Origin of the sequence: Pseudoalteromonas luteoviolacea DSM 6061, from assembly GCF_001625655.1 — a bacterium.
GTDB classification, from domain to species: domain Bacteria; phylum Pseudomonadota; class Gammaproteobacteria; order Enterobacterales; family Alteromonadaceae; genus Pseudoalteromonas; species Pseudoalteromonas luteoviolacea.
Genome location: NZ_AUYB01000099.1, coordinates 1 through 102,780 on the forward strand (window position 1 = coordinate 1; position 102,780 = coordinate 102,780).

General features: G+C 43.2%; 78 protein-coding genes, 1 tRNA gene, 1 other RNA gene and 1 pseudogene. 27 read left to right on the forward strand and 54 right to left on the reverse strand.

The annotated features are described in order from the left end of the window. Positions 1-672: 672 nt before the first annotated feature. The gene (locus N475_RS09690; protein WP_063355679.1) at positions 673-1,527 is read left to right on the forward strand and encodes a hypothetical protein; all 855 of its coding nucleotides are present in this window, start codon (positions 673-675) and stop codon (positions 1,525-1,527) included. Positions 1,528-1,858: 331 nt separating this feature from the next. Beyond that, positions 1,859-2,173 (forward strand): hypothetical protein, encoded by a 315-nt coding sequence (locus N475_RS09695; RefSeq protein WP_063355680.1) that lies wholly within the window; start codon positions 1,859-1,861, stop codon positions 2,171-2,173. 278 nt (positions 2,174-2,451) lie between these two features. Here N475_RS09695 and N475_RS09700 read toward each other — a convergent pair. The 12 genes and pseudogenes from N475_RS09700 to N475_RS09760 form a co-directional block, all read right to left on the reverse strand. Continuing rightward, positions 2,452-3,479, reverse strand: a pseudogene (locus N475_RS09700) (fatty acid desaturase). Positions 3,480-3,629: 150 nt separating this feature from the next. Then, positions 3,630-4,577, reverse strand: coding sequence for a hypothetical protein (locus tag N475_RS09705; RefSeq protein ID WP_063355682.1), 948 nt, complete (start codon positions 4,575-4,577; stop codon positions 3,630-3,632). Then, the gene (locus N475_RS09710; protein ID WP_063355683.1) at positions 4,574-5,242 is read right to left on the reverse strand and encodes a hypothetical protein; all 669 of its coding nucleotides are present in this window, start codon (positions 5,240-5,242) and stop codon (positions 4,574-4,576) included. Before N475_RS09710 ends, N475_RS09705 begins: the two co-directional genes overlap by 4 nt. Before the next feature lie 16 nt (positions 5,243-5,258). Beyond that, positions 5,259-6,212 (reverse strand): DNA/RNA non-specific endonuclease, encoded by a 954-nt coding sequence (locus N475_RS09715; protein ID WP_063365174.1) that lies wholly within the window; start codon positions 6,210-6,212, stop codon positions 5,259-5,261. Positions 6,213-6,829: 617 nt separating this feature from the next. Next, positions 6,830-7,255 (reverse strand): acyl-CoA thioesterase, encoded by a 426-nt coding sequence (locus tag N475_RS09720; RefSeq protein ID WP_063355685.1) that lies wholly within the window; start codon positions 7,253-7,255, stop codon positions 6,830-6,832. 230 nt (positions 7,256-7,485) lie between these two features. Further along, positions 7,486-8,064, reverse strand: a complete 579-nt coding sequence (locus N475_RS09725; RefSeq protein ID WP_063355686.1) for a hypothetical protein — start codon at positions 8,062-8,064, stop codon at positions 7,486-7,488. A 94-nt stretch (positions 8,065-8,158) separates the two neighbouring features. After that, complete coding sequence (locus N475_RS09730; RefSeq protein ID WP_063355687.1) at positions 8,159-8,845, reverse strand: penicillin-insensitive murein endopeptidase; 687 nt, start codon at positions 8,843-8,845, stop codon at positions 8,159-8,161. After that, positions 8,835-10,229 (reverse strand): FAD-binding oxidoreductase, encoded by a 1,395-nt coding sequence (locus tag N475_RS09735; RefSeq protein ID WP_227008476.1) that lies wholly within the window; start codon positions 10,227-10,229, stop codon positions 8,835-8,837. Before N475_RS09735 ends, N475_RS09730 begins: the two co-directional genes overlap by 11 nt. 573 nt (positions 10,230-10,802) lie before the next feature. Beyond that, positions 10,803-13,700: an aminomethyl-transferring glycine dehydrogenase gene (gcvP, locus tag N475_RS09745; protein ID WP_063355689.1), complete on the reverse strand. Its 2,898-nt coding sequence runs from the start codon at positions 13,698-13,700 to the stop codon at positions 10,803-10,805. A gap of 182 nt (positions 13,701-13,882) precedes the next feature. Beyond that, complete coding sequence (gcvH, locus tag N475_RS09750; RefSeq protein ID WP_063355690.1) at positions 13,883-14,272, reverse strand: glycine cleavage system protein GcvH; 390 nt, start codon at positions 14,270-14,272, stop codon at positions 13,883-13,885. Between the two features lie 63 nt (positions 14,273-14,335). Next, on the reverse strand, positions 14,336-15,418 hold the full coding sequence (gene gcvT, locus N475_RS09755; protein WP_063355691.1) for a glycine cleavage system aminomethyltransferase GcvT: 1,083 nt from the start codon (positions 15,416-15,418) through the stop codon (positions 14,336-14,338). A 117-nt stretch (positions 15,419-15,535) separates the two neighbouring features. Beyond that, on the reverse strand, positions 15,536-16,108 hold the full coding sequence (locus N475_RS09760; RefSeq protein WP_063355692.1) for a hypothetical protein: 573 nt from the start codon (positions 16,106-16,108) through the stop codon (positions 15,536-15,538). A 129-nt stretch (positions 16,109-16,237) separates the two neighbouring features. On the opposite strand from N475_RS09760, the gene N475_RS09765 reads away from it, so the two are divergent. Next, the gene (locus N475_RS09765; RefSeq protein WP_063355693.1) at positions 16,238-17,083 is read left to right on the forward strand and encodes a LysR family transcriptional regulator; all 846 of its coding nucleotides are present in this window, start codon (positions 16,238-16,240) and stop codon (positions 17,081-17,083) included. Between the two features lie 15 nt (positions 17,084-17,098). On the opposite strand, the gene N475_RS09770 is transcribed toward N475_RS09765, so the two are convergent. Genes N475_RS09770 through N475_RS09785 form a run of 4 tightly spaced genes read right to left on the reverse strand, consistent with a single transcriptional unit; the run spans position 17,099 to position 21,367 of the window. Then, positions 17,099-18,265, reverse strand: a complete 1,167-nt coding sequence (locus tag N475_RS09770) for an FAD-dependent monooxygenase (RefSeq protein WP_063365175.1) — start codon at positions 18,263-18,265, stop codon at positions 17,099-17,101. A 10-nt stretch (positions 18,266-18,275) separates the two neighbouring features. After that, a complete protein-coding gene (ubiH, locus tag N475_RS09775; protein ID WP_063355695.1) occupies positions 18,276-19,463 on the reverse strand; it encodes a 2-octaprenyl-6-methoxyphenyl hydroxylase in 1,188 nt (395 codons plus the stop codon). Between the two features lie 24 nt (positions 19,464-19,487). After that, positions 19,488-20,801, reverse strand: a complete 1,314-nt coding sequence (gene pepP, locus N475_RS09780) for a Xaa-Pro aminopeptidase (protein ID WP_063355696.1) — start codon at positions 20,799-20,801, stop codon at positions 19,488-19,490. A 2-nt stretch (positions 20,802-20,803) separates the two neighbouring features. Further along, positions 20,804-21,367, reverse strand: a complete 564-nt coding sequence (locus N475_RS09785; protein WP_063355697.1) for a UPF0149 family protein — start codon at positions 21,365-21,367, stop codon at positions 20,804-20,806. A gap of 319 nt (positions 21,368-21,686) precedes the next feature. Here N475_RS09785 and ssrS point away from each other — a divergent pair. Next, a non-coding RNA gene (ssrS, locus tag N475_RS09790) (6S RNA) lies at positions 21,687-21,869 on the forward strand. A 101-nt stretch (positions 21,870-21,970) separates the two neighbouring features. Here the strand turns inward: ssrS and N475_RS09795 are convergent. From N475_RS09795 to zntR, 3 genes are all read right to left on the reverse strand, one after another. Then, on the reverse strand, positions 21,971-23,068 hold the full coding sequence (locus tag N475_RS09795; protein ID WP_063355698.1) for a 1-acyl-sn-glycerol-3-phosphate acyltransferase: 1,098 nt from the start codon (positions 23,066-23,068) through the stop codon (positions 21,971-21,973). 94 nt (positions 23,069-23,162) lie between these two features. Beyond that, a complete protein-coding gene (locus N475_RS09800; protein ID WP_063355699.1) occupies positions 23,163-24,422 on the reverse strand; it encodes an SO_0444 family Cu/Zn efflux transporter in 1,260 nt (419 codons plus the stop codon). Then, positions 24,409-24,822, reverse strand: coding sequence for a Zn(2+)-responsive transcriptional regulator (gene zntR, locus N475_RS09805; protein ID WP_063355700.1), 414 nt, complete (start codon positions 24,820-24,822; stop codon positions 24,409-24,411). The genes N475_RS09800 and zntR overlap by 14 nt, the downstream gene beginning before the upstream one ends. Positions 24,823-25,125: 303 nt before the next feature. Here zntR and N475_RS09810 point away from each other — a divergent pair, with 303 nt between their 5' ends. Both N475_RS09810 and N475_RS09815 read left to right on the forward strand, forming a co-directional pair. Next, entirely contained in the window at positions 25,126-26,073 is a 948-nt protein-coding gene (locus tag N475_RS09810; RefSeq protein ID WP_063355701.1) for a D-2-hydroxyacid dehydrogenase, read from the forward strand. A 223-nt stretch (positions 26,074-26,296) separates the two neighbouring features. After that, on the forward strand, positions 26,297-26,662 hold the full coding sequence (locus N475_RS09815; protein WP_063355702.1) for a DUF3192 domain-containing protein: 366 nt from the start codon (positions 26,297-26,299) through the stop codon (positions 26,660-26,662). A gap of 69 nt (positions 26,663-26,731) precedes the next feature. On the opposite strand, the gene N475_RS09820 is transcribed toward N475_RS09815, so the two are convergent. From N475_RS09820 to N475_RS09830, 3 genes are all read right to left on the reverse strand, one after another. Continuing rightward, on the reverse strand, positions 26,732-27,634 hold the full coding sequence (locus N475_RS09820) for a diguanylate cyclase domain-containing protein (RefSeq protein ID WP_063355703.1): 903 nt from the start codon (positions 27,632-27,634) through the stop codon (positions 26,732-26,734). Beyond that, the gene (locus tag N475_RS09825) at positions 27,635-31,378 is read right to left on the reverse strand and encodes a hybrid sensor histidine kinase/response regulator (protein WP_063365176.1); all 3,744 of its coding nucleotides are present in this window, start codon (positions 31,376-31,378) and stop codon (positions 27,635-27,637) included. A 184-nt stretch (positions 31,379-31,562) separates the two neighbouring features. Continuing rightward, positions 31,563-32,963, reverse strand: a complete 1,401-nt coding sequence (locus N475_RS09830) for a PhoH family protein (RefSeq protein WP_063355705.1) — start codon at positions 32,961-32,963, stop codon at positions 31,563-31,565. A gap of 422 nt (positions 32,964-33,385) precedes the next feature. On the opposite strand from N475_RS09830, the gene rapA reads away from it, so the two are divergent. After that, positions 33,386-36,283: an RNA polymerase-associated protein RapA gene (gene rapA, locus N475_RS09835; protein ID WP_063355706.1), complete on the forward strand. Its 2,898-nt coding sequence runs from the start codon at positions 33,386-33,388 to the stop codon at positions 36,281-36,283. Between the two features lie 175 nt (positions 36,284-36,458). Then, a complete protein-coding gene (locus N475_RS09840) occupies positions 36,459-37,943 on the forward strand; it encodes a hypothetical protein (RefSeq protein WP_063365177.1) in 1,485 nt (494 codons plus the stop codon). 35 nt (positions 37,944-37,978) lie between these two features. Here the strand turns inward: N475_RS09840 and N475_RS09845 are convergent, their stop codons facing one another. Then, the gene (locus tag N475_RS09845) at positions 37,979-38,266 is read right to left on the reverse strand and encodes a hypothetical protein (protein ID WP_063365178.1); all 288 of its coding nucleotides are present in this window, start codon (positions 38,264-38,266) and stop codon (positions 37,979-37,981) included. Further along, a complete protein-coding gene (locus N475_RS09850) occupies positions 38,254-38,913 on the reverse strand; it encodes an HAD family hydrolase (protein ID WP_063355709.1) in 660 nt (219 codons plus the stop codon). Before N475_RS09850 ends, N475_RS09845 begins: the two co-directional genes overlap by 13 nt. 142 nt (positions 38,914-39,055) lie before the next feature. Between N475_RS09850 and N475_RS09855 the strand changes: the two genes are divergently transcribed. Together N475_RS09855 and rluA are read left to right on the forward strand one after the other, a co-directional pair. Beyond that, positions 39,056-39,820 carry a DeoR/GlpR family DNA-binding transcription regulator gene (locus N475_RS09855; protein WP_063355710.1) on the forward strand — a complete coding sequence of 255 codons (765 nt, stop codon included), beginning with the start codon at positions 39,056-39,058 and terminating at the stop codon, positions 39,818-39,820. 74 nt (positions 39,821-39,894) lie between these two features. Beyond that, positions 39,895-40,548 (forward strand): bifunctional tRNA pseudouridine(32) synthase/23S rRNA pseudouridine(746) synthase RluA, encoded by a 654-nt coding sequence (rluA, locus tag N475_RS09860; RefSeq protein ID WP_063355711.1) that lies wholly within the window; start codon positions 39,895-39,897, stop codon positions 40,546-40,548. Positions 40,549-40,568: 20 nt separating this feature from the next. On the opposite strand, the gene N475_RS09865 is transcribed toward rluA, so the two are convergent. Next, the gene (locus N475_RS09865) at positions 40,569-41,879 is read right to left on the reverse strand and encodes an amidohydrolase (RefSeq protein ID WP_063355712.1); all 1,311 of its coding nucleotides are present in this window, start codon (positions 41,877-41,879) and stop codon (positions 40,569-40,571) included. A 180-nt stretch (positions 41,880-42,059) separates the two neighbouring features. Between N475_RS09865 and N475_RS09870 the strand changes: the two genes are divergently transcribed. Next, positions 42,060-43,253: a cyclic di-GMP phosphodiesterase gene (locus N475_RS09870; protein WP_081215832.1), complete on the forward strand. Its 1,194-nt coding sequence runs from the start codon at positions 42,060-42,062 to the stop codon at positions 43,251-43,253. 36 nt (positions 43,254-43,289) lie between these two features. Here N475_RS09870 and N475_RS09875 read toward each other — a convergent pair whose 3' ends face one another. After that, complete coding sequence (locus tag N475_RS09875) at positions 43,290-44,381, reverse strand: general secretion pathway protein GspB (protein WP_063355714.1); 1,092 nt, start codon at positions 44,379-44,381, stop codon at positions 43,290-43,292. Between the two features lie 9 nt (positions 44,382-44,390). Further along, entirely contained in the window at positions 44,391-45,305 is a 915-nt protein-coding gene (locus tag N475_RS09880; RefSeq protein WP_063355715.1) for an ExeA family protein, read from the reverse strand. 172 nt (positions 45,306-45,477) lie between these two features. Between N475_RS09880 and N475_RS09885 the strand changes: the two genes are divergently transcribed. Together N475_RS09885 and N475_RS09890 are read left to right on the forward strand one after the other, a co-directional pair. Next, the gene (locus tag N475_RS09885; protein WP_063365179.1) at positions 45,478-46,587 is read left to right on the forward strand and encodes a tRNA nucleotidyltransferase/poly(A) polymerase-related protein; all 1,110 of its coding nucleotides are present in this window, start codon (positions 45,478-45,480) and stop codon (positions 46,585-46,587) included. Between the two features lie 237 nt (positions 46,588-46,824). Next, on the forward strand, positions 46,825-49,194 hold the full coding sequence (locus N475_RS09890; protein ID WP_063355717.1) for a S8 family serine peptidase: 2,370 nt from the start codon (positions 46,825-46,827) through the stop codon (positions 49,192-49,194). 89 nt (positions 49,195-49,283) lie between these two features. Here N475_RS09890 and lpdA read toward each other — a convergent pair whose 3' ends face one another. The 6 genes from lpdA to serB form a co-directional block, all read right to left on the reverse strand. Continuing rightward, positions 49,284-50,708, reverse strand: a complete 1,425-nt coding sequence (gene lpdA, locus N475_RS09895) for a dihydrolipoyl dehydrogenase (RefSeq protein WP_063355718.1) — start codon at positions 50,706-50,708, stop codon at positions 49,284-49,286. A 218-nt stretch (positions 50,709-50,926) separates the two neighbouring features. Then, positions 50,927-52,831, reverse strand: a complete 1,905-nt coding sequence (gene aceF / locus N475_RS09900; RefSeq protein WP_063365180.1) for a pyruvate dehydrogenase complex dihydrolipoyllysine-residue acetyltransferase — start codon at positions 52,829-52,831, stop codon at positions 50,927-50,929. An 11-nt stretch (positions 52,832-52,842) separates the two neighbouring features. Then, a complete protein-coding gene (aceE, locus tag N475_RS09905; RefSeq protein WP_063355720.1) occupies positions 52,843-55,509 on the reverse strand; it encodes a pyruvate dehydrogenase (acetyl-transferring), homodimeric type in 2,667 nt (888 codons plus the stop codon). Between the two features lie 102 nt (positions 55,510-55,611). Beyond that, on the reverse strand, positions 55,612-56,361 hold the full coding sequence (gene pdhR, locus N475_RS09910) for a pyruvate dehydrogenase complex transcriptional repressor PdhR (protein ID WP_063355754.1): 750 nt from the start codon (positions 56,359-56,361) through the stop codon (positions 55,612-55,614). 456 nt (positions 56,362-56,817) lie between these two features. Beyond that, positions 56,818-57,609 (reverse strand): hypothetical protein, encoded by a 792-nt coding sequence (locus tag N475_RS09915; RefSeq protein ID WP_081215833.1) that lies wholly within the window; start codon positions 57,607-57,609, stop codon positions 56,818-56,820. Positions 57,610-57,736: 127 nt separating this feature from the next. After that, on the reverse strand, positions 57,737-58,762 hold the full coding sequence (gene serB, locus N475_RS09920; protein ID WP_155732564.1) for a phosphoserine phosphatase SerB: 1,026 nt from the start codon (positions 58,760-58,762) through the stop codon (positions 57,737-57,739). Positions 58,763-58,835: 73 nt separating this feature from the next. Between serB and N475_RS09925 the strand changes: the two genes are divergently transcribed. Next, a complete protein-coding gene (locus N475_RS09925) occupies positions 58,836-59,453 on the forward strand; it encodes an AhpA/YtjB family protein (protein ID WP_063365181.1) in 618 nt (205 codons plus the stop codon). Here N475_RS09925 and N475_RS09930 read toward each other — a convergent pair. From N475_RS09930 to prfC, 4 genes are all read right to left on the reverse strand, one after another. Next, positions 59,420-60,184, reverse strand: a complete 765-nt coding sequence (locus tag N475_RS09930; RefSeq protein ID WP_063355757.1) for a TatD family hydrolase — start codon at positions 60,182-60,184, stop codon at positions 59,420-59,422. The two genes, N475_RS09925 and N475_RS09930, sit on opposite strands and share 34 nt — an antisense overlap. 2 nt (positions 60,185-60,186) lie before the next feature. Beyond that, on the reverse strand, positions 60,187-60,828 hold the full coding sequence (gene pdxH / locus N475_RS09935; RefSeq protein WP_063355722.1) for a pyridoxamine 5'-phosphate oxidase: 642 nt from the start codon (positions 60,826-60,828) through the stop codon (positions 60,187-60,189). Positions 60,829-60,950: 122 nt separating this feature from the next. Continuing rightward, positions 60,951-62,693: an arginine--tRNA ligase gene (gene argS / locus N475_RS09940; protein WP_063355723.1), complete on the reverse strand. Its 1,743-nt coding sequence runs from the start codon at positions 62,691-62,693 to the stop codon at positions 60,951-60,953. A gap of 68 nt (positions 62,694-62,761) precedes the next feature. Then, a complete protein-coding gene (prfC, locus tag N475_RS09945) occupies positions 62,762-64,351 on the reverse strand; it encodes a peptide chain release factor 3 (protein WP_063355724.1) in 1,590 nt (529 codons plus the stop codon). A gap of 346 nt (positions 64,352-64,697) precedes the next feature. Between prfC and N475_RS09950 the strand changes: the two genes are divergently transcribed. Both N475_RS09950 and N475_RS09955 read left to right on the forward strand, forming a co-directional pair. Then, on the forward strand, positions 64,698-65,435 hold the full coding sequence (locus tag N475_RS09950; protein WP_063365182.1) for a thioesterase II family protein: 738 nt from the start codon (positions 64,698-64,700) through the stop codon (positions 65,433-65,435). A gap of 264 nt (positions 65,436-65,699) precedes the next feature. After that, on the forward strand, positions 65,700-67,028 hold the full coding sequence (locus N475_RS09955) for a tetratricopeptide repeat protein (protein ID WP_063365183.1): 1,329 nt from the start codon (positions 65,700-65,702) through the stop codon (positions 67,026-67,028). On the opposite strand, the gene N475_RS09960 is transcribed toward N475_RS09955, so the two are convergent. After that, on the reverse strand, positions 67,025-67,603 hold the full coding sequence (locus tag N475_RS09960) for a DUF6151 family protein (RefSeq protein ID WP_063365184.1): 579 nt from the start codon (positions 67,601-67,603) through the stop codon (positions 67,025-67,027). The two genes, N475_RS09955 and N475_RS09960, sit on opposite strands and share 4 nt — an antisense overlap. Before the next feature lie 165 nt (positions 67,604-67,768). Between N475_RS09960 and efpL the strand changes: the two genes are divergently transcribed. The 3 genes from efpL (at position 67,769) to N475_RS09975 (ending at position 74,152) form a co-directional block, all read left to right on the forward strand. Beyond that, positions 67,769-68,341 (forward strand): elongation factor P-like protein EfpL, encoded by a 573-nt coding sequence (gene efpL, locus N475_RS09965; RefSeq protein ID WP_063355728.1) that lies wholly within the window; start codon positions 67,769-67,771, stop codon positions 68,339-68,341. A gap of 177 nt (positions 68,342-68,518) precedes the next feature. Then, the gene (locus tag N475_RS09970; protein ID WP_063355729.1) at positions 68,519-71,233 is read left to right on the forward strand and encodes a basic secretory protein-like protein; all 2,715 of its coding nucleotides are present in this window, start codon (positions 68,519-68,521) and stop codon (positions 71,231-71,233) included. Positions 71,234-71,473: 240 nt separating this feature from the next. Continuing rightward, positions 71,474-74,152, forward strand: a complete 2,679-nt coding sequence (locus N475_RS09975; RefSeq protein ID WP_063355730.1) for an ATP-binding protein — start codon at positions 71,474-71,476, stop codon at positions 74,150-74,152. 10 nt (positions 74,153-74,162) lie between these two features. On the opposite strand, the gene rimI is transcribed toward N475_RS09975, so the two are convergent. From rimI to guaB, 5 genes are all read right to left on the reverse strand, one after another. Further along, entirely contained in the window at positions 74,163-74,615 is a 453-nt protein-coding gene (gene rimI, locus N475_RS09980) for a ribosomal protein S18-alanine N-acetyltransferase (protein ID WP_063355731.1), read from the reverse strand. Continuing rightward, positions 74,602-74,895: a hypothetical protein gene (locus N475_RS09985; RefSeq protein WP_063355732.1), complete on the reverse strand. Its 294-nt coding sequence runs from the start codon at positions 74,893-74,895 to the stop codon at positions 74,602-74,604. Before N475_RS09985 ends, rimI begins: the two co-directional genes overlap by 14 nt. A gap of 71 nt (positions 74,896-74,966) precedes the next feature. Beyond that, a tRNA-Trp gene (locus N475_RS09990) sits at positions 74,967-75,043 on the reverse strand. Between the two features lie 146 nt (positions 75,044-75,189). Next, entirely contained in the window at positions 75,190-76,764 is a 1,575-nt protein-coding gene (gene guaA / locus N475_RS09995) for a glutamine-hydrolyzing GMP synthase (protein ID WP_063355733.1), read from the reverse strand. A 124-nt stretch (positions 76,765-76,888) separates the two neighbouring features. After that, complete coding sequence (gene guaB, locus N475_RS10000; protein ID WP_063355758.1) at positions 76,889-78,358, reverse strand: IMP dehydrogenase; 1,470 nt, start codon at positions 78,356-78,358, stop codon at positions 76,889-76,891. Between the two features lie 133 nt (positions 78,359-78,491). Here guaB and xseA point away from each other — a divergent pair, with 133 nt between their 5' ends. After that, positions 78,492-79,835: an exodeoxyribonuclease VII large subunit gene (gene xseA / locus N475_RS10005; RefSeq protein WP_063365185.1), complete on the forward strand. Its 1,344-nt coding sequence runs from the start codon at positions 78,492-78,494 to the stop codon at positions 79,833-79,835. 8 nt (positions 79,836-79,843) lie between these two features. On the opposite strand, the gene N475_RS10010 is transcribed toward xseA, so the two are convergent. The 3 genes from N475_RS10010 to N475_RS10020 all read right to left on the reverse strand — a co-directional run bounded on the left by N475_RS10010 (position 79,844) and on the right by N475_RS10020 (position 84,477). Then, a complete protein-coding gene (locus N475_RS10010) occupies positions 79,844-80,497 on the reverse strand; it encodes a hypothetical protein (protein WP_063365186.1) in 654 nt (217 codons plus the stop codon). Positions 80,498-80,516: 19 nt separating this feature from the next. Continuing rightward, the gene (gene cysE, locus N475_RS10015; RefSeq protein WP_063355736.1) at positions 80,517-81,338 is read right to left on the reverse strand and encodes a serine O-acetyltransferase; all 822 of its coding nucleotides are present in this window, start codon (positions 81,336-81,338) and stop codon (positions 80,517-80,519) included. Positions 81,339-81,597: 259 nt separating this feature from the next. Beyond that, the gene (locus tag N475_RS10020; RefSeq protein WP_063355737.1) at positions 81,598-84,477 is read right to left on the reverse strand and encodes a M16 family metallopeptidase; all 2,880 of its coding nucleotides are present in this window, start codon (positions 84,475-84,477) and stop codon (positions 81,598-81,600) included. Positions 84,478-84,770: 293 nt separating this feature from the next. Here N475_RS10020 and N475_RS10025 point away from each other — a divergent pair, with 293 nt between their 5' ends. Beyond that, on the forward strand, positions 84,771-85,727 hold the full coding sequence (locus N475_RS10025) for a methylenetetrahydrofolate reductase (RefSeq protein WP_063355738.1): 957 nt from the start codon (positions 84,771-84,773) through the stop codon (positions 85,725-85,727). Between the two features lie 57 nt (positions 85,728-85,784). On the opposite strand, the gene N475_RS10030 is transcribed toward N475_RS10025, so the two are convergent. Continuing rightward, positions 85,785-88,211 (reverse strand): zinc-dependent metalloprotease, encoded by a 2,427-nt coding sequence (locus N475_RS10030; protein ID WP_063355739.1) that lies wholly within the window; start codon positions 88,209-88,211, stop codon positions 85,785-85,787. Positions 88,212-88,370: 159 nt separating this feature from the next. Here N475_RS10030 and N475_RS10035 point away from each other — a divergent pair, with 159 nt between their 5' ends. After that, positions 88,371-89,339 (forward strand): class 1 fructose-bisphosphatase, encoded by a 969-nt coding sequence (locus N475_RS10035; RefSeq protein ID WP_063355740.1) that lies wholly within the window; start codon positions 88,371-88,373, stop codon positions 89,337-89,339. 12 nt (positions 89,340-89,351) lie between these two features. Here the strand turns inward: N475_RS10035 and N475_RS10040 are convergent, their stop codons facing one another. Genes N475_RS10040 through N475_RS10055 form a run of 4 tightly spaced genes read right to left on the reverse strand, consistent with a single transcriptional unit; the run spans position 89,352 to position 92,509 of the window. Further along, a complete protein-coding gene (locus N475_RS10040) occupies positions 89,352-89,687 on the reverse strand; it encodes a hypothetical protein (RefSeq protein WP_063355741.1) in 336 nt (111 codons plus the stop codon). Then, positions 89,677-90,483: an ATP-binding cassette domain-containing protein gene (locus N475_RS10045; protein WP_063365187.1), complete on the reverse strand. Its 807-nt coding sequence runs from the start codon at positions 90,481-90,483 to the stop codon at positions 89,677-89,679. The genes N475_RS10040 and N475_RS10045 overlap by 11 nt, the downstream gene beginning before the upstream one ends. Further along, complete coding sequence (locus N475_RS10050; protein ID WP_063355743.1) at positions 90,480-91,418, reverse strand: ABC transporter permease; 939 nt, start codon at positions 91,416-91,418, stop codon at positions 90,480-90,482. The genes N475_RS10045 and N475_RS10050 overlap by 4 nt, the downstream gene beginning before the upstream one ends. After that, positions 91,415-92,509, reverse strand: coding sequence for a substrate-binding domain-containing protein (locus tag N475_RS10055; RefSeq protein ID WP_227008475.1), 1,095 nt, complete (start codon positions 92,507-92,509; stop codon positions 91,415-91,417). Before N475_RS10055 ends, N475_RS10050 begins: the two co-directional genes overlap by 4 nt. Before the next feature lie 234 nt (positions 92,510-92,743). Here N475_RS10055 and N475_RS10065 point away from each other — a divergent pair, with 234 nt between their 5' ends. Further along, a complete protein-coding gene (locus N475_RS10065) occupies positions 92,744-93,901 on the forward strand; it encodes an ROK family transcriptional regulator (RefSeq protein WP_227008474.1) in 1,158 nt (385 codons plus the stop codon). Between the two features lie 21 nt (positions 93,902-93,922). Here the strand turns inward: N475_RS10065 and N475_RS10070 are convergent, their stop codons facing one another. Then, entirely contained in the window at positions 93,923-94,753 is an 831-nt protein-coding gene (locus N475_RS10070; protein WP_063365190.1) for a sulfurtransferase, read from the reverse strand. A 90-nt stretch (positions 94,754-94,843) separates the two neighbouring features. Here N475_RS10070 and N475_RS10075 point away from each other — a divergent pair, with 90 nt between their 5' ends. Further along, positions 94,844-95,872 (forward strand): glycosyltransferase family 9 protein, encoded by a 1,029-nt coding sequence (locus N475_RS10075; protein WP_063365191.1) that lies wholly within the window; start codon positions 94,844-94,846, stop codon positions 95,870-95,872. Position 95,873: 1 nt separating this feature from the next. On the opposite strand, the gene N475_RS10080 is transcribed toward N475_RS10075, so the two are convergent. Both N475_RS10080 and N475_RS10085 read right to left on the reverse strand, forming a co-directional pair. Beyond that, on the reverse strand, positions 95,874-98,186 hold the full coding sequence (locus N475_RS10080) for a bifunctional diguanylate cyclase/phosphodiesterase (protein WP_063365192.1): 2,313 nt from the start codon (positions 98,184-98,186) through the stop codon (positions 95,874-95,876). A gap of 456 nt (positions 98,187-98,642) precedes the next feature. Further along, on the reverse strand, positions 98,643-99,743 hold the full coding sequence (locus N475_RS10085) for a phosphoribosylaminoimidazolesuccinocarboxamide synthase (RefSeq protein ID WP_063355749.1): 1,101 nt from the start codon (positions 99,741-99,743) through the stop codon (positions 98,643-98,645). Positions 99,744-99,938: 195 nt separating this feature from the next. On the opposite strand from N475_RS10085, the gene N475_RS10090 reads away from it, so the two are divergent. From N475_RS10090 to N475_RS10100, 3 genes are read left to right on the forward strand one after another with little or no spacing between them, the layout of a single operon-like run. Then, positions 99,939-100,625 (forward strand): ABC transporter ATP-binding protein, encoded by a 687-nt coding sequence (locus N475_RS10090; RefSeq protein ID WP_063355750.1) that lies wholly within the window; start codon positions 99,939-99,941, stop codon positions 100,623-100,625. Next, a complete protein-coding gene (locus N475_RS10095; RefSeq protein WP_063355751.1) occupies positions 100,622-101,962 on the forward strand; it encodes an ABC transporter permease in 1,341 nt (446 codons plus the stop codon). Before N475_RS10090 ends, N475_RS10095 begins: the two co-directional genes overlap by 4 nt. Before the next feature lie 52 nt (positions 101,963-102,014). After that, positions 102,015-102,473: a DUF3299 domain-containing protein gene (locus tag N475_RS10100; RefSeq protein ID WP_227008481.1), complete on the forward strand. Its 459-nt coding sequence runs from the start codon at positions 102,015-102,017 to the stop codon at positions 102,471-102,473. The last annotated feature ends 307 nt before the right edge of the window (positions 102,474-102,780 follow it).

Here is a 102,780-nt window from a genome sequence, read left to right on the forward strand (position 1 = left end):
TTTTCATGCTCTTGCCCTGGAGTATTAATTAGTTTTAAATATTATTGCATGTATTAAAAGGGTTCCACTGATCGAACTACAATTAACTTCGTATAGATAGGCACAGTTCAATCGCACCGTTTCTAACATTTATCTATTCATACATTTAAAGTTTCACTTTGATGATGCTTAGATACCTGCTTAGAAAACAACTAATTACATGTAAGTTAAGTGTGTATTTTCAAACAAATCAATAAGTAAAGACAATATGCGAATACGTCATAAACTCTGTGCACAATGCCAACAAAGTAAACCTGTTATGTACCGCTGTCGTTACAATGTTATCAGCCAATGGCAGTTTGTTTGTGGCCCCTGTTTACTTGTTATTAAGAAGAATTACGCTCAAACATATCAGTACGGAGGAACTTGGAAAGCTCAAAAAAAGTAGTTCCAAGCGGTGCAGGTCGACATATCTCTACGTATAGCAGAGTTGTTTTGGCAGAACGAATTACACAACTAAAACTCAATTCAACAGGTATAAATCTCATATAAAATAGTAAGTTAAAAATATCTAATCACGTATTCCTATGTCATAGAATCAACGACTCTGACCCCATTGATTGGCAACAAACACCACGAGAGTTAGAAATATGCACTACGCTAATATAAGTAAAAAGTAATTATGAGAAGCCAATGAACAAAATCATTCTTATTTGGCTATTACTATTGAGCTACACGTCAATTGCAAGTGAGACAATTCGCGTGCGTGGCAGTCAATCTGAGCACGACAGTACTCACAACTATTACATTGGTCTTATCGAACTCGCATTTGAAAAATTGAACAAACCAATCAGAATTCAGTTTTCTCCTTACATGGTGCAAGACCGCGCACTCTCTGAGTTGCAATCGGGACGCTTAATTGACTTATATTGGGCTGGCACTAATCATCAAAGAGAATCTGAATTAGGAGTAGTGCGTATTCCACTTAACAAGGGGCTGCTAGGGTATCGCGTTTTTACGATTCACAAAGACAATGAGCAATTCTTCTCTGAAATTAAGTCTATAAAATCACTTAAAAATATTTCAATGTGCCAAGGACAGCACTGGCCAGATACAGATATTATGTTAGCGGCTGGCCTTAGTATCACCACAAATGTGATATACGAGAACATGTTCAAACAAGTCTATGCAGGAAGGTGTAAAGCATTTCCAAGAGGAATAAATGAAGCATTTTCTGAAGTAGCAAGTCGCAATAAAATCATGCCTGATTTAATGGTTTTCGATGATTTAATACTGCACTATCGGTTCCCGATGTATTTTTTTACACACAAAGACAACAAACAGCTCATTAACGATCTTAAATCAGGGCTGACACTTGCTCTAAAAGACGGGAGCTTTGACCACTATATGAAAACCCACCCAGCGACTAAACATCTGTTTCCACTCAGCCAATGGGACAATAAAACAATATTAACTATCAACAACCCATTTTTATCGCAGTCAACACCCACAGATAACAAAGAACTATGGATCACCCTAGGTAACTAAACTCACCCATGTATTCTACGAATTCAGGCACATGAACTACTTATACAAACTGGACTTGCAAAGCTAAGTAAAGTTATAACGGTATCAACACTTTAATTTTGTGAGTATTAACTTGAGCGCGATATTTCTTGAATGGAATCGAATGACTCTGACCCCTTTGCTCTTTAATTTGCAAAAATTTGACACCTCTACATAACATTGCTCGCTAGCGTAAGTAGAAAACAATTTTTATCAACCTTTTCAAGGCTTAAACAAGCAGTATCGCCGCAATTATAAGCTTGGTTTGAAAAATGCATGAGAACACCAAATTAAACTTCGTAATGTCACCATCATGAATAAAAGCACAAATACAGTGTACGTGTTAAGCGGATACGCCAAATGTTCAGCTACTCAAAAAGGCAAATACAAGCTCGGCAATAAACACTCTATCGGGCTACTAACAACCGACGAAAACTATCAAGATAATATCAATCAACTTAAGACTTTTATTAGAGATTTAGGCTGGGATTCCATTATGTTTTGTATGGTTGAAGAGGTCGACGATATCAACACCTTGTCCAATGATGTTTTAATATCTAGTTTTGTTCGTGCTCAGAAAAATGGTCAATCTTTAGTCGTGAATGATCACCCCATTACTGTGCATTAGCGCAAAGGGATTGTGACTGTTAGCATAGCGAGGACATTGCCTTTGCGTAAGGTGAAGAGAACCATGTTGACAACACCAAACCCACACTAAAAATCAATGGGGTCAGAGTCGTTGATCGCCTATATGGTTTAGCTGTGCTGATCTTATTCAGGCTGTAGCGTCATTTTTTGGGGGGTTATTGAAGCATTAACAATAATTTAGTTTGTTTATTTGGGATCAAATGACTCTGATCCCATTGATTAGACCCCATTGATTAGTTCTGACCCGTGACACCAAAATCACTCTTTCTTTGCGAGATACTGATTTGCATGCTTTAAGCTATGTAAGTCATCAAAACGCACTCCATGCTGGGCCATAATGGGTCGTATTTTTTTACTTATCAATTGTCGGATATAAAAAGGCTGATTGGGCACAAAATGATGAATTGTGTGCGTTCGGCCAAAATCAAAACAAAATAATTGGAAGGGTAAAAACCAACGGCTGGTGAGCACATGCGTTTGCTCCAATACATTACTCACCCCACCGTAATAATGCATTGAAGAAGTGATTAAATTAAGAGACATCGAGCGAATAATATTTGGCACAATCAATACCACCATTACAAACTCAGCAACCGCCAGTAACTCCGTCCCCCACTGCGGCAATGCAAATGGCTGAACAAACTGCAGTGCGTAATAAGCAATCACACCATATAAAATTCCAAAATAAGCCGTTGCAAGCGGAACTCCAGCATTAAAGACCTGCGAAAACTTAAAACCACGGATCTCTTTACTAAAGCGCTTTGAGTTGATTAATAAACCAAGCAACCCGTCTGCAATTACCACAGCTCTTAAAAAAGGAGACTGAATACCGTTGCCGACTAAGCGTTCTTCTATGTCTTGTGAGGTACCAGACACTTTATGATGATGTAAATGAATCTTTCTTCGGTACCAAGGGTTCACTGTGTTTGGCCGCATTAACCACACAGCTAACATCATACAACTGTGTATAAACGGACGTTTACTAAAATACTGTTTGTGGAGCAAATCATGCTCGAGTTCATGAGCAATAGAAGTAATAAAGGCAGCCAAAATAATACACAGCCATGCTGGAATAACAGCAAAATAATACACAGCCATGCTGGAATAACAGCAAAATAATAAAACGTCGCTACGCCAATTAATGAGCACAACGACAGCAGCATAATCACCATTGCAATGCTATTTTGCTGCTCAAGAATAGGGTAACGCGCTCTAAGCGATTTCTCTTCGGCATTGATTGCGGCCACTATCGCTTTTATGTTCTGCTTCGCGGTTGATTTTGACATTCATAGCTTCGCTAACTGATTGATACCAATATCATACCGAAATCAATGGGGTCAGAGTAAATGGTTTTTCATATGTACCACCCACTCAGACACCTGCAACTCCCCAAAAGCGGCGGGTCAATTAAAACTGAGTTAAATTCCTCTGTCTCCTTACTCAGTTATTTTTTCCTTCGCGTTCGCAAGCTCTTTCAAAGCACTCACGCTAACTGAGTTCAGAGCTGTAGATTCTGAAATGAGCTCAATCCCTTTTTCCAATTTATCTGTAGAACAGTTAAGACAATCTAAAATTAATTGATCTTTGGATTTCTTTAGTTTGGTTATATTGTCGATGTAGTCGCTCAAATTCGGCGTTACTTTTATTGACTCTTGATTCTTAAATGGATTTTCTCCAAATGTTTTGGCCAGTTCAAGGTTTGCTGTTAATACCGAGTATTTCTCATAGGATTTAGCTAAACTTTGGTACTTTTTATACTCTTCGCTTTCTGATTCATAAGAGTTTGCAACGCCAGCATAAAGCACCGCTAAGTTATTAGAATCAATTAAGTTCCTTCTAGCTGTGGTAGAGTCATATGATGACGCAACTGCCTTTATAGAATCAATAGAAGATTGGCTGCTCCAGAAAGATGATATTGACTCTGTACCACCTCCCGCCAGCCTAGCAACTTGAGCTAGACTGTCTCTAGATTTTATATATATGTCTTTATTTTTGGGTTTGTAGACAAACGTAAACTCATCAGGTGGCACCACCGAACAGCCTTTGACCATAATTGAAAATACATTTGGATTTAGCATAAAGCCACTAAAGCTGCTTTGAAGCTGAATTTCATACGTATTTTCATCACTGCTATTTCTGTTGCAATTGGCAGATCTAAATCTACACTTTGCCACACCGGTACCTTGTGCGGACTTGGTACATTTAATATCTGAAAGTTCACCAAAGCCCGGATCTATAACTGTAAAAGATACCCCAGAAGCAACATGAATTAATCCGTCAACAAAGGGGTCTTCTTTTTTCACATATACAATTATGTCTTTCCCCAAAACTTCATCTGAAAAAATCGCCAACAGCAAAAGAAAAGAACTGAGTTTTAAAGTCACGGCCCCGCTCCTTGATCGTTATTTTTTTTACTTTCTAAATATTTTGACAGTGACATAAACAAAACCATCACAACAAAAAGAATAATTGGAATTAACCAGGTTTCTCCCCAGGTCCAAAAGTTGTATATTTTGGCTGGTTCAACTTTACAAGCTTTGCCTTTTTCAAAATTTTTGATAAATGTTTGTATAGGAAACTTGGCATTGCTATCAAGCGGCGTATGAAAATTAACTTTAAATATTGGAGTAACAAATTTATTAAAGTTAGAAATTTCCCATTCAATCTCTTCATAATAGTAAGGGACTTGAGTTTTCGTTTGGCAGTAAGTCAATTCCCCTTCAACAGGGCAAGTAAGGCTAACATCATTATGCATGATCAAGTTATCACTTGAAGAATGTATCATTTTAACCGAAGCCAGCTTTTCACTGCCAATAAACTTAACAGTAATGGTATCTGGAACATCTCCATAAGCTAATATAGAAACTAATGCATTAGGGTACTTTCCGTTTTGATCCACTTTACCAAAGTCTGCATCTATCACTATTCTGCATGCGCCAAACCAATCAACGAAGAGTTTTTCGTACAATTCCTTACTGCTGGTGAAAAGCAAAGACAGGACAGTTATTGATACAATCAAAAATGAATTTTTAATGCTTTGAATTAACATAATTGCTGAGCCCCCTTTAATACCAACTTAGCTCGTCTACCAACTCGTAAAGCGAATCAAGTTTCATTTTATGGCGAGCGGCTTTGATTGTTTGCGCAGTTGCCACACCAGCGGCCAAAAGTGCCTTAGTCTTTGTTGACAGGTCTTTTAACTCACTAACACGGATTGTTTCTGGTCCGTCATAAAATTTTAAAGGGTTGCTGTCGAACATTTGTTCATCAAATACCAAACCAGTCCATAGCTGAAGCTCTGTAGTCGTCACCCTAAAGTGACGCAACTGGATTCGTTGCTTAGCTTTTGTCGTCTTTAACGTATCTGTATCCTGAAAAAATATATAAGCGGATGTCACCAAGTCTCCATTTATGGCAACGTAAGTAATTGCTTTCCAAAATGCTGAGGGGATTCTCACTGGAGTAAACCCAATACCTTTGGTGAAATACCTATCACATGTTGTAAAGATGGGGCCTGTCATAACGACGAGCTTGTTTCCCTTAGCGAGCTTAAATTTGGCTACTGCTAACTCGGGAACTCGCCATTCATCTTCATTAAAGTGTTTATGCTGCATTGAAGCATTTGTATAGGCACAGCTATCATTACTCGCTTCGAGAGCTGTGTTGTAGCTACCCCAAGTAACTGCTGTGCGACGCGTGAGGTGGCCTCGATCCCAAGGCGTTCCTGTATAGGCATCATTTGTAATTTGATTCTCACGACCAACACGCTCATCAATAAACCACTTCCGACCTTTACCTCCAGAAATCGTCTGCTGTGCCGAGTTATCAACATTAGCGGCAGAATATATTGCTTGCTTTGTTGATATGCTCATCAAAAGTGAAAAATGAATGTATGGTACGACTTTTTGCCCATGAGAAAGGCCCGGAGGTTGGAGAATATCCCCCTCCAACGCCAAACTTGGTTGTGGTAGCGCTAAAGAAAAATTAGTTAGAAAATTTTCCTGATACCCCTTACGCATTTTTTGCTCCAAAATCCTTTCTTAGCTTTAGAAACCATAATACCAACTGCTCATTTTTCAATCGCCGCTCTGATATTTCTTGATTGGTGCATGCCTCAGCACTTTCGACAACGAAGAAAAGATACTCATGTCAGTCTTGCGATTACTAAAAACACAGCCTTGCCTCCATGACTTCAGTACATTTTGAATATTAACTGCGCTAATGCTGTGCCTAAGTGAAGCGTTAGGGAAGCACTTTATTTTGAGATGGCGTTTTTTGTGAGCGCTACGTATATCTGCAGGAGTGTAGAGTATTGCAATGGCTTTAGAGCCATAGATAACTTTTTAATTCCCGTCCGTGATCAATGGAGTCTGATCAATGGGGTCAGAGTCATTGATATTCCAACGCCAAGAATAATTTTCAAAGACAGCTTAATCTCCCTAATATGCGCCTAACAACTCATTGATGTGTAGTGCCTCGTATAGATGTGAAAACCAAGGCACAAAGGGGCCAGAGTCAATGGTTTTCCATATACATTGTTCAACTCCCATAATGGCTTTCCTGGCTATTACGAAAACTACAGACTTGGTAAATCAGGATCGAATTACTCTGACCCCATTGATTGGAGCCAAAGTGATTACATCTCGTATTGCTTAAGTATGGCTAGCATATTATCTGGTATGGACGCTTTTTGCCCTGTCTTCATATTAAACATCACCACCGTTGCGTACCCCGTTGTGCAAACTGCTTGTTGTGATTCACTAAACGCCTCGTAGCGCATTGTGAAGCGATCTTCTTTTATGTCAGTGATATATGAGCCAATATACAGAGTATCTGGAAAAGTCACTGGTCGTTTGTATTGCGCATAGGTATCACGCAGGACAGGGCTATGGCTGGGTTCAGATAAAATAGAGAGCAACCCGGTTTGCTTTAAAAAATCAATTCGCGCGGTTTCAAAATAACGAAAATACGACACGTTATTTACGTGCCCCAACGCATCCATTTCGCCCCATACCACATTAATTTTTGTGTTAATTACAAACTTTTCGAAAAACTCCTGCATGACCTTGCCTCAAATTATGATTATTTAATTCGAGAGTAGCAACTCATCGTACCAGCTGCAAGATTGGTTAAAGGGCAAAATTGACGCTACGACGCAATATTACTTTTGCGCTAGCAGAAATGAGTAAACTTTCACGAATCAATGGGGTCAGAGTAATTGATTTTAAATATACATAGTGCTCATTTCCTAACCAGACTCCAATAAGGCTACAGGCTTATTAAAAGCCAGGATCAAATGACTCTGACCCCTTTGATTTGATATAATTCTTTGTAACATTTTACCTGGTCAACAAAATTGAGTAGTTTTTCATAAAAACAGGTTGAAGTCAGCTCTCCCACTACAACCATATCTCTGTAACCGTTTGGCCCTTTAACTTTCTCAATTATACCTTTATATCTATCAGTAAAATCAGCTGCTTTACGGCCACTAAAACGCCCACTATGGACCAAATATAGCTTATTAGGATTCAATAAGTCGTAGGCAAAAGCTCCTGATATACGCCCATCATAACCAGCTACAGGACTATTAATCTCAGCAACAATTGGGTTAGTCGTGTTCTCAAAAATATCTACTCCAAATGCATTCCAATGTCTGAGTCTTGTGACATCAGACTCACTAGGAATAACCTCGTGATACCAATATAATTCTTGGTTGCACCTAACTTCAACAGAGTTGACCTTAGTCCCCTCTGGCTGCCGATAAGATAGCTTCATAACTACGTTATGTTTCAGTCTTTCATTAAGAGTTGAAGCGAGCTTTTTCTGCGCTTCGGAAATATCATTTTCTTCCTGTAGAAACCTAAGCTTCATTTTTCACCTTTGATTTAAAATCAACGACTCTGACCCCATTGATTAGACCCCATTGATTGCTCTTTAACCAATTCAATTCCCCTACTAAAACCAGCTATTTATTACAAGGGATTTGGAAATCGACATGATAGTGTTCATCATGCCTTACCCATGAACGTTTCTTAGAAAACTGAATGTTCTCTTTTAGATAATCCGCATATTTCGTTTCAAATAATTTAGGTTGTAACTTAGGGTCAAAAATCACGCGCCACAAGTCATAGCCATGTTTAACAGATTGTTTGTGTAACGCTACAATATGCGCTGCCAGAGCTTCATAATCAATCGATAAGTTTTCAAACTTGCCTGATTCATCAAACTCGATGTCATACCCAAACTTATTCAATGGGTGCGTTGGAAGGTGAGTCGATCTTCCTTTTGAGTCCATTACTGGTGTCATAAAATCAACAGACAAACCGTTTTGATGGGTCTTGTGTGGTTTGAACTTCCCTCCCTCTTCAAAGCCAGTTTCTGCATATTTGTATAACTTTTGGGGCTGCATTATCTCAAGATCCGCATATGCACCAACAACGATATCCCTTACTTTCGAATGAACATAAGTTCTGCCAGCTAGTCGTGCAATACTGCTATAGCCAACATAATTATTGCCTTCATCAGGAAGCTGAACACCGTGTTCAAGCCTTCCTGCCGATGTAGCTCCAAAACAAGTACTTTCCTTAGAGGCAACATTGAAACTAAATATAGTTAGAACAAACAGAAAGGTGATTGTTGCTTTACTCACCATAGTGCCGCTCCCACAATTTATTACTGAATCGATTGCTGGGGTCCAACTTTTTCTTTAATTCAAAAAACTCTTTAGCTGTTGGATAAGCATTGTGAAACTGCTCTGTCGTAGCGTGCAGTTGGTATGGTAAATAATATGCTCCCCCTTCAGAAATTACCGCATCAATCATTTCCCGGCTCCATGCTCTAACCTCTGCCTTATCTTGTTCAGATGTTCCTTGGCGGTAATAAACAACAAAAGCAAAGACCTCTTCTCTAGCCCAAGCCAATAGAGACCCTGTGTCTGGCAAAGCGTGGCGTATTGATACATTAAGCACATTTACTTCATGCGCTTTAAAAATGCCTGACATTTTTGCAGAGAAACTATCAAACCTATCAATAGGTACAAAATACTCTCTCAAAACATAAGTTTCATCTTTTCGGCTTTTGGGCTCCAGCTCCCTAACATCATAACTGGCCTCGTAGTTTCTCCATTGAACTGCCTCAGAAGAGTACTGAATAGGATCAAAAATGTGTTGTCTCATCCATTTACCAAGCTCAGTATCAGCAACAAATTTAGCGGCTTTGGGTTGCCACCAATAATCCTTGTCACGTGAAATCAATTTCTCTTGCACAGTAAGTGGCTTTTCAGTTTTAACCCAGCTAACACTATTCACATGTGTATAATCTGGTGGGTAAATATCAGCGTTATGAAAAACGACATTTGGATTATTTCTTACATTCTGGTCAAAGAAAGAAGTGTATTGTTCGATCGTCATGTAGTCAGTTTCTCGACCAACTTTTAAATTTGGTACTAGCTCAAGAGTTGCCTCAGCGATAACACCCAGACCGCCATATCCTCCTATAACCCCAAAAAAAACTTCAGAGTTTTCGTGTGGCGATGCACTAACAATAGAGCCATCGGCTAAAACAACTTTAATAGATTTAACTGACCTTATAATTGGGCCTTCACCCATATAGCGCCCATGCACATTAACACTTAAGGAGCCGCCAACTGTGAAATTAGAATATGACTGCATAATTTTTATAGAGAGGTTCTCAGGATCAATAACATCCTGAATATCGCGCCAGCGAATACCACTTTGGACAGTAATTTCTTTTGCTTTGGGATCAAAAGAGATGACCTGATTAAACTCTCTCATATCTAGATGTAAATGATCTTCAAGCGCGATTTGACCACCTTGGCTGTAGCGACCACCACCTATGGATATTTTTCCTTTTGTGGCGCTTATGGCGTGCTGAATATCCTCAGTCGATTTGGGTGAAATTACCTTCGAAACCTCTATTGGGTTAAGTTGAGTTACATCATTAACTAATTTAATTCCATTTGGAATAGGTTCAGGCTCTGGCAAAAAGTCCACTAACACGTATGCTGCAAGCAACAATGGGAGTGCCAATATGAAAACAAAAATTATAGAGAGGTATCTAAGTAATCTCTTCCCTTCAGTGAACATTAAATCCCTTTATTTTTATAATTTTATAGAGAGGTTAGATTACCATCTTTATCTAAATTTTGTCCAAAGCACATGGCTTCTTAAATTTCATTTGATAAAGACTTTTACCGAGTCCCATAAATTCAGTAGTAAGAATAAAACGGCAGCGATAGATATAGCTTTAAAAACATTGAGTCGCTGAATCTATGGCGTATTATTTGAATCAGTATAAGATGAACTTATAGCTCGTTCTAATTGCTAATTTTGAACAGCCTCTTAAAAAGAGAAAACTAGGCCCATTGCCAGTTACAAAATTTCAATGCTGAAAAATGATGATACTCCAGTGGAATCAATGGGGTCAGAGTCATTGATATTCTCACCTTTACATACCAAACCCACAGACAGCTTCAATTTCGCCTGAAAACAAGTTCAGACTGACAGAGACCCACCCACAAAAAAACCGCCTCAATCTTTTAAGGCGGTTTTCTAAAGTCCAAGTCGGGAATTAGCCCGACCTAAAATTACTTACTCTGCATACGTCTCAACAGCTGGACATGAACAGATAAGGTTACGGTCACCGTATACGTCATCGATACGCGTTACCGTTGGCCAGAATTTGTCTTTTGCTACAGCAGGTACTGGGAATGCAGCATAGAAGCGGTCGTATGCACGCTCCCACTCGTTACCTAGTACGTCAGCTTGTGTGTGCGGTGCAAATACAAGTGGGTTGTTCTCCACTGACCATTCGCCAGACTCAACCTTAGCAATCTCTTCACGGATTGAGATCATCGCTTCGATAAAGCGATCAATTTCAACCTTAGACTCAGACTCAGTAGGCTCAATCATTAATGTGCCAGCTACTGGGAATGACATCGTCGGTGCGTGGAAGCCATAGTCCATAAGACGCTTCGCCACATCCATTTCAGTGATGCCAGACGCTTCTTTAAGTGGACGCAAGTCAACAATACACTCGTGCGCAACACGGTCGTTACGGCCGCGGTATAGCACTGGGTAGTGGTCTGCTAGTTTCGCTGTTAGGTAGTTAGCGTTGACGATTGCAATCTCAGTCGCTTGCTTAAGGCCTTCGCTACCCATCATCGCAATGTATGCCCATGAGATAGGTAGAATCGCCGCTGAACCGTAAGGTGCTGCAGATACTGCGCCGTTACCTTCTGTGGTGCCCGCAACATTGATGATGCTGTGGTTAGGCATAAATGGCGCTAGGTGCGATTTAACACCGATAGGACCAACACCTGGACCACCACCACCGTGTGGGATACAGAACGTTTTGTGTAGGTTTAAGTGCGATACGTCAGAGCCAATGAAGCCAGGGCTTGTTACCCCTACTTGCGCGTTCATGTTCGCGCCGTCCATGTATACTTGACCGCCGTGCTGGTGAACAACGTCACATACTTCACGGATAGTCTCTTCGTATACACCATGTGTAGACGGGTAAGTAACCATGATACAAGATAGGTTCTCAGACACTTCTTCTGCTTTTGCGCGTAAGTCGTCAAGGTCGATGTTACCTTGGTCGTCACAGCCAACAACCACAACCTTCATGCTTGCCATTTGTGCAGATGCAGGGTTAGTACCGTGCGCAGAGCTTGGGATCAAGCATACATTACGGTGACCTTCGCCACGTGATTCATGGTATTTACGAATAGCGATAAGGCCTGCGTATTCGCCTTGTGCACCTGAGTTTGGCTGTAGTGATACTGCATCGTAGCCTGTGATATTAACAAGCCAGTCGTGCAGTTCAGTCATCATAGTTTGATAACCTTGTGCTTGCTCAAGTGGACAGAATGGGTGAAGCTCAGCGAATTCAGGCCAAGTTACTGGGATCATCTCCGCTGTCGCGTTTAGCTTCATAGTACATGAGCCCAAAGAAATCATTGAGTGGTTCAATGCCAAATCTTTGTTCTCTAAACGCTTGATGTAACGCAGCATTTCAGTTTCGCTGTGATACTCATTGAAGTTTGGATGAGTGAGGATCTCGTCATCACGTACCAAGCTTACTGGAATACCTGTGATGTCGTTTGCCGCCACTTCAGCGTCAATCGCAGCCACATCTAATCCGTGGCCTTCGCCTAGGATGATGTCGAATAGCTCTGCGATGTCTGCGCGCGTTGTTGTTTCGTTCAGTGCGATTGAGTACTCGCCGACGTGGTTAATTGCAAAGTTCACTTCGTTTGCAGCTGCACGGCCAACAACCGTATTTTTGTCTGCTTCTTCAGCCACAACCGTGATGGTATCAAACCAAGTGTCGTGCTTCAGTGCAACGCCTTTAGATTTAAGGCCCGTTGCCAAGATGCTTGCAAAGCGGTTAATGCGCTGTGCAATGGTTTTAAGACCTTGAGGACCGTGGTACACCGCGTAGAATGCAGCCATGTTAGCCAGCAATACCTGCGCTGTACAAATGTTTGAGTTCGCTTTTTCACGGCGGATGTGCTGCTCACGCGTTTGCATCGCCATACGTAGTGCGTCGTTACCTAAACGGTCTTTAGAAACACCGATAATACGACCCGGTAGTGAACGCTTGTACTTATCGCGTGTTGCGAAGAATGCTGCGTGTGGACCACCGTAGCCCATAGGCACACCAAAACGCTGTGCAGAACCAAGCACTACATCTGCGCCTAGTTTACCCGGCGCTTTTAATAGCATTAAGCTCATGATGTCTGCTGCAACACAAGCAATCGCTTTTTTGTCTTGTACTTGTGCGATTAGATCAGTGACATCAACCACTTCACCAGACGTTGACGGGTACTGGAATAGTGCGCCGAAAATCTCGTGATTTACCACGTCGCTTGCAGGCGCAACCACAACTTCAAAACCAAACTGTTCAGCACGTGTGCTTACTACGTCGATCGTTTGCGTGTGTACGTCATCTGCGATGAAGAAGATGTTTGCTTTTTTCGCTTTCGCTACACGCTTAGCTAGGGCCATCGCCTCTGCTGCAGCGGTAGATTCATCAAGCAAAGATGCACTTGCCAAGTCTAGGCCTGTTACATCCATAGTTAGAGTTTGGAAGTTAAGAAGTGACTCCAAACGCCCTTGTGCGATCTCTGGTTGGTAAGGTGTATACGCTGTATACCAACCTGGGTTTTCTAACACGTTACGTAAAATTACGTTAGGTACGTGTGTTGGGTGATAACCTTGGCCGATGTATGATTTGAATACTTTATTTTGGCCCGCTACTGATTTCAGGTAGCTTAGCGTTTCAACTTCAGTACGGCTTTCACCAATCTTAAGACCTGTTTCTAAACGAATAGAGTCAGGTACCGTTTGACCGATCAGCTCTTCAACACTTGATACTCCAAGCTCAGCAAGCATCTCGCTTACTTGTGCGGCATTCGGGCCGATATGGCGACGAATAAAGTCTTGCTTTTGCTCTAATTGTTCAAGAGATTTGGCGTTTGACATTAGTCCAGATTCCTATGATCCAAATTAAGTGGGTGTGTCCTGCATTGATGCCTAGCAAACATAGCTAAGCAAAGGCCTTGGTAACGCAGTCACAAAATAATGCTTTGAGATAAACCAAACCAAAACGGTTTAATTTAACAATAAAAGCCCCAAAAAATGGGGCTTTTAAGTTCTACAACGAATTAATCTTCGTCGATTGAATTTTTGTAACCTTCAGCGTCAAGTAGGTTTGCAAGCTCTGATTCGTCAGATGCTTTAACTTTGAATAACCAACCGTCGCCGTATGGGTCGTTGTTAACAGACTCTGGTGAATCTTCTAACTCTTCGTTGATTTCAACGATAGTGCCTGTAATTGGCGCGTAGATGTCAGAAGCTGCTTTCACAGACTCAGCAACTGCACAGTCTTCGCCAGCATCTACTTCGTCATCAACATCTGGTAGGTCAACGAATACCATGTCACCTAGCAGCTCTTGTGCGTGCTCAGTGATACCTACAGTGAATACACCGTCGCCTTCAGCGCGAACCCATTCATGTGAAGATGCGTATTTTAACTCGCTAGGAATGTTGCTCATTTTTTGTTCCTTTGGTCATTTGTTTGGGCAACTGCCCATTATTCTACTCGTTACAATGATAGCTTAGATCACTGACTTGCCGTTACGTACGAAGCAAGGCTTCACAACTTTAACGTCTACTAGCTTTTTGCGCATTTCAACTTGTGCCGTTTCCCCAGTTGAACGAGGAACGCGTGCCAAGGCAACGCTAAAACCTAAAGTCGGAGAGAATGTACCAGAAGTAATAACACCTTCGCCACCTTCTACGATAACTTTAGAGCCGCCACGTAGTACGCCTTTGCTCTCAAGCACTAGGCCAACCAGCTTATCCGTGCTCTTGTCTGCACGTTGCTGCTCAACCACTTTACGGCCGATGAAGTCACGATCTTCCGGCTCCCAAGCAATGGTCCAAGCCATGTTTGCAGCCAATGGAGATACCGTTTCATCCATATCAGAACCGTATAAGTTCATGCCTGCTTCTAAACGTAGCGTATCACGCGCACCTAAGCCAGCAGGACGCACACCTGCGTCAAGTAATTGTTGCCAAAGTGCTTCAGCATCGTCGTTATGCACAACAATCTCATAACCCGCTTCACCAGTGTAACCTGTTGTTGCGATGAATAAATTACCAGCTTGCGCACCAAAGAATGGCTTCATGCCTTCAACAGCAGCTTGTTGTTCTGCACTTAGAATTGTCGCTGTTTTTTCTTTTGCGTTAGGACCTTGAACAGCAATCATTGCGTACTCTGGACGCTCTGTCACAGTTACTTCAAAGTCAGTTGCAACAGTACCAATGTGCGCAAGGTCTTTCTCACGTGTTGCAGAGTTAACAACTAGGCGGTACTCAGTCTCAGTGAAGAAATAGATAATAAGGTCATCAATAACACCACCTTGCTCATTTAGCATGCCAGTGTATAGCGCTTTGCCAGGCACAGTCAGCTTAGCAACGTCGTTTGCTACTAGCTTGCGTAAAAATGCCTGTGCATCTGCACCTTTAACGTCCACAATTGTCATGTGAGAAACGTCGAACATACCTGCGTCTTGACGCACAGCATGGTGTTCTTCGATTTGCGAACCATAGTTGATTGGCATTTCCCAGCCGTGGAAATCAACCATTTTTGCGCCAGCTTCTAGGTGCTTAGCATGTAGTACTGTTTTAGAAGTCATACTTGTCCTTCACTTTTTGTCTTATGCAACCAACGAATACGCCAGTCACACTTATCGAGATCACACGACCTCGAACGGGGTTAATCTTGAGTTGCTATGCAACTCAAATGCACGGAATTAATTTACACTAAAACCTTCTGCGCTGAGTTTTTCTTGCCAAGCCAGTAATGGCTTTGCCTGCGCAATCAGTTGGTGCTGCTGTACGCCATCTTGCAGCAAAGTCGTCACAAACACCTCACCGCTTTGTTTACCATAGCAAGTTTGTAAATCAGAGATGCCAAGACCTGGCGTAAGCGAAAAATGAGTCAACAACGAGTCAAAAGCAGATTGCCCACAAATTTGGCCAATTGCTAGGTCATCACGACGCATCAACTCAATGTCATATTCATGCTCGTGCTGTGCAACAAGCGCGACTAATGTATTCGCAGCTTCTTGTCCTAGCACAAAGCGATATGCAGTTTCACTGAAGTAGTAGACAGCATAGCTATCACCATTGGCAAACACGCCTTGTATACCTAAACCTGGCGCTATTAGCTTGTTAAGGTTGATACCCAGTTCTTTATTAAGAAAAGGAGTCGTTTCGAAGCCACTAAAATCAATAACTACCTGACATTCCAATTTTCTGTAGGCATTTTGCGCAGGAACAGAGCCCTGACGGTGCTTGGCAAAAATAATGGGTGAAAATGTCATACAACCACCTTAGTGAAATTAAGATGAGCAAAAGTATAGGGTGGAGGATAACCAACAACAAATTGTAATTATTTATCAATTGATAAATAATATTAATGTATTCAAGAATTATAAATAGCTTTTTTAAATATGAAGAACTTATCAATTGATGGTCTACGTACCTTAGTCACGGTTGTAGAGGTCGGAGGTTTTGCAAAAGCGGGTGAATTACTTGGTTTGTCTCAACCTGCCGTAAGTTTGCAGATCCGCAGATTAGAAGATTTGCTTGGTTGTAAATTGTTTAAAAAACAAGGTCAGCGCCAAGTGCTCAACCAATACGGTGAGTTATTGCTGCCACAAGCCAAACAAATGCTGCAATATAATGATGCGATTTTGCAGCAGTTTACTTCCGAGAGCGTGACTGGACGCGTGCGTTTGGGTATTCCCAGCGAATTTGCCGCACGTATTCTACCTGCCATTATCGGTGATTTTGTATCTTTGTACCCTGATGTGGCGCTAGAGGTAAAATCTAGATTAAGTAAGCATTTACTATCAGTTTCTAGACAAGATCAATTCGATTTAGTGCTCGCTTTAAATGAAGAGTTAGAATCAGTGTCTCACCCTGTATTTATGCGTGACCAGCTAGTATGGGTTGGAGATTTAAATCTCGCAAAGCAAGAAGTGGTCACCTTGGTCACTGCACCAGAGGGGTGTATTTATCGTCGCAGAGCAATTGAGGCACTACAAGAAAGCGGTCGCCCATTTCGCATTGTGTATAGTAATGCGGATTTAACCGGTTTAACTGCCGCATTAAAAGAAGGTCTGGGGATCACGGTGTTGGCAAAAAGCACTGTACCGAGCGAGCTGACTTACCAACAGTTCACGCCCCACTTACCAACTCTTGGTCAAATCGGCATCAGTTTAATTAAGAATACTCAGGAGTCAGCCCATGCGGTGAATAAACTCGCCGAGTTTATTGCATTGCGACTGGGCTAAAGAAGCGAAGGCGGCTTATTGACCAACCGCCTGCTTTACAAATAGGTTTTTAATTGGGCCGAGGTTGTCCACCATGCTAAGCCCCAAACCTCGAATCAATTTTTTAGCTGGGTTATTGCCTTCAAACAGTTCTTTTAGACCTTGCATCATGGCAATGTGCTTTTGCGCATCAAGTTTACGTGTACGCTCATACTCACGCAGTAAAGCATGCGCCGCAAACTCACCTTGCTCGCTGGATAGTGCCTGTATCAAATGAGCCGCATCTTTAAGCCCTAAATTCATACCAAGACCAGCCAGTGGATGGATAGTATGCGCAGCATCCCCCATCAATACCACACGACCTTTCAACCATTGCTGGGCATAACGCATGGTCAGCGGAAATACCGCTCTATCGCTTTGCACTTCACACAGTCCACACTGCATATCAATTGCCGCTGATAGCGACTTGTTGAATGCCTTAGTATCCATTGCCATTAGTTGTTCGGCATGTTCAGGAGAAGTTGACCATACGATTGAATGCATGTTGTCTTCATTCAACGGTAAAAATGCCAGTGGACCGGTAGGTAAAAAAACTTGTCTGGCAACATGCTCATGCGGTAAATCAGTTTTAACAGTTGCCACCAGTGCATGGTGGTCATAATCCCAAAAGCTCAATGGCATATCGAAAAGTTTGCGTACCCCTGAGTTTGCGCCATCTGCGGCCACCAGCAACTTACTCATTACTGGCATACCAGATTCCAAGGTAATTAATACATCGGTTTCTGTTTGATGAATAGTGCTATAACGGCTGTCAAAAGCTAACGTAACATGGCTATAAGCCTGCAGCTTTTCATACAAAGCAAAGCGGATCGCATCATTCTCAATGATGTGCCCTAGCTCAGGCAAATCTAATGAGTTTGCATCAAATGCAATTTTGCCAAAGCTGTCTGCGTCTCTCACATCCATTGCAGAGTATGGTGTTGCACGGTTCGTGACAATCTCAGACCATACACTTAGGGATTCAAATAGCTGCTGACTGGCTAGGCTGATGGCACTGACACGCATGTTATATTGCTCACTTAAAGGCATTGGTGCTTTACCTGCATCCAGCACCAATACTGAGATATTTTTTTGGGCCAAACCCAGTGCCAGCGTCAATCCAACACACCCACCGCCGACAATACAAACTTGCGCTTGTTGCATAAAGTGTCCTTTATTTCACTCGGCCCATTAGCTGCTTCGCTAATGGCGCTTTTAAATTGGTAAACAGGCTCATAAATAACAGTCCACAGCTACGCCCAAAGGCCACGGTGCGAGAATGATTCGAAAATAATCTGACTAAGCCGTCGGTCAGTGTCATCACTCTGCCGATATCACGCTCTCTTGCTACCTTATAAGCCTGTGTAAACGTATGACTTCCCCACTCTTTGATATCGTGGTTCTTCAAGCACACATTTAAGCTTTGAATATCACGCACACCTAGATTAAAGCCTTGCCCCGCGATTGGGTGAATAGCGTGTGCGGCATTACCAATGATCACGACTCGATGATGCACAACATCAGATATTCGTCCGTGCACCAAAGGGTAGCTACTGCGCATACCCACAGCCTCAAAAATGCCGCCTCGATAGCCAAACTCTTGCTGCAAACGCGCTAAGAATTTTGTGTCGTCGTAGGCCAGTACTTCATCTAGCTCGTCTCGCTTCATACACCAAGCAACGGAATATCTGTCGTCACTCATCGGCAACAGCGCCATTGGACCTTGCGGTGTAAAACGCTCAAAAGCGTGGCCTTTATGACCTTGAGCCACTTTCACATTGGCAATCAGGGCCGACTGCTCATAAGGAAAGCTCTCAAAGCCCATATTTAGCAGGGCACGTGTAGGTGACTTAGCACCATCAGCAACAACGAGCAGGCTGGCTTGCAAAGTTACGTCTTCGGCGTCAGAGTCAAATGCAACAGTCACCTCAACATATGCTTGGTGTTGAGTTAACTTTGCCACGGTTGCCGGACAAAATACGGTGATATCGTGGCTTTGTAACTGTTGATGCAGAAACTGACCGTATGGATTTACCTCAACTACATACCCCAAAGCATCCACATTGTAGTCTTTAGGCGCTATGGTTGTTTTACCAAAGTGACCACGATCCGAGACATTAACTTGTAATATAGGCTCAGCAAAACGCCACTCTTTACTAAACAAATCCAGTCGACTTAAATAATCGATAGACTGCTCAGCCAGTGCAATGCTGCGATCATCAAAGCTTGGGTGTGCGTTGGTTTTTGGCGCAAATGCCTCAACCACCGCTACGCGGCATTGAGGGTGTTGTTTTTTTATACTGACGGCAGCGGTTGCACCAGCCATGCCACCGCCCACAATTAGCACATCAAAGTGTTGCAAGCCCGATACTCCCAAACTATTCAGCTAGGCTTTTCGCATCAGTGCTTCGATCTCATCAATAGATTTTGGCACATCAACTGTTAAGTTTTCATATCCCTCTTGAGTAACGAGTAAATCGTCCTCAATACGTACACCTATTCCCTTAAATTGTGCAGGCACTTCTGCATCTTCATCAAAATATAAGCCGGGCTCAATCGTGAGCACCATGCCTGCTTCGAATGGGCGATCTGCTTCATCTAACTTGTATTCACCAACATCGTGAACATCGAGCCCAAGCCAATGGCCAAGGCCGTGCATATAAAATGCTTTACACGCTTGTGCTTCAATCAGTTCATCTACTGTGCCAGCCAATATACCAAGTTCTACTAGACCCTCAGTTAAGACTCGCATCACAACGTTGTTGGCTTGTACCAGCGTCCCGCCGGGCTTTACCTCATCAAAAGCTGCTAATTGAGCTTTCAATACCAAGTTGTAAATGTCTTTTTGCGCGTCGTTGTATTGACCACTCACAGGGAAAGTACGCGTAATATCCGCAGCATACCCTTCAAGCTCACAGCCGGAGTCGATCAAGATCAAGTCGCCGTCTTTTAGTACATCGCTATTCTCGGTGTAATGCAAAATATTGGCATTGTTACCCGAGCCTACAATGGTGCCATACGCTGGGTAGCGAGCGCCATTCATAGCATAATGGTGATGGATCTCTGCCTCTAACTGATACTCAGTAGCGCCAGCTTTGGCAAACTGCATGGCTCTCACATGAGCCTGTGCGCTGATTTTTGCAGCTTGTCTCATTACGGCTATTTCGGCATCAGACTTGAATAGGCGCATTTCATGAACGAGCGGTCGAATGTCTTGAATAACCTCTGGGGCGCGATAACCTTTTTTCGGTGCACCACGCAAAGTCGACAGTACAGTCCAAATTTTCTCATCAAATGCGTTGTAAGTACCTTGCGCAAAATACAAAGTCTGACGTCCATTGATAAACGTCAGTAACTCATTATCTAGTTCACTCAGTGCATAGGTTTCATCCATCGAAAATTGGCTCTTTGCTTTTTCAAAGCCAATACGACGACCGTGCCAAATCTCAGCCAGCTTGTCTTTATTGCGGCAAAATAAAATGCTGCTTGCTGCGCCTTCTTTATCTTTGCTCAGTACCAATACAGCGTCAGGCTCTTTAAACCCTGTTAAATAAAAAAAGTCACTGTCTTGGCGAAATGGAAATTCAGTATCGCGGCTACGGGTCAGTTCAGTTGCAGCGGGGATCACAGCAACTGAGTTGTTTTTTAGGCTGTGTAGTAGCCTTTGTCGACGTGCTACAAACTCTTCATTTTTTATCATAATTAATGCACTGTTTTTGAGGTGGACGCGTCGCCTTGCTCTCTACCCATTTCAGCGAAGCATAGCAGCGCAGACACACGAATATATTCAACAACTTCATGGAATGCTTGCTTGTCTTCTTCAGTGTCATCAAAGTGTGTATCCAGTTTTGTGATTTCGCTAAAATCGCTGATCACTTCTTTCACATCTGCCGACAGCTTTCCATAGTCTTTTTGTTTTAAACCAAACCCAAGTAGGAACCCTGATACCCATGCAACAAGTGCATTGGCTTGATCAATGAGTGCCTCATCTTCTTGAGGTAAATACACTTCAAAAGCGTATTCAGGATCGTTAAAATGCTCTACCACTAGCTTGTAGAGTTCAGCTAAAAATACTTTTAACTCAACACCAAAGCCCTGACCATCATTAAACACATCACTGAGTAAACCTAAGTACTCTTTTTCATCGATGTTTAGGCCGCATGCTAAAATGCCACTAATGGTGCCATGTACTTCTGAAGGTGCTACAAAAATACCGTGTTTCTCCAGCAATAACTGAGCTTGCTGATAGTCTTTAAGTTCGATCATAAGGCTTAATTCTCATTCACTTGATAGCGTTAATGCTACCATTCGAAGTATAGCAACTCCAACGAATTGTCAGTCTTACAAAGAAAAAACCCTTGTTTTACATCTAACAATTGTGGTTTGTGTTATTCACGCACAACTTTTACGCAAATCGCAAATCACAGCCGTATACAGCCCACTTTTGCAATGAAAGCAGCATGTGTATGTACGTAAATCCAACAAAATCAGACCACTGTTTTAGAAGTGTTGTTTTTCGCAGCAAACAAACAAGATTTTTTCAAATTTAGGTTTAAGCGGGCCAAGATGTCTTATATACTTAAAGCGTTCCCTAGCTCGCCGGACAGTGGATTATGTCCCTGAGCCGATAAACTTTTTTAAGGGATGCAGTTTATCCACTTTTGCGCAAGCTTGGCAGGTACCGAGAAGCCTACGGTGGGTTGTTGCCTTCCGCCTTGAACCTTAGGGTTCAAGGACTTATATCCGCATCCGCGCAGCCGGGGACACTTCAATACACTCTTCTTAAACTGATTTTTTATTCGATTATATAAACGCAAAACGCCCAAAGGTTTCCCCTTGAGCGCTCATTTATCAATGCTGAATTCGCAGTTAAATCGAAGATTTTCGCTTTACGGGCTGTGCATACATTGATAGCACAAATTCCTTCAATTCATTTGGCACTGACTCAAGTGAATCATTGAAGCATACAGTTTCTTCACGGCTACTTTGGCCCTCTTCGCCTGCGGCCAAGTAGTTACTGGAATGTAAGTGATAATTTTCAATAATTTGCTTGTCGATGATCTCAGCTAATTGCTCAGGTGTTTCAAACTCATCTTGAATTGGCGTACCAAATGCAACATGCACGTTACCTTTGTCTGCGCTAAAGCCATCAATGATACTTTTAATATCTTCGCCTTCGGCTTTTTGATACTCACCAAACTGTTGCTTGTGATACAACTCTTTGGCTTTGGCCAATGCACATGGCTCATACTGATACGAAATAGATACAGGCACAACTTTTAACTTACGTACGTACTCTGCAAATGGCAGCTTCAGTCTTCTGCCGTGTAATTGCAGCATTTTAAGTAACGCTGGATCAGTAAAGTCGATGCCATCTTTCGCACGTCCTTCTTTTTGCGCAATCCAAATAGAGTGCCCCTCATCTAGTGAGTCATGAATATACCCAGACAATTGGGATAACGCTTTGAGCATCTCTTTTGGTGCCTTTGCTGAGCGCTTTACAATAAAGCTTTTGTTGAGCCTCATTAACTCAGTGATATATGGCACTTGCAGTAGGTTGTCTCCGATTGCAATACGCACAGTAGGCAGTTTATTCTGGTGTAAGCCCCAGTTGACAAGAGCTGGGTCGAGGACAATATCTCGGTGATTTGAGATAAACAAATAGGCACTGTCTTTATCAAATTGCTCTAATCCAGAATAGGTGACCTTTTCCGTAGTACGCTCAATTAGCATTGATAAATAGGTCGCAACCTCATCTTGAACAGCTTCTACATTATTTACCGTACGCCACTTTAATTTTAAACGCGCACGCACTAGTGGGCGGCTTACCTTAGGGCAAGATGCTATCCACTTGGGTAAATTATGCTCTGCAATGACATCCAAAAACTGCTCATCGGCTAACAACCTAGCCAATGCAGCTGGTACTTCTTCATCGTTATAAGGTCTTATATCTGCGTATTTATCCACTAAATTACTCTTACTGATCCGGATCGTGTGACAAAAAACGGCCTATTCTATCCCGCTCTCTGATGAGATGCTAAGAATATCAAGTCTGACCACACTAGTTAGCCAGACGTTGTTTAATATCAATTACAAACAAACGTAGCATCAAAGCTAGCAGTACTAACGCGCTCAATTGGCCCAGCCAACCTGGAAGCACCTCATGCTCATGTCCCATCAATGGCGCAACCTCAAAACCAAACTGTAGCACCAAATAATCGGTTAAAAATCCAAACACGATAGCTACACCAATAACCGCGATGATATACGCAGCGACCGCTCTGCGTCCGAGCTCTTTTGCTACCACGCCGATTGTTGCCACATTGGTGGCTGGTCCCGCCAACATAAATACCAACACCGCCCCAGGCGATACACCTGCTAGTAACAACCCAGCCGCAATCGGTGTAGATGCTGTGGCGCATATGTACATGGGAATACTGATTAAGATGACTACCAGCATAGCGAGAATACCGTCGCCCCACTGTGCTAAAAATTCAGTGGGTACAAACGTTTGTACTAATGCCGCAAAGAATATACCAATTAAAAGCCAAACCATAGTATCAGATAACAGCTTGTTACAACTAAATTTGGTTGCTTGCCAAAGTTTGCTTCCAAGGCTAGGTGTTTTAGGCACTTCACTTGAGCAGCATGATTGAACTGTTTTTTCCAAAGCACTACTGTCACAGCAACTTTGTTCCGAACTGTGCGCGTGCTCAGCGTGGAGATCTGCGCTCGGTGCTATATCACAACAACTTGCTTTCGATGAAGCTGTTTCGCAGCGGCTCACTTGCACCACCTCAGATGCAGAGTTAGTCGCATCACAGCACGTCATTTGAGGCTCCATGGAGACTGGTTGATGCTTGCTGCTACAACAGCTGGACTCTGAGCTCGGCGCTTTATCGGTTTTAACCGGCGTATCGTGTTCTTTTTCTCCACCTACCAATAACCCAGCAGTAATGGCACTGGAAACCGCAGCTATCGGGCGAATGATGGCCATAAATGGTCCCAATAATGCGTATGACACTGAAATAGAATCTACTCCGGTTTCAGGAGTCGACACTAAAAATGCAGTAGTAGCACTTTTCGAGCCACCCGCACGCCTAAGCCCAATGGCAGCAGGAATAACACCACATGAACACAAGGGCATTGGCGCACCAATCAAGGCCGCTTTTATGGTCGTCCACAACCCTTCTTTACCCAAATGACGTTGCAAAAAATCCTTTGGAATAAAAACGTTAAGTATGCCAGCTAAAAGTAAACCGAGCATTAGCCAAGGTGCTGATACTACAAATAGCTGCCAGAAATTATCAATGAGCGCCATCTACATCCTCCAATGCGGTTAAAATTGAACAGGTATCAGCGGGTTCACTGCCGCCACAGCATTGATTAGCAAGTAAAGTCAAAGAACGTTCAAAAATACTCAGCTGCGCAATACGCGCTCTTATCCAATCTCGTTTTTGCAAAGTCAATGCTTTCACTTCTTCGCAACTGTAATGCTGCTTGTCTATTTTGATACTCAACAATTCTTGAATATCTTTCAAGTTAAACCCAACTTCTTTTGCACGAATAATAAACTGCAACCTATCTACAGCGTGCTTATCATATAGACGATACCCAGACGTACTTCTTTCGCATGCGGTCAATAATCCTTGCTGCTCATAGTACCTTAGGGTGTCTGTCGACACATTTAACTGCTTTGCTAGTTGTCCAATTCGAAACATACTCGCTGCTTCCTCTCTTCTTTAACAATGCTCGCCAAAATCGCGGTTACATGACGAACTAAATAACCTATTTGTGCAATACACCAAACTTCCCTGTGAAAAATGGTACACTGCCTGCTGGGTTTTCGAACTTAACCTTGTGAACTTTGCAAGTCTTGCAACAGGTAATACTGACATGGGAATACCTTTGCCAATTGAGTATTAAAATCGATAATCAACAACACTCAACTGCTTTGCATCTTTCACTCTATTAGGAAGTATAAACCTTGGAGTTAACTCCAAGGTCAATAACGAGATAAAAATATGAACATTGTTGTTTTAGATGCGGCCACCTTAGCTGGCGTCGACCTGTCACCACTCGCGCAATTTGGCACGGTTTCTACCTATGAACATACCACTGCTGAGCAAGTAATTAGCCGCATCAAAAACGCCAATGTGGTAATTTCTAACAAGGTTCAGCTAAATGCAGCACACTTCTCGCAATTATCAGCTTTAAAGTTAATCTGTGCGGCAGCCACTGGAACAAACAATATTGATTTAGTCGCGGCCAAAGCTGCGGGCATAGCGGTTACTAATGTCGCAGGCTACTCGACACCTTCAGTTGTACAACACACTTTTACCATGTTGGGCAATTTAATGACCAATATTCACCGTTATGCTGACGATTGTCGACATGGTGCATGGCAACAAAGCCCGATGTTTTGCCGCTTGGATCACTCTATCAATGAAATCGCGGGCAAACGCTTTGTTGTAGTCGGCTACGGTAACTTGGGGCAAGCTGTTGCAAACGTTGCTAAAGCTTTTGGTGCGCAAGTAATTATTGCCGAAAGACCAAATAGCAAAGAAGTTCGCCGCGGTAGAATGGCATTTGAAGAAGCTCTTAAGGTAGCAGACATTGTGAGTATACATTGCCCGCTGACACCACAGACCGAAAATGTATTCAATGCCGAAACACTGGCTTTACTGCCCAAGCATGCTATTTTAATCAACACCGCTCGAGGCGGCATCGTCGAGGAACATGCACTCGCAAAAGCCCTCGAAAGCAAACAGCTCGCCGCAGCGGGCGTTGATGTATTGTCCACTGAACCAGCTCAAGCAGATAATCCTCTAATCCAATATTCAGGCGATAATCTACTACTCACACCACATACAGCTTGGGCAAGTAAGGAATCTATTGATAGACTGATTGCAGGCATTGCAGAGAACATTGCCAGCTATCTGAATGGTGGCCAAACCAATCGCGTCGTTTAAAGCGCTGCGCCATTTAGCGGTGAGGTGGCGTAAATAACTACATTTTGATGATTATTGTTACTTTTTTGCTTTTATTACACATTGTGATTTCGCCAAAAATCATAAACCATTGTTTTATAACCATAAAAAATTGGCAAAGCATTTGCTATCAATTAATCAAAGTAAAATACACATGGATAACTTGGCATCGCAGCCAAATGTTGAGTTACAGAGGATATAAAAAATGAAAAAACTACTTGTTGCAACTGCGCTTTTAAGCACCACATTATTATCGGGTTGTATTGTTGCTGTATCTGACGGTGAAATGCGCCACTACAACAGCAATTGGGAAGAAACACACAAAAGCAACCGAGAAAAAATCAGCAACTTAACTTTGGGCACAGAATATAAGGACGTAATCAAACAATTTAATACGCCTGATTTCACCGAAGCAGTTTCTAAAGATGGCCATACTTATCAGGTATTGTACTTTGCAACTAACAGCAAACACTCAGATGGTAAAACCACCAAAGACGAGTGCACACCACTTGTATTTAAAGATAAAAAACTCATTGGTTTTGGCCAATCTGCGGTAGACAACTATCTGTAACCAATGCTGAGTTTAAAAATTTAATTCCCTGACAAAAGCCGCATAATGCGGCTTTTTTATATTGTTTGCTTAACGATTGACTAACACCACCCTTTCTTGAAGTTGATGAGCTTTAACCAATGCTTCATCTGCTAGTACTAAGCTTTCGGTTTGATCTCCCGAGAAGTCATCACTGACATGCACTACGCCGACACTGATGGTAACGTGCGCACAGATTGGCGAGCTGGGATGCTGAATTTCCAACGCATCAACCGCTTGATGCATGGCTGAAGCCAAGGCCAACGCTTGATCAGCCCCTCGCTTATTGACCAGTGCCACAAATCGCACACCATCGTAGCGTGCTACAAATCCGTCTACTCTTTGCGATATGCTTTGTAGCGCTTTGGCAACTTTAACAAGACACTCATCACCTGCACTAAAACCACAGGTATCGTTAAATTCTTTGAAGTAATCGATATCCACCAGCAAAATAGATAACGGCACATGCTGGTCGCGGCTTTGGTACCACAATTGCGCGAGCGTTTCGTCCAGTGCACGTCGATTCGGCACTTCGGTTAGACCATCAATGTTTGCTAGGCGCTCAAGCAAATCATTTTTTTGTTTAATCGCGAGGTGAATTTTAACCCTCGCTTTTACAATATTGGGGCTAAAAGGCTTCACAATGTAATCAACCGCGCCAAGCGTTAACCCACGGGCTTCATCTTGATAGCTGTTGCTTGCTGAAATCACAATCACTGGGATTTGATAACACATTGGGTCCGCTTTTAACTGCAAAAGAAAATCAAGCCCTTCGTCATCAGGCATTAATATATCGACGATGATTAAATCAAACTTGGTTTGCGTTAAACGCTCGAATGCTTTGTCGCTGTTGTCACAACTAATGACTAAATGCTCTTCACTGAGTGTATTTTCCAGTACAACTCGGTTTAAAGGATCTCCATCTAACACTAAAACATTGGCTGATTTTTGCATTTAACTTCCTTTTATCTCGAATAAAATAAACTGCTTCGCCTGTATCAGTAACGTACACAATTGCGCGCGCTCGATGTTAAAAATATTGGCAGTTTCATTTGATTCTGCATTATCAAAACGACTACTTTTGGCATGTCGCCTAGCCTGTGTTTCAACGTCTTTAGCGAACTCAGCTAAACGCAATAACCCAATACCTCCCGCCGCACCTTTTATACTGTGCGCGACATCTGCAAGCTCAATATCCGTACTTACATTGTTTATGCGGTCTGTATATTCATCACACAGTTTAGCAAACTTATCGAGCATTGCCGTAACCAAGGATTGGTTTTCCATCAGTTGCTTAAATGCAAACTGTTTATCAAAAATAATATGCTGGCTGCGCACAAACGGTTTTAACGCAGCACCTAATTCAGTTGGAGAAATTGGCTTTACTAAAAACTCATTAACGCCTTTAGCAAATGCTTTTTCTCGCTCATGTTCGTGTGCATTGGCCGTTAAAGCGATAACTGGTAAAGTTTGCTTATCAAACTCTTTGCGCAGTGACTCTGTCGCCTGATAACCGTCTATATGTGGCATATATATGTCCATGAGCACCATATCTGGCTGCAACTGAGCGCATATTTCAACAATATTATGGGCACTGGTGAGTGCGACCACCGCAGCGCCATGCTGCTCTAAAACTGTTTTAGAAATATCTAGGTTTAACTCATTATCATCCACCACTAGACACAGCGCCTTTGACAAACTCTGCACATCATCAGATTCAACTTGACTAGATTCGAAGGGTGACAAACACAGTGATTGATAAAAAGCATGTGCTGGCAATTTAAATATTGGTAACGAGATAATATGGTTTTCAACCTCCAAGTTGTCTGGGATAACTAACCCTTTGCAAGCAATGGTATCGGCCTCACTGAAGTGGTGACTTAAATACATCAGCTCATCAACGTTATCGCAGGCAACATAGGTAAATAAATCTAGGTGTTGTAACGCTTCACCAAAGTTTGCAAAGTGCTGTATCTCATACTCAGCCAGATAAGCGGGTTGATCTTGACTCGATATTAAACAGATGGGCGTTTCTCGATTGAATACCTCTATTCGCTTGGTTTGTAACATCAACTCCAACTCAAAAGTACTACCACATCCTTCTTCACTGCGTACTTCGATTTTACCACCAAGCAAAGCGACCTGCTGCTTTACAATAGCCAGCCCAAGTCCTATTCCATCGTGTTCCCTCGAGTTAGATTCATTACCTTGGGTAAATGCATCAAACAACCGTTTTTGGTCGGCTTGCTTAATACCAGGGCCTGTATCAAATACAGAAAAAGACAACCACTGCTCATTCGCTTTTCCCCATTTTGACTCGATTTTTAAGCCTACCTCACCGCTTGTGGTAAATTTCACTGCATTGCCAAGTAAATTAACGAGCACTTGTTTTAAGCGTGCTTCATCTCCCATAAACTCCGGCCACACTGTGGCACCCACATGTAACCACAGAGCAAGGTTTTTAGCATCACTTAATGGCTGAATTAACGCACTAAGACTATTTACTAAATTAATCGCCGAGAAAGCTTTGTGATTTAGCTTCCCACGCCCCCCCTCTAAGCGTGCAAAGCTCAGAATATCGCTTAACATCGTTAAGAGCTGCTGCGCTGCTCCTTCAATATGCGATAACTTTTCAAGATCTTGAGACTTTGAAAGTGCAGGTTTTAAAATACCCACTAATCCCAAAATCGCATTCAGTGGTGTACGGATCTCGTGGCTAATATTGGCAATAAACCGGCTTTTAGCCTTGTTTGCACGTTCAGCATCAATTTTGGCTTGCGTGAGCGCCGTGACATTTTGTACATGTATAACAAAGTATTTAGGATTTTTCTGTTTATCCCATACCAAAGATATACTCAATTGCAACCAAATTGCAGGCTCTGCTTGAGCAAGACTCAAAACCTTCACGCCTTTTCGCTCTTCCAGCAGTTGCTGTAAAACACTATTTAAAGTTTCTAGCTCTTCGGACTCGAACAATTTGCCCATATGGGCACCAACTTCAACGCCATTTAATAGTTTGCGTACAGCACGATTAAACTCTAGGACGATGCACTCGACAGATACCAACAAAATGCCATTTGGTGCATGCTCTATGGCCGCTTTAAAGTTTTGCTCTGATGCTCGTAATGCCGTCATCGCTTGCTGTTGCTCACTGATATCTCGCGCAATCCCCAAGCTGCCGATGCGCTTGCCCTGTTCATCAAACAGGGGCGAAACACTCACTAAGTAGGCTTTATCGTCAAAATTGAGTGTCTCTGTCAGCGGAATACTATGAATTTCCATGGCATGTTCGAGGTCCAGCAAATCAAAGTACTTTTGACTGATCTCGTGGTGCTCTTTCGCAACCAGATTCCCCTGAGTTACGCCAATAAAACGCTCAAACGCTTGGTTACAGCCTATAAATGAACCATCTATATTTTTAAAATAAATTAAATCCGGCACCGAATTAAGTACTGTATTTAACAGTGCGGCTTGTCGCTCTTTCGCTTCAAAACTTCTCGAAAGTGCCTGACGCTGCCGTTGCACTTGTTCGTCAAGACGCGCATTGTGAGTTTCCATTTGAGCAATCAAGTTTTGTCGCTGCGACACAACCCGTTTAATTTCGCTAAACCAAGGTTGCCAGTCCTTTGGTACTGGGTACGCTAAGGTTTGCTCTTCAACTAAGTCTTGCTTGGTGAGGTAATTGACGAAGTGCCGCAATGGACGAATGAAAATCTGTCCATTGAGCCAAGTAAACGTAAAAAAAGTGAACAAAATAAACAGGACTAAAAAGCCCACTTCTACCATCACTTCGGTATAAACGGCGGCAGTAAAATCAGACTCAGACTGGGAAAATCGCAGCGTATACGGCGCACTTTGCGTATCCCCTTGAAACTCTACACCACCTCGCCAAGGAAGCCCGTTTTGCTGGTTTTTAGGATGTATTGGCACACCTTGCACACTACTTTGGACCAGCACCCTTGACTGCTGATCAACTAATGCCAACGTCCCCTCGCTGAATATTAGTTTATCCAACAGTTTAGTTACCTTATCAGCATTATAGATCAAGATGATATGAGACTTGCCTCCACTACTTACAGGTTGAGTAATGCTGAAATATTCGTTCCCAAAAATACGGCTATGTTTGCTATCGGGTGTTGAAATGACCCCTCTTTTGGGACTAAATCGCCCTTCTACAATGGCAGTTAAAAGATGGCTTTTCGCATTATCACGACGCTTTACAAAAGCAAATCCATATTCATTAAAGTATGCAACAGCTTCCAACTCTGAGATCAAAGCCAGAGCAGTATCAAAGCTTGGCCCAAGCGCCATAACATGCAGCCAGTGTTCAATCACGCGGGGAGACGCTTGGTATGTCCCCAACCCGATAAGCTCTCCTCCCTGATCTGGTAGCTGATGATAGTAATAGCCCAACTGCTGACGAACTTGCTTTTGAACACTGTCATCCAATTGATATTTGATTGGCGTATCCAAACCTCTTTTAATGCTACCGATTACGGTGCTCGCAGCACTGGCAGCCTGATCAACTTGCGCAAGTGCGGACGCAAATTGAACTTCATAGATCTCATATTGGCGTTCAAGCTTAATGTTAAATAGGTGAAAGCACAGCACGATTGCCAAAATAAGGGGAATAAACAGTGCGACACAGATTGAACGGCGGTAGGTTTTTAGCGGCAGGAATTCTGACAAAATGTCCATTAAAAGACCCGTAAATTATTATTCCTTGTTTTTTGAAAGGTTAGCGAGCCGCCGTTGGATAAGCAAGTTAAACTCAGTACCTTAGAAAAATAATGTGATTGCAAGTGGCGCAAAAAAAGCCGCAGCTCACGCTACGGCTTTTGGGAATGGAAATTGGAGCTATGTACGATAAACTCCAATATTGTTATAAGTTTTCCTCAGCAAACGAGGCCAATCGGCTTCTAACCACGCCATTTAAGTTAATGGTCGCACTGCCTTCGAAATCCTTAAATCGCTCCACAATATAAGTAAGGCCTGAAGTCACAGGGGTCAGATAATTACTGTCAATCTGTGCAAGGTTCCCCGTACAGATCAATTTAGTGCCTTCGCCACATCGTGTGATAATGGTTTTCAGTTGAGAAGCCGTTAAATTTTGGCTTTCGTCTAATATTACCACCGCATTTTGAATGCTACGACCGCGCATAAAGTTGACTGATTTAAACTGAATATTTGCCTTTTCCATAATGTAATTACGACTAGAAATTGGGCTTTCGTCATGTTTATGCAAGACTTCCAAGGTGTCTGTAATAGCAGCCAGCCACGGTGCCATTTTCTCTTCTTCAGTACCAGGTAAAAAACCAATACTCTCTGCTATTTCAGGGGTATTTCTGGTTACAATCACTTTGTCATAAATACCTTTTTCAATGATCATTTCCAGTGCACTGGCAAGCGCCAATAAAGTTTTTCCGCAGCCTGCGGGCCCTGTGAGTACCACAAGTTCAATATTTGGGTCTAGCAACGCATCAAGCGCCATGCCTTGATACACATTTTTGGGCTTTACCCCCCACGCTTGCTGATGTAACAGTCGCTCGACACTAATGTCTTTTAATGTCACATACGCATCATCATAACCAACAACGCGCGCAGCAAAATGCTCACTGTCGTCTAATAGATACTCATTATAAAACACTTCTGGCATTCTAGATGTGGGCACTTTATGCAAGCTATAACGACCTTGCTGCTCAGTTTGGCATTCGCCTACAGTTGTCCAAAAATCCCCTTCAAATTTGTTATAGCCAGAAGTAAGTAGATTGATGTCATCAATCAATTGGTCTGTGCGGTAGTCTTCCACAAATTTCAAACCAACCCCTTTGGCTTTTAAACGCATGTTGATGTCTTTGGTTACCAGAACCACTTTTTTGTCTGCGTATTGCTTTTGTAACTGTAGCGCACAGTTAATAATGCTGTGATCGTTCTCATTGCCAGGTAAGCCTGAAATACTGTCAGGATATAAGTGATCATTGACGATAATAAGCTTGCCACTGCTGGCTGGTTTATTTGGATCTCTTTGTACTTTTGGTAAATCAACCCCCTCAAGCATTTGCTCTGGCGTTGCATTGGTTAACACATCATCTAGACTCCGGATCGCCACACGTGCATCTCGACTCACATCGCGCTTACGGTCCTTGATATGATCAAGTTCTTCTAACACTGTCATAGGGATAACTACATCGTGTTCTTGAAAGGAGAGGTAAGCGAGGGGCTCGTGAAGTAAAACGTTGGTATCTAAAACATAAATTTTCCGGTCGAGGTCATCTTTTCCCATAGTGCATTCCTATTCGTCTGCAATTTCTATGAATGAACCATGCACTGCTCGCCACACAGTACAAAGCTCTAACTTAATTTTAGTCTATTTGTCACAAAAGTCGTTTTTATGACAAAAGAATCTCAACCTGGCTTCCGGATAAAGTTCCTTTAATAAATACAAAGATGATGTGAAGTACTTTTTTTACCTTACCAGTTCGTATATTTTATCTTCAATACATATAAACTTTGACTATGCTTAACTACCAATATTGCGTAATCAAAAATAATCACATATGAGTAAAATCACAATATGTACAAGACACTGTGCAAAACCACAATAAATACCTGTGCCAAGGCATATTTAATGTGCTTTTACAATCTTGAACAAGGCTTTGCTTCTCGGTAACATAGCCGCCTTTTTTCTGCGAAGATGAGAAAACCATGAATTTTTCCTTAGGTCAGCGCTGGATAAGCGATACCGAATCAGATTTGGGTTTAGGGGCCATTGTCGCCTTAGAAGGTAGACAAGTAACCATTCTGTTTCCCGCCAGTGGAGAAAACCGCGTTTATTCTGTACAAGAAGCACCGGTTACTCGCGTTGCGTTTAATCCTGGGGATGTTATCCGCAGTGTTGAAGAGTGGGAAATGCGTGTCGACAGCATTGAGGAGCAAGGAGATTTACTTTGCTATCATGGTGTTCGTTTAGATACAGAAGAAACCGTAAGTTTAAAAGAAACGTTTTTAGATCATTTTATTAAGTTCAACAAACCGCAAGACAGACTATTTGCAGGCCAAGTTGACCGCTTTGATCGCTATACGCTGCGCTACCAAACATGGCAGCACCAATTTAACCGTCAACAATCTCATCTTAAAGGCCTTATTGGCCAACGTGCGAGTCTGATCCCGCACCAGCTTTACATCGCGGACGAAGTGGGTCAACGTTTCGCACCACGTGTTTTACTCTCTGACGAAGTGGGATTAGGTAAAACCATTGAAGCCGGTATGATCTTGCACCAGCAAATCTTAACCGGACGAGCGAATCGCGTACTAATCGTGGTGCCTGAAAGCTTGCAGCATCAGTGGTTAGTTGAGATGCTACGACGCTTCAATTTACACTTTTCTATTTTTGATGAAGAACGTTGTGATGAAGCATTTGCTGACTCTCCAAATGTTTTTGAAACAGAACAGCTGGTTCTTGTGAGCCTTGAGTTTATTACCAAAAAACGCCGTTGGTTTGAGCAAGCAACCCTTGCCGATTGGGACTTATTGATCGTTGATGAAGCCCATCACTTAACCGTGGAAAAAGACAAACCAAGTACTGAGTATCAGCGTATTGCTGAACTAAGCCAAGATATTCCAGGACTCATTCTGTTAACTGCAACGCCTGATCAATTGGGCCATCGCAGCCATTTCGCACGCCTGCAACTGTTAGATCCAGACCGTTTCTACGATTACGACGCGTTTGTTGAAGAAGAAAGCAATTACAAAGAAATTGCAGATGCCGCCAACAAGTTACTGCTAGATGATGCACTGGACGACAAAGCGGTTCAAACGATTACGGCGCTATTAAAAGAAACAGATATCACGGATTTGCTGAACCAGATTAAAAGTGGTGAACAAAGTGCCAAACAAGAGCTTTTGAGCATGTTGTTAGACCGCCACGGCACAGGAAGAATCTTGTTCCGTAACAGCCGCAGTGGTATCGATGGCTACCCTAGCCGAAAAGTACATGCCTACCCTGTAGACATGCCGAAACAATACAAGACCGCGATGTCTGTATTGGGCAATATTGGCGGTATTCAAAGTGCTGAAAAAAGTGCTTTACGTGCGCTCTTCCCTGAGAAAATCTTCCAAGAGTTTGAAGGTGAAAGTGCGAGCTGGACACAGTTCGATCCACGCGTTAGCTGGTTGATTGAAAAGCTCAAAGAGCTGAAGAACGAAAAAGTATTGCTCATTTGTGCCGAAGCACAAACTGCCATCAGCCTAGAGCAAACATTGCGTGAACGCGAAGGTATACGCTCTGCAGTATTCCACGAGGGTATGTCTATTATTGAACGTGACCGTGCAGCTGCATACTTCGCTGATGAATATGACAGTGCTCAAGTACTGCTGTGTTCTGAAATTGGTTCAGAGGGCCGTAACTTCCAGTTTTCGCATCATCTTGTTCTATTTGATCTACCGCTAAACCCTGATTTACTAGAGCAACGTATTGGTCGTTTAGATAGGATTGGTCAGCAGCATGATGTGAATATCCATGTACCTTACTTTAGCAATACAGCACAAGAAGTACTGCTGAGATGGTATGATGAAGCTCTTGATGCCTTCGAAACCACCAGCACTACTGGCCAGCTGTTGTATAAAGAATTTAGCGAGGATTTACTGGAATTCATCGGTGCACACAATTGCGACGAAGAAGAATTGGATCCATTGTTAGAACAAGTTGCAAAGCAAAACACGGTACTGCGAGCGAAAATGGAGCAAGGTCGTGACCGCTTATTGGAACTTCACTCTAGTGGACAGGGCCACGCTGAGCGTATAGTCAGTGACATTGAGCAGCTTGATGACGATGTAGTCTTGCCAGCCTATATGATCAACGTATTTGATATCTTTGGCGTCAATCAAGAGGATAAAGGAGAAAATACCATTATCCTGAAGCCAACAGAACATATGCTCAATCCTTCTTTCCCATGCTTAAAAGATGATGGGATCACGGTTACCTTTGATCGCGCAACGTCACTATCGCAAGAAGACGCCCAGTTTATTAGTTGGGATCACCCAATTGTTGAAGGGGTGATGGATATGATCTGCGATGATGATTTTGGTTGTGCGTCTGTCGCGTTATTGAAAAATAACAAACTACCAGTGGGCACATTTTTTGTTGAGCTAATCTTTGTTGCCGAAACCTCTGCACCTAAGTCATTGCAAATTGGTCGCTTCTTACCACCGACGCCAATTCGCGTGTTGATGGACAAAGCAGGAAACAATCTAGCTGACAACGTTGCATTTGACGCCTTTAACCAACAATTATCTGCCGTTGGTCGTCAAACAGCCAGCAAACTTGCGAATGCATTGCAATCTGGTATACACCCTCTTATCGCACAAGCAAACGAGCTTGCTAACCAGCAACTTGAGACGATACAGTCACAAGCACAAAGCAACATGCAAACGCGTTTAGAAGAAGAGCAAGACCGCTTAACGGCCCTTAAAGCTATCAATCCGAATATTCGTGATGAGGAGATTCAGGTATTTGATAAGCAAAAAGCACAGCTAAGTGAGCATATTGCAAAGGCACAGGTCAAACTTGACGCTATCCGCTTAATCGTGGTGTCTAATCAATAAGTGAAAAAGTAACAAGGTAATGGATGCTTAAATCCGTTACCTTGTTTTCGTTAGCACTACCAGCCATCCTTAAAACCATACTTTTTTATTATTTAATTCATACCCAAAGCGTTGTTTATCCTACTCACTCTTGCTAACTTGGTTAAGATTTAAACAATCAAGGAGAAGATAAATAATGAAAATTAAACTAACAAATATACTACTTCTATTCGGTCTGCTGCTTTTGAGCACGGCTTCAATTAAAGCACTGGCTGTTAATAGCCTTCATCTGAAAGGCAACTATTTTCTGATTGATAATGATGTCGTCAATCATGCTTATAAACTATCATTTAAGTCCAATAATCAAGTTATTATATCCACAGACGAAGATACTTCTGGCCTTTGGCAATGGCATTATCAGGAACAAATATACATTCGATTAAACCAACCACTCATTCAATATGAGCTCCCCATTGCAGAGCATGAAACACATGTCTATCAAGTAACCGCATTAACGATAAATACCGCAACTCGCGGACAAAATAATCAGTACATTCAACACATGCAAATATGGCATAAAGAGGAACAAAAAGAGCTCAGTGCCTATACCCAAACAAACAGTGCGGTATTTGTAAAACAACGCCAACTACAAAAATGGCCAACGCAATTGGTAAATAAAACCTGGGAAATTGAATATATTGATGAAGTAACGCATGTAGACACTCCTTGGTTCAAAGCCCCTAGCACAGCGTCAGTTACATTTAATGCCGATGGTACGGGATCGATACAGCACTGGGATAACACACAGAGTGAACTGGTGTGGAAAATAAAAGGAAAGAGGCTCATCTTACACTACCAAAGTGGTACAAATTCAATTAAATACGTGCTTAGAGTCTTGGATTACTTTGATGATATCGGACTGCGCTTTGTCGCTAAACAAAAAAATAAAACCACTCAAAAATCACAATGGTTACATGGCTTAATGGTAGAAAAGCAAGATGTGACACTCACTCACGAGCAAGTCGTTGGCCAGTGGCATATTTCAGGTCGCTTTCACGACTATTACTCAGATCACGTCGCCATTGCCAACATTGCACACACTGCATCAAAATGGTCTATCGACAGCCGAGGCCAACTTTACAGGGAAAAGCTAGATCACCCAGAGCTGGGCACCGTATTAAACTGTCCAGACGATAGCTGCTATATTAGCTGCCAGTTCTACTACGAGTTACTTGCGAGAAAAGGTAATACGTTATACGTCAATTTTTATTTCTACTCTGAATTTTATCCCCAGGGCCCGCTTAAAATGCAGGGAAAACGCATCGTTAAAGTGGAACGCCAAGATCAATTAGGCATTGATGCGTTTTCAGAAAGCTTCCTAGGGTATACAAATATGACCTTAGAATCCGAAGGCACCAGCACACCGTACTTCTTTAGTATGATGCCAACGCCTGATGGACATGCCGTATCAGAAGTCACTACTCCAAAGGGAACTGGGACGTTCTCAGTCATTGACGGAAAGCTACACACATACATTGATCAACAAGAGATGATTTTTGAAATGACGCACTTTGATCGAGATGAGTTTGCAGTTTGTCAGTATTCAGCAAAAGAGAGCTGTAATACTGGGCGCACAGGCGTATTTAAATTTGGCCATAATGCGGGCCCATCGCCACAGTAAATAAACACGTATTTAGTAGGGGCGATTGCGCCCCTCTATCCGAGTACCACAATGGCTATCCATGATTGTAAGAATAAACACACCGCATTTGTCACAATAATGGCTGGGCGTTTAAAACGCATTCCATAAAGTAGCCAAAAACCAAATACCACCACATAGCCAAATAAAAACGTCATGGAAAGCGTGCTTTCTCCGTGTCGATTAATTTCCGTGATTAGCTGCCCAAGTAAGGCAATACCTGCTATGGCTCCAAACAAAATACCCGCGACATCCCAATGCCGCTCACTACTGGTTAGAAAGTTCGACCAAGTTAACCTTTGCATGTTTTCACCGCCTCCTCAATTGTTGTGTTCCATGACGTATAATCCGCAATTCTTGCGACAATTCTTGGATGCGTTAATTGGCAGAACCCGCCAACGACTACTACGTCACAGCCGGCTTCCAATGCACCAGTTACACCTGCTTCTGAGTCTTCAAATACAAGGCATTGATGAGTCTGCAATCCCAATTTTTCTGCCGCCAACATAAATGGCTCTGGATCGGGCTTACCTTTGCACACGTCTTGAGCCGTGACCATCTCAGCCGGGATTGGCAATTGGCAGGTTTGCATTCGTGTAATAGCGTTTTGTTTATCCGCTGAGGTAGCAAGCACCCAGGGTAATTTAATTTCACTTAAGTAATGGATAAATCGGCTAGCCCCTGCCACCTCATTCACGCAATTAACAAAAGTTTCTTCTGCCCTTTCTAAATTTTTAGCTTCGTTGTGAATATCTAAATGCGGTACAAAATGTGTTATAAAATCCTTAAAACGAATGCCTCGCCCTGTTTTTAGGACCATGTCTAGATCAAGGTTATGCATTTGACACCAAGGTTCCACAGCCTTAGCAATCGCTTTGTCAGAGTCTACCAAGGTGCCATCCATATCGAAAATCACCCCACAGTATGCAGTTAGGTCACAGAATTGTTTCATACTTCCCCCCCCTTTATAAATATGCAAAAACATGCATTCAAGCAAATATTAATGCAAAAACAGGCTATCTCATGCAGATAATAGCCTTGCCATTCCTGTAAGATCAAGTAAAATTCGGCAAAAAGATGCAGGAACGTGCAAAATGCTCTTAGCAGAACGACATCAATTAATTTTAGAACAGCTCAATGCCCAAGGCAGGATCACCTCAGTTGATCTGGCTAAATTGCTGGCTGTAAGTGAAGATACAATTAGACGCGATCTTAATAAATTAGGGGAGCTAAAGTTACTGCGCCGCGTGCATGGTGGCGCACTTGTTTTACAAGAAGAGACGCCCGATTACTTCGATCGCTTAGGCACCCCGGATCCTTCTAAAAAACGCTTTATTCAACCGGCACTGGCCATGCTCGAAGCAGGGCAAACCATCGTGATTGATTCAGGGGAAACCTGTCGCTACCTCGCGCAAAATTTGCCAGCTAATTTGCCACTTACCGTCGTAACAGGCTGCCCGTTGATTGTTCAAGACTTAATGCAACATCCACAAGTGCAAGTCATACAGCTCGGGGGACGTATGTTTAAGCCTGCTATGCGCACGGTTGGTAATGGTGCAATTGAGATGCTCAAGCAGATCCGTTTTGACTTAGTTTTTATGGGCATATGTGCATTCCACATAAAGCATGGGTTTTGCGTCAATTATTTTGAAGAAGCTGAAGTACTGAGAGCAACCATAGAGCAAGCGGACCGCACCGTTTTAATGGGCCCCCATGATAAGCTTGATAAAACGATGACCTATCAAATTGTGCCAGCCCATAAGATCCATCACATCATTACTGACGAAGGACTCCGCTCTGACGTGCAAGCGAGTATTCAAGAGCGAGGTATTGAGTTGACGGTGGTATCTGATGATTAGCGCCTTCACATGCTTGGCCTTTTACATCTTGCCAGTTAAAATAAGCGGGTTTTGATCTATCTTGGAAATTTGCAGTGCTTCTAAACTATAACCCACCACTCGACCCGTATATCGAGATCTTATATCAGGATGATCACATGTTAGTGATCAACAAACCAAGTGGCTTGTTAACGGTACCTGGCAAAGATCCTAAACATGCGGACAGTGCAATTAACCGCATCAATCGAGTTTATCCTTCAGCCAAAATAGTGCACCGATTAGACATGGCAACATCAGGGGTTTTATGTTTGGCAATGCACAAAGAAGCCCACCGCTTTTTGAGTATTCAATTCCAAGATAGACTCACCAAAAAGCGGTATGTGGCACGAGTGCATGGCAAATTGACGCAATCACACGGCTCTGTTGATTTGCCCTTAATCTGCGATTGGCCAAACCGACCTAAACAAAAAGTCTGCCATGAATCTGGTAAACCTTCTCTCACCCATTATGAAGTGATAGAGCATGAAGCACAGGCCACACGAGTATCTTTGACACCCATCACAGGCCGCTCGCATCAACTACGCGTGCATATGCAATCACTGGGGCATGTTATCCTAGGTGACAGACTCTATGCTCAAGGTGAAGCATTGGCCGCAGCGAGCAGATTACAACTACACGCGCAAATGCTGCAGATCTGCCACCCAATCAGTGGTGAGATGATGCACTTTGAAGCACCAGATCCGTTTTAAACCTGGTGCTTAAACGCGCTTTATTGATTAAAGAGATCGAGTGCACTTGCAGTCATTGCACGTACACCTGTTCTGATCGCTAGTGGATAATCAGGTGCAAACTTACTTGAATGTAACGATGGCAATGGCTCACCTGTTTGTTGTGCGCGCTGATATTCTTCAGGGTTAACACCACCTAGCCAAAAAATCGTGATGGGAATATTATCTTCGGTGCGCCCATATAAGCCAAAATCTTCTCCTGCCATAACAGGGTCTGATTTAAGCACTTGTGCTTCACCGAGCTCATTGCGAATGCTGTCAGTCACACGATTGGCAAGTGCCGGCTCATTATAGGTGGATGGAATACTCTCTTCTTCATGCACATAAACCACTGGCGCAAGTGCTTCTGGCAGCCCCGCGCTCAGAGCTATGCCCTTGGTAAGCCGTTCCAGCGCCGCAATTTGTTGATCTCGCACTTCTCGGTCGTATGATCGCAGTGTAAGTTGTAGCTTAACTTCATTCGAAATAATATTGTGTTTAGATCCACCATGAATAGATCCAACAGTGATCACTGAGGGCTTTAATGGAGAGATCTCTCGACTTGTAATGGTCTGGATCCCAAGCACAATACGCGATGCCAGCACGACAGGATCTATGGTGGTATGAGGATAAGCGCCATGGCCACCCTGCCCTTTGACAATAATGTCTACAGAATCGACATTAGCCAGTGCATAGCCTGGGGAGATAGCAACTTTACCAGCAGGTAGTGCAGCGCTCACATGTAACCCAAGCACATGGTCCGGCTTGGCAAACTGGCTAAATAAGCCCTCTTTCAACATTGCTTTTGCACCAGCTCCAACCTCTTCCGCAGGCTGTGCCACCATCATTAATGTCCCTTGCCATTTGTCTCTGTTAGCTACCAGTTGCTCTGCCGCGCCAATAAAACTCGTCATATGAATGTCATGACCACAGCCGTGCATAACACCAACGGTATTATTGTTAGCATCTTTAACTCTTACCTTAGAAGCATATGGTTTGCCTGTTTGTTCAATGATCGGTAAACCATCAGTGTCTGCACGGATCATCACCGTAGGTCCTTCACCATTCTTGAGCAAACCAACAACACCATATCCCCCCACTCTTTCAGTTACCTTAAAACCCAATTGTTTGAGCTCAGCAGCAAGGCGAGCACCTGTTTTTTTCTCTTGAAGTGAGAGTTCAGGATTTTGATGCAAGTGTAAATAGAGTGCTTCTAGCTCTGGCAATGCACGTGTAACCTGTTGATCTAAATTGCTAGCTGTTGCGGCGCTAGCACTGGACAGTAACGCAATAGACGCGATCAGTGTTTTCATAAATTTATTATTATTGAATTTGGAATGTCACACCAGATTGCAAACAAAAGCGCACAATTGCAACTACTTTATGAACAACCTATCAGTTTGAGTAAAACTCACTGCGTATAGACGGTTTTGATCTACCATTTTGCTAAGCCTTTGCTAAGCTTAAATTCTCTACAGGGGGATTTTGTTACTGTGAAAACAATAAATATCAAAGATTTAGAACCGGGTATGTTTGTTGTGGGCGTGATTAAACAAGCAGGCCACGTAAGAGTAAAAAATCAAGGTTGGGTAAGAGATCAAAAAGGGATCAAGAACCTGATCCAATCAGGTGTTCTTGAAGTCGAGATTGACCCTGACAAAACACTAAATCAAACCGAAGAAGAACATAATGTCTCTGAAGAATGCTTAGAGCCGCCGCAAATTGATCCTTGGCACAAATCGGTCCCAGTAGAAGCCGAACTTGGGCAAGCAGTAAAAATGTATGAGCAAGCCAAGCAACTGCAAGAGAAGGCCTTTACTGATATTCGAGATGGGCGCAAAATTGATGTCACCGAGTTTAAAGAAACCGCTTCAGGCTTTATAGACTCTGTATTTCGCAATCAAGATGCACTGGCCTGTATCGCTCGGATCCGAGACAAAGATGGCTACCTTTTGGAGCACTCTTTAAACGTTTCGATTTTAATGAGTATTTTTGCCAAACACCTTGGCTTTGACAGGGCACTTATTGAAGAGTTGGCCACTGGGGCACTGCTTCATGACATAGGTAAAATTAAAATTCCCGATGAAATCTTACAAAAACCAGAAAAGCTCAGTGAAAACGAATTTGCCATCATGCGCGAACATGCAAAATATAGTCATGACATCGTAAAAGAAGCCGGACTGGGTACAATCGCATCTGAAATTGCGGGCTTTCATCACGAACGACTGAACGGCACAGGTTACCCGTTTGCCAAACAAGGCGATGAATTATCACAATTTGTACGCATGATATCGATCGTTGACGTCTATGACGCATTAACCGCTGAAAGGGTCTATAAAGTCGGTATGACACCTATTCAAGCTTTTAAAAAACTCAAAGCTGGTTGCCCCAATGAATTTGATGAAGAGTTGCTTAATCAATTTATACACTGCATTGGTATGTACCCTGTTGGGACCTTAGTAAAGCTTAAGAGCCATCGTGTGGGGATTGTTGCAGCTAGCAATCCAGACTCACCTTTGCAGCCAGTAGTGAAGGTTTTTTACAATGCTAAAAATATGTTTCATGTCGAAGTCAGAGATATCGATCTCAGTGACAAACGAATTGATGATGAATTAGAAGCGGCGGTAAAACCAGAGGAGTTTGGACTAGATCTGATCAAATTCTTCCGTCATTCGATGCTGCCATAACTGATTAATTGGCTACGGCAGCACCTCAGGCAAGGATTAAGGTATCCAGTCTTGCATTGCACTCAAGGTAAATTCGATACCATCAAAATCAAACAGTGCTTGTTCAGGTGTGATTTCAACGATGGTCAATGCGCCTAGATTATCCCCTTCGTATAATTCGCGATTATTAATTTTGATCCACCGCTTTTCTGGTTCAGTGGCGTAAATATGTGCCTGATATCGCAAAGACGGGATGCTATTTTGCAAACGCGGTGGTAACAACTCTACGGGCGTTGCATTTGCAGTTATACGGCTGCTAGAGACGACATCACCATCAGCACCAATACGCTCCTCTTGGTAATTAGTTTCAGCAACGGCCTGCGCAAACGCTTGCTTCAGCTCATCAGAAACACCATCAAGCTCATCTTCCTGCTGTTTTTCAACCGAAGTATTATTCTGTCCAGCACTGTTATAAGGCGCACCGACCACACGGTATTGCCCCATATTTTGATTGCTCGGTATTGCCATAGGTTGCTGCGCATAACCCATATTTGGCTGAGCAAACTGCTGATTAGGAACGAGCTGCTGCATTTGTGGAGTTTGTCCCTGGATTGGCACATTAATTATTTGTCCCTGACTATTCACAGGCACTAATTGCTGCGAGTATACAGCATTGCCACTTGCATCAAAGCCCACTTGCACGGACATCCATTGATAATTAATTTGGTTGTTAATCGCTGCATTATATTGTGGCTGCACCTGGACTGGTACTTGCGCCACAACTTGACCTGGTTGCAGTATGGTTTGCGCAGGTGCGGGGGCAACAGCAGCGACTTGTGTTGTCGCTGGCGCAACAGTAGGTGCCGTTGCTGGTTTATCTTCCTCGGGCGATTTCTGTGCAGCTTCTTCGGTTTTGACGCTTGGAGTTGAGGCTACTTTGAGAGATGCGTCTACTTGAGGCTCTGATTGAACTGATTGCCCTACAAAGTAACCAGCCCCCAAAGCACAAACCGTCAGTAGGCCGCCCCCCAAACCCATACTTAAACGTTTATAAAACGCAACTTGTGCACTTTGTCGTGCCTGTACATAATCTTGTTCAGACTTTGACTGTTGTTGTGATTGTTTTAATGCATTGACAAGGTAAGACATAGCACACCATTAAAATAAAAATGAAAGACCAAAGCCACAGGCAAACATAGCCGCGACCCAGCCGGAAACCAAAGCAGGCACATTGAGAGATTTCTTCTGTTGCTCTGGTATTAGGTTTAGCGGCAGAGCTTCTTTCGCAGCTTCTTGCGCAATTTGTTTGCTTACTTCTTGCTGCTGAGACGAATAAGCCCCTAATAGGCAACGATCAGCCAGTAAGTTTATCAGCCTTGGGATCCCAGCCGTGACCTGATGAATATATTGGATAGACTGATCGCTAAATAAGTTCGCATCACAACCAGCTTTATTAAGCCTGTGCTTAATGTACGAGAATACCTGTGATTCGGTTAAGGGTAACAAATGATATCGTGCAGTGATCCTTTGTGCTAACTGACGTAACTCATTACGTTGTAGTAACTGCTGTAACTCGGGTTGCCCGACTAAAACAATTTGCAGTAATTTTTTATGATCTGTTTCTAAGTTGGTTAGCAGACGCAACTGTTCGAGTACTTCAGCAGCTAAATGCTGCGCTTCATCAATGATCAACATGGTGTGTCCACCATGTTCATGATTTTCCAGTAATCTCGCCTTAATGACGTCAGTTAGGGATTTTAATGACGCTTCTTTAGCATCATACTCGATATCTAGCTCATCGCAGATACTCGCTAACAACTCCATTTCAGACAACGCAGGGTTTAACACAAACGCGACCTGAGTAGACTCAGGCAATTGCGCTAACATACTGCGGGTGACTGTGGTTTTCCCCGTCCCCACTTCCCCTGTTAACAATACAAAACCGCCAGCGTCACCGAGTCCATAAGTTAAATGTGCCAACGCTTCTTTGTGGCGATCACTTAAAAACAGAAACTCAGGATTTGGCGCGATTGAAAACGGTTTCTCCGTTAAACCAAAGTAGCGTAAATACACGATATGTCTCTTTATTGTTAGAATGCTGCCTATAATGGCAAAAAATCACTTTAAGTTAAAACACTGTTTGCTTAATCGCCCCTGAATTTTTCATGAATTTAGGAACAAACATTTTAAACTCAAGACGATAGTGTCATAGTTAATGATTAACCAAGAAGTATGTAGGATGGCTATGAAGGTGTATTTGGTAGGTGGTGCGGTCAGAGATAAGTTGCTTGGCCGGCCTATTTTAGAGCGGGATTATGTGGTGGTCGGCGCCACAATTAGAGATATGTTGAAACTTGGCTATCAACAAGTCGGTAAAGACTTCCCTGTTTTCTTACATCCAAAAAGTAAAGATGAGCATGCACTTGCCAGAACTGAAAGAAAACAGGGGCAAGGCTATACTGGGTTTATCTGCGACTTTGCACCAACCATTACTCTAGAAGATGATCTGATCCGGCGCGATCTGACAGTCAATGCGATCGCAGAAGATGATCAGGGTAACTTGATCGACCCCTATCAAGGTAAAGTAGATCTCGACAATAAGATCTTACGTCATGTCAGTGATGCCTTCAGCGAAGATCCACTTAGGATCTTGCGTGTCGCGAGATTCGCCGCTCGTTATAACTACTTGGGCTTTACTATTGCCGATGAAACTGTCTTGTTGATGAAAGATATGGTTGCTCAAGGAGAGCTAAAAACTCTCACCAAAGAACGCGTATGGATGGAAATCGAGAAGTCTCTCAAAGATGGCGCTATTCATATCTTTACCTATGTCTTGTCTGATCTTAACGCGCTGCCTTATGTAACACCTTGGCAGACAAAGTGGGATCAAGGTACGTCAAATACCATAGCTGATCAGATTTCTCGGTTAGATCAAAGCAATGAGACTTATCTCAGATCTGCTTTTAGCTTGTGGCAATATCGCGCCGATATAAGTACATACAATCTAGAACAAGATCATAAGATCCCAAAAGCATTTGCTGAAGCCTTGCGAGATTTACAAACAAATTTACCACTTCTTCAATCTCATACTTGGCAAGCTGATACACTGATGCAGATATTTAACCAGTTGGATGCTTGGCGTCGCCCAGAGCGCCTCAGTCTATTTATCAACAGCATCCGTGTAATCGATGCTGCCTGTGCCAGAAGAGGCTCTGAATTGAGCAAAGCGTATAAAGCCGCTTGCAACGTGAAAGCTCAGGAAGTGATTGCACTCGGCGCGAAAGGAGCAGAGATAAAAACAGAAATGGATAAGCTGAAATTAAAACGCATTCAGAGTCTATTAGACCTCAAGTAAACTTACTACTGGGGAGTGCAATCATACAGTCTGCACTCTCACTTCCACCATAGCGCGACCAGACCTCCATCCAATTGTACAAAAAACAACTAAATTTTTAATCTTGTAGAATGTCATAAAATTTAACTTGATCACAAAAAAAACAAGCATATATAGTACCTATAACATATATAACAATTTATACACAAAAGGTCTATTGACCAAAATCTACTATTAAAAACATGAAAAGGAATTGCAATGCATAAAAAGCATCAGCTTGCCGCTGCCATTACTGGTATTCTATTTTCCACATTGTCTAGCACATCTGTATTGGCACAGGTGACTCACCCTAAAATGGTGACTGCACCAGCTTCTAGCACAGTCGTTAAAGACAGCTATATTGTCGTGTTTGAAACACCAAATACCATTGCAGCTGACACCCTAACAGCAAGAGCTGATTTCAATAGGGTTCAAAGTCAAAACTTGGTGAATCAACACAACATCAAACTAGAAAAAACTTACTCTGCAACCCTTAATGGCGCGTTAGTAACGGCATCAAAATCTCAGCTTTCTGCATTACTTTCAGATCCGAATGTAGCCTTCATTGAGCCAAACCGTGTCATCACCTTAGATGCAACAGTCAGTGCAAAACAAACAAATGCAACATGGGGTCTAGACAGAATCGACCAACGTGCCCTGCCACTTGATTCTAACTATGTTTATAACTTCACAGGTTCAAATGTGACTGCTTATGTTTTAGACACTGGTATTCAAGTTGACCATACCGAATTCAATGGCCGTGCAGCCAGCGGTTTCGACTTTGTCGATAATGATAATAACGCTGATGATTGTCATGGCCACGGAACACACGTTGCGGGTACTATTGGTGGCGAAACCTACGGTGTTGCTAAGAATGTTGACTTGGTCGGCGTACGAGTATTTAACTGCCAAGGAAGTAGTTCATTAGCCACTATCATTGATGGTGTTGAATGGGTTACAGCAAATGCGACGTTGCCAGCTGTTGCTAATATGAGTTTCCGTACACCTGTCAGTGCTGCGCTAAATAATGCGGTTCAAGCAAGCATTAACCGCGGGATCTCAATGGTCGCAGCTGCGGGTAACGACAATGGCAATGCATGTAACATCTCTCCAGCAAGTGCGCCAAACGCAATCACAGTAGCAGCATCAACGAATACAGATCAGCGCGCTAGCTTCTCAAATTTTGGTAATTGTGTCGATATTTTTGCACCAGGGCAAAGCATCACTTCTGCTTGGATAAACAACGGTGTAAGTACTATCAGTGGTACGTCTATGGCTGCGCCACACGTTGCCGGTGTTGCAGCACTTCATCTACAGCAGTCGCCTAACCTGACACCAGCACAAGTCACTGCGAGAATATTAGGTGATTCGACTACCAACGAGATTGGCGATCCACAAGGCTCACCTAACCGCTTGCTATATTCTATCCATGAAACTCAACAGCCACCGTATAGCCAATGGGTAGGCGCATATGGATATACAGCTGGAGGCTGGCGAGTAGAAAACCACCCGCGCATGATGGCTGACGTAAATGGCGATGGTAAAAAAGATGTCGTTGGCTTTGCCAATGCAGGTGTTTACGTGTCACTTTCAAATGGCGCATCGTTCTCTTCTCCACGTAAGTGGGTAGGTTCATTTGGATACACAGCTGGTGGTTGGAGAGTTGAGAACCACCCACGTATGATGGCAGATGTGAACGGCGATGGCCGTGATGACGTTGTAGGCTTTGCAAATGCTGGTGTGTATGTATCACTGTCAACTGGTTCAAGCTTTACTGCACAACAAAAATGGATTGGCAGCTTTGGCTATAGTGCCGGCGGATGGCGCACCAATCAGCATCCTCGTATGATGGCTGATGTAAATGGCGATGGCAAACAGGACGTTGTTGGCTTTGCTAACGCAGGGGTTTATGTTGCACTTTCGACAGGAACAAGTTTTGCTCCAATGCGCCAGTGGGTTGGTAGCTATGGCTATACAGCTGGTGGTTGGCGTGTAGAGAACCACCCTCGCATGATGGCTGACGTGAATGGCGATGGCAAACAAGACGTTGTCGGCTTTGCAAACGCAGGCGTCTATGTATCTCTTTCTAATGGTTCATCGTTTAGCTCACCTCAAAAATGGATAAGTAACTTTGGCTATAGTGCAGGCGGCTGGCGCGTTCAAAACCACCCTCGCTTTATGGCTGACGTAAATGGTGATGGCCGTGATGACGTGGTAGGGTTTGCTAATGCCGGTGTGTATGTTGCACTTTCTACAGGCACAGGGTTTAGCGCGATGCGCCAATGGGTAAATAACTATGGTTATACAGCTGGTGGCTGGCGCGTTGAAAACCACCCTCGATACCTAGCTGACGTAAATGGCGATGGCAAGAAGGATGTGGTTGGTTTTGCAAATGCAGGTGTATACATTTCAACATCGAATGGCAGTAGCTTCTCAGCGCCTAAACGCGTCGTAGATAACTTTGGTTATAGTGCTGGCGGATGGCGAGTGCAACAGCATCCACGTATGATGGCAGACGTAAATGGTGATGGCACAGAAGATGTCGTTGGCTTTGCGAACGCTGGTGTTTACGTTGCACCAATGAAGTAATAAAAATATTTTGGGCTTACTGATATCAATAAACCCGGCTATAGCCGGGTTTTTTAATCGCGATTCGCGAAAATCAAAAAGAAGTTAGATTACTTCTTCTTAACTGCTTTTTTGTTTGGAAGGTCAGTGATTGAACCTTCGAAAATTTCAGCAGCTAGACCGATTGACTCGTTCAGTGTTGGGTGAGCGTGGATAGTAAGTGCCACGTCTTCTGCGTCTGCACCCATTTCTACCGCTAGGCCGATTTCACCAAGCATTTCGCCTGCGTTGATACCAACCATTGCACCACCGATAACACGGCCTGACTCTTTATCAAAGATAAGCTTAGTTTGACCTTCAGTACGTGCAGAAGCGATTGCACGGCCAGATGCTGCCCACGGGAATACCGCAGTTTCAATCTTAAGACCTTGCTCTTTCGCTTCCTTCTCAGTTACACCAACCCATGCAATTTCTGGATCTGTGTAAGCGATTGAAGGGATACACTTAGGATCGAAGTAGTGCTTCTTACCAGAGATAACTTCCGCAGCAACGTGTGCTTCGTGTACCGCTTTGTGTGCAAGCATAGGCTGACCAACAATGTCACCAATCGCGAAGATGTGGTCAACGTTCGTTTTCATTTGCTTGTCGGTGTTGATGAAGCCACGCTCGTCAACAGCAACGCCTGCTTTGTCAGCGTCAAGTAGTTTACCGTTTGGTGTACGACCAACCGCAACCAATACTTTGTCATAACGTACTTGGCCTTCAGGTGCTTGCTTACCTTCGAATGAAACGTAGATACCGTCTTCTTTCGCTTCAACAGCAACAACTTTCGTAGAAAGCATCACGTTGAACTTGTTCTTAACATACTTCTGGTAAACCTTGATGATGTCTTTGTCAGCAGCAGGTACTAATTGATCAGCAAATTCAACAACGTCGATTTCTGAACCTAGCGCACGGTAAACAGTACCCATCTCAAGACCGATGATACCACCACCTAGTACAAGTAGTTTGCCAGGTACGTCTTTAAGCTCAAGTGCACCAGTTGAATCAATGATACGCTCATCTTGTGGGATGAATGGAAGGCTTACTGGCTGTGAACCTGCTGCGATGATTGCGTTATCAAACGTCACTGTCTTAGTGCCGTCAGCCCCTTCAACAGCGATGGTGTTAGAACCTGTGAATTTACCGTAACCGTTAACTACGTTAACTTTACGCATTTTAGACATACCAGCTAGGCCGCCAGTAAGTTGACCGATTACAGACTCTTTCCAAGTACGGATTTTGTCTAAATCGATTTGTGGAGCACCGAAAGTTACACCGTGAGAAGCCATTTCAGCTGCATCATCGATTACCTTAGCCACGTGAAGTAGTGCTTTAGAAGGAATACAACCTACGTTCAAGCAAACACCACCTAGGGTATCGCGAGATTCAATCAATGTAACATCTAAACCTAGGTCTGCTGCACGGAATGCTGCAGAGTAACCACCAGGACCACCGCCTAGTACAACAACTTGAGTTTTGATTTCGTTGCTCATGTTATTACCTTAACTATTATTCGAACGGGACTCTACTCAACTGAGTATCCGCACCCAATTTGCCTGCCAGTCGCCAAATTAGGACAAAACCAACAGAGAGAGTTTTTTGTGCGCGAAAGTGTATCATTCGCACTCACTAATGTCCCGTCCAAATATCAGACAGGACACTAAAAATACAACAAAACCGCACAACCTATGTTGGGCGGTTTTGGTTCACCTTACATTACTAGCTGACGAATATCGCTCAGGTAGTTTGCAAGAGTCACAGTAAAGCGTGCTGCAAGCGCCCCGTCAATTACACGGTGGTCGTATGAACAGCTTAGCGGCACCATTAAGCGCGGCTCAAACTCTTTACCATTCCATTTCGGCTTCATCTCAGACTTAGATACACCTAAGATAGCCACTTCTGGTGCATTCACGATTGGTGTGAATGATGTACCACCGATGCCACCAAGGCTTGAGATTGTGAAACAACCGCCTTGCATGTCAGCTGCTGTCAGCTTGCCGTCACGTGCTTTCTTAGAGACTTCCATCAGCTCACGAGAAAGCTCAATGATGCCTTTTTTGTTTACATCTTTGAATACAGGAACAACCAAGCCGTTTGGCGTATCAACCGCCACACCGATGTTCACGTATTTCTTCAGAGTTAGGCTCTCGCCGTCTTCAGAAAGAGAAGAGTTAAATGTTGGGAACTCTTCAAGTGCTTTTGCAGCCGCTTTCATCACGAAGACTAATGGTGTGATCTTCACGCCCATCTTCTTCTTCTCAGCTAGAACATTTTGCTCCTTACGGAATGCTTCTAGCGTTGTGATATCTGCTTCATCAAACTGTGTAACGTGTGGGATTTGTACCCAGTTACGGTGTAGGTTTGCACCAGAGATCTTTTGAATACGAGATAGTTTCTTCTCTTCAACTTCACCAAACTTGCTAAAGTCTACTTTCGGCCAAGGAATTAGACCAAGCTCGCCACCACCGGTGTTACCACCTTTAGATAGCTGACCTGATTCAACTTGCTTCACTAGCTCTTTCACATAGTTCTGAACGTCTTCTTTAACAACACGGTTCTTACGACCGGTTGCTTTAACACGCGCTAGGTTTACACCAAACTCACGAGCTAGACGACGCACAACTGGTGATGCGTGTGCATACTGATCGTTCGCAACAAAGTCATCTTTTTGTGCTGATGCAGGAGCTGGAGCTGCTGCCGGAGCAGGTTTTGCAGCCGGAGCTGGTGCTGCTGTTGGTGCCGGTGCAGCAGCAGGTGCTGCAACTGGCGCACTGCCTGCCGTTTCAAATACGAAGATTAAAGAACCAGTCGATACTTTATCGCCAGCGTTTACTTTGATCTCTTTTACAGTACCTGCAAATGGTGCCGGTACTTCCATAGAAGCCTTATCGCCTTCTACAGTAATAAGAGACTGCTCTTCTTCGATTGAATCACCAACAGATACCATGATTTCAGTCACTTCAACTTCATCACCACCGATATCTGGTACGTGTACTTCTTTCGCTTCTGCTACCGCTGCAGGTGCCGCCGTAGGCGCAGGTGCCGCTTCAACAGATGCAGCTGCTGGCGCACTGCCCGCAACTTCAAATACGAATACCAAAGAGCCAGTTGACACTTTACCGCCAACTTCAACTTTGATTTCTTTCACAGTACCTGCAAATGGTGCTGGTACTTCCATAGAAGCCTTATCGCCTTCTACGTTTAAGATAGACTGGTCAGCTTCAACAGCTTCGCCTACTGCAACCATGATTTCAGTGACTTCTACTTCGTCGCCACCGATATCTGGTACGTGTACTTCTTTAAGCTCAGCAGCAGCTGGCGCCGCAGGTGCTGGCGCTGCAACAGGAGCCGCAGGCGCTTGTGCCGCAGCCGGTGCTTCTGCACCCGCTGCGTCAAAAATCATAATCAAAGAGCCCGTTGAAACTTTGTCACCTTCAACCACTTTGATTTCTTTTACAGTACCCGCAGCCGCTGCTGGTACTTCCATAGAAGCCTTATCGCCTTCAACTGTGATCAATGACTGATCCACTTCAACCGTGTCACCTACGCTTACTAGGAGCTCGGTTACTTCAACCTCATCGGCACCAATATCTGGAACATGAATTTCAATTGACATGTTTTTGCCTCTTATGCGTAAAGTGGGTTAGCTTTTGTTGTGTCGATATCAAATTTCTTGATAGCGTCAGCAACAACTGATTTTTCAACCTTGCCCTGTTGAGCAAGTTCGTTAAGTGCAGCAACAACCACATAACCTGCGTTCACTTCGAAGTGACGACGTAGGTTTTCACGGCTGTCTGAACGACCGTAACCGTCAGTACCTAATACTTTGTATGAGCTGCTTGGCATGAATGCACGTACTTGGTCTGCATAGTTCTTCATGTAGTCAGTTGCAGCAATCGCTGGAGACTCACCTAATACAGTTGAAATATAAGGTACTTTCGCATCTGCTTCAGGGTTAAGCATGTTGAAACGCTCAACGTCTTGACCGTCACGAGCTAGTTCATTGAATGACGTTACAGAGAATACGTCTGAACCAATGCCGTACTCTTCGCTTAGGATTGCACCTGCTTTACGTACTTCGTTCAAGATAGTGCCTGAACCCATAAGCTGTACGTGTGCTTTCTCACCCGCGTTCGACTCCAACTTATAGATACCTTTACGGATACCTTCTTCAGCACCTTCCGGCATTGCTGGCTGGTGATAGTTTTCATTCATCAACGTTAGGTAGTAGAACACATTTTCTTGCTCTGGACCGTACATACGACGAATACCATCTTGCAAGATAACCGCAACTTCAAATACGAACGTTGGGTCGTAAGAAATACAGTTAGGAATAGTACCCGCTTGAATGTGTGAATGACCGTCTTCGTGCTGTAGACCTTCACCGTTAAGCGTTGTACGACCAGCTGTAGCACCCAATAAGAAACCACGTGCTTGTTGGTCACCCGCCATCCACGCCATGTCGCCAACACGTTGGAAACCGAACATAGAGTAGTAGATGTAGAATGGGATCATCGGTAGGTCGTTAGTGCTGTATGATGTTGCAGCAGCAACCCATGAAGACATTGCACCTAGTTCATTGATACCCTCTTGCAGTACCTGACCTGATGTTGCTTCTTTGTAGTAAGAAACGATGTCGCGGTCTTGCGGTGTGTAATTCTGACCGTGTGGATTGTAAATACCGATTTGACGGAATAGACCTTCCATACCGAAAGTACGCGCTTCATCCGCAATGATAGGTACGATGTTTTTGCCAACACCCTTGTCTTTCAACAAGATGTTTAGCGCACGTACATAACCCATTGTGGTTGAAATATCACGCTTTTGCTCTTCAAGTAGCGGCTTGAACTGCTCCAGTTTTGGTAACTCAAGTGCTTGTGTGAAGTTAGGTAAGCGCTGCGGCGTATAACCGTGTAGTGCTTTACGGCGCGAGTGTAAGTATTCGTACTCAGCAGAACCTTCTTTAAGCGTAAGGTATGGTAAGTTTGCAATTTCTTCGTCAGAAACCAGATCTTCAAGACCTAGGCGTGAGCGCAAGTGCTCAACGCTAGACATGTCCATTTTCTTAACTTGGTGTGCAATGTTCTTACCTTCAGCTGCTTCACCCATGCCATAACCTTTTACAGTCTTAGCTAGGATTACAGTTGGACGACCTTTCTCATCTTGAGCCGCTTTAAATGCTGCAAATAGTTTCGAAGGTTCATGACCACCACGCTTAAGTGCGAAGATTTCTTCATCCGTCATATCAGCAACTAATGCTGCTGTCTCTGGGTAACGACCGAAGAAGTGCTCTCGTACGTATGCACCGTCTTTTGATTTGTATGTCTGGTAGTCACCGTCGATTGTTTCGTTCATCAGCTGTAAAAGCTTACCAGTTGTGTCTTTAGCAAGTAGCTTGTCCCAACCAGAACCCCAAACAACTTTGATCACGTTCCAACCTGCACCTTTGAATAGACCTTCAAGCTCTTGAATGATCTTACCGTTACCCATTACTGGGCCGTCAAGACGCTGCAGGTTACAGTTAATTAGGTAGCATAGGTTATCTAGCTTTTCACGCGCAGCGAAAGAAATAGCACCACGTGATTCTGGCTCATCCATCTCGCCATCACCTAGAAACGCATATACGCGCTGCTCGTTAGTCTCTTTTAGGCCACGGCCTTCTAGGTACTTAAGGAAACGTGCTTGATAAATTGATGCAATCGGACCAAGACCCATAGATACAGTCGGGAATTGCCAGAACTCAGGCATCAATTTAGGGTGAGGATATGAAGAAATACCTTTACCATCTACTTCTTGACGGAAGTTATCTAGCTGCTCTTCAGTTAAACGACCTTCAAGGAACGCACGTGCGTAAATACCAGGTGAAATATGACCTTGGTAATAAACTAAATCACCACCGTCTTTCTCATTTGGAGCTCGGAAGAAGTGGTTGAAACACATTTCATAAAATGCTGCTGAAGACTGGTAAGACGCCATGTGGCCGCCTAACTCTAGGTCTTTTTTAGACGCACGAAGTACGATCATGATCGCATTCCAACGTACGATAGAGCGGATACGACGTTCAATTGTAGTATCACCAGGGTAAGCTGGTTCTTGGTCAGCCGGAATGGTATTTACATAATTTGTAGTAATACCAGTAGGCATATCCACACCATCTAGGCGGGCTTGCTCTAGCACTTGCTCAAGTAAGAATTGCGCACGTTCTACGCCTTCTTCTTTTACAACTGACTCAAGCGCTTGTAACCACTCTTGGGTTTCTAACGCGTCAACGTCAAACTTATTGACTTCAGACATATGGAGTGTTCCTTATGTTTTAAATGCAAATTTATTCAATGCGTCAATGACGCAATCAAGCTTAATTGCTCGATTTTGCTTAAAAGACCGAATTTACCTAACTTATTGCTGTTTAGTACGACGTAGACTGCGCTCAATTCGAGAGCGCTCTCTGCCCGCTTCTAATAATGCTTCTTCAATAAAGGCAAGGTGAGCGTTACTCGCAAGCCTTGCCTTTTCTGGATTACCTTGAATAACAGCATCCATCAATACCGCTCGATGCTGCGCAAGTTGTTCACTCACGTCTGACTTTTGCACCAAAACGGTTAAGTTCTGTAATACATTTTGCTCAAGTAACGTTTGCATCCCTCTCACTAAATGCAGTAACACCACATTATGTGACGCTTCTGCTACAGTGAAATGAAATGCATTGATTGCTTTGGCTTTTAGGGCTAAGTCGTCTCCCACCTCGGCAATGTTGTCGTAGCTTTGTTTTACTTTATCCATATCATTATCGGTACCTCGCAAAGCTGCGTAATAAGCAGCGATACCTTCAAGCGCATGACGGAATTCAAGTAAGTCAAACTGAGACTCAGGGTGTTTACTGATCAAATCAAACAGTGGATCAGTTAAACCTTCTTCTAGCTGATTTTTAACGTACGTGCCGCCACCTTGGCGACGCGTCACTAACCCTTTGGCTTCGAGTTTTTGAATCGCCTCTCTTAACGAAGGGCGGGATACTTCAAACTGCTTAGCAAGCTCTCTTTCTGGGGGAAGCTTTTCCCCTGGAAGCAATGATCCTTCTAAAATCATGTTTTCCAATTGCTCTAAAATCACATCCGAGAGTTTCGCAGCTTTAATCTTCAAAGACATTGATAACACGCCAGTTTGGGTTATATCCACCAACTAAGAATGAAGTTCCTACGTTAAACCGTAAGCCTTTAAAACTTAGCAATATTTACTTAATCATTTAGTATATTGTGACCAGGTAGGTAAATTGGTCATACCAAATTTGGACAATAAGTTATCAAAATCAAGCTCGGCTGTCAAAATTACACCTTTTCATCGCTTTTAATATCCTTTTTTTGACATCCATTCAGATTAAACTTTATACAATTAAAAATGATTGCAAAGAAAAATAAAAATGGTCAGACCAGATGAGTTGGGAAACTAGGTAGTACAAAAAATAGCATGGGACACATGGGCAATGAATTGCTCTTAATACTGCAATATACAGTCATTTTGAAACTCAGATAAAAGCGGCGAGGTAATCAATGACAAACTTGCGGTCAAACAGGGTTGGGTGAGCGATAAGTCTCACCCTAATTTTTATTCACAGGCAGGTTGCTCAACCAGCACTTGCGACGCGATTTGACTCAGTACACCTTGTTGCTGTGCACTTAACGCAGTATCGGGGATAATCGAAATTGGACCTGTATCCACCTTCTCGCCTGTAATAATCTCGCTAAATACTAGACTACTCAGTAATAAACCTGAAGGAGCTGCATGATTGCCATCAGATGTATGAAAAGATACATTTTGCATTTGTTCCATCGCGGCATTCCAAGCCCCCCCTACAGGCGCCACACAAGCAGCCTGCAGTGATGCAATTTGGCGATGGATACCCATCACATACGCCGCTTCTTCAGACCGCCCTTTTTGCGGGTGCTCTGGAAACAAAATAGGCGTAATATCTAACTCTTTTGCTAAAGCAATCCATTGCTGGGTTTCCTTTGTGGAATATAGCACAGCACCCGATTGCGAGTATTTTTGCCCTTGTATAATCAAATGACTCCATTGTCCGTCATTTAATTTTGCGCGCACAGTGGCGTTCTTATATAAGTCATCCGTAAATCCAAAGCCCAACGTTTCAACATTCACTGATTTTTCTGCAGCGTAATGCTGCAACGTTTTCTTCAAATACGGCGCCAAGCCAGCAGCATGGCTATTACCTATTAGGGCCACTGAATATATTGGAGCGCTCTGGTTATCGGGAATGGTTTTGTTTGTGGTTAAATTAACTTGCTTCTGTGGGGTGTCGTTGATGTTCACATCATCATTGGAACCACCACAGCCAACTAGAAGCACTGCCAAGGTAACTGAAATACTTTGCTTAATCATGATAGTTCATCCGTTTACAAATCAGTCTATGTCTATAAATTGCACAATAAATGAGTAACGTCAATTGCCACTTAGCTCATTTTGTCGGGTGAAAGCACACATCGCACACGGTCACCCCAATAATTTTCTATTTATTGCAGGGCTCAGTTTTGGGCACTGTCAAAAAGTACATAACCTGCAACAATGAGCCATGACATATTGCTACATCTGCTTGCTCAACGACTTTGGGTTTACCATGTACTGCTATCCCCAAATCAGCCGCTGACATCATCACCAGATCATTTGCTCCATCTCCCATTGCCAAGCTTTGCGCTGGCGCGATGTTATATTCTGCTTGCAGCTCTTTTAAAACTTGTGCTTTTTTATGTGCATCAACCACTTCACCGAGCACTTTACCTGTTAATTGCTGATCCGCTATTTCTAATGTGTTGGCAAATACATGATCCAGCCCAAGTCGTTTTTGCAATGCTTCGGCAAACCAAGTAAAGCCCCCAGAGGCAATCGCCAGTTTCCACCCTCTGGCCTTCAACACTTCACACAGTTGTGCCACGCCAAGCATCAAAGGGAGATCAGCTTTGAGAGGCTCTATCAAGCTCAACTCGATACCTTTTAATTTAGCGACGCGTTGATATAAACTTTCACTGAATGCCAATTGTCCCGCCATCGCCTGAGCAGTTACAGAAGCAACTTCTTCATACACATCTGCAAGACGAGCAATTTCATCAATGCATTCTATTTCAATAACCGTCGAGTCCATATCCATGACCAATAGACCCGGCAATTCTAGCTGAGGTAGCACTTTTAATACTGCACCTTCAAAGCCGAGTCTTTGTGCAGCATCTCGCACAGTCGCTTTTATATCAACTAATGTAGAGACTTCTATGGCAACACCGACAGGTAAAGTCTTGTGTGCCTGATAACAACAAACCTGATGATATAAAATTGACGTGTCTAGTGAAGCGATAAAATCTACAACTTGCTTACCATTTAACCCTTTGCCAAATAGGACAATATACTGCCGCGAAACCTGCTCAGCGATCGCGGCCTTCGGCTGAGAGGCATTTTCAAATGGATACCACTTTGCTAAGGTAAGTTGATTTTCAATAGGACGGACATCAAGCTGATTGATATCAATAACATTTTGCATTAGCATGGAGCACTCCTGGAAACGGTAGAGCACCTTTGTATCATCTAATGCCAACAATGTCAGCCAGCAACTTTTAACTATGAAAAATACACAAGCCAGTGAATTCCTAAATTCATCTAAGAGTAAGCGCATGTTGCGCTTACTGGTTGCAGCCAGTTGCTTGTTAGCCTTGGTATGGATAGCCAGCAACACCAGCTTTCGCTCACATCAATTGCTACATACCAATGCCAATCATGCTGCACAGAGTTTGATCAAACAGTTCGCTTTGAATGCTGCAGAGCCACTGTCCCGCTCAGATACACCGAGGCTCAGGGCTTTAAGCAATCATTTAGCAAGCGACCCTTATGTGCTCTCTGTCGCTGTGTATAACCAACAAGGACATTTTGTGATGGGTAATGATGGCCTCACAGCTCCGCCTAACTTTGCAGGGCTGCCAGATGGCCTTGCAGGGATCAACCCCAGTAAAGATGCCATTGTCAGTACCATTGAAAATGATGAACAAACTCTTGGCTTTGTCAGTATCGAGTACCTGACGGATGCTGCCATGAGTGAAAGTCACCGCCACTTTCATCAACTTGGTCGCGTTGTCTTACTAATGCTCATCATTGTGGGGATTTTTACTTGGCAAATTGGGCGCGCGCTGACGCGCAGAGATGTAAAAAATCAGATTGAAAAAAGCGCGCAAGAAGAAGAGTAAAGCTGCTCAGCAATCATTTGCTTGGGCTCACTCCGCAACTGGCAGAAGTGTTCAAACACCTGATGTAAGCGTTTTGGCAAATTTGGCTGACCCTGAAAACCATTCAATGGCATTGATGGGGCATCGGTTTCCAAAACGAAGCTAGACAATGGTAAGGCTTTCACCACTGCATGTGTTTTTTGCGCTCTTGGGTAGGTGATCGTGCCTCCTATCCCCAGTTTAAACCCTCGCTCTATATAATATTGTGCTTGCTGAATAGAGCCAGAGAAAGCATGGATCACGCCACCAAACTGAGGTTTCACTGATTTAAAAGCTTGGGCGATTAAGTGGTGGCTTTGCCTGTGATGAACTATCAATGGCAAAGCCAAAGTATTAGCCAGCTTAATGTGTTCTAAAAACAGCTTTTGCTGTAGTGCTAAATGGTCGCACTGAGCGTCAATACCACACTCTCCTACCGCACTGAGATGACCTCGATGTTGTTGTGCTCGTATCCATAGCTCCTCCATGTCACCTTCACTGCCTAAATCAAGAAAGTATGGATGTAAGCCGAAACCAATACGACACTCAGGGACGCGCCGCTTAAAATCCAGCAGCGCTTTGCTTTGTGTGAGCGTGATCCCAGGCACCACGAACTGAGTGATACCATACCTCGCGGCTTCTCGTATATGCTCATCTAAGTTGTCACTCAACTGGTCAAAATCAAGATGACAGTGAGTATCCACCAGGCGCATCATTAGGGATTTAGTCGCTCGACTGCCCAGCTATTATCATCTTGCTTAATATACATAAAGCGGTCATGCAGTCGGTGTTCCCCACCTTGCCAAAATTCAATCTTATGAGGAACAACACAGTACCCCCCCCAAAAGTCAGGCAGAGGAATATCCCCTTTTGCAAACTTACTTTTCATACTTTGGAAAGTTTGCATCAATGCTTGGCGTGAAGATACTGGACGAGACTGCTGAGAAGCCCAAGCTGCCAGTTGGCTTTCTTTGGGTCTGGACAAAAAGTACTTTGCCACAGCCGCTGTACTCAAGGGTTGAGCTTCGCCATACACGATCACTTGACGCTCAATTGCATGCCACGGAAAATGCAGCGAAATTTTATTATTTGCACTGAGGTCTTGCGCTTTTTTTGAGCCAGTATTGGTGAAAAATACAAAGCCATTATCATCAAGCTGTTTCAGTAAAACAATACGCTGTGACGGCTGTCCTTCATCATCAACTGTCGCGACTACCATCGCAGTTGGATCAGCACTAAATTTAGCTTCAACCGCTTGTGCTAACCATTTCTCAAACTGAGCAATGGGATTTTCATCAAGCATTTCTCTGCTTAATCCGCCTTGTATATACTCTCTGCGAATATCTTCTAATTTCATTTAAGCGACTCCTAGCAATTCCTAACTCAATTACCTGACACACTCTATCAGGTCGCCATTCAATAATAAAAAACCGCCATGAACTGGCGGCTTTTTGTAATATTAAGCATGCAAAGCAAATGTTACATTTGCTCCATTACCTCAATACCCAACAGGTCTAAACCAGATTGAAGCGTTTTCGCCACTAGGTTACACAGTACTAGACGGCTTTCACGTGTTTGCTCACTAACATCGTCTTTCAAGATTGGACACGCTTCGTAGAAAGACATGTACAAACTTGCAAGCTCATACAAATATCCACACAATACGTGTGGTGTCGCTTCGCTGATCATTAGATCTAAGATTTCTTCTAACTGCAACAACTTAAGTGCCAGTGCTTTTTCTTGTGAAGCTGCAATCTCAATCTTACCAGCCAACTCATTGCTATTGACGTTTGCCTTGCGGAAAATACTTCTCACACGTGTGTATGCATACTGAAGGTACGGTGCTGTTGCGCCTTCAAAGCTCAACATCGTATCCCAGTTAAATATATAATCGCTGGTACGGTGTTTAGATAGATCAGCGTATTTGACCGCACCAATACCAACTTTGCGTGCAATTTCAGTACGCGCTTCTTCTGAGAGCTCAGAAGCACGATCTGCCAACTTATCAGCTGCTCGGCTTACCGCTTCATCAAGTAAATCGGCTAGTTTAACTGTGCCGCCCGTACGCGTCTTAAATGGCTTACCATCGTCACCCATCATGGTACCGAACAGGCTTGGTTCATAGCTTGTTTTATCTTTCAAAAGACCCGCTTTACGCGCTGTGATTTCTACTTGATTAAAATGGAGGCCTTGTCTTGCATCCACAAAAATTAAAATACGATCCACATCCAGTTCATTTGAACGGTAATCACACGCTGCTAAATCCGTTGTCGCGTATAAGAAACCACCACCAGATTTTTGCACGATAAACACCGAAGGTTCACCATCTTTGTTTGCAAGTTCATCAAGGAACACAACTTGAGCGCCCTGATCTTCTACTGCAATGCCTTTTTCTTTTAGTAGCTCAATGACACCATTTAGACGCGCGTTATATGCACTTTCTGCTTTGATGTCGTCACGGCCTAATGTCACGTTTAGCTTTTTGTATACTTCTTCCGAGTGCTTAACAGATGTGTCGATGAACAACTGCCATAATTTCTCACAGTGCGCGTCGCCACCTTGTAATTTAACTACATAGTCACGTGCTTTGTCCGCAAAACCTTCTTCGTCGTCGAAACGCTTCTTCGCATCACGATAGAAGCTCTCTAGATCTGCAAGCGCTACCTTCTCAAGATCGATACCTTTTTCTAGCAGATCTTCAAGGTGCGCAATCAACATTCCGAACTGCGTGCCCCAATCACCCATGTGGTTTTGACGAATTACCTGATCGCCACGAAACTCTAATGCACGTACAACAGCATCTCCAATGATAGTTGAACGAAGGTGACCAACGTGCATCTCTTTTGCTAGGTTTGGAGAAGAGTAATCCACCACCACTTTGTGCGGTTGTGCATGCTCTGCGACACCCAGTTTGCTGTCTTGGTTTGCCGCTTCTAAGCTACTCGCTAAGAACTCAGGCTTTAAGTGAATATTGATGAAACCTGGGCCTGCAATCTCAACTTTGTCTGCCAGTTCTTCAACCGCCAAATTGTCGATGATTTTTTGGGCAACTTCACGTGGGTTTGTTTTTAGTGCTTTTGCTGCGCCCATCGCTCCGTTAATTTGGTAATCACCAAACTGTGGACGTGTACTTTGCGTTACAGCCGGGTTTGTTCCTTCAGGGATGCCAGCAGCAAGCATTGCTGCATTGGCTTTTTCGATTAATAGAGTTTTGAGGTTCATTTTTTATCCTGTGACCCTTGCCAGCCATAAAACTAGCAAGGTTAAATTCGATTCAATTTAAGCGTTTATTAGTGTTCACGTGTATGGTGGAACTGAACATCAGGGTAGCGTTCCATTGATAAGTTTAAATTTACACGGCTAGGTGCAATGTAAGTTAAGTTATCACCACCATCCAGGGCTAAGTTTGCTTCACACTTACGTTTAAACTCAGCCATCTTCTTATCGTCGTCACACGTCACCCAACGGGCTGTTTGTACTGCCACGCTTTCGTAAATTGCATCTACGTTATATTCAGCTTTCAGGCGCGCTACAACCACATCAAACTGAAGCACACCGACCGCACCTACGATTAAGCTGTTATTTTGTAGAGGTCTAAATACCTGTACCGCACCTTCTTCTGACAGCTGCACTAAGCCTTTTAACAACTGCTTTTGCTTAAGTGGATCTTTTAAACGAATGCTGCGGAATAATTCTGGCGCGAAATTTGGTATACCACTGAATTTCAGCTTCTCACCTTGCGTAAACGTATCACCGATTTGGATTGTGCCGTGGTTATGCAAGCCAATGATGTCACCAGCATAAGCCTCTTGAGCACGTTCACGGTCACCCGCCATAAAGGTTACCGCGTCGGAGATGCTGACTTTTTTGCCAATACGTACATGGTCCATCTTCATACCTTGAGTATATTTACCTGATACAATACGCATAAAGGCAATACGGTCACGATGTTTGGGGTCCATATTCGCTTGAATTTTGAATACAAAGCCTGAGAACTTTTCTTCTTCAGCTTTTACTTCACGCTCTTCAGTTTGACGTGGCATTGGCGTTGGCGCCCATTCTGTTAAACCGTCAAGCATATGGTCAACACCAAAGTTACCTAATGCTGTACCAAAGTAAACGGGTGTAAGCTCACCCGATAAAAATAACTCATGATCAAACTCATTTGATGCACCTATTACCAACTCTAGCTCTTCACGGAGCTGCTCGGCTAACTCATCACCGATTTCGGCATCTAGATCTGGATTGTCTAAGCCCTTAATAATGCGTTTTTCTTGGATGGTATGACCTTGACCCGTTGCGTATAAAATCGTTTCATCACGATGAATGTGGTACACGCCTTTAAATTCTTTACCACAGCCGATTGGCCAAGTGATAGGTGCACACATGATATTCAGTTCTGTTTCGACTTCGTCCATCACTTCCATTGGGTCACGGATATCACGGTCAAGTTTGTTCATAAAAGTCACGATTGGCGTGTCACGTAAGCGCGTTACTTCCATTAATTTACGTGTACGATCCTCAACACCTTTTGCAGCATCGATTACCATTAAACACGAGTCCACAGCTGTCAGCGTACGATAAGTATCTTCAGAGAAGTCTTCGTGTCCCGGGGTATCTAGTAGGTTTACCAATGCATCATTATACGGAAACTGCATCACCGAGGTTGTTACCGAGATACCACGCTCTTTTTCCATTTCCATCCAGTCAGATTTTGCGTGCTGGTTTGAACCACGCCCTTTTACCGTACCGGCTTTTTGTAACGCCTTTCCGAATAAAAGAACCTTTTCTGTGATAGTGGTTTTACCCGCATCCGGGTGAGAAATGATGGCAAAAGTACGACGTAGCGATACCTCTTGCTGGATACTGTTATTTGACATTGAAAACTCTACTTTTGGCTTTTCGGAGTGTGATTGCTATTCCAGTACACTCAACTATGAACACACATCCGCATATTGTCTCCGATCCTGACTATTTTAACAACTTATCGGCGTACAATTTACGGATAATGTATATTGCTCTGACAACGAATCATGCTGTTCCCCTTCCACCGAAAATATATTTGACCTTAATCTCGACATACAAGGCCTAAACTAAAGCGCAAAATTTTTCTTTGATTATTCTCTAAGCTTCTATTTTAACAGCTTCTTTTAAGAAACATTGCCACTATACAATTGCAGACAAGTTGATAGGATATGTAAAAAATAAAACTAAAATAAACATACCATGACTAACAAGTTGTTTTCCATTCCAAAACCGAACCCCAATGCGACGCTGCGCTTATTTTGTTTTCCTTACGCTGGTGGCGCCCCAAGCATATTCATGTCTTGGCTAAATGGCTTACCTGCTCACATTGAACTGGTCGCTGTGCAGCTACCTGGGCGCGGTTCCCGATTAATGGAACCTGCGCATAATACGATGGGCGCAATTCTTGATGAGCTTTTGTCACATCAAACATTTATCACTCAGAAACCAGCCGTGTTTTTTGGCCATAGTTTGGGAAGTCGTGTTGCCTATGAACTCGCATATCAATTACAAAAAACCAATCAAAAAACCCCATTAAAACTGATTGCATCGGGAAGCCGAGCACCACATTTGCCAAACAGCAAACCAGCATTTTATCACTTGCCTCATGATGAATTTATTGAGGAGCTCAAGTCGCTAAATGGTACGCCAAAAGAAATACTCGAAAATGTGGAGTTAATGGAGTTATTTTTACCCTTATTACGTGCTGACTTTGAAGTCGCAGACCTATATCAAGCACATCCTCATGCTTTACCAATACCCATTGATGTGCTGTTTGGCACGGATGACGTCGATGTCAAACCGGAACAAATTGATGCATGGCAAAGCTTATCTGGCCTGCCAATATCTAAACACTCATTTAATGGCAACCACTTCTTTATTAATTCATGTAGTGATGAAGTGAAGGGTAAAGTTTTTCAACTCATTAGCTCCCTGTAACTAGGCCCAGTTAGAGAATTCTTCACCTTAACGTATGCTGGGTTTGTAACACCCAGCAAAACTCATCTCTCCCATAGTCCCGTCTCTTTGTAATACAAAACTGCAAAAAATATACATTGACAGTCGTAGACATAGGAACATATGAACGATTATCATTAACGACCGAACGTTTATCGTTTGTCAGCGATAAAATCGATTACTTGCAAATTGTGTAACTCAAGGTAAGTAAACGCCTTCCGATGGCGCATCAAGGGAATCATAAACATGAAAAAAGCAATTGCTTTAGGTGTATTTGCACTCGTACTTGTCGGCTGCAAAAGTTTAGTTGAGAAAGGACACAACCTTTATGAGGCTGGTATGTATACACAATCAGCAGAGTACTACGAACAAGCCCTCACTGAAGATCCACACAATTTAGAAGCGCAAAAAGGGCTTGCGTTAGCCCGCAATAAAATACTCGATAAAGGCCTTATCGATGTTCGCATGCTACGACTTGGGGGCAACCAAACTGGTGCAACATTAAAGCTGGAGTCATTGTTCAGAAGTCAAATTGATTGGCAAATTGAACCATTTGGCGCTATCGCCAACACCCAAAGCGAAGAACTTAGTTATGCATCTCAATGGTTACAACAACAAGCAAAACTACTCTCACAGTCTCAATATCCCGATAAGTTTAGATACTTTGAACACAACTACGCATTCTTAATTAGTAACGCACAACTCGGCCAACTTATTGCGAACTATCGCGCCGCATTGCAGCAAAAAGCGCATTCACAGTGCATGCTGATGGCATCGCAAGCGACTGAACAGCGCTTTTATTTACGACAATTCACAGAAAAATACTGTATGTCTTGGTCATTGCCGCAAAACTTCCAAACAGTAACTCAAGACCCAACGCGCTACTCGAGTATTCGGTTAGCTCCTGATTTCACTGTGAAGCTTCACCAAACAAGTCGTCAGGCAAACACGCTTAATACCGCATCTTTGGAGTTTAAACAGATCTTTCGAGAAAGTTTATGGTATAGCCCTGTAGGCCAACAAACTTTTCAGTTAAACCTCAAAGCCGAACTTGAGCATAGCCGCAATGCCAAACTCGTTAATCGGCAAAAACACTATACGATTGTGGAAGAGCGTATAAACCCTCAAAATCCCAAAGACAAGCTAGATGTTGAAGTCAAAAAAGCATATAACTACCCTGTTACTGAATTTACCGAACAATTCAGTATCGACGCCGTTTATAAAGGGGTAATTGCTAAACAACACATTGAATTTAAAGTGGATGATAGCCAAACTCACTATACTCAAAGCCACCATGCAGACTTTCCTCAGTTGGGTATCTCTCCCATGCAAGCCACTTTTTTAGATGTAGATACAAGGTTAGATAAACAAATGCATTCTCTGCAGAATCACTTCAAATCGCAACTTGAGCGCGTTTGGAGGGAAACTCACTGCAATGGTTTGATTGGCGCACAACACGGCGAGTATATTTTGCGTTGTGGTAAAATTGCGCCACACAATGAATTTGTAAATAGCTGGTTTAAAAAGCAGTTTGGCTTGGCTTATAACGAAATGGCCGCACTTTACGCCCTTTAATCCCCTGCCTCATTGGCAATGCAATAAGGCTTACTTATTGCTTTGCCTGCTGCGTAAAATGGGTTTGGCGCCCCCTTTCCAAGTATTCGCCACACTACAAGCTTTAATAACATCGTAGCCACGATACGTTTATGCGACCATGGGCCTTTGACTTCATTCGGAATTGGTTGATTCGCAAACTTACAAAATACACTGCCCTTGATCGGCCCGACAGTTTTTTCCAAGTCCTCAACTATGCAGGTGCTGATAAACCCAACCAACGGCCATTTAGCATTAATCGTGTTGCCTATTGGTGCATTGCAGCAACTGGCATACCAACGATGGACACCCTTGGCTGTGATTTTCATGCACTTGAGATGCTCTTGTCCTGAGGTGATAGACACTTGCGAAGCACTTACTTGAAAGACATCTGTACCACCATAGGAATTCAGTGACTTTTCGTGCCCAAGATGATTCACAAAAGCTTGGCAATCATCACAATAGCACACAACTCGATTTCTAAAAAAAGCCCCCTGACTAGCCACCTTGCCAGTAACAGCACCACAATCACATTGAAAATTCAGAAACTCAGTCATGTTACTTTCCTCGCCAGCATGCTATCAGTGTAAGAATGAATCATTCAAAACAGCTTTCATGCTAACGCGAGCCTGCTTTATAAAGCAATAAAATCTCCACAACTCTTGGCCTAAACCTAGCTTCATGCTAGTTTTCTGCAAAACAAAATTAAATGGGAAATTACTATGCCAAAGGCCAGTGAAATAAAAAAGCACGCCGCGATTGAATACAATGGTCGCGTTATGATTATTCGTGATATCGAGCGCTCTGTCCCGCAGGGTCGTGCCGGCGGAAGCTTATATCGTATGCGTATGTATGATGTTGTTAATGGAGGCAAGGTAGACGAAACCTTCAAAGCAGAAGAAATGTTAAAGTTGGCAGATTTAACTCGCCGCCCTGCGATGTTTTCATACGTCGATGGTGAAGAGTATGTATTTATGGATGAGGAAGACTACACACCTTATCACCTAAACAAAGAAGCCATCTCTGAGCAAGTGTTGTTCATCAATGAAGACACTAAAGGGTTACTGGTAGTTGTTGTTGAAGGCACACCGGTTTCCATCGATTTACCATCGAGTGTTGAACTCGTCATTGAAGAAACAGCACCTTCTATCAAAGGCGCTTCTGCAAGTGCACGCACAAAACCTGCCACCTTAACCACAGGTTTGATAGTGCAAGTGCCAGAACACATTTCTACAGGCGACAAAATCAAGATCAACACCACAGAAGTCAAATTTATGAGCCGTGCAGACAGCTAGTCATAATTGAAAGCCGACCTAGTCGGCTTTTTTAATCACCCCATGGCTTTCAATCTCATTCCTTTCACTGATAATTCTCCGCTGATTTATTAAACACTTTGCATTCTGGCCGACTTGTGATAACAATAAATGGAACGTTCCAACAAATAACAACAAGTGACATAATGGGAGTTAGTCATGAAAAAATACGTATTGTGCGCGATTGCTCTGGCTGTTCAATCGACAGCAATCCAGGCACATTCAGGACACACACATCAACACATCAGCAATGAACAAGTTAACTGGCAGGCTCACAACGCTTACAAAAAAGGTCAGCGAGTGCTCTTTGAGGGGGCGTTATATCGCGCCAACTGGTGGACTCAAGGCGATCTGCCAAGCCAGAACAAATCAGGCGCTTGGCAGCTGCTCCAATTTGTGAATGATAATACAGCGGTTACCCCACCTTGGTTGGGCACACAAATTTATACCAAAGGCGATACAGTTGCGTACAAAGGTGAACTATTTCAAGCACGTTGGTGGAGCCAAAATGACAAACCAGGGGCCAGCCAAGTGTGGGAAAAAATGCCGCACGATAAACAGAACGATCCAATTTCATTACAAAGCCTAATAAGCAGCCAAATTGAACTCACCGAGCAACAAGCTGATTCACCAGCAGGTGAAGGGCTAAGTAATGCTTTCGATGGCGATCCACGTACTAAATACGTTACTTTAAAGCCTCAAGGGTGGATTCAAATATCCCTGCCACAAGCTAAGCAAATATCTCAATACCAATTTACTTCAGCCAATGATGCGCCGGGTCGTGACCCTCATAACTGGACTCTGCTCGGTTCAAACGACAATGAGAACTGGATTACATTGGACAATCGAAATAGTGAGCTCTTTACTAAGCGATTTGAACAAAAGACTTTCCAAATTCAAACAGATCAAGCTTTTAAACACTATCGCTTTGAGTTGATTCACAAGGGCACTGATAATTGGGGGTATGATCTACTACAAATTGCAGAAATAGATTTATTTGGTGAAACACAGCTTCCCATCGCACATATCTCCAGTGACACAGATACCGTATTTATTGATACGCCCATCACGTTTAAAGACGCAAGCTTGAATACACCAAATAGTTTTGAGTGGCAGTTTGAACAGGGTACGCCTATAACAAGCCTCGCACAAAACCCACAAGTGGTATTTAAAACTCCAGGCATAAAAGAAGTTAAGCTCGCCACATATAATTGGCATGGCAAAAGTGAAACCACCTCGCACACAGTCAAAGTGGTAGACCCACAAAATCCTTGGCAAGGTTTCAGTTACCCTGAAATAAAGTTCGCACACGAAGATACAGAGAGTGAAGGCTATAAGCGTATTCACCGCCTCTTTCCTGATTTGGAAAAAACCATTAATGACGTTACATTGCAGGTTAATCAATTCCTCTACAAACACTATGGAGAATCTCCAGAATTTGACTCTGTAACTTTCAGTTTAAAGTGGATGGATACACTGGCTTATCGTGCAGGTTCAGGTCGTAACATGGAGATCGCTTTTAGTACTAAGTACATAACTGAGTCTTTGGCCAATGCAAGCGATGAAGAAGTAGTTTATGAGCTACTTGGCGTATTTTGGCATGAGCTTGTGCATGGATATCAGCACTTTCCAACAGGTGCCATGCAAGATGGTGGCGAAGTACATGCCATTATTGAGGGTATTGCTGATCTAGTTAGGATCCGAGCGGGCTTTCATGCTACGCGCAAACCAACACCTGCGAGAAACTGGCTTGGGGGTTATACCAATACAGGTTTCTTCCTTTCATGGATCCAAGACAATTACGACTCAGATTTTACTTACAAAATTAACCAAATGGTACTAACGAGCCAACGTGAAGGTTGGGAATGGACACTCAGAGAAGCTCTGAAACGCATACTAAACCAAGATATTGATGCCCTGTGGCAAAAGTACCAAGCAACTTTAGGTGCAGCTCCTGAAGCGCCGCCTGTGCCCGAAAACCAGCTAAGTTTAGTCACTCTAGGTGGGGAAGCCAGCACTACACAACCACCCGTAGACCCAATTTATGCCGTTGAGAATGCATTTGATGGTGACCGCTTTACCAAGTATCTAACCATTCATCCACATACCGAGATTTCATTTTCGGGTTATGGCGCAGGACAGCTAAAAGGATATCGCTTAACCGCTGGTGATAACCAGCCGAGCAGAGACCCGAGTAGCTGGACCTTATCCGCTTCTCCTGACGGTACTCAGTGGCAAGTAGTAGACACTCAGTCTAATCAAGTATTTAACCGTCGTTTAGAAACTCGTGAATTTGACCTAAGTTTGGATACGGCTTACCGCTACTTTAAATTTAGTTTTACCAATAGCGGTCCTCAAGATAACGGCCAAGATGTGTTTCAAATTGCAGACATTGATTTGCTGATAGACAAAGCCAGTGCCACACTACCCGATGAACTTGAGAACTTTGCGCTGGCAGGCGGTATCATCAGTGCTGAACATGCGGGTTTCAGCCAATGGGGAGAAGGGTTTGAAAGTGCATTTGATGGCAACCTAAGTAATAAGTACGTCGCCCTTACTGACAGTGGCTGGCTGCAATTTATAGCACCTGATCAGTACGTGCTGCGCGCTTATAGCATCACCAGCGGCAACGATGCACCAGAGCGCGATCCCGCAACTTGGCAGTTGCATGGCTCTAATGATGGAATTCACTGGCATACATTGGATACGCGCAGCGAAAACAGTTTTGAGGGCCGCAATCAAACCAAGTTATTTCGCATCGATAATCAAACGCCTTACAGCCATTATCGATTTGACCTTACCCATACAGCTACTGATGCCAATGGCAATAACCTATTACAACTCGCTGAAATAGAGCTGTTTAGGGCTTTATAAGCACCTCCAATTGAAGCAAAGTGTGTCCACATTTTGCTTCAACTCTCGTTTTTATTGCGCTTTTTATCCTAGTTATGCTGCGCCCAATCAGTACTTATTTGGTAGTCCATTTTTCATCGTGTACAATTGCTGTACAGCGCAAAAACTTGAGAAATTCAGCGAGCCATCATATGATCTGTGTTTGGACTTTTAACGGATAGTATTTCGGGCTAATACAGGCAAATATGGATATCAGGATAGATGAAAACCAGTAAGCTCAGTATCAGATTACTGTGGTATATCACTCCACTGGTGATTCTTCCTCTTTTATTTTTGGGGGGGTTTACACTCACTAATGTAACCAGTTCTACCCAAAAACAAGCAAAGTTGATTGTCAGCCGTTTTGTTGAACAACAGCAACAAAAAATGTTCAACTATATGGAAATCTATCAGTCCACGACAAAACTACTGTCTACCTCTCCTGTACTGAGTGACTTTTTACTAACAGCGCCAGATGAAAGCCATACAAAAACCAAAAGGCTAGGTGCTTTAATGGATGTCTTCGCTAGTTATAGTGAGGCTTATCCTGACATTATCAGCATAAACCTCGTTGATTCACAGGGTGTTAGTACCGCATTTTATTCTAGCAACTTGAGCTTTGCGCCCGAACAATACCCTTTTTTCGATCAAGTTATTAAAAGTAATTTGCGCCAGCAACAATACATGCTACCTGCCAAAGAAGGAGGAACGCAGCTGTATTTCGTACAGCAAATTTACAGCGTAAACTTCCATCTTAAGCGGCCTCAACGGCAGGGTTATATTATTGTACAAGTGGCGCCGTCAATCATATCGAGTAGTATCTTAGAAGCCCCTTATGACAACACTCTAAATTTGCTTGTCTCAGGTCAAGGGGAAGTATTATTCTCCTCAGATGGGCACTTCTCTCAAACCTACTTAAGCGATCAGGAAATGGCACAGATCAGCTCACTCGCTGATCGTGGAAAGCTTGATTCGATTGTACTTCCCTCTGTCGACGAGTTGAAGCGAATGACCTACAGTGCCCAATTAAGTGGTGGCTATTACTATATTTCCACTATTCCGAAAAGTATTTTGTATCAATCAGGTAAAGCCATCAGTTTGATTACTGCCTTGATTGTTATTTTGTCTGTTGTCACTTTGCCCGTTTTGATTTTTATTGTTGTTCGCAACCTGTTACTCACTCCAATTGAGTTACTCGGTGAAGCAAGTCACCGCGTTGGTGATGGCGATCTATCGGTTTATCTGCCCGCTCATGAAGATGATGAAGTCGGCACCTTATTCGATGACTTCAATCACATGGTGAAGCAGATCCGAGATTTCCAAGGCGAGCTAGAAGACTATAAGTTGCACCTTGAGGAAAAAGTAGAAAACCGTACGCGTGCTTTGGAGGAAATGAATCAGCAGCTTGAAGTGGCTATTACAGAGGCAGAACAAGCCAACCAGCTTAAGAGCCGCTTTTTGGCTAATATGAGCCATGAGATACGTACACCATTAACTGCCATTATGGGGTTCACCGAGCAACTTTTACACAACCCTCAAGCTAAAAATGCTGAACTTCACCTAGACACAATTTTGCGCAATTCAAAACACTTGTTGGAGCTCATCAATAACATCCTTGACCTTTCAAAAATTGAAGCTGAAAAACTGGAAGTTGAGCAAAATGAAATTGAGTTTTTACCCCTACTCAAAGATGTTGAATCAATTATTTTGCCGATGGCAGAAGAAAAACAGCTCGACTTTATGCTTGACTATAATTTCCCACTACCAAAAGTATTAAATAGCGATGAAACAAGACTCAAGCAGATTTTGCTCAATATTGCGAGCAATGCCGTCAAGTTTACAGAGCAAGGCAGTATCATTATTGGTGTAGATTTCAAAGCCGGACCTGATCACTTTATTTTTGTCATAAAGGACACAGGTATTGGCATGTCCGAAAGTGAAATGGAGCGAGTCTTTAAACCATTCGAACAGGCAGATACCACAACTACCAGACGCTTTGGCGGAACCGGTTTAGGTTTATGTATCTCCAAGAATCTTGCCCAATTGCTCGGTGGTGACGTTGAGGTAACCAGCGAGCAAGGCAATGGCAGTATCTTTTCAATTAGCATCGCGGCAAATCATCAAACAGAAAACATTGAGTGGATCGATTGCGACTCATATATTCACAACCAAGTTAGCAGTACCCAAGAGCTTGCAGAGAAGCAACTCGAAGCCAATATTCTTTTGGCTGAAGACAACAAAGATAACCAAGAACTGATTTCTCTGTTACTAAATACTTGGGGGCTAGTTCCTGATATTGCTAACAATGGTGCCGAGGCGGTTGAAATGTCCTTAGTAAATGACTATGACCTCATCCTGATGGATATGCAAATGCCTGTGATGGGTGGCTTAGAGGCCACTGAGATGCTGAGACACGCAGCTTATGATGGGCCAATTGTGGCGCTAACAGCCAATATTATGAAAAATGACATTGATAATTATCTGGCCGCGGGATGTGATGCAACGCTTGGTAAGCCTATTGATAGGGAAAAACTAGGTGCTGTATTGCTTGAGTTTTTACAAGTGGACAATGATAACCTTTCTAAATGGAATAATTTGCTAGAAAGTGAAAAGTTCCTGCAGATTAGTCAAAACTACCTTGAAAAACTACCTGAGCAAATGACACTTGTGGAGTCTTTATATAGCGAGCAAGACTGGGAATCACTACGAGCATTAGCACATAGCCTTAAAGGCAGTGCAGGCTGCTTTGGTTTTACTAACATTCACAGTGCCGCTGGTGAGCTAGAGAATAGCCTCAGAGACAATAACAAAGCTCAGTGGCAATATGCGACCTTGAACCTAGTACAGGCCATCAAGTACACCCTAAATAACGAAGAGGTGCAACTACAAGCTGTGCGATAACTTAATCGGCTTACTCAATAAACTGTAGGCCCATTAGGATCGCATCTTCTTTACCATCTACAGTAGGGTAATAATTTTTGCGTCTCCCCATAAAAGTTAGCCCCATTTTCTCATACAAGGCAATAGCGGGCACATTTGAAGCACGTACCTCTAAAAACAGGTTTTCAGCTTGCTCTTCAATACAGCGTTTTATCAAGGACTCCATTAATAACACAGCCAGCCCCTGCCCTTGCTGCTGCGGATGAACGCATATGTTCATTAAAGTGTAATCAGGGCCTGCTCGCTCAGCTATGTAATAACCAATTAATTTACCGCCATGAGTAAGAGATGCGTTAAAGTAGCGCCCACCAATACATGACGCCAAGGTCTTTTCACTCCACGGGTGTGGGTGACTCGCAATCTCTACAGCCATAATGTCAGAGATTTTATGCTGACACAGCATATCGCTATCAGGAACTAGCATCGTAAATTACTCGCCATAATTGTTTCTTTTGTTCTGCTGTTAACTGTGCACTAGGCAAGTACAAGCTAGATTCTGCCAACAGAGCCTGCTCTCCTTGCACAAACTCTAAGACTTCTTTACCTGCGGCAAGTAAAATATCCTGCTTTAATTGCGGTGATAAAGTCAGTGGAGTTGATGGTATTTCTACCTGATGTTCATCACTAGAAACGCTGGCTTTTGAATATTGTGCTTTGAGTTTAAGTGGTGTTACACCGAGCAATTGAGCATGAATTGGATGCATGATAAAAACACTTTTTTAATGAGTCTAAATGTAAGTGATAAAAGATTCAATGAAGTGCAAGAAGTTTGAAGTGGCAGGGGCGGCAGGACTCGAACCCGCAACCATCGGTTTTGGAGACCGCTGTTCTACCAATTGGAACTACGCCCCTGCAATGTCGACGCATTATAATGAGCTTTAGCAAAAGGTAAAGAGAAAAAATGCTTTTTTTTGTCTGTTTGCACTTTTTATAAACAAAAAGGCGAATATTTATTATATTCGCCTTTTTTTCATTCAATTAGCTCAAGCTAACTTTGATTATTCCCACTCGATAGTCGCAGGTGGTTTACCTGAGATATCGTAAACAACGCGAGAAATTCCATCAATTTCATTAATGATACGGTTTGAAACAAGACCTAAGAAGTCATACGGTAGATGAGACCAACGCGCGGTCATGAAGTCGATTGTTTCTACACAACGTAATGATACAACCCAGTCGTACTTACGTGCATCACCCATTACGCCTACAGATTTAACCGGAAGGAATACAGTGAATGCTTGAGATACTTTGTGGTAAATGTCTGCTTTATGAAGCTCTTCAATGAAGATAGCATCGGCACGACGAAGTAAATCACAGTATTCTTTCTTGATTTCACCCAGTACACGTACACCTAAACCTGGACCTGGGAATGGGTGACGGTAAAGCATGTCGTAAGGTAAACCTAACTCAAGGCCAATCTTACGTACTTCATCTTTAAACAGCTCGCGAAGTGGTTCTACTAGACCCATTTCCATATCGTCAGGCAGACCACCTACGTTATGGTGAGACTTGATCACGTGCGCCTTACCTGTTTTAGATGCCGCTGACTCGATTACGTCTGGGTAAATTGTACCTTGCGCTAACCATTTAGCATTTTTCAACTTTTTAGATTCAGCGTCGAATACGTCAATAAACGTATGACCAATGGCTTTACGCTTATCTTCAGGATCTGAAAGACCAGCTAGGTCATTTAGGAACTGCTCTTCAGCATCTACTTTGATGATATTCAGACCGAACTTATCACCAAACATTTCCATTACTTGCTGACCTTCGTTTAAACGAAGTAAGCCGTTATCAACAAATACACACGTTAACTTCTTACCAATCGCACGATGGATAAGCATAGCCACAACAGATGAATCAACACCACCAGATAGACCTAGGATAACTTCATCATCGCCAACTTTCTCTTTGATACGCTCAACCGCATCCTCAATGATCTGCGAAGGAGTCCAAAGCTTTTCACAACCACAGATATCAATCGCAAAACGCTCTAGTAAGCGCGTACCTTGCTGTGTATGTGTTACCTCTGGGTGGAACTGTACGCCGTAAAAACGTTTTTCTTCCCAAGACATCGCCGCGTGTGGGCAGGTATCAGTTTTTGCGCTTGTGACAAATGTATCAGGGATCTCAACGACTTTATCACCGTGGCTCATCCATACATCAAGTTGACCAATGCCATCTTCGATGTGATCTTCAATCGCTTCGAATAGTGCACAGTTACCCACTTTTTCAACTTTCGCGTAGCCAAACTCTTTTTTATCAGAACTATGTACTTTACCGCCTAACTGCATTGCCATTGTTTGCATGCCGTAACACACGCCAAGGACAGGTACACCCGCTTCAAATACATATTCCGGTGCACGTGGGCTGTTTTCTTCTGTTGTCGACTCTGGACCACCAGACAGGATGATACCCTGAGGATTGAATTCACGGATCTGCTCTTCCGTTACATCCCAAGCCCAAAGTTCACAGTAAACGCCAATCTCACGTACACGACGTGCGATCAACTGCGTGTATTGAGAACCGAAGTCTAAGATCAATATACGGGAATCATGGATGTCTTTGCTCATTGATAATCTCGTTAGTTAGGAAACGATAAAATTAGTAAAGCACAGCTAACCTGCTTTACCAGAATTAAAAAGGGCTAGCAGCTGCTAGCCCTGAAATTTGCGGGCTCAACACGCGTTGGCCGGCTTAACCTAAGCGATAGTTAGGCGCTTCTTTAGTGATCTGTACGTCGTGAACGTGAGACTCGCCCATGCCTGCTGATGTTACACGAACAAACTCAGGCTTAACGTTTAGTTCAGCAATTGTTGCACATCCAGTAAGACCCATTGCACTGCGAATACCACCAATTTGCTGGTGAATAATAGCGGCAATTGGACCTTTGTATGCAACGCGACCTTCAATACCTTCAGGCACAAGCTTGTCTGCTTGATTGCTCTTCTGGAAGTAGCGGTCTGATGAACCGTCTTTTTGATTCATTGCACCCAATGAACCCATACCACGGTATGACTTGTAATAACGACCTTGATAAAGCTCAACTTCACCCGGTGATTCTTCAGTACCAGCTAGCATTGAACCAACCATCACACAAGATGCACCAGCAACAAGTGCTTTTACAATATCGCCAGAGAATCGGATACCACCGTCAGCAATAACTGGAATATCACGATCTTTCAGTGCTTCAACAGCATCTGAAATTGCCGTGATTTGGGGTACACCACAACCAGTTACGATACGTGTCGTACAAATTGAACCTGGGCCAATACCCACTTTAACGGCATCTGCACCAGCATCAGCAAGTGCCAATGCACCTGCACCAGTTGCCACATTACCCGCTACAATTTGTAGCTCAGGGTAAGCTGCACGCGTTTCTTTTACGCGCTCAATTACACCTTGAGAGTGACCGTGTGAAGTATCGATAAGTAAAATATCCACACCAGCTTCAACCAATGCAGCGATACGCTCATCTGTTCCAGCGCCAACACCTACAGCAGCACCTACACGAAGACGACCTTGCGCATCTTTACATGCGTTCGGTTTCTCTTGCGCTTTTTGGTAATCTTTAACAGTGATCATACCTTTCAGTGCAAACGCATCATCAACCACTAAGATTTTTTCAATGCGATGCTCGTGCATAAGGCCAAGAATCTCTTCACGACCAGCGCCTTCTTTGACAGTCACAAGGTCTGCTTTTTTAGTCATAACCGAAGAAACAGGCTTGTCTAGCTGTGTTTCAAAACGCATGTCACGGCTAGTCACGATACCTTCTAGCTGGTTATCTGCACCAACTACAGGGAAACCCGAAAAGCCTTTTTCGTCTGCAAGTGCGATAGTTTCTGCAATTGTTTTGTCCGCTGTTACTGTAACAGGGAAGGTAACAATACCAGCTTCGTACGTTTTAACTTTACGTACGTTATCTGCTTGCTCTTCGATGGTCATGTTTTTGTGGATAAAGCCAATGCCGCCTTCTTGCGCCAGGGCAATCGCTAAGCGCGCTTCTGTGACTGTGTCCATTGACGCAGAAACAAGTGGCAGGTTAAGCTCGATATTACGCGTCAGACGTGTTTTTAAACTCGCCGTGTGCGGTAGAACAGTTGAATGAGCGGGTACTAGTAGTACGTCGTCAAAAGTAAGGGCTTCTTTTGCAATTCTTAGCATGTGTGCGGCTTCTCTCAAGTGAATTCTGAGTATAAGGAATTGCGTGCGCATTTTATCAGCGTTCCTTATGCGAGTAAACAAAATTTAGCAAAAAATATGGTAAAGTGTCTGTGAATTTTTTATGGAGCTAGGTATGTCATTGCCACAAAACAACAAAGTTTATACTGTTTCGCGTCTTAATCGTGAAATCCGCAGTTTATTAGAGCAAGGCTTTGCATCACTTGAATTGACCGGTGAAATATCAAACTTTGTCGCCCCTGCATCTGGACATTGGTATTTTTCGTTGAAAGACGAAAAAGCACAGGTCAAAGCTGCAATGTGGCGAGGCAATAACCGTTACTGTAAATATCGCCCAGAGAATGGTGCACAAGTACAGGTAAAAGCGCGTGTCTCAGTGTACGAACCTCGCGGTGACTATCAGCTTATCGTAGAACATATGGCACCGGCTGGTGAAGGGCTGCTCAAACAAAAATTTGAAGCGCTACAAATGCAGTTGGCTGCTGAAGGCCTCTTTGCAAGCCATCACAAAAAGCCTCTACCGCAAACTATCAATCGCGTCGGTGTCGTAACTTCTGCAACAGGCGCAGCTATCAAAGATATCCTTTCCGTGCTTAAACGCCGCGCACCACAATTAGAAGTGCTTATTTACCCTTCACTTGTACAAGGGCAAGACGCCGCAGCGCAAGTCGCAGAAAAGATTACTCTGGCAAATAAGCGCAATGAAGTAGATGTATTAATCGTTGGTCGTGGTGGTGGCTCGCTGGAAGATTTATGGTGCTTTAACGAGGAAGTGGTGGCTCGAGCTATATATGCCAGTGATCTGCCAGTTATCAGTGCCGTTGGTCATGAGATAGATACCACTATCAGTGATTATGTTGCCGACATTCGCGCCGCCACACCTTCAGCCGCAGCAGAATTAGTCAGCCCCGATAGCAGCGAATTGATTACTTATTTAAAAGATAGAAAACAGAGGCTCATTCAAGCATTCAATCGTAAAATGCTCAACGAGCAACAACATATTGCAAGATTGCAACAGCGCTTAGGGTTACAACACCCACAAAGTCAGTTAATGCAACAGGCGCAGCGTGTAGATGAGTTGCAACAAAGATTGGCCCGCGCCATTGAGTATCGACAGCACAGACATCACAATGGCGTAAATGTGCTTCATCAAAGGCTGTTGCAATTCCACCCAGAAAAGCGACTCAATCTTGCTAAGTCCAAACTTGAACAACTAGACGTAGCATTAAAAAACAGCATGGAAAGTCATCATCAAAAGCGTCAAAATCGCCTTGCATTATTAGCCGCCAAGCTAGATAGCGTTAGCCCTCTTGCTGTGCTTTCACGTGGCTACAGCATCACACAAACCAATCAAGGTGTTTTAAACTCGGTCACGGAAGCCAAACAGGGACAGGTCATCACTACACAGCTCAGTGACGGCCAAATTCACTCAACAGTGACGAGCATCGAGCAAAAGTAGTACATAGGCTAATACACTGGCTTGAGCTCACCACTGCGCTTTAAGCTCAAATGAACTTGCATTGAGGGACCATTCTGTACCGCAGTAATGGTCTTAAACTGGCGCATCCAAGGCATTTTTATTAATGCATTGTGGACATGTTGCCAATGTTTATTGCCATCCTCGCGCTGAATCGCCTGAAAATTCAATTGGCAAACATCTTCTTTGCACTGTGCCACAGGCATACTCACGAGATCTTGTAATGCGGATACGTAAAGAAAATCCGCAGCCTGAATTTCTACTTCAGAGGCCCACACTTCATCACGCTGTTGATGCTCAAAAATACTTTGCAGTTGCTTTGCCACATTACCGGTTGCTTTAGCACGCAGTGTTTGTTGCTGTAACTGTGCTATTTGCACTCGCAATTGCTCGTTTTCCTGTTCGAGTGCTAACAACATATCATCGCCAGAAGTCAGCTCATCGCCATCTATGTGTGCTTGAGTATCATGTGGAGCGCTCAGTTCAGACGCATTAAAATTATCGTCTAAACGTGCTTGGGTCATCTGATTATTAGTGTCTTTAAAATCAGCAGGGGGTTCTTTGAATGGTTGATGGTGGTAGCTATGTGTAACTACCACTCCAAGGCAAAAGGCGCCGATTATTAAGCATAACTGGCGAAACATAAGTTAGGCCCTGTCTAGGTTAAAGCATCGCACTAGTATGAGAGTCGTTGATACGGCTGATAGTATCATCTAAAAAGTTCTGGTCCATGCTTTCTGCTGGGCATGGGCAATTCGGCTTGCCAACTACCTTGGCAGGAATACCCACAACTGTAGTATGTGGCGCAACGGCTTTCAATACAACTGAACCAGCGCCGATTCGAGCCCCTTCTCCCACTTCAATGTTGCCTAAAACTTTCGCGCCAGCACCGATTAATACGCCAGCTCTGATTTTCGGGTGGCGGTCTCCTTGTTCGTTACCTGTACCGCCTAAAGTGACTGATTGTAATATTGAAACGTTATCTTCGATAACAGCGGTTTCACCAATGACTATACCAGTCGCATGGTCAAGCATAATACCATGACCGACTTTACAAGCAGGATGGATGTCAACACCAAATACCTCAGAGGTGCGGCTTTGTATGAAGCGGGCGAGCTCTTTGCGTTGTTGTCGCCACAAACAGTAAGCGAGACGGTGTGCTTGTAATGCATGGAAACCCTTTAGATTTAGTATCACGTTAAGATAACTATCGGCAGCAGGGTCTCGATCTTTAACAGCTTTTATATCATGCGCTACATGGGTCAACATGCGGTCACAATCAACAAACGCCTGATCAAACAACTCCCGAATGGTAAAAGCAGACACCACGGCGTCTGACAGCTTATTCGCCACAATAAAACTTAACGCTGCGCCTAAACAATCATGATTCAATACACTAGAATACACGTGACTCGCCAACAGTGGCTCTCGCTTAACCAGTTCTTGTGCTTCATCTCTAAGTTGCTGCCAAATTTCGTGTCTCATAATTACCACATGCTTATCGTTTACGATCTAGAAGTTATATTAACGTGCATCCTCTCTCAAGCGCACTAATGTCAGGTAATTTTATCGTTATTAATTATAACCTAAGGTTCCTATAATGGTGTATTTCTAAGCATAAACCAAGTCTTTGGCTACAAAATAAAGACAGGAATGCACCGAAAGATAAGTGCAATAGGGTACATTAGGCATGGGAAAGAAGCAGCGCCTCACTAAAGGAGGCGCTCGTAAATATCAGAAGTGATTACTGAAATAAGTCGTCAGCTTTGACTACTTCAATATTTTTAGCAGGCACTGACAGTTTGTAGCTTTCTACAATTTTATCCTCATCCAACAATGCCTGAGGCTTGCTCACATTGTATTTTAATGGCGAGGTTTGCTCATTAGCCAAACGTTGTTTCATGTCTTCACCATCCCCAGTAACAAACACATAGTGCATATTCTGTGTTTGTAGGTTTTCGCGGATAACCCGGTTTACGTCTTCCAAACTCAGTGATGCCAGTTGAGAACGCACTAGGTTTACAAACTCGTCAGTATTATAGAATTGACTGTCTAGTGCATAGCCTAACTGCCTATCTTGGCTGGCAACAAGCTGCGGCACATAGTTATTTAAGAAATTGCGTGTTGCTTCAAAATCTTTCTCTGTCATACCCTGTTTAATCAGCTTATCCAGTTCATAGACTGCTACGCGCGTCGCAAAGTGCGCATCATTATTTGAACGCAGTGGACGTAACCAAACCTGGAAAATCTGCTCTGAGCGGCCTAAGTTGGCATCAGGCATAGTTTGGAACATACCGCGAGGAAAATACTCAATGTACGCGTAGTCACCATAGTTCATACCGCGAGTTTGACGAATACGGTCAAACAAGAACGCACCTGAGTTACGGTGTTCACCAAAGTACGAACGCACCAACCACAATGCCGTCCAGTCTTTACTACTGCGGATCGTATCAATTGGGAAGCCAAAAGAAACAGCAGTTGATTTCGCACTTTTTTCCACAACAGTTGCGTGGATACCTTCCAATTTAGGCGCATCATCTACCACTAGGCGCTTTTGTTCGCCTTTAGGTAGCTTAGTCAAATCTTCAATCAGCTTTGTCTTTAGCTCAGTATTAAGTGCACCAGTTAGTCCTAGGTTTAATCTTGCTTGGGTAAATTGACTCGCATAAAAATCTTTTACATCTTGTAGCGTTAGAGCTTCTAAATCCGATAAATCACCTAGGTTCAAACTCTCATAGGCGTGGCCTTGATAAAGTTTGTGATAAAGAACTTCCTTACCCAGTTCTTCGTCATTCGATGATTTAAGCCCTGATTTAATACCATCAATCATCTCTTTCTTTAGACGATTAAAGTCATCTTCTCTAAAGCCTGGGTTTAGTAATTGCTCTCCCACCAAAGCATACCATTGCTCAGCGTTATCTTTATGGACGCGACCACGCAATGAAATCATCTCTTTATCTACCTGATGAGACAAACTGCCAGCTAGCGGGTAAAGAGCTTTTTGGATTTCTTTGTACGACTTAGTTGCACTTCCTCCCTTTGCCAACATTGCCGCTGTTAATGCCGCTACGCCTTTTTTGCCTTCAGGGTCCGCCGCAGCGCCACTGTAGAATAACCAGTTAACGTCCACCAGCGGGGAATTTGATGTCTTATCAAGTACAGTGAAGTGCTGTTGTGCAGGCTTGTTCATTTCGGCTGTCAGCTCATCAAGACCGACTTCTTTTTCAAAGCCTTCAATGGTATCAAGGGCCGACATCGTTACCGTATTACGACCACTATCAACAAAATATTGATTTGCAATCTCACGAATATCTTCTGGCGTAATAGTACCTGCCGTCGCAAACATCTGATTGATTACTTCTGGGTCACGTTCAAAATGAACATAGCTTGCGAGTGTTGAAGCAATGGCTTTTGAAGAGTCCATGCTATTTGCGAAGCTGTAACGTTGGTTTGATTTAAGTGCAGCTAGCTTCTCGGCATCAACCAACTCGGTACGTGCTGTCGCGTATGTGTGATTTACAGCATCACGCACAGTTACCAAGTCTTTTTCATCTTCAACTTTTACAAAGACATGCAATAAGCCTGGGTCTTTCGTCTCTGCATTGTAGGTAATAAGTTGTGTCGCTATTTGCTTATCAACTACTAGCTCTTGATAAAGTTTTGAGTTTTCAGAAAAATACAGCTCTGAAATCAAATCAACCGCAGCACGATCTTTTTTATTTGGCTCCCACGCAGGACCTTTATATGAAACTAGCAACCAATGACCAGGCTGGCCTTCATTGACCACATGCTTATACTTCGCATCGTTTTGCTTTGGTTCTACTGGGATGTCTGCTTGGTAATCACCGCGCTTCCACTCACCCCAATGTTTTTTAACCATTTCTACCGTTGCTTTTGGCTCTACATCACCCACGATGATGATTGTTGCATACTCTGGCTTGTAGAAACGCTCAAAGAACAGATCAGCGTAGGCCATCTGATCTGGCATCGCTTCGATGTCTTCAAAGAACCCCATCGTTGTATGTTTATATGTATGCTCGCTAAACGCATTGTCACGAACCGCACTCAGTAATTTTCGCAGTGGGTTAGCGTTGTTTTTCAGGTATTCACCTTTTACCGTGAGTGCTTCAGTACGGAATTGTTCCTCACTAAAATGTAAGTTTTGGAAAATATCGGCCTGAATTTCTAATACTTTGTCTAAATGCTCTTTAGAAAAGCTGAGATAATAATTGGTGTAGTCATTAGTCGTGTATGCGCGGTTATCTACACCTGAGTTTTTGATGATGTCTTTATACACCTGTTCAGGATATTTCTTTGATCCTTTAAACATCATATGCTCGAAGAAATGCGCGAAGCCTGTTTTTCCCTCTTCCACTTCATTTCGTGAACCCACAGATACAGGTATCTGCAACGACACAACATCCGGATAATCGGTTTTAACTACCATGACTCGCAAGCCATTGTCTAGTTCTTCCAATACGTAGTCGTGGGAAAAAGCCTTGTTATTTGCTTGCTGAGTTGCGGCGTTCCCCTGTTGAACTGATAAAGATGTTGCATTATTAGATGCACAACCAGCCAGTGCCAACGTCACTGCTAGACTGGTCGCTAAAAGCTTAAATTTCATATGTGTCCCTAGTCTTTCTCTTGATGTTTTTATATGCACGCATTTGTGTGAGCGCTTGTCAGTGACCCAATTATGCATTAAAGGCTGAATAAATCTGCACTATCACGACAAAAATTCAAAAAAATCTTCGAGCACCAAGTATTGAAAAACTAAGCGAAAAGTCACCTTACCCACCACCCAACATGAAAGAAATTCAAGTTAATTGAGTTTCTTTCATTAATAAAGATCTATCTAGACGTCTAAATGGCTGCTATATTTACATCATAAACTACGAATTGGCAGGAATGAGGACCATGGCATTATCACTGCAAGAGAAAATCTTAGACCCAAATCAAGGGGTATATTTAATCGGGACCACACCGCCAAAGCTAGGAACTGATAAAGAACAAGTGCAAACCATTGCATCTAAGCTATTGAATAGATTGCATGAAATAGAATATGACGGCGTTGTCATCTACGACATTCAAGATGAAAGCAGTCGTACAGAGATACCTCGCCCATTCCCATTTAAGCAAACTGTTGATCCATGTGAATACAGCCAAGTTGTTAGTCAGCTTTCTAAGCTAGACGTGATCACCTACAAAAGTGTGGCACAAAGAGATCGTGGCGAATTCACTCAATGGTTGCACAAAACAAAACAAGATTTTGGTTTAAATAACCTTGTACTAGTTGGTAGCCCCTCATCTAAAGGGGACATAAAGCTGGGTCTTCCAGAAGCTTATCAAACGCTTGAAACACATCAGGATGAATTTTTTCTCGGTGGTGTCACAATTGCCGAACGCCATGCAAGCAAACGTAATGAACATGAGCGCTTAATCGACAAAACGGCTCAAGGGTGTGAATTTTTTATTTCTCAAGCTGTATATGATGCACAAGCAACTATCGACTTACTGACAAGCTATGCTCGCACATGTCGTCAGCAAGGTATCGAACCAAAACGTATTATTTTAACCTTTACCCCATGTGGTGGAGAAAAAACGCTTGAGTTTATGCAGTGGTTGGGTATTTCAGTGCCTGAAGCAACTAAATGGCGGATGCTTGACGCTGAAAACACACTAAAAGAGTCTATTAAAATATGTCGTGAAAACTTAGATCTCATTTTGAGAAGCTGCGCACAACTTGATGTGCCACTTGGATTAAATATCGAAAGTTTGACAAACCGAAAAGAAGAAATCGACGCGTCTATCAGTTTGTACCGTCTGCTAAAAGCGATTATGGAACTGCAATTAGCGGAAAAACAAATCGCATAGCCAATAGCTGACAAAAATTCGTAGTAAAAAGCCCCGTTTAAGGGGCTTTTTTATATCTTAAATTGGTGAGCCTGGAGGCATTGCTAGCGGCTTAAAGCTCTCTGGCCACTGCCCTTGCTCAAGGAAGTATTGGATATGCTCTCCTAAATATTGCTCAAACGCTTTTGATTTGTCCGCGCTCGAAAACATCGGCTCTTCGGTATACGTATCGGCAATTTGCTGTAAATAAAAACGAAGCTGCGCTTGTACTTCAGGATCCACTTTCGTACTGGCACTGAGCGTGGCCATTCTGTGTGCCGTTAGATACTGTACGCGTTCATTCAGCTTTTTAGCCATCTCTGATCCTGGATTCGCTTTAAACACCACCGAGTGCAATTTTGTTAGTAATTCATTGCTGCCTAGGTGCTTGGTATTTCTCGCGTACTGCTGCGCCACTCTATTTAAGCGTTCAGCGTTTAATAGCAGATTGAGCGTGTGCAAACTCGCCATTTCAGGCAGTGCCATAGCATCTAGCGGCAACCCTGTTCGGCCATGTACGCTCTCACGGTTGCGAGACTCTCCATAGGCTTTCGGAGGTATCACCGCCAGCACTGACTCAGGAATGGCCAAAGCTTCTGGGGTCAGAGTTTCTAATAGTGCATTCAACGCATCGGCCTGCTCTGCTTTAACCACAACTTCAGCACCTTGTAATGGCCCCTCTCCGCGAACTTCATAGTGATAGTCAACGCCGCCGATAAGCTTTACCACTGACTCGACTTGATATCGATGAAACAGATACAAAGGAACAAGTTTCTCTTCTAACTGAGACAGTGCTACACCATTTTGGATATTGTTTACACCAAACTGAGCAAGCGCCTGCTTGCGAATACCTAGCACCCTACGCAATTCTGTAGCAGGATCTGCACCATTGTCCCACAAATGTGCATTAGGGTGAGCCCCGCCTTTAGGTCTCGCATCAGCATCAGATATATATCCAAGACCGCGATCTTTCGTTTCTTGAATAACACCTGCGAGTGCTTCAGCTTCATTAATAGCGGAGAAGTCACTGTAGCCATATTTCACAGCTTGAATGTCCCAAGCACCCATTCCTTTTGCATAACCCTCACTGACATCTAGTTTGCCTTGTGTATCGAATTGCACCAGAGGGTGGGGATAATCCATGACAGATGCACGCTCATCACCTGAGGCTGCAAAGTTGTGAGCAATACCTAATGTGTGACCTATTTCATGAGCACTCAATTGGCGAATACGATCTAAAGCCATCTCGTGTAACCTTTGTGTTACTTCATCGCCTTTAATAAATGGCGCGGCCAGAGCTTCTGCAATAAGAATATCTTGTCGAACACGAAGAGAACCCAAAGTTACGTGGCCTTTAATAATTTCACCACTGCGCGGGTCTACCACCGAGGCACCATATGACCATCCGCGAGTTGCTCTATGTACCCACTGGATAACGTTATAGCGCACATCCATTGGGTCAGCATGCTCTGGCAATATTTTCACTTGAAATGCGTCTTTATAGCCCGCCGCTTCAAATGCTTGCTCCCACCAGCGAGCGCCATCAAGTAATGCCGTTCTCACCGGTTCTGGTACACCTGGATCTAAGTAATAAACGATAGGTTTTACCGCTTCGGATACTTTTGCTGTAGGGTCTTTCTTTTCTAAGCGATGACGCGGAATATAACGCACATACATAGACTCACCCAGTGGCGCAGAATAATCTTTGTGCTCTATGCTCCAGAATCCAGATTGAGGATGAAACTTGCGAGGTGTATAGTTTTCGTCAGGCAATGCAATTAATGAATGTCTCTGGTGTACGGTAATTGCATATGGATCGGCAACGGCTTGACGAACATACTTGCCAGGATCTTTGCCTTTAAACGTCAGTACAGCTTCTAACTCGGTGTTTTTTACAAACGCCTTTGAGCGAGGTGAATAAACTGCGCTACGGCTTTGATCTAGACTGTAACTGCCCTGCTTAGTAGCCTTTAATCTGCGGCTTACACCGTGTACGTCCGACAATAAATAAGGCGTGTAATCAATAAGTACACTATCTGAATCCTCCGCGACAACTTTAAAGCCGTGCAAAATACTTGAAGCAAACGCTTCTTTTACACTCTGTTGCTCTGCGCTGTTATCGGCACTGGCGCGGTAATAGGTATTGTTTGCCCTGAGCATCACTTTATCGCCGAATCGTTCAAATTGAACGAGATGTGTTCCGCCTAATTGGCCTCTATCTAAACCGATGTCATTTGAACCAACTCCGTAAGGCAAACTATGCTGTAATAAGAATGGCTGCGAAAGTTTATCTACATCTAAATAGATTTTTCCGTTACTTTTATCACTGTAAAACGAATAATAGCCCGGAAAGTGATTAAACTTATCAGTAAATTCGTCTATGGACTTAATTGCTGCCTGAGCATGCGTTATCATAGGCAGTAACAAAGTCGAAACGAGATAAGGTGTCATACGTCTCTTTATCATAATTGTGTCTTTGTTATTTCATGTTTTGTGATTGTTTTTATCTAGTATATGAAATTGTATACAAAAAACAGTGAATCAAGACGAAATTCAGCGCAGCCTGCAGTGACTCTCTCACATACACTTCACTGCGGCCCGACAAACGTTATCAGGATTTAAAATATGCGTAGATTACCGCCGGTGTTATTTGAAGATGGTTGTTCTAGAGAGTTAGTTTCTCTGATCCGCACTATCTTAGCCGCTTGTAAAGAAATCTCTTTTCGCGTAGGACAAGGTGCACTGTCTGGTGTACTGGGTTCTACTTTGGATGAAAATATTCAAGGTGAGACGCAAAAGAAGCTAGATGTGCTTTCTAACCAGTTAATCAAAGACATCTTGCTTGAGTCTGGCTATGTTAAAGCCATTGCCTCAGAAGAAGAAGATTACACAGTTGCGGGTAATCCAGATGCAAAATTTATCGTATCGTTTGACCCACTAGATGGCTCTTCAAACACCGACATCAACTCTTTAGTTGGCACCATTTTCTCAATTATGGAAGCACCGGAAGGATCTGACCCAGCAGATCCAGCAATTTTCATGCAGCCGGGTAAAAACCAAATTGCCGCAGGATACGTGTTGTACGGTCCTTCGACTACATTGGCACTTTCTACAGGTAAAGGGACACGTATATTCACGCTGGACAAAACCCATGGCAGCTTCTTGTTGACTGAAAACTTTGCAAAAATTCCTGAAGACACTCAAGAATTTGCAATTAATGCCTCTAATCAGCGTCACTGGCAGCCAGCCATGAAAGACTACATTGCAGACTTACTTGCAGGAAGCGAAGGGCCGCGCCAGAAAAACTTTAATATGCGCTGGATAGCAGCAATGGTTGGTGATGTTCATCGAGTACTTTGTCGCGGTGGTTTATTCACATATCCTGCAGATACGAAAAACCCAGAAAAGCCATACAAATTAAGACTGCTATACGAAGCAAATCCAATGGCGATGCTTGTTGAACAAGCAGGCGGCCTTGCTCACACTGGAGAGACGCGAATACTGGATATTGAACCTAATGATATTCACCAACGTGTTGCGGTGATCTTAGGCTCAAAGAACGAAGTTGAGACTTGTTTAACATATCACAAGTAACGGCCTCAAAGGTCAATCTAGCAGTGTCAGCAGGCGCGCTATTTTGACCTTGTCCAACCCCCCCATTAACTCAGGTTCTGACAAAGCATATAAGCTGCCCTCTAAATCGCCCACATCATAATCATCACGTTGCAATAATATTGTCGCCCAAAACTCCAGTTCATCGATGCTGACTTTATCCTCTATCGCTGATTGCAAAACTTCTTTAAACATTGTGCTTGTTAGGCGCAAACAACCTTGCCCTTGTGGTGTACTCGCCAATACCGACAATGCTTCTTCTCTTGTGTCATCACAACATAGTGCAAATGCTTTTAAAGCGTCATTATAATCCAAGCGGTTACCTCGCATACTCACAGGCTAACCTTACAGAAGTTTCATCCTGCATGACACCATTAATTAACGCCAGTAATTCCATTTCATTGCATTCAGATACTGACACGTCAGCCACTGACTGCCCTTGAAATAGTACCACTGCCCTATCACACAGTGCCTTTACCTGAACTAAGTTGTGACTGACAAGAAGTATGGTCACCCCCTGAGAGCTCAACAAACGTATTAGTTCAGCGACATGATTATACTGCTCATTACCAAGCGCGGTGGTGGGCTCGTCCATCACGATGATATCCGCTCCGACATTTACAGCTCTTATCAAAGCAACGACTTGTTGCTGCCCTATAGATAGCTTCGATACCGGCATATTTAGATCGATGGCCATATTTGTGAGCCTTTGCAATAACTTCTGTCCATGCTTGAGCATCGCTTTTTTATCTAACCAGCCCAAGCGATTTAAAATGACATTGCGATGTTTTATCTCATTATTCAGAAATAAGTTTTCCACAACCGTCATCTCTTTAACCAACGCCAGATCTTGATAAACCACTGCAATACCTGAAGCTTGTGCCATGCTTGGTGAACTGAACACCTGCGCTCGCCCGTTAATTTGGATCTCACCATGCGAGGGTTCTAACTTGCCAGCAATACAATTAACCAAAGTCGATTTGCCAGCTCCATTGTCACCAAGTAGTGCCACGACTTCACCTCTGTTAGCCGTAAAACTGACTCCCTTGAGCGCTTCATTTATACTAAATTGCTTATGTAAATCAACCACATTTAAGGCGACTTGATCTAATTGCGTACGTATCATAGTTTGCGCGCCTTAACCGTGATGCTTACCGCCACAATTAAAATGATACCTTTAACCATCATTTGGGCATTGCTTGAAAAACCAGATAAAATCAATCCATTATTTAGCATACCAATTAGCCATACGCCGAATACGGTTCCCCATATACTCACCTGTCCACCAAATATGCTACTGCCTCCAATGGCCACAGCGGCTATCACTGTCAATAGTTCTGATTCCCCCATAGTGTATCTGGCGCTTTGCATTCTGCCTGCATACAATAAGCCGGCAAACGCTGCACATAGCCCCGAAAGAGACATAGCCATAACTCGAACCTTATTCTTATTGATCCCCATCGCATAGGCGGCATCGGCATTTGCGCCGATCGCGAGTAAATGGCGACCAAATTGCAAGTTTTGGAATACAATGTAAACACCAAGGGAGACACATAGAACCCACCAAAGCAGCGTCGGTATGCCCAAGAGATCACCGCTTCCAAACAGCTTCAAAAAAGATTGATTTAAAATGGGTATAGATTCTAAGCCGGAAATATATCGAACAAAGCCACTCAAGAAAATCAATGAACCCAGAGTGATAATTAATGATGGAATTGCCAAACGGACGGTCAATATACCATTCAGTGCCCCGATAGCAGCACCTATTGTTAAAGATGCCAACACTGAAAATGTGATGTCGTAATTGGGTAACAACATGGCAGCCACCAGCCCAGACAATGCAACCACAGCCCCCATGGACAAATCGAGTAGTCCGACAGACAACGCAAAATTAAAACCAATAGCCATGATCACTATTGGTGCGGTTTGGCGCACAATATTAAGCATATTTTCAGATGAAAAGAATCCGCTGTCTCCAAGTACAAAAGCAAATACCATCATGGTTAATACAAACGCATAGTACACAAGCGTTTGGGCTGTTAAAGATGCTATTGGCTTCATAGCTTAGGTACCTTGTTCCGCTCGCTTTGCAGCAAAACTTGTTTTAATAAAGCGGGTAACTCTGAAGCAAATGCAACTTGCCAAGAGGCTGTGATATTGTCTCGTGTCACAATGTTGAAGTTTACTTGTGTATAGAGTGGCGTTTTCAATCCGATTGCAGCACCAGCACCAATCCTAGCCATGAGCTTTCCCATTTCATTCGGTCTATCAGAAACAGTACCGAACATATTGCCACCCAGTGCCATATCTATTAAATTATTGACACCTAAATCATGGGTAATCACTTTAATATGCCTATATCCACCAATCCTCAATGCCTCGATTACCCCTTCAGCCGCAGCATCCCAGGAAACATAAATCGCATCAAGATGGGGGTTTTGAATTAACATGGCGGCTGTCAGCTGAGCCGTTTGATTTTTCTTTATAAATCCTTTTTCACTGACAATTTTTACTTCAGAGTAACCACTTAGTGCCTTGCGAAAAGCCGCATCACGTTGATTGGTAATTGGATAGTCAGCTTCATGATAAATCATACCCACTTTCCCTTTAGCAGATATGGCGTCGACTAATAACTGCGCCGCAGCCTTTCCCATACCATCAACATCATCTCGAACGATACCCGCAAAATCGACACCATGGCGAAACCCTGAAATAGGATTGCTCAATAACACTAATTTTGCCCCTGCGTCCACCATTTGCAGGTAACTGGGTTTGGTACTTAAACTGTCCACACTCAAAGATAATAAAATGTCAGGGTTTAACATTTTCAAAGTTTCTAAGTCAGAAACCTGCTTGGCTGGGTCATAATGCGCTTCTGTTATGGCAACAACATCAATACCCAAGCGATTAAATTCAGCCTTCGCCCCCTGACTAACAGCATTGATCCAAGGACTAGAACCGTGCCACGCCATAGCTGCGCTCAAGTTAGATTTTCTAACTTCGGCCACCTGTTGAGTAGTAAGTACATACTCCTCTTTTGCCACTGTAAAAGAGGGTGCAACCAGACCAAGTAAAAACAAGCCTAGCTTAAGCACCTGAGAACAATTCTGCATATGCTTAGAGGCGTATAGAGTGAGCCCGATCCTTGACACCACATGTTCCTTAAATAAAACCGAGTTTAGTACATTTAATCAGCAGCACTATTTTTGTCAATTAGTTTTACTTAACCTGCTCATTGCAGCTGATGTTATTGAACAATATAAACTATTCGATATTTTTCATATGTGTAATAAGATAGATGTTTGGCAAATATCAAAACTATACTGTTCATTGTCTGGAGAAATAGATTGAAAGGGTCGAATGCTAAACAGAATAAAGCAGCTAATTTGCGTTTAGTATTATCGCAAATAGTGACTTTAGGCCCCATTTCTCGTGCTGAAATTGCACGCAATACACAGCTTACCAAACAAACCATCACCAATATGGTAGAAGAGTTAATCGGTGTAAATCTCATCGAAGAAGTGGGCTTAAAGCGCTCAGAAGGAGCGGGCAAACCCTCTAAAATGCTATGTTTGAACAAGAGTGCCGCTTATACTTTGGCGATCCGAGTTTCGTCAGAGTTGCTTGAATTAAGTATCCATCATTTAAATGGTACGAGCTTAACCAAGTCGGGCATTAGAACCGACAAGATGTCTACCCCACACCAAATAGCTCAAGAGTTTGAGCTCTTAATTGCCCAAAATGGACTCAATCACCAAAAATTCTTAGCCGCTGGCCTGTCAGTACAACCGCCCCATGGTAACTCCTTAGAGCAATATCAAGCTGGGCGCACTTTGCAAGTAGAGCTTAGTCAAAAGCTTGCTATGCCCATTGCCATTGAAACCACCGCATCAGCATGTGCCGCCTATCAAATGTTGTTTGGTGAAGCGAAGACACTCCATAATTTTATTTATATTCATATTGGAAGCAAAGTTGAGTCTGCCGTTGTATATGACCGCCAAATCATGTTGGGGCAGAATGGCCTCACCGGTGCACTCGGAAATATCTTCGTCACGCCAGAAACGAATACAACAACGGGTGAGTTAGGCACACTTAACGAGTTTGCCTCCACAACTTCTCTAAGGCAGTATGTTGAAAAACAAAACAAACAAAGCGTGAACTGCGTAAAGTTGCTAGATCCAAAAGAAAACTCTGCATGTAAAAACTGGATAACAAGGGCCACTGAGCCACTGCGTATTGCTATTCATACCCTAGAGTCAATCCTCAACACGCAAACAATCATTATTGGTGGAGATTTGGGAGAAGCTTGCTTAGAGACGTTGATAGCTGAACTGAGACCCTTTATTCCATCTATTGCACAGCTAGGTAAAAGAGAGATCATACGTCTCATTAAAGTGCCAAATCAAACCTATACCTCATTAGCGGGCATATCTACACTGCCTTTGCACGCCTCCTTCAATGAAAAAAACATGCAAACACTTTATACCTCACCAACATTCGCACCAAGCCTACTACAACAGCTTATTTACACCTATGTCGAGTGAGTTTTTCGAACTTTTGCAAGATTAAACCGATACTGGATAGTCTGCCAATTGACCCCACTCACTCCACGAGCCGTCATACACCTGTAAACTTGTATATCCGCATTCAAAGGCCACCAAAGCTAAAATACATGCCGTAATGCCCGAACCACAGCTAAATTGCAAAGTCGTGATGCTCTCACTCACGCCAGCACCTTTAAGTAGTTCTTTAAGCTCAGTAAGCGGTTTTAGCACCCCTTCATCTGTCAAAACACTTGTGTAAGGTAAGTTGCTACTGTTGGGAATATGTCCACTGCGCATGCCCTCTCGAGGCTCACTCCCAACTCCCTTAAAACGCTTACTTCCTCGAGCATCCAGCAACAAGGTTTCTGGGCACTTTATACTCTTTAAAACACACTCTTTGTCAATAAAATAGTTATCACGAGGAGTTGCAGTAAAGTTGCCCACATGCTCGACTAATGCGTATTCGGATACCAGTTTATACCCTAGTGCTCGCCAATGCTTCAAACCACCATCAAGCACATATACCTGATCAAACCCCATGGATTTAAACATCCACCAAGCTCTTGCTGCACTGAAAAGTCCCTTATCGTCATAGACAATAACGGTATCCGAACTATTAATGCCCAACTGACGCATTTCCGCTTGAAAGACATTTTTAGAGCACATCATATTAGGTAATGTGGAATTATCATCACTTAAAGCGGTACTAATATCAAAGCGCAGTGCGCCTGGGATCACTCCATCAGGACTGTACGCACCTTGTTCACCAGGTTTAACTATCCCAGCATCTAGAACGGTTACATTACTCAGGTTTTCCACTAGCCATTGAGCACTTTTCAAATTTTTTGTCATATTCAGGCACTTATTTCTTTGATTCTGGTTAAATTCTCAATCTGCTGACGTTATACTAGATAGGATAAATGTGTATCTCAAGTCAATGTAATGGGTAATAAAGTTATTGTTTCAAGTAAACTAGATGGGGCTGTACTAGCTATTTTGCCCAAGTTTATCGGTGATGCTATCAATACATTGCCCGCCTTAGCACTACTCAAGCAACTATATCCAACTCAGCGAGTTTGTATTCTTATCCGGCCTCATCTGGCAGAGTTATTTACCCGCGCAGCGCACTATGGGCTGGAAATCATACTTGATGATCGCCACAGCAGAAACAAGCATCAGGGCCTTTATGGCATGGCTAGCCAACTAAAGCATCAAAACTTTGCGCTGGCAGTACTCTTTAGAGGCTCACTTACTGACGCTCTTTTAGCTCGCTTAGCTGGCATAAAAAATGTCATAGGTTACGCCCAAAATGCCCGCAGGCCGCTGTTAAGCCATGCCTTTAAACTGAACCTGTGCCATCACTATATTTACCGTTACTGCAAACTTGTCAATGATGCTCATGGCAGACCTTTTACACACTTCAGCACCCCAAAACTGATAGCAAATGAATCCAAACTCACACTTTCTAAGCAAGGCAAAAATATTGCGCTTTATTTAGGTGGAAAGGTAAAAGGAACACGTTATTACCCGCAAAAACTGGCCCTGCAAGTTATTCAGCACGTTTCAACTATTCAAAATATAAATATTTTTCTGCTCGGCGATCAGTCTGAGCAAGCTGAGATGGAGGCGCTTGCGGCTCAATCTATCAGCAAAGGAATTACTATTTGTAACCTCGCTGGCAGTATGAGCTTAGCCGAACTTGTGGATAACATCGGCGCGATGGATGCTGTTATCTCCATAGATTCAGGGCCCATGCATATTGCAGCGGCTTGCGAAGTGCCTTGTGTCGCGATTGTTGGTCACGGTACCTCTCCATGGTCTCTTGTTGCACCAAAAACCAGAAAGCTAATTGCACTGACACATCAATCTATGTCATTGAGCGAGGTGGATATGATCCAAGACATAGAACCTGCCAGAATCTACCACTCGTTACTTGAACTCATGCGAGATCAACACACAAACCAGTCCTAATTTAACCGGCTTTGTGATATTGACCTAACCACTGAGTTAAATCAGCTGCTTTTAAAGGTCGGCTTAAGTAATAACCCTGTGCATAATCACATTTCATCTCTTTGAGAAGTTGCAGTGACTCTGCATCTTCTACACCTTCGGCTACAACAGAAAAGCCCAACTGATGCCCTAAACTAATTGTCGAACGAACGATACACTGATCTTGATGTGAGGCAGCTAATTTGAGTATAAAGACTTTGTCCAACTTCAACTCATCAATTGGCAGCATTTTTAAGCGTCCAAGTGACGTCTGGCCTACGCCGTAATCATCCAATGAAATATGTACACCTAGCGCTTTGAGCGCCAACAATGCTGCGATGCCTTTTTCCTCGTTTTCAATCATATCTCGCTCTGTTAGCTCAATCGTAATTAAGCCAGGTGCAACTGCAAACTCCTCCAGCATTCGTTGTAAATGAGGAATAAAGTCTATGTCGGCAATATCTTGAGCTGAAACATTGATAGCTGCTTTCATTGTCACACCCTGAGTTTTCCAAATAGCGACCTGTGAAATAACCGTTTTTAGTACCCACTGTGTCAGGTCAACAATTAGCCCAGATTGCTCAGCTAAATCAATAAACAATTCAGGAGATACCCAATCCCCACTTTTTCGCTTCCAACGGATCAATGATTCGACCTTGTCCACCATACCAGAGCTCATATTTAACTTTGGTTGATAAGTCATAAAGAGCTGACCATCATCTTCTATCAAAGCTTGTTTTAACTCATCGATAATCTCTAATCGTTCAAGGTATGCTTCATCTTCACCTGTTTGATAAAAATATACATCCTCGACACCGTGAGCTGCATTATCCGCCGCAATGAGAGCACGCCGTATACTGTCGTCTGCATTATCTGCTTGTTCAGGGCTATGCACAACGCCCACACTAAAACGTAAAGTTATCTCAAAATTATGGATTGTATAACTCTTGTTAAGCTCTGCAAGAAAACTATCGACACAGTTTTCCATTGTTGAGTCAGGTTTAGCTTGTAATACCGTTAAAAACTCATCTCCCCCCAATCGGATATTAAGTCCCTCAAAGCTAGACGTAACGACCTCAATTCGCTTAGCCACTGCTTCAATACAACTATCACCGATTCTAGGGCCAAGTTTATCATTGATGTGACGTAGCCCTTTTATGTCAAGGGCCAGCAAATAGTATACCTGCTCTGTGGACACCAACGCATCCAAAATAGGCAAAGCCGAGGTACGGTTGTAAAATCCAGTCAACGCATCATGGCTTGCTTGATAGCGTATTTGCTTCTCACGAGCCTGAATATCGTCTCCCATTTCATGAAACGCATCTACTAACTGGCAAATTTCTTCTGTTGGGCGGGATTCATGGATCTCAGCGTTATAATCTCCTTTAGCAAACCGTCTCGCCATCACTGTTAACTGTTGCAATGGCGTAGCCAAATTCTTGGCTAAAAAGCCACTGGCAAGAAAGCCGAATAACATGGTGATACATGATAGAAACACAATTGTCAGTACCAACTGATCAAACTCTTCATATTCGCTTCTGAGGTCTGCACTCAAAATCAGACTGACAGGCACTTGAGATAGAGAGGGTAGTGCGACCTCAGCATTAATATACAAAGGGTATTCACCAAACCATCGACTAATTTTTTGCTCATGTAGATACGCGAAAAGGTCCCGGTCTTCTGGGAGCAAGATTGAACTCGCTTTCATTTTTTCGCCAAGGCTAATAAAGCTCATTTCCATGCCTGTGAGCCCTTTCAGTTGTTGCGCAATCGGCTCATCGACAACAAAGCCGACAATGGTAAAAGCAATCGTTCTTGGCGCCTTAACGGGCAATATAATTGCTTGATAAAGCTTTTTGTCCAACACAACAAAAGCGGATCGTTCTTGATGCGCCAATAATTGTTTAACCAGCGGGCGCATATCTTGAGGTAGATCGAGTTGATTTTGATTGGTAGAAATTAACTTTCCGCGCATATCCAGTAACAACATTAGTTCAGCATTGATTCTCTGGCTATGATTGAATAATACGCTGCTTATCGTGGATGCATCTCTGGTAGCAACCGCTTGTTTAAAACCAAAATCCTGCGTCAGTACAGAAGCTGCTGTAACTAAAAGCCGCTCTCTCGCCACTAAATATTGTTGATAAACACTTTGCGCTTTTTGAATATCTTGTTGAACCTGACGCTCTTTGAATTGACTCGTAGACCACCAAAAACCAGCCAAACTCGCAATGGCGGTAATCAATACTAGTCCAACACACAGCACTATAATGCGATTTTTAAAACTCGTGCCCATAGCGATCCTTTAATACTGCAATTATTCAGTTTACGCTGAACCGGAGTGCCCCTATTAAAACAACATAAACTTACCGTTATCAACCCGATGACTATTCAGTTATGATCATTATTAGTATGCCCTACATGACAGACCTTTCTGACAGGCATAAAATTTCAATACCAATGCAATCAATACGGATACTCTTTCATTACACACTGAAACTCACACTTATCCGTAAACAGAGTAAGGATACAATTTTCCAACCAGCTATAAAAAGCTAGCCAATTGTTAAATCGTGCGCCTATTGCTGTTAGTTCATAAGTAATGATGTCGAGAGTCTAGTGTTCGAACTCTTTGAACGTACGTGTGTTTATACTAAGTAAAAGTGACTTGGGAAGGAAATGCAAGGATTTCGTGTTGCAATGCCTAACAATCCTTTAAATAACTGACTGCTAGGCATTTTTGTGAGTTTGCTTAATCAATAAGGCCGTATTCTTGGTCTAAAATAGCAATCACTTCTGAACGCGGGTCTTTAGGAATAGTTAACGATTGGCCAACTATTTTGCTCGCGATGCCAACATAAGTCTCTGATACTGACATCATAACCTCTTGCGGCAGCTTGTATGACTCAGCCAAAGCTTCTCGCTCAGGCATACGGTCTTTATTAAGCAGCACGTCACTATCAGGCACATTGTTTATCAGTAACTGACGGAAACCTTCTTTAGAATTTTCGACGATTTTACCATCTCGGTACGCTGGTCCATCCCAAATACGTGATGAGTCTGGAGTACCTACTTCATCGATATAAATCAGACGCGATGTTCCATCAGCATCTTCAACATAGCCAAACTCAAACTTCGTATCTACAAAGATTTGATCTAATTTACTTAGCTGGGCTGAGATTAAGTTAAACCCTTCACTCAACAATTGCTCATATCGAGCAACGTCATCTTCAGACTTAAAGTTAAATGCAGCTAAGTTGTCTGTAATATTACTACGGGTAATATTTACATCGTCTACTTCAGGCACTCCTTCAACTCCAGAGATGATTCCCTTAGTAGAAGGAGTGATTAGTACATCATCAAGCTTTTGATGCGCCACAAGGCCTTCAGGTAGTTTAATACCACAGAAGTCACGCACACCTTTACTGTAGTCTCGCCACATACTTCCCGTAATATATTGGCGAGCAATGGCTTCAACTCTGACTGTGCTCGCCTTTCTCACAATCCACACATATGGATGCGGGATATCAACAATATGATTGCCTGCCAAACCTGCTTCATCAAATAATTTAAACCAATGAGCGGCCACACTATTTAATGCGATGCCTTTTCCTGGCACACCATTTAATCCGTTTTCGCCTTGCCAAATACAATCAAATGCAGAGATACGATCTGATATAACCATGATCGCAAGCTCAGTTCCTTTTGGAACATCATAGCCTTTCTCGTCAATTAATCTGGCACTGTCTTGGTCGGTTAACCAATAAACCGAACGTACTTTACCACTGTGAACTGCACCTTTAGTGCGTATTGGTAGATCGTCATTGACGTCTAGAACTTTGTAGCTACTCATTGTATCTCCATAGAGAACGGCTGCGTCTTGCTAAAGGACGCAAAATACAGAGGGGGTTAGAGGGGTGTATAATAGTCGAGCGCAACCAAAATCACAATTGTTTACCGCATCACATCGCAATCCGAGCGTAACTTAGTTTAGTCCTACGGCGTTCTGAGATAACATAACTGAAACTCGGTACAAAGAGATGATTACATGATCCAAATTTCAGATCTCACCTTTAACTGGCCGGGCCAGTCTAAACCTACATTGCACATAAATGACTTGCAAATACAACAAGGAGAAAGGCTTTTCCTCCATGGTCCCAGTGGTAGCGGTAAGTCGACTCTTTTAGGCTTGCTCGCTGGTATTCAAACTCCTCAACAGGGCAGTATAACAATACTAGAACAAGACTTAGGTAAATTAAGTGATGCAAAAAGAGATAAGTTTCGAGCGGACCATATCGGTACGATCTTTCAAAACTTCAACCTACTTCCCTACTTGAGCCCGATAGAGAATGTGCTACTTGGCTGTAATTTTTCAAAACGTAGAGTGGCAAACTTAAAACGAGCAAACATCTCAGCCCAAAACCAAGCTAATTTATTACTAGAACAACTCGGTATAGATCAGACGACCCGCAGCCGCTCAGTTAGTGAGCTCAGCATTGGCCAACAACAAAGAGTTGCAGCAGCAAGAGCTTTCATTGGTCAGCCTGAACTTATTATCGCCGATGAGCCAACTTCAGCACTTGATGCCGATAATCGCGATATATTTATTAAGCAGCTCTTTGAACAAGCCACACATTACCAAGCAACTATACTCTTTGTAAGCCATGATGCGAGCCTAGCACACTTGTTCGACCGCCAAGTAAGCCTGAAAGAAATCAATGAGGTAAAACAATGAAGCTAGTTACCCTCGCATTTAAGAGTATTTCAAATCGCAAGGCCAGTGTGCTGCTCACTTTATTTACAATTGCGGTCAGTGTCATGTTATTACTGTCGATAGAAAGAGTACGCCAAGAGGCTAAACAAAGTTTCGGCAGCACTATCTCGGGGACAGACTTAATCGTAGGTGCCCGCACAGGCGATATTCAATTATTACTCTCTAGTGTCTTTCGAATAGGCCACGCCACTAATGGCTTATCTTGGCAAAGCTATCAGTACATCAAGCAGCAAAAAGGCGTAGCATGGACTATTCCCATCAGCCTCGGGGACAGCCACAAAGGCTTTTCGGTCCTCGGTAGTGATGGTAATTACTTTCAATTCTACCGTTACGGCAAGAAACAGAGCCTCACATTTTCACATGGCAGACCCTACCACAATGCACAAGAAGTAGTGATAGGCAGTGAGGTTGCAAAACAACTTCACTACCTCCTAGGTCAAAAGATTGTTGTCGCCCATGGCATGGGTAATACCAGCTTTCATAACCATGATGATAACCCTCTTACTATTGTAGGTATTTTAGAGCCAACAGGCACACCTGTTGATAAAACTCTGCATGTACCGCTCAAAGCAATCGAGTTGATGCATGGCCCCACTCACCGAGTGAGCACAACGGCCATTGTTCGCAACAATGACTCACATTCACATGACGAGCACGAGCACCATGAACACCACGAGCACCTTGAACACGGACATCATGATCACAACGCACTAGAGAGTGAACCAGGAGACCTCATTGGTGAGCCAACACAACTGACCGCATTTTTAATGGGGTTTGATTCACCTCTCTATACGCTTCAAGTGCGAAGAAACATCAATACATATAAACCAGAAGCATTATCAGCCATTATGCCTGGCGTCACTCTAAGAGAGCTCTGGGGTATGTTAGATATCGTGGAGAAAATACTGATGCTATTTTCTGCGGTTGTCGTATTGATCAGCCTATTGGGTATGCTTACAACCCTACTCTCTTCGCTCAGCCAGCGCCGCAGAGAGTTGGCAATATTGCGATCTGTAGGGGCAAGACCCAAACATATTTTTGCCTTAATGTGCAGTGAAGCTGTTTTAATCACAGCGCTGGGAAGCTTAATTGGGATTGCGATGTTTTATTTACTCATTTTGGTAAGTAAAGGGATGTTGCAAGCCCAATTTGGTATTGCCATCTCTTTATCGCTGCTCAGTGACTATGAACTAATGCTACTTGGCGTTATCATGGTGTCAGGCACAGTGATAGGCGCAATCCCTGCAATTCGTGCATATTTTTACTCGCTCAACGATGGTATGAGTATCAAAGTTTAAGAGGTTATTTATGTTTTCAACTCGATTGGTGTCATGGTTTATATCAATAGCTATGGTAATGTTAGTGTCCTGCACAGCTTATGCAGCTCCCCCAAAAGAAATTTTTTGGGACGATCTTATACCTGCAGGTCATGTTCAAATTAGCAACCAAGAAGCGGCGAGCCATGATGGTGATGATAAAAACTGGGTGCAACCTAACCTCGATGCACCGGTTGTTAAAGCGCTTGATGGCAAAAACATTAGCTTACCAGGGTTTGTTGTACCATTAGAGGGAGACAGTGAAGTGATCACTGAGTTTCTGCTTGTCCCTTACTTTGGAGCCTGCATACATGTTCCACCACCGCCTCCTAATCAAATAGTCCACGTAAAAATTAAAAATGGTGTACCTATAGATAGCCTGTATGATGCGATTACAGTTACCGGCACTATTAAAGTGGAGAGCTTTAAGAATGAGCTTGCCCAAACAGGCTACACAATGCAAGCTGTAGGTGTAGCACCTTTCGAACTATAACCTAAAAGCTAGGGAGCAACACAGCTCCCAATTTCCCTTCTCAAAAGTATCCTCACGCAATTTAGATATATCCACATTAATCGCCCCTTGATTGCCCCGTTAAGTCTTTTCTGCTCTGTTAGATTTAAGAAAAATACAGACATTTGTGCAAAAGGCTGCTGACTGCGAACGAAGTGAGTACAGTTTCTTGTGCGCAAGGGTGACGAATGACCGAAACAAAGTTTCGCAGCATGAGGAAGTGAGCGCATGGATGCGCGATGGGACCCTGCTTCAGGGATGAATTAAGTGCAAAAGGTTAGCGACAGCG

What these genes read in the sequence shown, in the direction of transcription:
- N475_RS09690 (WP_063355679.1), top strand. Translation starts at nt 673, where the DNA reads ATGAACAAAATCATTCTTATTTGGCTATTACTATTGAGCTACACGTCA.
- N475_RS09695 (WP_063355680.1), top strand. Translation starts at nt 1,859, where the DNA reads ATGAATAAAAGCACAAATACAGTGTACGTGTTAAGCGGATACGCCAAA.
- N475_RS09710 (WP_063355683.1), bottom strand. Translation starts at nt 5,242, where the DNA reads ATGTTAATTCAAAGCATTAAAAATTCATTTTTGATTGTATCAATAACT.
- N475_RS09715 (WP_063365174.1), bottom strand. Translation starts at nt 6,212, where the DNA reads ATGCGTAAGGGGTATCAGGAAAATTTTCTAACTAATTTTTCTTTAGCG.
- N475_RS09720 (WP_063355685.1), bottom strand. Translation starts at nt 7,255, where the DNA reads ATGCAGGAGTTTTTCGAAAAGTTTGTAATTAACACAAAAATTAATGTG.
- N475_RS09725 (WP_063355686.1), bottom strand. Translation starts at nt 8,064, where the DNA reads ATGAAGCTTAGGTTTCTACAGGAAGAAAATGATATTTCCGAAGCGCAG.
- N475_RS09730 (WP_063355687.1), bottom strand. Translation starts at nt 8,845, where the DNA reads ATGGTGAGTAAAGCAACAATCACCTTTCTGTTTGTTCTAACTATATTT.
- gcvP (WP_063355689.1), bottom strand. Translation starts at nt 13,700, where the DNA reads ATGTCAAACGCCAAATCTCTTGAACAATTAGAGCAAAAGCAAGACTTT.
- gcvH (WP_063355690.1), bottom strand. Translation starts at nt 14,272, where the DNA reads ATGAGCAACATTCCTAGCGAGTTAAAATACGCATCTTCACATGAATGG.
- gcvT (WP_063355691.1), bottom strand. Translation starts at nt 15,418, where the DNA reads ATGACTTCTAAAACAGTACTACATGCTAAGCACCTAGAAGCTGGCGCA.
- N475_RS09760 (WP_063355692.1), bottom strand. Translation starts at nt 16,108, where the DNA reads ATGACATTTTCACCCATTATTTTTGCCAAGCACCGTCAGGGCTCTGTT.
- N475_RS09765 (WP_063355693.1), top strand. Translation starts at nt 16,238, where the DNA reads ATGAAGAACTTATCAATTGATGGTCTACGTACCTTAGTCACGGTTGTA.
- N475_RS09770 (WP_063365175.1), bottom strand. Translation starts at nt 18,265, where the DNA reads ATGCAACAAGCGCAAGTTTGTATTGTCGGCGGTGGGTGTGTTGGATTG.
- pepP (WP_063355696.1), bottom strand. Translation starts at nt 20,801, where the DNA reads ATGATAAAAAATGAAGAGTTTGTAGCACGTCGACAAAGGCTACTACAC.
- N475_RS09785 (WP_063355697.1), bottom strand. Translation starts at nt 21,367, where the DNA reads ATGATCGAACTTAAAGACTATCAGCAAGCTCAGTTATTGCTGGAGAAA.
- N475_RS09800 (WP_063355699.1), bottom strand. Translation starts at nt 24,422, where the DNA reads ATGGCGCTCATTGATAATTTCTGGCAGCTATTTGTAGTATCAGCACCT.
- zntR (WP_063355700.1), bottom strand. Translation starts at nt 24,822, where the DNA reads ATGTTTCGAATTGGACAACTAGCAAAGCAGTTAAATGTGTCGACAGAC.
- N475_RS09810 (WP_063355701.1), top strand. Translation starts at nt 25,126, where the DNA reads ATGAACATTGTTGTTTTAGATGCGGCCACCTTAGCTGGCGTCGACCTG.
- N475_RS09815 (WP_063355702.1), top strand. Translation starts at nt 26,297, where the DNA reads ATGAAAAAACTACTTGTTGCAACTGCGCTTTTAAGCACCACATTATTA.
- N475_RS09820 (WP_063355703.1), bottom strand. Translation starts at nt 27,634, where the DNA reads ATGCAAAAATCAGCCAATGTTTTAGTGTTAGATGGAGATCCTTTAAAC.
- N475_RS09825 (WP_063365176.1), bottom strand. Translation starts at nt 31,378, where the DNA reads ATGGACATTTTGTCAGAATTCCTGCCGCTAAAAACCTACCGCCGTTCA.
- N475_RS09830 (WP_063355705.1), bottom strand. Translation starts at nt 32,963, where the DNA reads ATGGGAAAAGATGACCTCGACCGGAAAATTTATGTTTTAGATACCAAC.
- rapA (WP_063355706.1), top strand. Translation starts at nt 33,386, where the DNA reads ATGAATTTTTCCTTAGGTCAGCGCTGGATAAGCGATACCGAATCAGAT.
- N475_RS09840 (WP_063365177.1), top strand. Translation starts at nt 36,459, where the DNA reads ATGAAAATTAAACTAACAAATATACTACTTCTATTCGGTCTGCTGCTT.
- N475_RS09845 (WP_063365178.1), bottom strand. Translation starts at nt 38,266, where the DNA reads ATGCAAAGGTTAACTTGGTCGAACTTTCTAACCAGTAGTGAGCGGCAT.
- N475_RS09850 (WP_063355709.1), bottom strand. Translation starts at nt 38,913, where the DNA reads ATGAAACAATTCTGTGACCTAACTGCATACTGTGGGGTGATTTTCGAT.
- N475_RS09855 (WP_063355710.1), top strand. Translation starts at nt 39,056, where the DNA reads ATGCTCTTAGCAGAACGACATCAATTAATTTTAGAACAGCTCAATGCC.
- N475_RS09865 (WP_063355712.1), bottom strand. Translation starts at nt 41,879, where the DNA reads ATGAAAACACTGATCGCGTCTATTGCGTTACTGTCCAGTGCTAGCGCC.
- N475_RS09875 (WP_063355714.1), bottom strand. Translation starts at nt 44,381, where the DNA reads ATGTCTTACCTTGTCAATGCATTAAAACAATCACAACAACAGTCAAAG.
- N475_RS09885 (WP_063365179.1), top strand. Translation starts at nt 45,478, where the DNA reads ATGAAGGTGTATTTGGTAGGTGGTGCGGTCAGAGATAAGTTGCTTGGC.
- N475_RS09890 (WP_063355717.1), top strand. Translation starts at nt 46,825, where the DNA reads ATGCATAAAAAGCATCAGCTTGCCGCTGCCATTACTGGTATTCTATTT.
- lpdA (WP_063355718.1), bottom strand. Translation starts at nt 50,708, where the DNA reads ATGAGCAACGAAATCAAAACTCAAGTTGTTGTACTAGGCGGTGGTCCT.
- aceF (WP_063365180.1), bottom strand. Translation starts at nt 52,831, where the DNA reads ATGTCAATTGAAATTCATGTTCCAGATATTGGTGCCGATGAGGTTGAA.
- aceE (WP_063355720.1), bottom strand. Translation starts at nt 55,509, where the DNA reads ATGTCTGAAGTCAATAAGTTTGACGTTGACGCGTTAGAAACCCAAGAG.
- pdhR (WP_063355754.1), bottom strand. Translation starts at nt 56,361, where the DNA reads ATGTCTTTGAAGATTAAAGCTGCGAAACTCTCGGATGTGATTTTAGAG.
- N475_RS09915 (WP_081215833.1), bottom strand. Translation starts at nt 57,609, where the DNA reads ATGATTAAGCAAAGTATTTCAGTTACCTTGGCAGTGCTTCTAGTTGGC.
- serB (WP_155732564.1), bottom strand. Translation starts at nt 58,762, where the DNA reads ATGCTAATGCAAAATGTTATTGATATCAATCAGCTTGATGTCCGTCCT.
- N475_RS09925 (WP_063365181.1), top strand. Translation starts at nt 58,836, where the DNA reads ATGAAAAATACACAAGCCAGTGAATTCCTAAATTCATCTAAGAGTAAG.
- N475_RS09930 (WP_063355757.1), bottom strand. Translation starts at nt 60,184, where the DNA reads ATGCGCCTGGTGGATACTCACTGTCATCTTGATTTTGACCAGTTGAGT.
- pdxH (WP_063355722.1), bottom strand. Translation starts at nt 60,828, where the DNA reads ATGAAATTAGAAGATATTCGCAGAGAGTATATACAAGGCGGATTAAGC.
- argS (WP_063355723.1), bottom strand. Translation starts at nt 62,693, where the DNA reads ATGAACCTCAAAACTCTATTAATCGAAAAAGCCAATGCAGCAATGCTT.
- prfC (WP_063355724.1), bottom strand. Translation starts at nt 64,351, where the DNA reads ATGTCAAATAACAGTATCCAGCAAGAGGTATCGCTACGTCGTACTTTT.
- N475_RS09950 (WP_063365182.1), top strand. Translation starts at nt 64,698, where the DNA reads ATGACTAACAAGTTGTTTTCCATTCCAAAACCGAACCCCAATGCGACG.
- N475_RS09955 (WP_063365183.1), top strand. Translation starts at nt 65,700, where the DNA reads ATGAAAAAAGCAATTGCTTTAGGTGTATTTGCACTCGTACTTGTCGGC.
- N475_RS09960 (WP_063365184.1), bottom strand. Translation starts at nt 67,603, where the DNA reads ATGACTGAGTTTCTGAATTTTCAATGTGATTGTGGTGCTGTTACTGGC.
- efpL (WP_063355728.1), top strand. Translation starts at nt 67,769, where the DNA reads ATGCCAAAGGCCAGTGAAATAAAAAAGCACGCCGCGATTGAATACAAT.
- N475_RS09970 (WP_063355729.1), top strand. Translation starts at nt 68,519, where the DNA reads ATGAAAAAATACGTATTGTGCGCGATTGCTCTGGCTGTTCAATCGACA.
- N475_RS09975 (WP_063355730.1), top strand. Translation starts at nt 71,474, where the DNA reads ATGAAAACCAGTAAGCTCAGTATCAGATTACTGTGGTATATCACTCCA.
- rimI (WP_063355731.1), bottom strand. Translation starts at nt 74,615, where the DNA reads ATGCTAGTTCCTGATAGCGATATGCTGTGTCAGCATAAAATCTCTGAC.
- N475_RS09985 (WP_063355732.1), bottom strand. Translation starts at nt 74,895, where the DNA reads ATGCATCCAATTCATGCTCAATTGCTCGGTGTAACACCACTTAAACTC.
- guaA (WP_063355733.1), bottom strand. Translation starts at nt 76,764, where the DNA reads ATGAGCAAAGACATCCATGATTCCCGTATATTGATCTTAGACTTCGGT.
- guaB (WP_063355758.1), bottom strand. Translation starts at nt 78,358, where the DNA reads ATGCTAAGAATTGCAAAAGAAGCCCTTACTTTTGACGACGTACTACTA.
- xseA (WP_063365185.1), top strand. Translation starts at nt 78,492, where the DNA reads ATGTCATTGCCACAAAACAACAAAGTTTATACTGTTTCGCGTCTTAAT.
- N475_RS10010 (WP_063365186.1), bottom strand. Translation starts at nt 80,497, where the DNA reads ATGTTTCGCCAGTTATGCTTAATAATCGGCGCCTTTTGCCTTGGAGTG.
- cysE (WP_063355736.1), bottom strand. Translation starts at nt 81,338, where the DNA reads ATGAGACACGAAATTTGGCAGCAACTTAGAGATGAAGCACAAGAACTG.
- N475_RS10020 (WP_063355737.1), bottom strand. Translation starts at nt 84,477, where the DNA reads ATGAAATTTAAGCTTTTAGCGACCAGTCTAGCAGTGACGTTGGCACTG.
- N475_RS10025 (WP_063355738.1), top strand. Translation starts at nt 84,771, where the DNA reads ATGGCATTATCACTGCAAGAGAAAATCTTAGACCCAAATCAAGGGGTA.
- N475_RS10030 (WP_063355739.1), bottom strand. Translation starts at nt 88,211, where the DNA reads ATGATAAAGAGACGTATGACACCTTATCTCGTTTCGACTTTGTTACTG.
- N475_RS10035 (WP_063355740.1), top strand. Translation starts at nt 88,371, where the DNA reads ATGCGTAGATTACCGCCGGTGTTATTTGAAGATGGTTGTTCTAGAGAG.
- N475_RS10040 (WP_063355741.1), bottom strand. Translation starts at nt 89,687, where the DNA reads ATGCGAGGTAACCGCTTGGATTATAATGACGCTTTAAAAGCATTTGCA.
- N475_RS10045 (WP_063365187.1), bottom strand. Translation starts at nt 90,483, where the DNA reads ATGATACGTACGCAATTAGATCAAGTCGCCTTAAATGTGGTTGATTTA.
- N475_RS10050 (WP_063355743.1), bottom strand. Translation starts at nt 91,418, where the DNA reads ATGAAGCCAATAGCATCTTTAACAGCCCAAACGCTTGTGTACTATGCG.
- N475_RS10070 (WP_063365190.1), bottom strand. Translation starts at nt 94,753, where the DNA reads ATGACAAAAAATTTGAAAAGTGCTCAATGGCTAGTGGAAAACCTGAGT.
- N475_RS10075 (WP_063365191.1), top strand. Translation starts at nt 94,844, where the DNA reads ATGGGTAATAAAGTTATTGTTTCAAGTAAACTAGATGGGGCTGTACTA.
- N475_RS10080 (WP_063365192.1), bottom strand. Translation starts at nt 98,186, where the DNA reads ATGGGCACGAGTTTTAAAAATCGCATTATAGTGCTGTGTGTTGGACTA.
- N475_RS10085 (WP_063355749.1), bottom strand. Translation starts at nt 99,743, where the DNA reads ATGAGTAGCTACAAAGTTCTAGACGTCAATGACGATCTACCAATACGC.
- N475_RS10090 (WP_063355750.1), top strand. Translation starts at nt 99,939, where the DNA reads ATGATCCAAATTTCAGATCTCACCTTTAACTGGCCGGGCCAGTCTAAA.
- N475_RS10095 (WP_063355751.1), top strand. Translation starts at nt 100,622, where the DNA reads ATGAAGCTAGTTACCCTCGCATTTAAGAGTATTTCAAATCGCAAGGCC.
- N475_RS10100 (WP_227008481.1), top strand. Translation starts at nt 102,015, where the DNA reads ATGGTAATGTTAGTGTCCTGCACAGCTTATGCAGCTCCCCCAAAAGAA.